The following is a 115068-nucleotide window of genomic DNA, read 5'->3' as shown; positions in this document are numbered from 1 at the left end:
CGGCGACGGCCTTCCGGTGCTTCTCTACGTTCTCAGCGTAATAGCGCTTCGAGCGGGCCTTGTTGCAGTCTCGACAGACCGACTGATGACCGTCGGGGGAAGCAGCGCGTGCGTTGAACTCCGAGTAATCGAGTGACCTTCGGCACGTGGAGCACGTCTTCACATCGACGATGCTAGATCGCACGTGTGACACGGCAGTCTCGACTCCGAAAGACCTCTGTCAACCTCGACGATGGGCGCGGCCTGTTAGTGTAATCAACGCCCCTATAGCTCAGTTGGTTAGAGCAACGGACTTCAACAACAAATGGAGCGCCAGTGCAGAAATGCGCTGGATGAACGCCGCTATATGCTGGGACACCCTGAGAGCCTGAGGTACTCGCCCGTCACGGGCAGTGAAAATCCGAGGGATTGGGCAATCAGCAGGTAACCGCAAGGGAACCTCAGAGACTACACGCGGCGCACCTGACCGAGGGAGTCGAAGGTGAAGATATAGTCCAGACTGCAAGCCGCAGCGCGGTGGCTGGGGAAACTCAGTGCAGCAGGTTAATCCGTGGGTCCAGGGTTCGAGTCCCTGTGGGGGCACCACCGCTCGGTCGAATGCACGATCGACCTCCGGCTGTCAAGGGCCTACCGGCCGGGGCCCGCTCGGCGTAAGACTGGTCTCACGGGTCGCGAGCGACCCGGAGAGGCCGGCCGGGCCGGCCGGCACTGCGCACCACGCGCATCCCAGGACGTGTCGGCCGGTCCCGGTCCATACGTAGCGCGTAGACCGGATTCGATGGGGAATGGTGCGAGATGCCCGCCCGATACGACACGACCACTCGCTCCCGCGTGGAGTTGACCCCGCTCAGCGCCAACGCCTGGCGCGTGTGCGACGACCGCTTCGAGGCCGGCGACATCCGCCGCATCGTGGGATACCTGCAGGACATGGACGGGGAGTTCGAGATGCTCTGGATGCGCCCGCACCCCGGCGCCGTCTACAGCCACCCCACGATCGAGGCCGCCGTCGAGGCGATCTCGGTGCGTCTCGAGCGCACGTCCCACGTGGACTGACCGGCGTTCGACCGGGCACCGCTGGACGGGCGTTCGAGCTACTCGGGTACCCCTGCATCCTCGTAGGGCTCGAACGTTCCCGCCACGGCGGCTCCTCCCCAGGTTCCCCTTCCCGCACCACATCGTACGGGTGACACTCACGCTAATGGCGGCCGGGCACGCGCACCAGTGCTTTGCCCCGTTTTGGGGTACGGCAGTGTCTCAGCCGACGAGGGCGCGGAACCCCGACATCAGGGCGATCCGCTCGGCGGAGTTCCGTGCGAGCGGCGTGACGGTGAGCGTGGTGACGCCGGCCGCGCGGAACGCGGCGACGCGTTCGGCGACGTACGACCCTGGACCGATGAGCGACACTGCCCGCACGAGCTCGTCGGGCACCGCGGCGATCGCCTCGTCCTTGCGCCCTTCGAGGTAGAGGTCCTGGATGCGCGCCGCCTCCGCCTCGAACCCGTAGCTCGCGATGAGGTCGTTGTAGAAGTTCTTGCCGCGTGCACCCATGCCGCCGACGTAGAGCGCGAGCTGCGGTTTCACGAGCGACAGCACGGCCTCGGGGTGATCGGTGATCGCCAGCGCGGGACTCGCGAACACGTCGAGGGGCCCGAGGTCGGCCGTGCGCTTCGCGGTGCCGGCGGCGAGCGCGTCGCCCCAGACCTCTGCTGCGCGCTCCGGGTGGAAGAACATCGGCAGCCAGCCGTCGGCGATCTCGGCGGTCTGCTCCACGGACTTCGGGCCGAGCGACGCGATCGTGATCGGGATGCGCTCGCGCACCGGGTGGTTGATGAGCTTCAGCGGCTTGCCGAGGCCGGTGCCCTCACCCTCAGGAAGCGGGATGTGGTACTTCGCGCCCTGGTGCACGACGCGCTCGCGCCGCCAGGTCATGCGGCAGATCTCCACGATCTCGCGGGTGCGGGCGAGCGGCGCGTCGTAGCGCACGCCGTGGAAGCCCTCGATGACCTGCGGTCCGGATGCCCCGATGCCGAGCTCGAAGCGGCCGTCGGAGACGTAGTCGAGGCCCGCCGCCGTCATCGCCGTGAGCGTGGGGGTTCGCGTGTAGATCTGCAGGATGCCGGAGGCGAGCGTGATGGTCGACGTGCGCGCCGCGAGGAAGCCGAGCTGGCTGATCGCGTCGAAGGAGTAGGCCTCGGGCACCGCGATGAGGTCGACGCCCGCGCGCTCGAGCTCGGCGACCTCGTCGGCGACCTCGCGGAATCCGCCCGCGTAGTTCAGGAACATCCCGACGCGCATCCGTCACTCCTCGTCGTGTGCTGGCCCGGCGCCGTGTCGACGGGCACCTCAGACCATAACCGACGCGCGACGACGTGCACGCGCCGTTGTGCACTCCCGACTACGTGGGGATGACCACGATGGGTTCGGTCGTGGGTTGCGGCGAACCGCCGGCAGGTTCGACGGTGATCCCGACCGCGACGCCCGGCGTGAACGAGCCGTCGAGGATCCGCCACGCATCGTCGCCAGAGACATCGAACGTACCGGCCGAGGAGGCGCCGGCATCGTCGATGTACCAGAGCTCGTACGTGAGGTCGGCGCCGACGTCGGGCAGGCCCTCCACGACGACCGCCGAGCGGCCCTGCTCAGCCGACGAGACGAGCGTGACGTCGCCGCCACCCGCGACCTCGTGCGTCTGCGTCTGCGCGTCGGGAGCGGACGCGATCGCCGCCATCTCGCGCTGCGCTCCCCAGCCGTTGGGCCCCGGCCATCCGACACCGACGACGACGCCGGCGATCAGGACGACCGCAGCCGCGGCCGCGGCGATGATCGGGCCGGTGCGCCGGAACCAGCGGCGGCGTGCGGCGGACTCCGCGGGACCGGCGGGCGCGGCATCCGATGCCGGGAGACGGGACGCGTCGTCGAGCCCGGCCATGAGCCGGTCGCGCAGCGACGACGGAGGGGCCACCGGTTCGGCGAGCTCCGCGAGATGCGCGGCGGTCACGGCGTAGGCGTCGACCTCGCCGCGGAGTTCGGGCGACGTGGCGAGGCCGCGCTCGAACTCGGCCTGCTCGTCGGCGTCGAGTGCGTCGAGTGCGTAGGCGGCCGCGAGCCCGTGGAGCGCCTCGACCGAGGACGGCACGCCGGCACGCGCGTCGGCGTCGCGCCGCTCGCGATCGAGCTCCTCGTCGTGGCCGTTGCGACCGGTCATGTCGTCACCCCCAACGCGATCCTCAGGCGGATCATCCCGTCGCGCAATCGCGTCTTCACCGTGCCGAGCGGCACGTCGAGACGCTCGGCGATCTCGCTCTGGGCGAGCCCGCCGTAGTAGGCGAGCGCGACGCACTCGCGTTGCAGGTCGGTGAGCTCGCCGAGCGCGCCCTGCACGCGTTCGTACTCGATGCTCGTCTCGGCCGCCTCCGCGACGGTGTCCACGGGCACGTCGAGGTCGCGGATGCCGATGCGCAGCTCGCGGTCGCGCGCAGCCTGGGCCGACCGGATGCGGTCGACGGCCCGACGGTGCGCCAGCGTGAACATCCACGCGACGCCGCTGCCCTTGGCGGCGTCGAAGCGGGCGGCCGTCTGCCAGATCTCGAGGTACACGTCCTGCGTCACCTCCTCGGCCTGCGCCGGGTCGACGATGAGGCGGCGGACGAGGCCGAAGACACGCGGCGAGGTCTCGTCGTAGAGCGCGCCGAACGCCGCGCGGTCGCCGCGCCCGACCCGCCCGAGCAGCTCGTCGACGGTCGGACGCGACGCCGGCGAGCGGTCGCCGCCGTCGTCTGCCACGCGTCCAAGCATGGCAGGTCAGGGCCATCGTGCCGCAGCATTCCACGCGGCGACGCGCGGGACGGTGCGCCCGCCGTCGGAGGACGAGTGCCAAGGGTGATCACGGGGCCTCCTGCTTTCTCGGTCATCGGTGATTCGCAGCCGAGGGCGGATCCGATTGCTGCGACGTGCCGCTTGCAGCAGTCTCGAAGGCGGATGCCGCAGGCTGGACGTCCGCGACGCGCGTCCCGGACAGGACGGAGGCGCGCGACCCGACACGACGGAAACGGAGCGAACATGGGCTGGAGCCTGGTGCTCGACGTGCTGCTCGTGCTCGTGTTCATCGGCGCGGTCGTCAACGGGTATCGAGCCGGCCTCCTGCGCACCGCCGCCGGCCTCGTGGGCCTCATCCTCGGCGGGATCGCCTCGTACTTCGTGATGCCGTGGGTCGCCTCGTTCATCCCGGCGCCAGAGTGGCGGGCTCCGGTGGCGATCGCCGCGGCCCTCGTGCTGCTGTCGGTCGGCGCCTGGCTCGGCGCCGTGGTCGGCCGGGCGCTCCGGCATGGCGCGCGGGCGGCGAAGCTCGGAGTGGTCGATCGCGTGCTCGGCGCCATCGGCAACCTCCTCGTCACCGCCCTCGTGGTCGCGCTCGTCGGCTCGGGCGTCTCCGCGATGGGCGTGCCCGTGCTCTCACCCGCGGTGGCGGGCTCCAGGGTGCTCACGGTCCTCGACCAGCTCACGCCCGCGCCGGCCCGCACGCTGCTCGCCGAGTTGCGCACGGCGGCGCTCGGCGAGGGCATCCCATGGCTCGTCGAGGTGCTCGACGGCCCGACGGAGGCACCCGAACTGCCGACGGGCGGCATCGACGACGCCGAGCTGGCCCGCGCCGCGGCATCCGTGGTGCGCATCACCGGCACGGCCTTCGAGTGCGGCAGCAGTCTCTCGGGCAGCGGGTTCGTGGTCGCCGAGAACCGCATCGTCACGAATGCGCACGTGGTCGCGGGCGTCACCGAGCCGATCGTCGAGGCTCCGGGCCAGCCGGCCGTCACCGGGCGCGTCGTGGCCTTCGACCGCCAGAACGACCTCGCCGTCATCGCCGTGTCGGGGCTCGCGACACCGCCCCTCGCGATCGCGGAGGTCTCGGCCGGCTCCGACGCGGCCGTCGCGGGCTACCCGTTCGGCGGACCGCTCGAGCTGCGGGCGGCGCGCGTGATGTCGGTCGCCCCGATCACGATCGAGGAGTCGGGCCGCACGTCGACGCGCGAGATCATGACGCTCGCGGCCGACGTCGACCACGGCAACTCCGGCGGTCCGGTGCTGACCGGCGACGGCGTCGTGAGCGGCGTGGTGTTCGCGAAGTCCGACTCGGTCGAGAACGTCGGCTACGCCATCCCGGTGTCGACGCTCACGCCGGTCGCGGTGCAGGCGCCGGCGCTCGACGCGCCCGTCGACTCGGGCTCGTGTGTCGGCTGACTTCAGCCGGCGCTGAAGCCCTCGAAGCGGATGCCCCAGGTGAGCTGCCACTCCTCGCCCGGGCCGAGCCAACGCAGGCCCCGACCCGAGTTGAACGCCTCAGCAGGCGCCGTCATCGGCTCGACGGCGATGGCGACGTCGCCGTCCTCGCCGGGGAACTCACGCGTGGTGAACACCTGGACGTAGTCGAACTCGTCGTCGGCCCAGATCGACACGCTTCGGCCGTCAGGTGCCGTGAGCGTGTGCAGCACCTGTCCGTCTTCGCTGGCGAGCTCGCCGAAGGCGTCGTCGAGGTCGACCTCGCCGACCCGCCGCCCCTCACGGAAGTCCCATTCGGTGTCGTCGACGGGCACCTCGCCGGTCGGCAGCAGGCGGTCGTCGACCTCGATGTGGCTCGCCGCGTCGAGGCGGAGCGTGAGGTCGGCCGTCGGCACGCCGCCGATCTTGAGGTACGGGTGGGAGCCGATGGCCACGGGCGCCGCGTCGACGCCGAGGTTCTCCACGTAGTGGGTGACCTGCAGCCCGTCGGCGACGAGCTCGTAGTGCACCGCGGTGCCGAGCAGGAACGGGTAGCCGAGCTGCGGGTAGATCGTGGCCGAGAGGGTGACCGAGTCGCGTTCGCGCGCGATCGGCTTGTACTCGGCATAGCGCAGCAGGCCGTGGATCGCGTTGTTCCGCGCGGGCTCGGTGATGGCGAGCTGGCGCTCGACGCCGTCGTGGGACCAGCGGCCGTCGCGGATGCGGTTCGGCCACGGGGCGAGCACGATGCCGGCCCCCATCGGCTGCGCCAGGTCTTCGGCGTAGGGCGGGACGAGGTCGATGCCGTTGATGCTGAGGGTGCGGATGCCCGCCGCGACCGCGGTGATGGTGGCCTGCAGTTCGCCGCTCGCGGTCGACGTCTGGAGCACGAACTGCTCACCCGTGGGAAGAGTCATGGATCCACCTTAGGGTCTCGTGCGAGGTGCACCGCGAGCCCTGCGGCCTCGAGCTCGGCGACGAGCGGCAGCGGCGCTGCGGCATCCGTCACGAGCACGTCGAACGCGTCGATCGGCGCGATGCGGCCGAGGTGCACCTCGCCGAGCTTGGAGCCGTCGGCGACCACGATCGAGCGCGCGGCGGCGCGCATCATGAGCGACTTCACGGACGCCTCGGGCAGGTTCGCGTTGGTCACCCCGTGCACGGGGTCGACGCCGTTGCAGCCGATGAACGCGAGATCCACGTGCACCTCGTCGAGCATCGAGCCCGCCAGCGGATGCACGAGCGAATGCTGCTTCGGGCGGAGCGTGCCGCCGGTGACCACCACGGTGAACCGCGGGATCTCGTCCTCGAGCTCCAGCGCGATGGAGAGTCCGTTCGTGAACACCACGAGGTCGTCGACGTCGGTGCGGGCGCGCAGGGCCCGGGCGATCTGCAGCGTCGTGGTGCCCACGTCGAGGATGATGCTCTGGCCACTGCGCACGAGCGACGCGGCGTGCTCGCCGATCAGCCGCTTCGGCTCCACGGATGCCGCGAGCGCCTCCTCGAACGTCGGCTCGCGATCCGGCCGCTCGGCCTCGAGCAGCGATGAGGCAGGCACCGCGCCGCCGTGCACGCGGCGGATCGCGCCCTGGCGCTCGAGCGCATCGAGGTCGGCACGCGCCGTGACGGTCGTGACGCCGAACGCGGAGCTGAGCTCCGCGACCCGCACGAATCCGCGCTCGGCGACGAGGGCGAGCGCGAGCTCGCGGCGGCGAGGAGCGTCGAGCGGCGCACTCGTCGTGGTCGCGGCATCCGTCATACGGGAATTCTCCGCGTCTCGCGAGGGCTTTGCAATACGAAACTCAGTTGTTTGCGAAACGAAAGTCGCGTATCGTGGCCGCGTGCAGACCGATCCACGCATCACCGTGCGCCCGTCGACGCTCGCCGACGGCCGCGAACTCATCTACTTCGACGACGCCGACACCACGTTGCCGCCCGAGCGCGCCATCGACGAGCGCGAGCTCGATCCGCGACCCGCGACCGCGCACATGCGGCAGGATCCGCTCACCGGCGAGTGGATCTCGATCGCCGCCGCGCGGCAGAATCGCGTCTTCCTGCCCCCCGCCGACCTCGACCCGCTCGCCCCCCAGCGCCCGGGCAACCCGTCGGAGATCCCGAGCGACTACGACGTCGCCGTGTTCGAGAACCGATCGCCGTCGTTCGGCCCCGAGGTCGCCGCACCGGATGCCTCCAGCGCAGACGCCCTGGCCGACCTCCGACGCGTCGGCCTCGAGCGCACGCTGCCCTCGGTGGGGCGCTGCGAAGTGGTCTGCTTCAGCCCCGAGCACGAGGGCTCCTTCGGCACGCTGAGCGTCTCGCGTGCCCGCACGGTCATCGAGGCGTGGGCGCAGCGCACCGCCGCGCTCTCGGCCCTGCCCGGGGTCGAGGAGGTGTTCCCGTTCGAGAATCGCGGACGCGAGATCGGCGTCACCCTGCCGCATCCGCACGGGCAGATCTACGCCTACCCCTACGTCACGCCGCGCACCGAGCGGCTGCTCGCCGCCATCGACGCCTACGGCCCCACGCTCATGGCCGACATCCTCGAGCGCGAGCGCAACGGCCCCCGGATGCTCCTCTCGGGCGAGCACTGGACGGCGTTCGTGCCGTTCGCCGCACGCTGGCCGATCGAGGTGCACCTGCTCCCCCACCGGCACGTGCCCGACTTCGCCGCGACGACCCTCGCCGAGCGCGACGAGCTCGCCTCGCTCTACCTGCGGCTCCTGCGCGGCGTCGACCGGCTCTACGACACGCCGACGCCCTACATCGCCGCGTGGCACCAGGCACCCGTGCACGAGGGACGCGACGACGTGCGGCTCATGCTGCAGCTCACCAGCCCGCGACGGGCCGCCGACAAGCTGAAGTACCTCGCCGGCTCGGAGGCCGCGATGGGAGCTTGGATCGGGGATGTCGTCCCCGAAACGCAGGCGGAGGCGCTGCGCCGCGCGATCGGAGAGCTCGGGGTCGAGGCATGAGCGGGGTCGCAGAGGCGATGCACGGATTCGCCGAGTGGTACGGACGGAAGCCGATCGGCGCCTGGTCCGCCCCCGGACGGGTGAACCTCATCGGCGAGCACACCGATTACAACGACGGGTTCGTGTTCCCGTTCGCCATCGACCACCGCACCGCCGTGGCGCTCGGCGACCGCGATGACCGCGTCATCCGGGTGGCCTCCAGCTTCACCGCCGAGCCCGTCGAGATCCACGTCGACGAGCTCGCGCCCGACGCCCTCGACGGGTGGGCGGCCTACCCGCTCGGGGTGGCGTGGGCCCTCGGCGAGTTCGGCGCCGACCTCGAGCATGTGCGGGGCGTCGACCTGTACATCACGAGCTCCGTCCCGGTCGGCGCCGGGCTGTCGTCGTCAGCCGCGATCGAGTCCGCCGTGGCGCTCGCGCTCGACGAGCACTGGGGTCTCGGCTTCGACCGGTCGACGCTGGCGAAGGTCGGCCAGCTCGCCGAGAACCGCGTGGTCGGTGCGCCGACCGGCATCATGGACCAATCCGCGTCGCTCCTCGGCGAAGCGGATGCCGGCGTCTTCCTCGACTGCCGCAGCCTGGACGCCGACGTGATTCCGCTCGGCTTCGCGGCGGACGGCCTGTCGCTCCTCGTCATCGACACGAAGGTCGAGCACGCCCACGCCTCGGGCGGGTACGCGGCGCGGCGGGCATCGTGCGAGGCCGGCGCGCATGCGCTCGGCGTCGACTCGCTGCGCGACGTCCGGCTCGACGACCTCGAGCGCGCCGCCGACGTGCTCGACGACGAGACCTTCCGCCGCGTGCGGCACGTGGTGACCGAGAACCAGCGCGTGCTCGACACGGTGCGCACGCTCCGGGAGCACGGCCCTGGCGCCATCGGCCCGTTCCTCGATGCCTCGCACGTGTCGATGCGGGACGACTTCGAGATCTCGGTGCCCGAGCTCGACCTCGCGGTCGCCACCGCGCAGGCGCACGGCGCGATCGGCGCGCGTATGACGGGCGGCGGGTTCGGTGGCTCGGCCATCGCGCTCATGATCGACGCGCTCGTGCCGGTCGTGACGCGCGAGATCACCGCGGCCTTCGCCGAGCGCGGCTATCGGGAGCCGGGGATCTTCACGGTGCACCCGAGCCAGGGCGCCCGGCGCGACGCCTGACGGACGACGCGGGCGACACGAGCGGTCATTGCTCGCATCGACACGTGCAGGCGTCCGCACACGCGCGGCGCTCCCAACAGGTACTTGAGCAGCTGCAGTCGAGCTCGAGCAGCGCGGCTGCCCGCTGACGCACGTCCCGAGTGCGCGCGGCGCGTCGATCACGCTCGAGCAGCGCAAGGCCACGCAGGGTCGGCTGATCATCGATCGCGCCGGCGTCCCGCGTCACCCGCCGCCGGTCTCGTTCGGGTCGATGGTGGTACCACGCCTGCGGCATCGGACGATCGTGATGGGCTTTGAGCATCGCCGACACCGGCCTGTCGGACGGGACACGGACGTCGAGATGGGCGGGCATGCGGCGCCCGGCGTTATCGCGAAGGACGTCATGCGGAACGGGTACGACCTCGACCCCATCTCGGTCGAGGACTGCAATGCGAAGGTCGGCGAGCGCCAGGATCCGGGCCAGCAGCGGCAGACCGATCCGACGTCGCGCCGACTCGATGCGTGCAACCTGCGATTGGTCGAGGCCGAGTGCATTGCCGAGATCACGCTGACGCAGATCGCATGTCCGCCGCACGCGCATCACGAGTCCAGGCACGTCGATGGCAGGCCCTTCGCCGCCGATCCCACCGGGACCGGTCCCCTCGGGACCGACCCCCTCAGGCCCACCCTCATCCGATCCGACCTCATCAGGCCAGCGACGATACGTCCGTTCTTCAGTCATCGGCTCAACTCCCTCCGCCGGAGCCTCTCAACCCGCACCGACATCGGCTCGCACGTCCGAAATGACGTCATCCGGCGAATGACTCCGGCATTGATGCCAATTCGGCATCAGTGCCGGAGCCTGTACGGGGTGGCGGCATCAGAGCGGAGCCTGTGGACGGGTGCGGCAGCAGTGCCGGAGTCTGTACACGGTTGCGGCATCAGGCCGGAGTCTCCGCAGTCCGAGGAAGTGGATCGCATGGTGAGAGAGTCCGACGTGGGGAGAGTCGCGATGTGGAGAGTCCCGATGTGGAGAATCCCGACGTGGAGAGCGTCTGCGGCGTGGGCCGCGGCGACGTCGCGAAGCGTCGGTTCGCCGCTCAGTGGGCGGCGTGCGGCTCGACCGCGCGCGGAGTGCCGCCGGTGATGCGCACGAGCTCGTCGAACGTCGTCGGGAACACGGTCTTCGCGTGCCCCGCGGCCGCCCACACCACGGGATAGTCGGCGAGCTGCACGTCGACGATGGTGTGCACGCGCGACGGATGCCCCACGGGAGCGACCCCGCCGATGACCTGCCCGGTCGCCGCCTTCACGGTCTCCTTCGACGCGCGCCGGATGACACCGCCGAGCTCGGCGCCGAGCCACTCCGTGTCGACGCGGTGAGCGCCCGAGGTGAGGACGAGGATGGGTTCGTCGTCGAGGGTGAACACGAGTGAGTTCGCGATCTGGCCGACCTCGACGCCGAGCGCGTCGGCCGCGAGCTGCGCCGTCGTCACGGCGTCGTCGAACCAGACGATCCGCGGCTCGACGCCCTGCGCGGCGAGGGCGGCGGCGACGCGGTCGACGGCGGCGTGCGAGAGGGCGGACGACGGCTCGGAGGGCATGCGTCGATCCTACGATCCCGCCACGCTCGGTCCACGTCGGTGGAGTAGGGTTCCCGCGTGACCGCCGCACCACGACCCGCCCATGATCGCCTCGCCCGCCGGCTCGGGCTGCGCGACGCGGTCGCGATCGGCCTCGCCGCGATGATCGGCGCGGGCGTCTTCGCGGTGTGGGCGCCCGCCGCGCAGGCCGCGGGCGCGTGGCTCCTCGCGGGCCTCGCGATCGCCGCGTTCGTCGCGTTCGCGAACGCGGGTTCCACGGCCCAGCTCGCCGCGCGCTACCCCGAGGCGGGCGGCGCCTACCGCTACGGCCGGGAGCGGCTCGGGGCGTGGCCGGGCTTCCTCGCCGGGTGGGGGTTCGTGATCGGCAAGACCGCGAGTTGCGCGGCGATGGCCATCACGGCGTCTGCCTATCTCGTGCCGGCGGCGTGGCAGAGGCCGGTCGCCGTCGGCGCGGTCGTCGCGCTCGTGGGCGTCAACGTGCTCGGCGTCACGCGCACCGCGCGTGTCGCGTCGGTGATCGTCTCAGCCGTGATCGCGGTGCTCCTGGTCGTCGTGGCGGCGGGCATCGCGGCGTTGGCTGGGCCCGGCCCGGCATCCGCGGGCCTCGGCACCACGGATGCCGCCGGGGCGGCGCCCGTGGACGGACCCTACGGCGTGCTCCAGGCCGGCGCACTCGTCTTCTTCGCCTTCGCCGGCTACGCCCGCATCGCGACCCTCGGCGAGGAGGTGAAGGATCCCGCCCGCACGATCCCCCGTGCGATCGCGATCTCGTTCGGCATCGTCGTGCTCCTGTACGCCGCCGTGGGCACCGCGGCACTCGGCGCGCTCGGGCCGGACCGGCTCGCGGCATCCACGGCTCCGCTCGTCGACGTCGTGGGCGTCGCGGGCTGGTCCTGGGCCGAACCGGTCGTGCGCATCGCGGGCGGCGTCGCCGCGCTCGGGTCGCTGCTCGCCCTCATCGCGGGGGTCGGGCGCACGAGCCTCGCGATGGCGCGCGACGGCGAGCTGCCGCGCGCGCTCACGCGGGTGCATCCGCGGTTCGGGGTGCCGCACGTGGCCGAGTTGACGGTGGGGGTGGCGATCGTGGCACTCGTGCTCGTCGCCGACCTGCGCGGTGCGATCGGGTTCTCGTCGTTCGGCGTGCTGCTGTACTACCTCGTCGCGAACGCGTCGGCGCTCACGCAGCAGCGCGCCGAGCGGCTGGTGCCGCGCTGGCTGTCGTGGGCGGGCGCGATCGGATGCGTCGTGCTCGTCGCCACGCTGCCGCCCGTCTCCATCGTTGCGGGCGTCGCCGTGCTGGCCGCCGGTGTCATCGTCCGCGCCGTCCGCGTGGCGCTGCAGCGGCGCCGGGCCGGAGAGGGCTGAGGCGACTTCGTCGAGGCCGCCCGCGTAGGCTGGCGCCATGAGCGCAGACCCCTCCGCCCGCATCCTGACCATCGCCGGCATCCCGGCGCCCGTCGTCGACGAGCGGGCGTTCGTCGCGGCCGGTGCAGTCATCGTCGGGAACGTGCGCCTCGCGGGCGGATCGAGCGTCTGGTACAACGCGGTGCTCCGCGCCGAGGCCGAACCGATCGCGCTCGGTGAGGAGTCGAACCTGCAGGACGCCGTCGTGTGCCACGTCGATGCGGGCTTCCCACTCACGATCGGTCGCGGTGTCTCGGTCGGCCACGGCGCGGTGCTGCACGGCTGCACCGTCGAGGACGACTGCCTGATCGGCATGGGCGCGACCGTGCTGAACGGCGCGGTCATCGGCTCGGGTTCGCTCGTCGCGGCGGGGGCGGTCGTGCTCGAGGGCACCGTCGTCCCGCCCGGGTCCCTGGTCGCCGGCGTGCCGGGGAAGGTGCGGCGCGAGCTCTCCGATGAGGAGCGAGCGGGCATCCGCCGCAACGCCGCCGCGTACCTGCGGCACGTCGAGGAGCACACCGCACCGGTCGACTAGCCGCGCGACCAGTGGCCGGCGGCGGCCGTCAGGCGCGCAGCGGTGCGAGCCTCGCCCGGAGGCGCCTGACCCGCCGCACGACCCACCGCGCGGGCACGGCGACCGCCATCGCGAGGCCGCCACCGAGTGAGCGGTCGTGATGCCCGAGCATCCGCTTGCGCTCGAACGCGCGACGCAGGGCCCCGCCGGTGAGGTTGAAGCGCCGCACGGTCGGTGGCAGTCCGTCGCGCTGTCGACTGGCCAGGAGGCCCTCGAGGTGCTCGAGCCAGTCGTCGGCGTCGGGCCCGTGGAAGTAGTTGTCGTCGAGCCACGACGGATCCGGATGGCGCGCCGCGCCCGTGACGACCGCCTCGGCGCCGCCGAACAGCCCGCTGCCGACGAACACGGTGTTGATCAGCTTCGGCGCCACACCGAACTCGTCGATCACGAGCGACGGAACGCCCTCGGCCACGGCCTCCAGCACGGCGGTGGAGCTCACCGTGACGAGTGCCGACGCCCGTGCCAGGTGCTCGGCCATGGGGCCGTCCTCCACGACCAGGTTCGGGGGCAGGGTGCCTCCGAGCTCCGCGCGCACCTCGGGATCCGCGAGCAGCTCGCCGTAGTCGTACGATTCCGCGTGCGTCTGCGCCTCGCCGGCGCGGGCGCGCACCTTCACGACGACGCGCCGGTGCGGACGGCGGCGTGCGGCATCCGCCAGCCAGCCGAGGAGTCTCACGCGGTCCTCACGCTGGGCCGGGACCTTCGCCTGCGCCGCGAACACGAGATCGGTGCGGTCGGCGTCGAAGCCCACGGCGGCCGTGTCCGACGAGCCCGCGGCACCGACAGGGGCGGGCTCCCGCGCCGCGACGCGCAGGAACGGCAGCGTCGCGAGCCCGAGCTCGATGGGCACGCCGAGATGGCCGGCGTTCACCCCGAACTCCCGCACCTCGCGACGGCTGTGCAGCACGATGAGGTCGACGCGCTCGCGGTAGACGATGGCCTTCGGCTCGGCAGGGATCGTGAGGCCGGGGAATCCGCTCACGAGCACCGGCCGGTCGGCGCCGTCGATCACCGGCACCACCACGCGCACGAGCGGCCCGCGCAGCGCGAGGAGCACCGCGTCCGGACGCAGGTCGGCCAGCAGGCGGCCGAGCTCATGGAGCTCCCGCACCTCGACGTCCGACGGCGCGAAACGCGAACCCGCGAGCGCGACATCGAGCTGACGTGCGCTGGGCTGCGCGGGCGTCGCCACGACGACCACGCGCGCGCGCCAGGCATCCGGGGGAAGCTGCGACGCGAGCGCAGCGCCCCATTTGACGTACGAGTCGGTGTCGGCGACGACGAGGAGCGCCTGGCTCACGCGGGCACCCGGCGCAGCTTGGCCCGGGGTGCCACCTCGCCCGGGAACACGCGCTTCACGCCGTCGCCCATCGCCTCGCCGATGATGCGGATGTCGCGCACGAGGTGCTGGAGGCCCTGCGGCTCGAGCGAAGCGGACTGGTCGCTCCCCCACATCGCGCGATCGAGCGTGATGTGCCGCTCGACCGCGACCGCGCCGAGCGCGACGGCGGCGAGCGAGATCTGGAGCCCCCGCTCGTGCCCCGAGTACCCCACCGGCACGCCGGGGTACCGGCGCTGCAGGGTCTCGACCATGCGGAGATTCGCCTCCTCCGCCGGCATCGGGTAGCTCGAGGTGGCGTGCATGAGCACGAGGCGGTCGGTGCCGAGCGCCTGGACGGCGCGGTCGATCTCGTCGATCGTCGACATGCCGGTGGAGAGGATCACGGGCTTGCCGGTGCGGGCGACGGCGTCGAGGAGCTCGATGTCGGTCACCGACGCGGAGGCGATCTTGTGCGCGACCACGTCGAGCCGCTCGAGGAACTCGACCGACGGCACGTCCCACGGCGACGCGAACCAGTCCACGCCGGCGCGGAGCGCGTACGACGCGATCTCGAGGTACTCGGCCTCGCCGAACTCGACGCGACGGCGGTAGTCGAGGTAGGTCATCGTGCCCCACGGCGTCTCGCGGAGCACGTCGCGCATGTGCTCGGGCGTCGCGATCTCGGGCGTGCGCTTCTGGAACTTCACCGCCTGCGCGCCGGACTCCACCGCCACGTCGATGAGGCGCTTCGCGATCTCGACGTCGCCGTTGTGGTTCAGGCCGATCTCGCCGATCACGTAGACGGGCATTCCTGGGCCGATCACCGATCGGCCGATGCGCACGGATGTCATTCGCTCACTCCTCCTCGTCGCGGGTGCCGGTCTGCACCCGCCGTCGTCCTGGCTCCGACGATGAGGTCGGAGAGTTCCCGCACGGCCCCGTCGCCGCCTCGCCGCTCCAGCACATGGCGCGCCGCGGCGAGTACCTCGGGCGCCGCATCGGCCACCGCTATGGGCCACCCGACCTCTGCGAGCGCCGGCAGGTCCCCGCGGTCGTTGCCGAGGTAGGCGATGCGGTCGAGGCGGATGCTGCGGGCGACCGCCCAGTCGCGCAGCACGGCCCCCTTCTCCGCAACGCCCTGTGCGCATTCCACGCCGAGCTTCTCGGCGCGCCGCCCCACGACGGGGTTCTCCTCGGCGGAAAGGATGAGCACGGGTACGCCCGCCGCCCTGAGCCGCGCGATGCCGTGGCCGTCGCTGCGGCTCACGCGCACGGTCTCGCGCCCGAGCTGATCGACCATCACGGTGTCGTCGGTGTGCACGCCGTCGAAGTCGGTGACGAGCGCGTCGACGTCGATGAGCGGATGCCGCGCGTCGCCGACGCCGCGCCCGACCGCGGCGAGGCCTCGGTCGATGTGGGTCGCCAGGGCCCGCGCCCGCTCGAGGTCGGCGGCGTCGTCGATCTCGAGCGCATGGTCGGGGTGCACGGGCTGGATGCCGATGCGGCCGAAGAAACGATGGCCCGCCTCGCGGAACCCGTCGGTGCGGAACACGTAGAACGCGCCCGTCTCGGCGTACTCGGGCTCGCGGTCCTGACGGCGTGGGCGGTGGGCGGCGTCGTGGTTCACGCCGGCGGCGCCCGCGACGGCGTCATCGCGCCAGAGGAAGACATGCGTCGGCGCGGCGGAGAACACGGCGTCGCGCTCCCCCTGCGCGACGCGCTCGATCGCCGCGTCGAGGTCGGCCGGATCGATGAACGGCGATGTGGCCTGGATGAAGACGGTGAGGTCATCGGGGCCAGGGGTCTCGTGCCCGAGCGCCTCGAGTGCGTGCAGGAGCGCCGACTCGCTCGACGCCGTGGCGCCCGCGAGCTCGGCCGGTCGGCGGACGATCTCGGCGCCCGCGTCCCGCGCCGCCTCGGCGATGCCGTCGTCGTCGGTCGTGACGACGACGCGGCCGACGCGCGTTGCGGCGAGCGCGGCGCGCACCGCGCGGGCCACGAGCGGCACGCCCCCGACCCGTGCGAGGTTCTTGCCCGGGAGCCCCTGCGAGCCGCCGCGGGCCGGGATGATCGCCGTCGCGAGCGCGACCGGTGCGGCCGGCTGCTCGGCGTCGACGACGCGCCGAACGCGCACGGGTCCTGCGAGCGCGTCGAGGAGCTCGGCTTGGTTCATGGCGCGAACCTATGCGCGCAGTGCGGCGTGCCGGTGCACTGGCGGTGAACAGCCGGCGACCGGCAGGTCGACAGCGGATGCCGCAGGCAGGCAGCCTGCGGCATCCGCTCGGGTTCGCTCGGGCTAGCGCCGCAGGCGCTGCTCGGCCGCCTTGACGACGTTCGCGAGCAGCATCGCGCGGGTCATCGGGCCCACGCCGCCGGGGTTCGGGGAGAGGTGCCCGGCGACCTCGGCGACTCCGGGGTCGATGTCGCCCGTGAGCCGGTCCTTGCCGGTCTCCTCGTCCTGCACACGCGTGATGCCCACGTCGAGCACGGCCGCCCCGGGCTTCACCCAGTCGGGCTGCACCAGGTGCGGCACGCCGACGGCCGCGACGACGATGTCGGCGCGACGCACCTCCGCCGCGAGGTCGGTGGTGTGCGAGTGCGTGAGCGTCACGGTGGCGTCGAGGCCCTTGCGCGTGAACACCAGGCCGAGCGGGCGGCCCACGGTGAGTCCACGGCCGATCACCGTCACGTGCTGCCCTCGGATCGGCACGTCGTAGCGACGCAGCATCTCGACGATGCCGGCCGGGGTGCACGGCAGGGGCGAGTGCAGGTCGCCCTCGATGCCGAGCACGAGCCGGCCGAGGTTCGTCGGGTGCAGCCCGTCGGCATCCTTGTCGGGGTCGATGAGCTCGAGCATCGCGTGCTCGTCGTGCCCGGCGGGCAGCGGCAGCTGCACGATGTAGCCCGTGACCTCGTGTGCGGTGTTCAGGTCGTGGATCGCCCTGCGCACGTCGGCCGTGGTCGCCGACGCGGGCAGGTCGACCCGGATCGACTCGATGCCGACCTCGGCGCAGTCGCGGTGCTTGCCCGCCACGTAGGCGCGCGACGCGGGGTCGTCGCCCACGAGGAGCGTCCCGAGTCCCGGCACGACTCCGTGGGCGCGCAGCAGCGCGATGCGCGACGCGAGCTCCCCCTTCACGGCCGTCGCGGTCGCGATGCCGTCGAGCGTGATGGCGGTCATGTTCTCTCCTGCCTGGCCGGCCGCAATGCAGGAAGTATCGTGCGACACGCCGCGTCCGGGTATTCGCCCTCGGCGTGTCGGGCCGGATCTTCCTGCATTGCGATCTGCGTGGTGGTTGCTCCGATACGGACGCTACTGCTGCAGGCCGGGGTAGAGCGGGAACACCGCCGTGAGCGCCTCCACTCGGGAGCGGAGCGCCGCGACATCCGCCCGGCCCTGCAGCGCGAGCGCGATGATGTCGGCGACCTCGGTGAACTCGGCGTCGTCGAAACCGCGGGTCGCGAGCGCGGGCGTGCCGATCCGAAGACCCGAGGTGACCATCGGCGGGCGCGGGTCGAACGGCACCGCGTTGCGGTTCACGGTGATGAGCGCCTCGTGCAGCAGGTCCTCGGCCTGCTGGCCGTCGATCTCGGAGGTGCGCAGGTCGGCGAGCACGAGGTGCACGTCGGTGCCGCCGGTGAGCACGTCGACGCCCGCGGCGCGGGAGTCGTCGGCGGTCAGGCGCTCGGCGAGGATCTGCGCGCCGCGGATCGTGCGCTCCTGGCGGTCCTTGAACTCGGCGGATGCCGCGATCTTGAACGCCGTGGCCTTGGCCGCGATGACGTGCATGAGCGGGCCGCCCTGCTGGCCGGGGAACACATTGGAGTTGAGCTTCTTCGCGAGCTCCATGTCGCGCGCGACGATGAAGCCCGACCGGGGGCCGCCGATGGTCTTGTGCACGGTCGAGCTCACGACATCGGCGTGGGGCACCGGCGACGGGTGCAGCCCTGCGGCCACGAGGCCGGCGAAGTGGGCCATGTCGACCCAGAGCTTCGCACCGACCTCGTCGGCGATCTCGCGGAACGCGGCGAAGTCGAGGTGACGGGAGTACGCCGACCACCCGGCGATGATGACCTGCGGCTTGTGCTCGAGGGCCTTGTCGCGCACCAGGTTCATGTCGACGAGGAACGTCTCGGGGTTGACGCCGTAGGACACGGCGTTGTAGAGCTTGCCCGAGAAGTTCAGCTTCATGCCGTGGGTGAGGTGGCCGCCGTGTGCGAGCTCGAGGCCGAGGATGGTGTCGCCGGGCGTGGCGATCGCCGCGAGCACGGCCGCGTTCGCGGTGGCGCCCGAGTGCGGCTGCACGTTCGCGTACTCCGCGCCGAACAGGCTCTTCGCGCGCTCGATGGCGAGCGACTCGGCGATGTCGACGTATTCGCAGCCGCCGTAGTAGCGGCGTCCGGGGTAGCCCTCGGCGTACTTGTTGGTGAGCACGGAGCCCTGGGACTGCAGCACCGAGACCGGGACGAAGTTCTCGCTCGCGATCATCTCGAGGTAGTCGCGCTGCCGCCCGAGCTCGAGCTCGAGGACTTCGGCGATCTCGGGGTCGACCTCTGACAGCGGGGCGTTCAGCACCGATTGCTGGGAAATGGCGGATTCGGCCAAGACTGGCTCCTTCATGACATGCGGACCTGATGGGTGCTGCTGCGAGCGCGACTCGCGCGGCAGCAGGCGCACCGGCCCAGGCGAGCGGTCGGTCCGTGCCAGTCGCTCCCCGATGGGTACCCATCTCAACGCCAGTCGCGACGCTCGCAAGCATAGCAATGGATGCCTCGTGCGGCGCGTCCCGGCGACGTCAGCGTTCGCCGACCGCTTCGGCGGGCGCCGGATCCTCCCGTCCGGGCCTACGGCGGCCGCCTCGGATCAGCGCGAGCACCCCGAGCGCCGCGAGCACCCCGAGCACGGCAAGGCCGATGGGCCTGAGCGTCTCGGTCCATGGCCAGGCCGGCCCGCTGAGGGCGAGGCCATCGACGGGATACTCGAGGACCTTGGCCGTCCACAGCGCGGTCGCGACATCCGTCGTTCGTGCGAGGTCCTGCAGCACGCCGTCGTACGGGAACCCCGGCGCGTGGTGCGGGTGCACCGGCTCCGGCCCGGCGATCGCGGCGTGCTCGGTCGTGCCGGGCACGACGAGCCGGTCGAGGCCGTCAGCGGTCTTGGTCCTCGGCACGAAGGTGAGGCCGTGGCGCGACCGCACCGGCCCCGTGCCCACGGCGACCGTGCCGAAGGCCAGCGACTGGCCGTACGTGTCGAAGACCGAGGCCAGCTCGATCTCCCCGACCCCGTCGGTGAGGAGCACGCCCGTCGTGGGCCGGTCCCAGCCGAACAGGATGTTGAATGCCGCGACGGCATCGGATGCCTCGAGGTCAGCCTGTTGCATCCGGGCCGGGCCGCCCGGGTGGTGGTGCGGCCAGCCGATCGCCTCGGCGGCGTCGGCCGCGGCATCCGCACCGATGAGGCGTTCGACCACGCGCAGGGTGCCGTCGATGCCCGACAGGATGCCCGCCGTGCTGATGACGTCCCCGTCGTCGACGTACCTCGTGCCGCGCACCCAGTCCACGGGCGGGTAGCGGCGCTCGAACTCGTCGATGCGCAGCCAGTGCGCGGTGGCCTGGCGTCCGTCGAGGAGGCCGGCCGAGGCGAGCACGCCGGCCCCGTTGCAGACGCTGAGGAGCAGCGCTCCCCCGTTCGCCTGGGTGGCGAGCCAGTCGGTGACGGGCTTCGTCGTGGGTTGGCCGACATCTGGCATGGCGGGGACCACGACGACGTCCGCCGACCCGCCGAGAAGATTCTCGAGGCCGGCGAAGGTGAGGTCGGGCACGAGGTCGAGCCCGCCGGTCAGCGGGACCGGGTGCGAATCGGATGCCACGGTGTAGACGTTGAACTCCCCCGTGGTGGCGAGGATCTCGTAGGGGGCGAGCGTATCCGACACGACGGCGCCCCTGTCGCCGACCACGACGACCGCGGTCGGCTTCGACGGGTCGTGCGCCACCAGTGCGGGCGGCGGGGAGGCGCCGTCGGTTCGCGGCGCATTGAGGGCGGTGAGGGTGCCGATGACGGTGGGAGCGCCGAGGGCGGCGGGAAGCGCCAGTGCGGCGAGCACGAGCACGACGGTCCTGAGGACGGCGTGCATGGTCACCACCCGTACTCGTGTCGGCGGTGCAGCATCGCGACCAGCATGGCGGGGACCATCAGCAGGTGGCCGGCCGTCATCAGCGCCATCGCGGGCAGCGCCCCGGCCCAGTGGAACGGCAGCAGCACCAGGAACGGCAGGTACATCGCGGCGGACATCTCGGCGATCGCGGCCAGGCCGTGGCCGCGGATCCGCATCCACACGGCCATGCCGAGCGACATGTTCGTGGCCATCACGAGGACCTGCGCGGTGGTGTTCTCGCTGAACTCCGGCCAGGCGAACGACCAGACCGGCTCCAGCACGATCATGCCCACCACCATGGCGATCACCATCTCCAGGGCGTGTCGCGCGAACCGCAGCGCCGGGTGTCGGCTGGCGGTCGCCTCTTCGTGGTTCATCTCGACTCCTCGTGGGTTCCACTGTTCTGACACAGGGAATCCTCGGCGGAGTGCACGGGCGCCGTCAGGTGCCGAAGGTCATGCTCCGGGTCACGTTCCGGGGTGACCCGGGACCGATGCCCGGGCACCGGCGCCGCGCACCGACGGGTCAGAGGATGCCGAGGTCCCGCGCGCGGAGGGCGGCCTGCGTACGATCGCGCACCTCGAGCTTCGACAGCACGTTGGTGACGAGGTTCTTGACGGTTCCCTCGGCGAGGAAGAGGGCGCCGGCGATCTCGCGGTTGCTTCGCCCCTCGGCGAGCAGCCGGACGACGTCGACCTCCCGACCCGACAGCGGATGCTCCGGCGTCGGCTGCTCCTGCGGCAACCGCGCCACCCGTGCCACGACCTTCGCGGCCACCGACGGCTGGAGCACGGACTCGCCTCGTGCTGCCGCGACGAGTGCCTCGACGAGCCTCGCCGAGGTCACGTCCTTGAGGAGGTACCCGACGGCGCCGGCGCGCAGCGCGGCGAACACGTCCTCGTCGTCGTCGAACGTCGTCAGGGCGAGCACCCGGACGTCGGGCTGCTCCGCGCGGAGGCGCGCGGTGGCGGCGATCCCGTCGAGCACGGGCATCCGCAGGTCCATGAGGACCACGTCCGGGTGCAGCTCGTCGCTCCGCCGTACCGCCTCCTCGCCGTCGCCCGCCTCGCCGACGACCTCGATCCCCTCCTGCACCTCGAGGAGGGTCGTGAGCGCCTCGCGGAAGAGCGCCTGGTCGTCGGCGACGAGCACGCGGATCGTCATCCCGGCACCTCCACGGTGAGGGTGAGTCCCGCGGCGCCGGCCGGGTCGAGGGACACCCGCCCGCCCAGGTTCGCCGTCCGCTCGCGCAACCCGGTGAGCCCGAAGCCCGCGGCCGGCCCCTCGGGAAGGCCGCGGCCGTCGTCGCGCACCTCGAGCCGGACGTGATCCGCGCCTCGGTAGTCGAGGACGACGGTCGTGCTGCTCGCGTCCGCGTGCTTGCGGACGTTCGTGAGACCCTCCTGCGCCGCCCGGAAGAGCGACTCCTCCACCTCCGCGCGGATCGGGCGGGCCCGGCCGCGGATCTCGAGCTCGGTCGGAACGCCCGCCTCGGTCGCCTCCGCGGTCAGGGTCTGCAGGGCCTCCGCCAGGGCGGGGCGGTGCTCCCGCAGGGCGGCCACCGACCGTCGCACCTCTGCGAGGGCCTGCCCCGACTGCTCCTGCGCCTTGCCCAGCATGGCGTCGAGGCGCTCGGGGTCCGCGGTGCGGATGACGGCGCGAGCCGCCTCGAGCAGCATCTGCACCACGGTCAGGTGATGTCCCACGCCGTCGTGGATGTCGCGCGCCAGTCGGTTGCGCTCCTGGATGGTGGCCAGCTGCTCCGCCTGGGCGGCGTAGCCGCGCAATCGCTCGTTGGCCTCGGCGAGCTCGGCCCTGGCCTTCCGTTCCCGCACGAGGAGCTCCGTCACGACGAGCGTGAAGGTCGTGACCGCGAGCGTGCCGAGGCCCTCGCGCAGTCCGTCCTGCCACTGCATGCCTAGGTGCACGAGCGGGATGGCGGCGGCGACCGCGGCCGCGGCCGGCAGCGGCAGGAGCAGGACGCTCTGCGAGACGAGGACCACGAGGAGCAGGATGGCGCCGACCGCCGCCCCCGAGAGCGAGAACACCGCGAAGCCCAGCGGCAGCTGCACGCCGACGAACGCCACCGCCCACCAGATCGAGCGCCCCTGGACGAAGCGGAACCCGAAGATCGCGAGCATGGAGTAGGCGAGGCCGACGAGCAGGGTCGCGAGAGCCTGCTGCTCGAAGCTCGCGGACCCGAGCGGCAGCGTCACGTACGCGACGACGGTGAGGATGGCCAGAGCCCACTGCACCGTTCCACTGTGGGGGACGCGGTGTCCGGGGTCAACCGCGCCGATCGTGGGCGGCGGCCGGGCGCCGCGTCGGCGATCTTGGAATCTCCCCCTGACATTGCCCGCCCGCACATGGCAGGATGGACTCCGCATCATGTTTGTTAGGATTCCTGCCTTACTCGCGATCGCGGCGGCCATCATGACCGTGGCGAGCGCCTGCACGTCACCCGACGAGAACGGAGACGCCGTGACCGGCATCATCCCCGCCCCCATCTCGTACGAGCCGCGCGACGCGGCCCCGTTCCGGCTCACCGCCGAATCCCGGCTGGTCGTCGCGGGCTCCGGGGCGGCCGGGGTCGCCGAGACGTTCGCCGAACAGGCGCGGCGGGCCACGGGCTTCGAGCTCCCCGTGGTCGAGGGCATGCCCGCGGCATCCGACGTCTCGCTCGTCGTCGCAGACGGCGAGGCGCCCGACGGCGCCGCAGAGGGCTACACGCTCGAGTCCGGCGCCGACGGAGTGCGCATCGCGGCCGATGCCGCCGCCGGCCTGTTCCGTGGCACGCAGACGCTGCGCCAGCTCCTTCCCGCCGCGATCGAGCAGACGGATGCCGCGCCGGCGCCCGAGGGCGGATGGACCGTGCCCGCGGCATCCGTCGCCGACGCCCCGCGGTTCGCCTACCGCGGCACGATGCTCGACGTGGCGCGCCACTTCTTCCCGGTGGAGGACGTGCTCGCGTACGTCGACGAGATCGCGTCGATGAAACTCAACGTGCTGCACCTGCACCTCACCGACGACCAGGGCTGGCGCATCGAGATCGAGTCGTGGCCCGAGCTCACCGGCATCGGCGCGGCGACCTCCGTGGGCGGCGACGGCGGCGGGTTCTACACGAAGGACGACTACCGGCGCATCGTCGAGTACGCGGCCGAACGGTTCATCACCGTCGTGCCCGAGCTCGACCTGCCCGGGCACACGAACGCGGCGCTCAGCGCCTACCCCGAGCTGAACTGCGACGGCGTCGCCCCCACGCCGTACGAGGGCACCGAGGTCGGGTTCTCGTCGCTGTGCGCCTCCCCCGACCGAGCCGAGGCCACCGACCGGTTCCTGGCGGAGGTCACGCGCGAGGTCGCCGAGCTCACGCCCGGCCCGTGGCTGCATCTCGGCGGCGACGAGTCGCTCTCGACGTCGCAGGCCGACTACCTCGACCTCGTGCGCCGCATCGCAGCCGCGGGCGCGGCGACCGGCAAGACCGTGATCGGCTGGCACGAGATGGGTGCATCCCGCGAGCTGCCGGCCGGCACGGTCGGGCAGTACTGGAGCTTCGTCGAGCCGAAGGGCACCGCGGCCGAGCTCACCCGTTCGTTCGTGGAGCAGGGCGGACGGGTGATCATGTCTCCCGCCGACGTCGCCTATCTCGACATGAAGTACGTCGACGACCCGCAGGGCCCGCTCGGCGGGCGGCTCGGCCTCGACTGGGCGAAGGGACCGACGACGCTCGACGAGGCCTACCTCTGGGAGCCGACGTCGATCGTTCCCGGGGTCGGCGAGGCCGAGGTCCTCGGCGTCGAGGCGCCGCTGTGGACCGAGACGCTCGGTTCGCTCGCGGAGGTGGAGTTCATGGCGTTCCCGCGCCTGGCGGCCGTCGCCGAGATCGGCTGGTCGCCTGCGGCCCCCGATGGCCGGCGCGACACGGACGACTTCTTCGGCCGGGTCGCCGCGCTCGGTGAGCACTGGGATGCCGGGGGCACCGTGTACTACCCCGTGCGTGGGGTGCCCTGGCGCGAGTAGTGCAGGGCGTCTGTCGCACCCTTTCGGCTCCCCGACGTGCGGACTATGCTCCCGAGCGGCACGGGTGCACGGATGCCCCGGTGCCGCAGGCGAGAGGGGGCCACGATGTCCGGAGTGGTGCATTTCGAGATCCCGGCCGATGACCAGGGACGAGCACGGGAGTTCTACGGAGCCGCCTTCGATTGGCGGCTCGACGTCACGCCCGAGCAGCAGTACACGAACGTGACGACGACGCCCGTCGACGAGGCGACGCATGCGCCGCTCGAACCCGGTGCGATCAACGGCGGCATGTTCGAACGCACGGAGGCCCTGTCGCATCCGATCATCACGGTCGACGTCGACGACATCGACACCGCACTCGAGCGGATCACCTCGCTCGGCGGTGCCGTCGTGCAGGCGAAGACCGCGATCCCCGGCATGGGGTACTTCGGCTACTTCCGCGACACCGAGGGCAACGTCCTCGGGCTCTGGACGACGGCGCCCGACGCCGCCTGAGCGCGCGCGGCCGAGGTGGCGGATGGCGCGGCATCCGTCACCGCGGCCGTCAGAAATTGAGCTGATTCACGGTGCCCATGGCGTCCTCCGTATAAAGGGAGGCGCTGGTGCCGAAACCGTCCAGGGTCGCGACCCAGAAGTCTTCGTACAGCGCGTGAGTCTCGGTGTGCGGGAACTCGCCACCCGACTCCATGCTGTAGTACTCGCCGACCGCGCTGGTCTGGGCGAAACCCGCGGCGAGCAGAGCGGCCGCCACCGCCTCGCGGTCAGCATCCGAGACGATCGTGACGGAAGTCGAGAGACCTCGCTCGCTCCCGGGCAACACCCAGGTGCAGCTCACGCTCTCGTTGGCCTCGATCATTGCCTGGAGCGACGGATCGGAGGCTCCGTAGCCTTCCGCACCGCTCGTGTCGCCGAGCGGCTCGAGTCCTTCGGCCGTGAGCGCCGCCTCGGTCGATTCCGGGAAGAGGTCTTCGCAAGTGGTGGGGAGCACCAGTTCCTCCGGCGTGGCTGGGCTCTCGCTCGCAGCTGGCGTGGACGGATTCGGACTGGGCGTGGGGCTAGACTCGCCCGGCGCTGAAGGAGCGCAGCCGCTGAGCAGCAGGAGCGCAGCGAAGGTGGAGATGATGACGTGTCGCGGGCGAGCCATGGCCGATCCCTTCGGCGAGATGTTATCGCTCGACGGCGGCAGCTGCCAGTGGCTCGCGGCGAAATGCGCGCGTCGGCGCGAGAGAGCGGATGCCGCGGCATCCGCCACCTGGACGCTACTTGACGCTGCCCGCCGTGAGGCCGCCGACGAGCCGCTTCTCGATGATCATGAAGAGCACGACCACGGGGATGATCGCCACGATCGAGATGCCGAACACGTAGTGCCATGAGGTCTCGTACTGGCCCACGAACTTCGTGAGCGCTACGGAGAGCGGCTGGTTGCCCGCCGTCGAGAGGATCACGAGCGACGCCGCGAACTCGTTCCAGCACGCCACGAACGTGAACACGATCGCCGTGACGATGCCGGGCCACACGAGCGGCAGCTGGATGCGGAACAGCACGGTCAGGCGCCCGGCGCCGTCGATCTGGGCGGCCTCGTCGATCTCCTTCGGCACGCCCGCGAAGAACGAGTGCATGATCCACACCGCGAACGACAGGTTGAACGCCGCGTTGATGAAGATCATCGCCGCCCAGGTGTCGATCAAGCCGAGCGACACGAACTGCCGGAAGAGGCCAGAGGTGAGCACGGCCGGCTGGAGCATCTGCGTGACGATCACGAGGAAGAGGAACACGTAGCGCCCGGGGAACCGGAACCGGGCCGTGTAGTACGCCGCGGGCATGGCGACGCCGAGCACGAGCACGGTCGCGAACACCGAGATGACGATGGTCGAGATGAGGTTCTGCGGCAGCGGCGTCTCGGGGGTCGACCACATGGTGATGTAGTTCTCCCAGTGCCACTCCGTGGGGAGGTACGTGGGGTCGACCGAACGGATCTGCGACTTCGTCTTGACCGAGCCGAAGAACATGATCGTGTACGGGAGGATGAACACGGCGAGCACGATGAATCCGGCGAGCATGCGCAGCAGCACACGGCCGATGGGCACCTGGTCCTCGGTGTAGCGGCGCTTCCGAGCGGATGCCGCGGGCGGGGCGATCGTCTCGAATGCCGGAGCGGTGACGGCCACGGGTCAGACCTCCTGCATGGGCTTGACGACCTTCACGTACACCGCGACGATCACGATGACGATGAGGAACGCGACGACCGACAGCGCGCTCGCGACGTCGACCTTGTGCTGGTTCTGGATGTACTTGAAGATCAGCGTCATGATCGTGTCGGCGTCGTAGCCGGGTATCGATCCGGTCATGACCTTCAGGATCGGCAGCGAGTTGAACACGTTGATGATGTTGATGAGCACGGCCACGCTCAGCGCGCCGCGGAGCTGCGGGAGCACGACGCCGGTGTAGGTGCGCACGGGGCCGGCGCCGTCCATCTTGGCCGCCTCGAGCACGTCGCCCGGGATGGTCGAAAGGCCGGCGAGGATCGTGTACGTCGTGAACGGCAGCGACACGAACACCGCGACGACGATCGACCAGGCGAACGCCGTGTCGGGGTTGCGCGTCCACCCGTAGCCCTCGGGCGTATCGACCAGTCCGATGTCGACGAGGAACTTGTTGATGATGCCGAAGTACGGTTCGAGGCCGTAGTACACGACCATGGTGGTCATGACGACGGATGCCGCCCACGGGATGATCACCGCGAGGCGTACGATCCGACGTCCGGGGAACGCCTTGTTGAGGATCTGCGCGAGCCCGAGCGAGATCACGACGGTCGCGGCCACGACCACCACGACCCACACGATCGTGCGCACGAAGATCGGCCAGAAGTAGGGGAACGTGAACACCTCGACGTAGTTGTCGAGGCCGACCGAGCCGTGGTCGACGCCCGACATGGAGATGTCGCGGGTCGAGTTGAAGAACATGACGCCCGCCGGGAAGAGCACGACGCCGAGGATGAGGAGGAGAGCCGGTCCGATCCACGGGAGGGACGCCGCGAGATCGCGCCTGCCCGGCTTCCGTCCCGTGCCCGGTGGGGCCCCGCCGGGGCGGGGGCGGCCGCTGGCCGCCCCCGCTCGGGTCGGTGACGTGTCGGTCGTGGTGCTCATGATGCGATGGTCACCGATCCCTCCGGTGGTGCGTTCGTTGCGGATGTCGCGAGGGTCAGCTCGCGTCGACCTGCGCCTGGATCTCGGTCAGGACGTCCTGGGCGGGCTTCGTCTGGATCTGGCCGAAGAGCGCCTTGAACGCGGCATCCGTCGCCGACCACTGCGGGTTGGTGCTCGGGTAGAACTGCGCGTCGGGCAGCACCTCGAGGAACGGCGCGAGCGCCTCCTCGCCGCCGAGCGCCTCGGCGCCCGACTTCGTCACCGGCAGGAAGCCCTCGGCCTCGACCCACGGCACGTAGACGTCGGACGTGTAGTAGTAGTCGAGGAACTTCGTGATCGCGTCCTGCTTGTCGCCGTCGTTCTGGAAGGCCATGAGCTGGTCCATGACGCCGAGGGTGAACGGGTTGCCGTCCTGCGTGGGGATGGGCACGATCGAGTAGTCGAGCTCGGGGTTGTTCTCCTCGATCTGGCCGACGGTCGGCGGGAGGCCGACCTGCATGCCGATCTTGCCCTGGATGAAGATCTCCATGAGCGGCGAGCGGTCGGTGGAGCCCGGGTCGGCCTGGGTGGCGCCCGCGTCGATCATCTTCTTGATCTGGTCGGCACCGGGCAGGTTCGCCGGGTCGTCGACGGTGATCTCGGTCGCGTCGCCGAACGTGCCGCCGCCGCCCCAGAGCCACACGGCCGCCTCGGCCTGCGCCTCCTCCGAGCCGAGCGGCATGCCGTAGCCGGCGATGCCGCCGCCGAGCGCGGAGATCTTGGTCGCCGCGTCGAGCAGCTCGTCCCAGGTGGTGGGCGCCGCCGCGACGCCGGCCTGCTCGAGCAGGGCGTTGTTGACGAACAGCGCTCGCGCCGACGCGATGAGCGGCAGCGCGTACGCCGTGCCGTCGACCTCGGCGTTGGCGAGGAACGACTCCTGGAAGTCGCTGTAGGTCTCGGCCGACACGACCTCTTCAGCCGGGTAGAGGAGCCCGTCGGCCGCGAAGCCGGCGAACGGACCGCCGTTGTAGATGTCGGGCGCCTCACCGCCCTGGACCTTCGTGGCGATGACGCTCTCGAGGTTGTCCCACGACTGCACCTCGAGGTTCACGGTGATGTCGGGGTTCTCCTCCTCGAAGCCCGCGATGACGTCCTCCCAGAGTCCCTGGGTGGCGTCGGAGTAGCTCGGGACGAGCAGGTCCAGCGTGGTGGCGCCTTCGGCGTCGCCCTCGCCTGAACCGCCGCCGAAGCCGCAGGACGCGAGTGTCAGCGATGCCGCGGCGGCGACCGCGACCGCGGCGCTGAGACGCAGTGACTTCTTCATTGTGCTTCCTCACTCTGGTGGATGGGGCACCTGACGCAACTGAGCCTCGCGCGACGGTGCGGACGTCGGAAGTCATCCATCTCGAGCGGGTCGAAATGATGGTTCCTGACTGTTTCGCCGATCAATCGATCAAGTCCGTTCAATCGACTCGGGGAAATCTATGACGGATGCATCTCGCCCGTCAAGGCTGAACACACGATTGTTACCAGATTTTGTTCAGATCCCTCACAAACCGGAGAACGATCGTCGATCTCCCGATTTCAATCGTTCAGGTGATCGATAGACACCAAGAACGGTCATCTGCAATCATTGAGTCGTCATGCCGCCGTGTCTCGTCGCGTGCGGACCTCTCACCCACCTGGAGCACCGAACGTGAGCGAACCGCAGAGCCCCGCAATCACCCCCGCAGCGCACATGGCGGCGGAACTCGCCACTCAGCCCGAGACCTGGGCTCGGGCCGTGACACTGCGCGCCGAGCAGGCGCTGCTGCCGGAGCGAGGGGCCCGCATCGCGGTCGTCGGCTGCGGCACCTCGTGGTTCATCGCGCAGTCGTACGCGTGGCTCCGCGAGACGGAAGGCCACGGCGAGACCGACGCGTACGCGGCATCCGAGGCCCTCCTCGACCGCGGCTACGACGCCGTCGTCGCGCTGACCCGCTCGGGCACGACGACCGAGGTGCTCGAGCTCGTGGACCGCCTGCGCGGTCGGGTGCGCACCGTCGGCGTCATCGGCGATGCCGAGTCGCCCCTCGTCGGCCTCGTCGACGAGGCCGTGACCCTGCCGTTCGCCGACGAGCGCTCGGTCGTGCAGACCCGATTCGCCACGACGGCGCTCGCGCTCTTCCGCGCCTCGCTCGGCGAGGACCTCGACGGAGCGATCGCCGACGCCGAGCGCGCGGTGGCCGAGGAGCTCGACCCGGCGCTCGTGGACGCCGAGCAGTTCACCTTCCTCGGCCGCGGCTGGACGGTGGGCCTCGCCCACGAGGCCGCACTCAAGATGCGCGAGGCGTCGCAGTCGTGGACCGAGGCCTACCCCGCGATGGAGTACCGGCACGGCCCGATCTCGATCGCCGCGCCCGGGCGCGTGACCTGGCAGTTCGGCGAGTCGCCGGCAGGCCTGGCGGGCGAGGTCGCCGCGACCGGCGCCCGGTTCGAAGCCGGCACGCTCGACCCCATGGCCGAGCTCGTGCGGGCCCAGCGCGTCGCGCTCGAGCGGGCCCGGGCGAAGGGCCTCGACCCCGACTCGCCGCGCAACCTGAGCCGCTCGGTCATCCTCGAGGGTTGAGTCCCGTGCCATCGACCCCGGATGCCCGGCCGGCGCCGCTCGGCGCCGGCCCGGCGGTGCTCGCGTTCGACGTCGGCGGCACCGACACGAAGTCCGCGCTCGTCGACCGCGACGGCCGCGTGCTGGGGCTGCGCCGCACGCCCACCCCGACGGGCGGCGACGACCCCGCGGGCGACGTCGTCGACGCTCTCGCCGCGCTCGCCCGCGAGCATCGCGCCGAGCATCCCGACGTGCGGCCGGTCGCGGTCGGCGTGAGCGTGCCCGGGCTCGTCGACGAGGCTGCAGGGGTCGGCATCTTCGCCTCGAACCTCGGCTGGCGGGAGGCTCCCATCCGCGACCTCGCCGCACGCGCCCTCGGCCTGCCCGTCGCGTTCGGGCACGACGTGCGCGCTGCCGGCGACGCCGAGCACCGCCTCGGCGCCGCGCGCGGCTACGGCGACGTCGTCGTGCTCGCGGTCGGCACGGGCATCGCCGGCGCGCTCGTGCTCGGCGGGCATCCCTACGCCGGCGGCGGGTACGCGGGCGAGCTCGGTCACGCGCTGAGCGATCCCGATGGCGAGCCCTGCGCGTGCGGCGCGCGCGGATGCCTCGAGACCATCGCCTCGGCGGGCGCGATCGCGCGACGCTACACCGCGGCATCCGGCATCGCGGTGCCCGGCGCCCGGGAGGTGCTCGCCGCCGCGCAGGCGGGCGACGCCGCCGCCCGACGCGTCTGGGACGACGCGGTCCGCGCGCTCGCGGAGGCGCTCGCCCGACTCGTCGCCACCGTCGCGCCCGAGGCGGTCGTGATCGGCGGCGGACTCGCACAGGCGGGTCCGGCCCTCTTCGAGCCGCTCGCCGCTCGACTCGACGCGCTCCTCAGCTTCCATCGCCGACCCGCGCTCCTGCAGGCGCGCCTGGGCGACGACGCGGGCCTGCTCGGCACGGCGCTCGCCGCGCGCGACGTGGCCCCGGTTGCGGCGGGAGCGGCCCCCGCGTCGGCCGCGGCGGCCGCCGCGCGCTCCGCAGGCGCGACGGCGACGGAGCCGGCGCCGTGATCCTCACCGTCACCCCGAACCCGGCGCTCGACCTGACCTGGCACGTCGAGAGCTTGACGCCGGGTGCGACGCACCGTGTGCCGATCGGCGCGACCCGCGCGGGGGGCAAGGGGCTGAACGTCGCGCGCGTGCTGCACGCGACGGGGCACGACGTGCTCGCGCTCGCGACCGCGGGCGGCGACACCGGCGACGAGTTCCGCGCCGAGCTCGAGGCATCCGGCGTCCAGCACCGCCTCGTCGCGACGGCGGCCGCCACCCGCCGCAGCGTCGCGATCGTCGACGACGCGAGCGGCGAGGCCACGGTGCTCAACGAGCTCGGCGCCCCGCTCGCACCCGCCGAGGCGACCGCCCTCGCCGAGACGGCGGTGCAGCTCGGCGGCGCCGCCCGCGCGGTCGCGCTCTGCGGCAGCCTGCCGCCCGGGTTCGGCCCCGACGAGCTCGGCGGGCTGGTCGACCGGCTCGTGGGCGCCGGCGTCCCGGTGGTGGTCGACACGAGCGGCCCGGGCATCCTCGCGGCCGCCCGGTCGGGCGCCCACGCCCTGAAGCCGAATCGCGAGGAGTTGGCGGCCGCCACCGGGCTCGCCGATCCCGTGGACGGGGCCAGGGCGCTCGTCACGCTCGGCGCACGCCTCGTGGTCGTCTCGCTCGGCGCCGACGGGCTCGTGGTGGTCGGTGCCGGCGGCGCTCCCGTGGGCGCCCGGCTGCCGCGCCCGCTGCACGGCAACGCCACCGGCGCAGGCGACGCGGCCGTCGCCGCCATCGCGTCCGCCCTCGCCACCGGCCACGACCTCTGGTCTCCCGCGGATGCCGCCGCGCATGCCCGTGCGGAGCTCGCACGCCGCGCCACCGCCTGGTCGGCGAGCGCCGTGCTCATGCCGCTCGCGGGTGAGCTCGCACCCGACCACACCGCGCTCGCGGACGAGGTGGTCATCACCACGATCGACGAGGAACGCCGATGACCCTCACACCCACCCGAGCGATCCTCGACGACGCCCGCGCCGCCGGGCGCGGCGTCGGCGCGTTCAACGTCGTGCACCTCGAGACGGCCGAGGCCCTCGCCGGCGCCGCCGAAGACGCCGGGCTGCCCGTGATCCTCCAGGTGTCCGAGAACTGCGTGCGCTACCACGGCGCGTTCGAACCCATCGCCCTCGCCACGCTCGCGGTGGCGGCCGCTTCGACCGCGCCCGTCGCGGTGCACCTCGACCACGCCGAGGACCCCGAGCTGGCGTTCCGCGCCATCGACCACGGCTTCGGCTCGGTCATGTACGACGGCGCGAAGCTCGACTTCGCCGATAACGTGGCGACGACCCGTCGTGTGGTCGAGCGCGCGGATGCCGCGGGCGTGCTCGTCGAGGCCGAGCTCGGGGAGATCGGCGGCAAGGACGGCGCCCACGCGCCAGGCGTGCGCACCGACCCCGACGAGGCCGCGCGATTCGTCGCGGAGACGGGCGTCGGCGCCCTCGCCGTCGCGGTGGGCTCGTCGCACGCGATGACCGAGCGGGTCGCGGCGATCGACCTCGAGCTCGTCGCCCGCCTCGCGCGCGCCGTGCCCGTGCCGCTCGTGCTGCACGGCTCGTCGGGCGTGCCCGACGACGCGATCGTGCGGGGCATCCGCTCGGGCCTGACCAAGATCAACGTGTCGACCCACCTGAACGGGGCGTTCACGAGCGCCGTGCGCCAGCATCTCGCCCTGCATCCGGCGGCCGTAGACTCGCGCACGTACGTCGCGGCGGGCCGTACCGCCGTGCGATCGGAGGCCGCGCGCCTGCTCACCCTGTTCGCCTCGACGACCAAGGAGACCGGATGAACCGCGCCGAACGCCTGAGCGCCGTGCTCGACCTGCTCGCCGAGGGCGGGCAGATCGAGGTCGACCAGATCGTCGACCGCCTCGACGTGTCCCCCGCCACTGCTCGGCGCGACCTCGACGCGCTCGCGGATCAGCAGCTGCTCACGCGGACTCGGGGCGGTGCGGTCGCCCACTCGGTGGCGTACGACCTGCCCATCCGGTACAAGAACCAGCAGAACCCCGCCGCCAAGGCCGCGATCGCGCAGGCGGCCAGCGCGCTCGTGCCGCGCGGCGCCGTGATCGGGCTGTGCGGCGGCACGACCGCGACCGCGATCGCCGACGCGCTCATGTCGCGAGCCGACATCATGGAGCCGTCGCCTGAGCCGAGCCTGACGGTCGTGACGAATGCGATCAACATCGCGATGCAGCTCGCCATGCGCCCGCAGATCAAGACCGTGGTCACGGGCGGCGTCGTGCACGCGCGCTCCTACGAGCTCGTGGGCGCCTACGCCGACACGGTGCTCGGCAGCATCACGCTCGACATCGCCTTCATCGGGGTGAACGGGGTGGATCCCGAGGTGGGCGCGACCTCGCATGACGAGCGCGAAGCGGCCGTGAACGCCCTGATGGCCTCGCGGGCGACGCACGCCGTGCTTGTGGCCGATGCCTCGAAGATCGACAAGCGCGCGTTCGCGGCGATCGGCCACCGCCGCCTGTTCTCCACCATCATCACCGACAGTGGGGCGACGCCCGACCAGCGCCAGCGCCTCACGGACGGCGGCTACGACGTTATCGTTGCGTAGGTGAGCACCCCCACCACCGTCATCCACTCCGCCCGCCTCGTGAGCGGGCACGACACCGTCACCGACGCGTGGGTTCGCTTCGACGGCGACCGCGTGACCCTGCGGGGCCTTGGCGACGCATGGCGCGACGGGCTGCCGGCGGAGGCGTCGGTGACGGATGCCGCGGGCCGCACGCTCGTGCCCGGCTTCATCGACCTGCACTGCCACGGTGCGGGCGGCGCGTCCGCGGAGGAGGGCGCGGAGGCGATCGAGCGGGTCCTCGCCGTGCATACCGCGCACGGCACCACCCGCACGGTGCTCTCGCTCGTGACCGCACCTGTGGAGAGGCTGGCGGAGCAGCTCGGCGTGATCGCGAGCGTCGCGGCATCCGACCCGCGGGTGCTCGGCGCCCACCTCGAGGGGCCGTTCCTCGACCACGAGTTCCGCGGCGCGCACGACCCGCTCGAGCTGCGGCCGGCCGACGCGACATCCGTCGAGCGACTGCTCGACGCGTCCGAGGGGATGCTGCGGCAGATCACGCTCGCACCCGAGCGCCCCGGCGCGACCGAGGCGATCGCACGGTTCGTCGACGCGGGCGTGGCCGTCGCGGTCGGGCACACCGGCGCGGACTTCGAGACCGCGCTCGCGGCGTTCGGCGCCGGGGCGTCGATCCTCACGCATGCCTTCAACGGCATGCGCGGCATCCACCACCGTGCGCCGGGCCCGGTCGTCGCAGCGATGCATGCCGACCACGTGACGCTCGAGATCATCAACGACGGCGTGCACGTGCATCCCGACGTGGTGCGGCTCGCCTTCGCGGGCGCCCACGGTCGTGTCGCGCTCGTGACCGATGCCATGGCGGCGGCGGGCGCAGCCGACGGCGCCTACCGGCTCGGCGCCCTCGAGGTGGTCGTCGAGGGCGGTGTCGCACGGCTGCTCGAGGGCGGCTCGATCGCAGGGTCGACCCTCACGCAGGACGCCGCGCTGCGCCGGGCGGTGGTCGACTCCGGCATCCCGCTCGACGAGGCCCTCGGCGCACTCACCGTCGCGCCCGCCGCGGCGATCGGTCGCGCGCACGACCTCGGCAGGCTCGACCCCGGCTACGCGGCGGACGCCGTGCTGCTCACGCCCGACCTCGCGGTCGAGGCCGTGTGGGGCGGGGGCGTGCGGCTCGCCTGACATGCACGTCCCGTGCGGGGCTCGGAGGCGTGTTCCCCATCGCCTCCGAAGCCCCGCCCGGTCGACGTGGCGCATCGACCCCCCGATGCGGCACCTCACGCCGGCATGGCCGGCTCCGCCTTGCGCCCTTGTCGCATGCGGCGGCGGTTCGGTCCGGCCCCCGCAGGGGCCTTCACCCGAAGAGACGAGCACCTGACGCTTCCATGACGCACGAAGCCGGAAAGTCTGCTGAAATGAGCTAACCCCCGCGACGCGCGTCATGATCCCCCAGGTTCCACGTCTCTTCCATGACGCCCGTACCCCGAACCTGGAGGCGATGTGCCACCCCTGCGCACCGACCTGTCCGATGCCGTGCTCATCGAACGCACCCGTCGAGGTGATCGCGCTGCCTACGGCGAGCTCTGGCAGCGCCACTCGGCGTCCGCGCGCACCGTGGCGCGCTCCTACAGCTCCCTCGATCCAGACGACCTCGTGGCCGAGTCGTTCACGAGGATCTACGACGCGATCCTCGCCGGTCGCGGACCCACCGCCGCGTTCCGGCCGTACCTGTTCACCACCGTGCGCAACACGGCCGCGAGCTGGGGCCGCGCCCGACACGAGACGAACCTCGAGACGCTCGAGTCCTTCGAGGACCCGGCTACGACCGAATCCGCGACGCTCGACGCCCTCGACCGGTCGACGACCGCGCAGGCGTTCCGCTCACTGCCGACCCGCTGGCAGGAGGTGCTCTGGTACTCCGAGGTCGAGGGCATGCAGCCCGCGCAGGTCGCCCCGCTCGTCGGCATGAGCGCGAATGCCACGGCCGCGCTCGCGTACCGTGCCCGTGAGGGACTCCGGCAGGCGTGGATCCAGGCCCACCTGCGCAACGCCGAAGAGCCCGAATGCCGCTGGACGATCGACCGGCTCGGCGTCTACACGCGCGGAAAGCTCCGCAGTCGCGACACCGCGCGGCTCGACGCGCACCTCGACGACTGCGCGCGCTGCACGATCGTCGCCGCTGAGGCACGCGAGGTCGGCTCGCGTCTGGCCCTCGTGCTCCTGCCGCTCGCCGCGGGCCTCGGCGGCGCGACCGCGTACTCGGCTTGGCTCTCGCAGGGCGCGCCGGCGGTCGACGTGGCGCTCGGCGCAGCGGGCCTCCCGACCGTGCTGGCCGGTCAGGGCCTCGCCGGCGCGGGCTCTGCGGGCGCGGGCTCAGCGGGCGCGGGTTCCGCAGGCGCGGGATCGGCCGGCAGCGCAGTGGCCGGAGCGTCCACCGCGGCGGGCGCCACCGCCGCGGCCGGTGCTGGCGCAGGCGCCGGCACCGGCGCCCTCGCGATCGGCGCCGGTGTGGGAGCGCTCGTGCTCGCCGCCGCCGCGGTGACGGCGATGGTCGTCGTGCCGACCCTTGCGAGCGCGGACCAGGCGCCAGCGCCGGTCGTGGCCCAGGCCGAGTCCAGCGCCGACAGCCCGCTGCCGAAGCTCCCCGGGCTCTCGGGCCCGGTACTCCCCACGCCCGTTCCTCCCCTTCCGCTCGCGCCGAGCGATGACGACGAGCCGTCCGCCGACGAGTCGGTCGGCGGTGACTCCGATGCGGATGTCACTCGGCCGACTCCGCGCGGGAACCCGGCGCCCGGCCCCTCGCCCAAGCCGACGCCGACGCCGACGCCGACTCCCGAGCCGGAACCGGAGCCCGAGCCGGAACCGGAACCCGAACCCATCGACGACGAGGCAATCCCGCCGACGTTCGCGGCCGACACGTTGGGCGGACTCGTCGACCCGCTGCTCACGGGCACATCCGAACCGGGAGCATCCGTCATCGTGACGGCCGACGACGGCCGCACGTGGAGCACGACCGCCGACTCGGCCGGGGCGTGGAGTGTCGTCGCCGACGGCCTCCCGGCGGGCGTCACCCGGCTCACGGCCGTGCAGACGGATGTCGCGGGCAACACCTCGGCGGCGAGCGAGCCCGTGGTGGTCGAGCTCACGAGCCCGTGCCTCGACCTGCGGCGCAGCGGCTACCTCGTGTGGCACGCGACGTTCTCCGGCGTGCCGTGGGCCGACGTGCAGGTCTTGGTCGACGGGACGCCGATGGCCCCAGTGACGCTCGACGGCGGCGGATGGGCGCACTACATCGGCTTCGGCGAGATCGGGTCCTGGAGTACCGTCGAGGTCCGCTATGCCGTCGACGGCCGAACCGGCCCCGTCTCCACGGCGACGGTCGAGCGGGACTGACGCGAGCGGCGCGCGGCATCTCCGACGAGCACCGTCGCCACCACCGCGAGCATCGCGGCATACAGGAACGGCAGGCTCTGCACCCCGATCCGCTCGAAGAGCACCGCGCCGACGAGCGCCCCGCCGCCGATGCCGATGTTGAACGCGGTCGTGTAGAGCGCCCCCGCGGCATCGCGCTGCCGTGCGGGCGTCGCCTGCAGCAGCCGGGTGTACAGCAGCGGCGGGATGGCGCCGAAGGCGAGCCCCCACACGGCGAACGCCACGAGCGAGGGCACCGCACCGGGCGCCAGCCCGAGCACCACCAGGGCGATCGCGGCCGTCGCCATCGCCACGAGCATCGCGGCGGCGGGCCGGCGGGCGAGCGGTGAGCCCGCGACCAAGAGGCCGATCGCGCCCGTGATGCCGTAGAGGAGGAGCATCGGCCCGACGGCGCCGGGCTCGAGGCCGACGACGTCGACGATCAGCGGCGCGACGTACGTGAACACCGCGTACTGGCCGAGCATCGTGGCGGCCGTGACGCCGCAGACGAGGAGCACCGGGCCGAGGGCGACGTCGCCGCGACGGAACCGGGCCGCCGCGCCGGCCTCGACGGCCACGGGCGGCAGGAAGCGCCAGACCGCGAGCGCGCCGGCGAGCGTCAGACCCGCGACGATCGCGAAGACCGGCCGCCAGCCGAAGAGCTGGCCGAGCACGGTCGTGGCCGGTACGCCTGCGACCACGGCGAGGGTGCCGCCGCCGAGCGTCACGGACACCGCGCGGCCGATCCGGCCCTCGGGCACGAGCCGAGACGCGTACGCGGCGACGATGGCCCAGAAGAGCCCGTGCGCCACGCCGCCGGCGACGCGCACGGCGACGAGCATCCAGTACTCGGGCGCGAACGCGGAGGCGAGCGTCGTGAGGCCGAGCAGGGCGAGCACGGCAACGAGCAGGCCGTGCCGCGGCATCCGGCTGGTGAGGGCCGTGAGCGGCGTCGACGTGACGACGACCGTGAAGGCGAACACCGACATGAGCAGCCCGATGAAGGGCTCGGCGACGCCGAGGCCCTCGCTCATCTCGGGCATCAGGCCGGTCGGCAGCATCTCGATGGTGATGGACAGGAAGACGCCCGCGGCCAGCATGAGGAGGCCGGGCCAGGGCAGTCGGGGTGCGCGCACGCGCGCGGATTCGGTGACGGACACGGGGATGTCTCTCCGACGGCGTTCCCCGTGCGGGTGCGTTCACCGCGCGGGTCGACTACGCGCTCGTGTGCGCGCCCAGGGCCGTGCGTCGTCCGCCGACCACGAACCAGTGTACCGGACGCATTACTCTGGGCGGATGACCACGGATGCTGCACCCGCCCACCTGAACCACTGGGTCGTGACGCTCTCGTGCACCGACGGGCCCGGCATCGTGCACGCGGTGAGCGGCGCGATCGTCGCCGCGCGCGGAAACATCACCGAGAGCCAGCAGTTCGCGAGCCTCGACACCGGGCGGTTCTTCATGCGCGTGCAGGTGGAGTCCCCTGCCGGCCGGGCGGAGTTCGAGGCCGCCCTCGCGCCGGTCGTCGAGCGATGGGACATGACGTGGCACCTCGACGAGGTGGGCCGCCGGTTGCGCACGCTCGTGCTCGCGTCGACGGCAGGTCACTGCGTGAACGACCTCCTGTTCCGCCAGCACGCCGGACAGTTGCCCGTCGAGATCCCGCTGGTGCTCTCCAACCACGGCACCCTGCGCGACCTGGTCGACTTCTACGGCGTGCCGTTCGATTCGCTCGCGGTCACGGATGCCGCGTCGAAGGCCGCGTTCGAGCGGCGCGTGCTCGAGGCGGTCGAAGAGCATGACATCGAGCTCGTCGTGCTCGCGCGGTACATGCAGATCCTCACGCCCGAGCTCTGCGACGCCCTCGCCGGACGCTGCATCAACATCCACCACTCCTTCCTGCCGGGGTTCAAGGGCGCGAATCCCTACCGGCAGGCCCATGCCCGCGGCGTGAAGCTCATCGGCGCCACCGCGCACTTCGTCACGAGCGACCTCGACGAGGGCCCGATCATCGAGCAGAACGTCGTGCGCGTCGACCACTCCCGATCGGTCGCCGAGCTCGTCGCGATCGGCCAGGACGAGGAGAGCCGCACCCTCTCGCAGGCGGTGAAGTGGTACGCGGAGCGGCGGGTGCTGCTCGACGGCGCCCGCACCATCATCTTCCGCTGACCTGGGCGCCGGCGGTGCAGAGCCGGATCCGGGGCGAACTAGGCTGGAGTGCCGTGAGCAACGCGAGCAAGAACGAACCGCGGCCGAAGGTCGGGCCGAACGACATCCTCCGCTTCTTCCTGGAGCTGTTCGCATTCGTGACCCTCGGCATCTGGGGCTTCGTCGCCTTCCCGCTGCCGTGGCCGGGCGTGCTCGTGGGCCTCGGCGCCCCGGCGCTCGCCATCCTGCTGTGGGCGCTCTTCAACTCGCCGAGGGCGGTGGTGCACATCGACCCGTTCGGGCAGGCCCTCGTGGAGATCGCGGTCTTCTCCGCCGCGGCGATCGCCTGGTGGATGATGGGACAGCCCGTCGTGGCCGTCGCCTTCGCCGTCGTGGCCGCCGTCAGCGGCATCCTCCACGGGCGCAAGCAGCTCGCCGGCTGATCCCGTTGCGCTCGCGCCGACGCTGCGGCGCGTAGGGTCGGGGCATGCCCGCCGACGACGCACCCGCGTTCCGCAGCCTCGCGCTCGACGAGGTGCCCCGACCCGACCACCTGGACGTGATCGGCGTACCGCTGCCCGAGGGCGCGAGCACCGACCCCGCCCTCTGGACGCGCACGATCTTCTCGATCGAGTCGACGCCGATCTGGGTGCGGCTCGCGTTCGGCCTCCGGCAGCTCCTCGTGCCGCTCATCGGGGTGCGACCGGGCGACCCCGGGACCGCATTCGCGGTGAAGCGCGTGGTGGGCGACGAGGCGCTCGTCGAGGCATCCGATCGTCACCTCGACTTCGCGGCGGGCGTCGGGGTCGACGCGGAACGCGCCATCGTGCGGCTGACGACAGCGGTGCGGTTGCACGGATGGCGCGGTCGGCTGTACTTCGCCCCCGTCGCGCTCGTCCATCCCGCAGTGGTGCGGTCGATGATGCGACGAGCGGCCCGGCGCCTCACGCCGAGCCGCTGACGCCTCCCGCCACTCAGGTGACGACGCGCGCCTTGGTGTCGACGGGCCGCTCGGTGTCGAGAGCCTGGTCGCCGTCGAGGGCGGCGGCCTCCGCGTCGGGCTCGGCACCGCCCGCCGTGCGGAAGTGCCCGAAGATCGAGAGCAGGATGCCGCCCGCCGCCCACGCAGTGAGCACGAGCCACGGGAACGTGGTGTCCGCAGCGGGGAAGTACGACAGCTCTCTCATGAGGGTCGCCGCCGCGCCCGGTGGGAACCACTGGCCGACCTCGCCCCACGGGGCGAGGATGAACTCCTTCGGGATCGCGGCCGCGGAGATGGGATTCGCGATGAGCAGCATGATGACGGGACCGAGCGCGATTCCGGCGCGTCCCATGAGCGCGACGAACCCGGTGATGGGGGCGGCGATCGCCGCGAGCGCGAGGGCGATGCCCGCAGCGTTCAGCCAGTAGTCGCCCTGGAGCGCACCGAACCAGCCCTGCAGGATGCCGGCCAGCAGGAGCCCGCCGACGGCCGAGTAGACCACCACCGCGATCACGCGGCGCATCGCCCCGATGATGGCGAGGGAGATCGCGATGCCGCCGAGCATGCCGCCGAGCACGAGCGGGAAGAGGGCGGCGGTGAGCCCGGTGCCGCGCGGATCGCTCTCGGCGAGCGGCACGACATCGGTCGCGGGCACCTCGATGTGAGGCGGCGCGACGGGTGCGCCTGCGGCCTCCGCCGCGGCGGCGGCCTGCGCGTTGACGCCCTCCTCGAGCGACGCGGCCACGCCGGTGAGGAGTTGCGACACTGGAAGGCTGGAGGCCGACGAGGTGAGCACCTCGGGCGCCTGCCCGAGCACGATGGCGCCGTAGACCTCGCGCGTCTCGATCGCCTCGACGGCCGCCTCGCGGTCGTCGACCTCGACGAACGCGATGGCGCCGGGCGCCTGCTGGTCGACGGCCTGCTCCGCGGCCGAGATCGCCTCGGCGGGCCCGGCGATCGCGACGGGGAGGTCCTTCGGCTCGGCGGTCACCGACGGCCACGCGAAGGCGAGCACGATGACGGCCACGACGCCCACGAGTGCGAGCGCGATGCCCAGCACCTTTCCGATGGGGGTGCGTGCCGTTGTGGCATCCGGATGGGCGGCCATGATTCCTCCAAGAAAGCGAATGTTCGTTCTTTATAGGATTGCGCCGATCGCCTATCCTTGTCAAGGAACGAGCGTTCGTTTTTTTGGAGGTGCAATGCCCAAGGTGACCGAAGCCCACCGCGCGGCCCGCCGCGACGAGATCATCGAGGCGGCGCTGCGCTGCTTCGCCGCGAAGGGCTACCAGCGCACGGCGATGGCCGACGTCATCGAGGAGTCCGGCCTGTCGGCCGGCGCGATCTACGGCTACTTCGCAGGCAAGCAGGAGCTCTTCGCCGCCGTCGCCGGTCGCGTGCTGGAGGCGCGCCGGGGTGAACTCGACGAACAGCGCGCGCACGGCGAGCCGCTCACGCCCGGACGGGTGATGGCCACCCTCATCGACGGCATGCGTCGTGAGCCCTTCGGCCACGTGATCGTGCAGCTGTGGGCCGAGGCCGCCGTCGACTCCGAGATGCGCGGGCTCGTGCAGGCCGTGCTCGCGCGCGTCAGGGAGACCGTGCGCCTGCGACTGGTCGAGTGGGCGTCGGCCGAGCCCGGTCGTGTCGACGGCGACCCCGAGGAGTGGGCGACGCGGGTCGGCCCCGTTCTCCTCGGTGCCGTGCCCGGCTTCATGATCCAGCGCGAGATCGCGGCGGACTTCGACGAGGAGGCGTACCTCCGCGCGCTTCCCGAGGTGTTCCCGCACTGACGACCCGCTTCATGTCCAGACCGGGGCCGAGGGATTGAACGAACAGATTGGGACCGCGAAATGGACGACCCGGATGCCATCGTGATCGGAGCCGGCCAGAATGGACTGGCCTGTGCCTGCTACCTCGCACGAGCCGGGCTGCGCGTACTGGTGCTCGAAGCGTACGAGCGGCTCGGCGGCATGACGCTGACCGAGGAGTTGACCCTGCCGGGCTTCCGGTCGGACGTGCACGCCAGTGGCTACCAGCTGGCCAACCTCTCACCGGTCCCGGCCGAGCTCGACCTGGCGCACCACGGCCTCGAGCTCGTCGCGCCGGAGCACGTGTACGCCCATGCCTTCCCCGATGGTCGTGCGATCGTCGTGTCTCGTGACCTCGACCTGGCCGTGTCCGACATCGCGCGGTGTTCGCAGGCGGATGCTGCGGCCTTCCGCTCGCTCATCGAGCGCTATCGCGCAGGTCGGGCGGCATTCATCGACGGCTTCTTCTCGCCGCCTCAGCCCCGCGCCGAGGCACCTGCTGAGCAGGTCCGCTTGAGCCTGCAGAGCGTCCGCTCCTGGGCCGACGCGACATTCGAGAGCGAGGAAGTGCGATCGCTCTTCGGCGGTTTCGCGGCGTTCGTCGGCTCAGCGCCCGACGACGCCGGTGGGGCCGAGATCGCGTGGCTCTTCGGCGCCGTGCTGCAGGCCGAGGGCAACCACCTGGTGCGCGGCGGCATGAACGGGGTCTCCCTCGCACTGGCGGCCGACCTCGCCGCCCACGGCGGGCAGGTCCGCACCGGCAGCCGGGTCGAGACGATCGAGGTGAGCGACGGCACGGCCCGTGGGGTGCGGCTCGAAGGCGGCGAGGTGATCGCCGTGACTCGGCTGGTCGTCTCGGCGACGGACCCGGCGCAACTCGTCGACCGCCTCCTCGGCGAGGGCGTCGCCGGGGAGATCGAAGCGGCGGAGGTGCGCGACATCGAATGGGGCGATGCCGTGATGACCATCCACCTGGCTTGGACGGCCCGGTCGAGTACGCGGCCGGCCCGGCGGTGGGACGGGCGGCGCAGGTGCATCTGTCCCCTCCGGGACTGACCGCGATCGCCCAGGCGTCCGTCGAGTGCCGTGCGGGCATGCTGCCCGTCGAGCCGTTCATCGTGGCCTGGAACAACTCGACCATCGATCCCAGCGTGGCGCCGCCCGGCAGTGCCCTGATGAAGCTCGTCGTCCTCGGCGTGCCGTACGACATCGCGGGCGATGCCGCGGGTCGCATCACAGGACGAGGCTGGGACGACGTACGCGAGGACTACGCGGATCGCATCGTCGACCTGGTCGACGAGAAGTACCTTCCCGGCCTGAAGGCGCGAATCCTGCAGCGCACGGTCTTCTCGCCCGTCGACCAGGAGCGCCAGCTCTCCAGCGCCGTGCGCGGCACCATCTCCCACGGCGCCATGCTGCCCTACCAGATGGGCGCCATGCGGCCCACCGCCGCACTGTCGGGCTACCGCACGTCCATCCCGAACGTGTACCTCTGCGACTCCGGCACCCACCCCGGCCCGGGGGTCTCCATGGGCTCAGGACGCAATGCGTTCACGGTCATCGCCCACGACCTGGGCCTGGCAGCCCCCTGATCGGCCGGGCGGAACAGGCGACGCCGAAGCGGGATCAGGTCCGCTGCCAGTCGGGCTTGTTCGCCCAGGCGTACCGGTAGTAGGCGAGGTTCTCGAGCTCGGAGGCTGCGGCCTCGTCGACGATCACCGTGGCGTGCGGATGCAGCTGGATCGCCGAGCCCGGCTGGCTCGCCGAGACCGCCCCCTCCACGGCCGCGGCGACCGCCCGCGCCTTGGCCGAGCCGAACGCGAGCAGCACCAGGTGCCGAGCGCGCAGGATCGTGCCGATTCCCTGGGTGATGCAGTGCATCGGCACCTCGTCGGGCGAATCGAAGAAGCGCGCGTTGTCGAGGCGGGTCTGCTCGGTCAGCGTCTTCACGCGCGTGAGCGACGCGAGCGAGGAGCCCGGCTCGTTGAAGCCGATGTGACCCGTGCGGCCGATGCCGAGGATCTGCAGGTCGACGCCGCCCGCGGCGTCGATCGCGGCCTCGTAGTCGGCACCGGCCGTGCGAATGGTCGCCGGGTCGCCGTTCGGCACGCGCACGAGCTCTGGCGTGAGGCCGAGGGGCTCGACGACCTCGCGGGTGATCACGGCGCGATAGCTCTCAGGGTGCCCGGGCGGCAGGCCCACGTACTCGTCGAGTGCGAAGCCGCGCACGCCGCGCACGTCGATCGCCTCGGCCGCGATGCGGTGTGCGAGGGCGCGGTAGCTCGCGAGCGGCGTCGAACCGGTCGCGAGGCCGAGCACGGCGTCGGGCTTCGAACGGATGAGCGACACGATCGCATCGGCCACGAGGGCACCGGCGGCATCCTCGTCGGCGACGATCACGACTTCTGCCATTGGTGTTCTCCTACGAGGGCGGCGCCGACGGCGGCCGCCGGGAATCCGTGCGGGATGACCTGCACGCGGGACGCGAGGTCGAGGGATGAGAGGAAGGCCGACTCCGCGGCCCACCCGTTCAGGATACGGCGCGTTCCGTCGAGCAACGGCCGGCCGAGCGCGGAGAGCCCGCCGCCGATCACCACGTCGTCGACGTCGATCGTGAGCACGAGCAGGCGCACGCCCGCCGCCACTCCGATGAGGAACTGCTCCCGCACCGCGATCGCGCGCGGGTCGCCGGCGTCGGCCGCGTCGAAGAGGTCCCGCGCGGGCAGCCGCGCGTCGGTCGGCCACATGCGTGCGATCGCCAGGCCGGAGGCGAGCGTCTCGAGGCATCCGCGCTGGCCGCAGCCGCACGCCGCACCAGCCGGATCGACCGGGATGTGCCCGATCTCACCCGCGATGCCGTGCCCGCCGCGCAGCAGCCGGCCGTCGAGCACGATGCCGGCCGCGAGCCCCGTGCCGAGGTTGAGGTAGGCCATCGAGTGGGCGCGGATGCCGTCGGCCACGCCGAGGAGATGGTGCGCGCCGACCGCCGCCGCCTTCACGTCGTTCTCGATGCGCACCTCGACGCCGAGGCGATCGGACAGGCGCGGACCGAGGTCGAGTCCCTCGAGCCCGAGATTCACCGCGTGCGCGACACGCCCGGTCTCGCTGTCGACCGCGCCGGGGATCCCGATGCCGATCGACGAGAACTCCGCCGCGTCGACCCCGGCCAGTTCCGTCATGCGCTCGACCGCGCGAAGGGCAGTCGCGACGACCTCCTCCGCGCCGAATCCCGTGGGCATGCGCACCTGGTCGCTGAGCTCGCCGTCGGCGCCGATCGCGACCGCGGCCGTCTTGGTCCCGCCGATGTCGATGCCGAGTCTCACGGCGTCTCCACCTGCACGCGCGCGAGCGACGCCGCGACGAACGCGCCGAGCGCCTCGCCGACGAGCCGGGAGGCGCCGAACGTGGCGATGTCGGCCACGGCGCGGTCGTCGGACGGCCAGCCCATGTCCACCGTCACGACGTCGTCGCGCTCGGCGCGAAGGGCGTCGATCGCGGCGACCGCGAACGGATGCCGGTGCAGGTCCTTGCCGACCACGAGCACCGGGCCGGGCAGCGACGCGGGGGCGGCGAGCGGGGTGTCGGCCGCGAGGACGACGAGGAGCGCGTCGTCGAGCCACGTCGGCTCCCCCGAGGCGGCCGCAGCCGCGAACGGCCCCCACGGCGCGACGCCGATCGCGATGTTCGCGACCGTGTCGACGCGCACGACGGTGCCGATGCGAGCGGATGCCACGAGGCGCGAGCGTGCGGCATCCGTCACGTCGAACGCGGCGGCGAAGCGCGCGAGCTCTTCGGGCGAGTGCCTGGGCTCGATTGCCGCGCCGACGTCCGTCGCCGGAACCGTCGGCGCCGACGCGCCGAGTTCGCGCACGCGGGCGGCAGCCTCGCGCACCCGCTCGGCGGGGAGCCGACCCGACCGGATCGCGTCCTCGATTCCCGCCGCGATCTCGCCGAGCTGGGCGTCGGTGTTGTCGCTGCCGATGCACAGCAGGTCGCAGCCGGCGGCGAGGGCGCGCACGGCCGCCTCGGGGATGCCGTGCACGCCGCTCGCCCCCTGCATGTCGAGGGCGTCGGTGACGATGACGCCCTCGAACCCCAGCTCCCCGCGGAGCAGGCCGTGCACGATGCGCGGGGAGAGGGTGGCGGGCTGCTCCGCGTCGAGGCGGGGCAGGAGGATATGCGAGGTCATGATGGTGCGCGTGCCCGCCGCGATGGCGGCACGGAAGGGCACGAGCTCGCGGTCGCGAAGCGTCTCGAGCGGCACGTCGACGACCGGGAGCGCGAGATGCGAGTCGGAGGACGTGTCGCCGTGGCCCGGGAAGTGCTTGGCGCTCGCCGCGACCCCGGTGGACTGGATGCCGCGCACCCACGCGGCCACGTGGCGCGCCGCGAGCTCGGGATCGGCGCCGAAGCTCCGTACACCGATCACCGGGTTGTCGGCGTCGGAGTTCACGTCGGCGTCGGGTGCGAAGGCGACCGTGCAGCCCGTCGCGACGAGGGCCTCGCCGACCGCGCGGGCCACCCGCTCGGTGAGCTCTGTGTCGTCGATGCGGCCGAGCACCGCGTTGCCCGGGTATGGTGCGCCGCGGTCGTAGAAGAGGCGCGTGACGTCGCCGCCCTCCTCGTCGATCGCGACGACCGCGAGCGGGTTCGCGGTGCGCAGGGCGGCGTTGAGCGCACGCAGCTGCCCGGCGTCGGCCACGTTCTGCCCGAACAGGCACACGCCGCCGAGTCCCTCCGCGAGCAGGCGCAGCACCCAGTCGGGCGCCTCGGTGCCGTCGAAGCCCGGGAGCAGTGTCGTGAGGATGTCCCGGCGCAGGTGGGTTCCCGCACCGGTCTCGTGGAGCGCGGTCATCCCTTGACGGCCCCGCTCACGAGCCCGCTCGTCATGCGGCCCTGCACCACGAGGAAGAAGATGATGACCGGGATCGCCATGAGGGTCGAGCCCGCCATGATCGCCGCCCAGTTCGTGGTGCCGGTGGCCACGAGGAAGGTGCGAAGCCACACCGGCAGGGTCATCGACTCGGGGCGGGCATTCAGCACGAGCGCCATGATGAACTCGTTCCACGCCTGGATGAACCCGAACACGCCCGTGGCGATGAGGCCGGGGGCCAGGAGCGGGAACGTGACCCGCCAGAAGGCGCCCGCCCTGGAGCATCCGTCGATCATGGCGGCCTCCTCGAGCTCGGCCGGCACGCCGTTGACGAAGCCGCGAAGCGTCCAGATCGTGAACGGCAGCACGGTGGCGATGTACACGATGGTGAGGCCGATGATCGTGTTCAGCAGGTGCCAGCCGTCGATCACCCGGAAGACCGAGACGATCATCGCCTCACCCGGGATCATCTGGATGACCAGGATCGCGATGATGAAGGTGCGCCGGGTCTTGAACCGGAACCGGGTGACTGCGACCGCCGCGAGGAAGGCGAACGCGAGCGCGATGATCACCGTGAGGATCGTGATCACGAGCGAGTTGCCGGCCGCGGGCAGGAACGGCGTGCGACCAGGGTCGAACAGCACCGTCTCGTAGTTGCGCAGCGTGAAGTTCTCGGGCCAGAAATTGACGTCGGAGCCGCGGATCTCGTTGTTCGGCTGGAACGACGTGTTCACCATCCAGTAGACGGGGAACACGAAGAACAGGAAGAGCACGATCGAGACGGCGCTCAGCACCCACGTCGTGAGGCGGCGTCGGCCGCCGCCGGTACGGCGGGCGCTTCGCGACGGCGCCACTGCTGCGACGAGGCCGCCGACCTGTTGGCCGGGTGCGACGGTGGCGCTCACAGCTCCTCCTCCTTGGTGACCTGGCGGACGTAGTAGATCGAGATCGACATGAGCAGGATCGCCGTGATCACGGCGATCGCGCCGCCCTGGCCGAAGTCGCCGCCGGCGATCGAGGTCTGGTAGATGTACACGCCGAGCGTGTTGGTGAGGGCCCGGATGCCGCCGATGTCCTGCAGCGCGAAGATCTGCGTGAACACGCGGAGATCCCAGATGATCTGGAGGATCGTGACGATGAGGAAGATCGGCTTCAGGTACGGGAAGATGATCAGCCGGAACCGCTTGAACCCGCCGGCCCCGTCGAGCTGCGCGGCCTCGAGCACCTCGTCGGGCACCTGGGTGAGGCCGGCGTACAGCGTGAAGGCCGCGAACGGCACGGCGCCCCAGACGATGATGATGCCGGCCACCAGGAAGAAGCTCAGCGGGTCGATGAGCCAGGAGTGCTGGAAGTACTCCTCCATCCCGAACCAGTTGACCAGGACGTAGTTGACGACGCCGTACGCGGTGTCGAACATCCAGCCCCACACCACCGTGGCGGTGAGCGCGGGCATGGCCCAGGCGAGGAGCATGCCCACTGAGATCAGGAGGCGGAACCCCTTCGGGAGTCGCATCATCATGAGCGCGATGAGCGTCCCCGCGAGCATCGTGATCACCACGCATGCGGCCGAGAAGACGAGCGTGCGCCCGAGCACGCCGTAGAACACCGGGTCGGTCAGCACGTTCGCGTAGTTCTCGAACCACACCCAGGCCGGCGGTGCGCCGAAGACCTGCGCCCGACCGAACTCCTGGAACGACGTGATGATGAGCTGGACGAGCGGCCAGCCGGTGATGAGGGCCAGCACGATGATCGCCGGGGTGAGCAGGGTGTAGGGGGTGAAGCCGCCCCCGAGTCGCCGGGACCTGCCGGCGGGCTTCGGTTGAGGCGCCATCAGGCGTTCGCCCTCGAAGGCGCTCGGCGCCGGATCGAGGCCGCTGTCGACCGTGGTCATGGTGGTGCTCCTGGGAAGTCGAGGGGTTCAGGAGCCGGGCTGTCGGCCCGCCTCCCGGTCCGGACGGGCGACGTGTGTGGTCGTCGCCCGTCCGACCTTGGGGGTGCGGTGCGGCGGCGGGATGGGGGATGCCGCCGCACCGCGCAGCCGGACGGATCCGGCTAGCTGTTGAGGATGGCCTCGATCTCCTCGTCGGCCGCCTCGGCCAGCGCCGTGACGTCGCCGCCCTGTGCGATGTTGACGAAGAGGTCCTGCAGGATGCCCGCAGCCTCGACGTCGGCCCAGTTCGGCGAAGCCGGCGTGAGCTTGGCGTTGCCCGCGGCCGCGGCGATCGCCTGGGCGACCTCGTCGGTGCCGAGGGTGTCGGCGAGCGAGAGCTTGGCGGGAACGAGGCCGTTCTCACCGTAGATCGTCTGGAACTCGTCGGACAGGATGATCTTCAGCGCATCCACAGCGAGGTCGGGGTGGGCCGACTTCGCCGACACGCCGATGTTCGAGCCGCCGGCGAACACCTGTGCCGCGCCGCCATCGATGCCCGGGAGGGCGTAGACGCCGAGGTTCTCCTCCTGGTCGGGACAGCCGGGCGCCTCGGCGTCGGCCGGGGCGAGGATGGACCACTTGACCCAGCTCGGAGCCGACAGCTGCAGCGTGGTGCCGTCGCAGAAGCCGACCTCGGGGCTGGTCTCGTTGCCGTCCTTCGGCGCGCGCGAGGCGTTCGTCATGACCTGCTGCACCTGCTCGAGTCCGGCGATCGACTCCTCGCTCGAGAGCTGGGCGTCCCACGTGTCGCCATCGGGCACGGCGATCTCGCCGCCGTTCTCCCAGATGTAGGGAAGAGCGTTGTACCAGTCCTGGCCGGGCCACCAGATGCCCGACTTGCCGGGGTTCGCCGCCGCGAGCGCCTCGCCGTTGGCGATGTACTCGTCGAGTGTCGTCGGAACCGACAGGCCGGCCGCCGCGAGGGCGTCCTTCTTGTAGAACACCAGGCGTGCGCCCGAGTAGAGCGGCGCCGCGTAGAACTTGCCGTCGAACGAGCCCGCCTCCACGAAGCCGGGGAGCAGGTCATCGCCGCCGAGCTCCTCGTACTTGTCGGTCAGGTCGAGGAACGCGCCGGCCGAGGTGAACGCCGAGGCCTGCGTGTTGCCGACCTCGACGACGTCGGGGCTGTCCGAGCCGGAGAGGCTTGTGGTGAGCCGGTCGACGAGGCCGTCCCACGACTGCTCCTCGATCACGAGGGTCGAGCCGGGGTGCTCCTCCTCGAAGGTGTCCACCAGGTACTGGCGGGCCTCGTCGGGCGTGTCGGTGCCGACGAGCCACACGCGGATCTCGGCGCCCTCCTCCGAGGCGCCGGTGCCTCCTCCGGAGGCACAACCGGCGAGGGTGAGCGCAGCAGCGGCGCCGAGCGCCACGATGCCGAGTTTCCTCATTGTCGTTTCCTTTCATGGAGTGAGGGAAACAGCGGGGGTTCGCTGTGCCCTTGGTGCGCGGAGTCCCTCACGAGACTCCGAGTTGTCCGGAGAGGACCATGACGGCCGCGCCACGGAGGACGACGTCCTCCGCCTGCTCGGTCATCCGGAGCCTCAGATCACGGTTGTGTTCCGCCATCGTCCGCATCCGGAGCGTGTCGACGGTCGCCGCGTGGAGCGGGCCGTCAAGCAGTTCGGCGGGGCCGCTGAGCACGACCTCCGACAGGTTGAGCGCGCCGACCACGGGCGCGAGCACGATGCCGAGCCGACGCCCGGCCTCGCGCAGGATGTCGTCGCGGGCGGATGCCGCGTCGGGCGCGTCGGGGTCGAGCGCGTCGAGCTGCGCGGTGAGCCGGGGTACGGCGAGCCAGGCCTCGAGGCATCCGTACTTGCCGCACGCGCAGCGGGGACCGCCGTCGGTGCCGACGACGACGTGCCCGATCTCACCCGCCGCGAAGCCGCCGCCGATGACCGGGCGCCCGCCGATGATGAGCCCGGCGCCGACACCGTGGCCGATCTTCACGAGCAGCAGGTCGTCCTGGTGGGATGAGCCGTGCTCGGCGAGCACGGCGACGTTCGCGTCGTTGGCGACGTGCACGGGCAGGGCGAACTCGGCCTGCAGCCGGGCCTGCAGCGCCACGTCGGTCCAGCCGAGGTTCGGCGCCGAGCGCACGACGCCGAGCGGGTCGACGACACCGGGCGAGCCGACGCCGATGCCGAGCACAGGGGTCGTCGTGCTCGCGAGGAGCCGGCGCACGAGGTCGGTGACGAGCACGACGGCCGCCTCGCCGGTCGCGCCGTCGTGGGCGACCTCTGCGCGAGAGACGATGCCGCCGTCGAGGTCGACGACGGCGCCGACGAAGCGCTGGTGCTCTGAGAGGTCGATGCCGACGATGTGGAACGCGGCGCGGTCGACGTCGATGAGGGTGGCGGGCTTGCCGGGCCGGGCGTCCTCGCGCTGGCCGAGCTCGACGACGAGCCCCTCGGCGATCAGGTCGGCGACGAGGTCGGAGATCGTGACCCGGGTGAGCCCGGTCTCGCGGGCGACATCCGCCCGGCTCTGCGCGCCCGAGGTGTAGAGGGTCTGCAGGACCAGGGCACGGTTGTGGCTCCGGGCGTGCTCAGGCAGGACCTTGCCCCTGGGGCGGAGCGCGCGGGGCCGCGTGAAGATGGGGGCGTCGACGAACGGAACCGTGAGCACGTCGCCACTTGTCGGCGTGGGGGTGCCGGCCTCGATGTCCGGGCCTCGCTGATCTTCGGTCGTCACGTTTGTTAGTAAAGCTTACGAACAAACCGCCCGCAAGAGGTTGGTGACGACTTCATCGCGCTGTTATCGAGTTGTGATCTGGCCGGTGGCCCGCTGCGCCGGCGCCATCGTCTTCGCGTCGAGGCGCCCGCCGATCGCGCGGAGTGCGGCGAGGATCGTGACGAGGTCGACGACCTCCTGCAGCAGGGCTCCCACCGTCGCGGGGATCACGCCGAACGCGGCCACGAGCATGAGCCCGACGCTGACGATGATGCCCAGCCAGATGCTCTGCAGCGCGATGCGCACGGTGTCGCGGCCGATCTCCACGGCCTTCGCCGTGCGCGAGATGTCGTCGACGAGGATCACGGCCGAGGCAGATTCGCTCGCGGCGGTCGCGCCCTTCGCGCCCATCGCGATGCCCACGTCGGCGGCGGCGAGGACCGGCGCGTCGTTCACCCCGTCGCCCACCATGATCACCGGTCGCTCGGTCACGGCGGCGACCTCATGCACCTTGTCGGCTGGCAGGCAGTCCGCCAGCACCCGGGTGATCCCGATCTCGGCCGCGATGTGGTCGGCGGTGGCCTTCGCGTCGCCCGTGAGCATCATGGTGCGGTGAACGCCGAGCTCGTCGAGGCGTGCGAGGGTGGCCTTCGCGTTGTCGCGCAGCCGGTCGCTCGCGAGCAGGGCGCCCGCGAAGCGGCCGTCGACCGCCACGTACACCGCGAGCTCGCCCGGCGCGATCGGCGTGCGCGCGGCATCCGGGGCGTGCTCGGCGACGAAGGCGAACTTGCCGACCACGACCTCGCGGCCGTCGACCTTCGCCTGCACGCCGTTCGTGGCAGTCTCCCGCGCCCACTCGGCCTCGGCGAGCGGAAGGTGCCGCTCGCGGGCGGCGGCGATCATCGATGTGGCGAGCACGTGCGACGAGTACTGCTCGGCGGACGCCACGATGCCGAGCAGCTCGTCGGCGCCGAACCCGTTCCCCGGCCGTACCGCCACGAGCGTCGGGGCGCCGTACGTGAGCGTGCCGGTCTTGTCGAACACGGCGGTCCTTGCGGCGGCGAGCTGCTCGAGCACTCCCCCGCCCTTCACGATCACGCCGTTGCGGGCGGCCCGGCTCATGCCGCCGATGAAGGCCACCGGCGCGGCGATGAGCAGTGGACACGGTGTCGCGAGCACGAGCACCTCTGCGAAGCGCACCGGGTCGCCCGACAACCACCATGCGACCCCGGCCAGCGCGAGCGAGAACAGCGTGAACGGCACGGCGTAGCGATCGGCGAGCCGTACGACGGGCGCCTTCGACGCGGCGGCCTCCGCGACGAGCGCGACGATCTGCTGGTACTGGCTGTCGGCCGCTGTGGCCGTCGCGACGACCTCGACCGCCGACTGCCCGTTCACCGAACCGCTCAGCAGGGTGTCGCCCGCGCGCTTCTCCACGGGCACGCTCTCGCCCGTGATGGACGACTCGTCCACGGCGGTCTCGTCGGAACGCAGCGTCGCGTCGACCGGCACGATCTCGCTCGGGCGAACGAGCAGCAGGTCGCCCGGGCGCACCTCGTCGGCGCGCACGTCGACGATCTCGTCGTCCTGCAGGCGGTGCGCGAGCTGCGGAGTCCGGGTCAGGAGCGCGTCGAGCTCGCGCTTGGCCCGGCGGTTCGCGTAGTCCTCGAGCGCCTCGCCGCCCGTGAGCATGAGCACGACGATGAGCGCCGCGACGTACTCTCCCACGAGCACGGTCGCCACGATGGCGGTCACCGCGAGGATGTCGAGGCCCCAGTGCCCGCGCAGGATGTCGCGCACCATGCCGACCGCCTGCCAGGCGGCGATCGCGAGGGCGTAGGCGCTGAAGATCCAGGGCACCGCCTCGCCGGCACCGGCGAGGGCGAGCACCACCCCGAGCAGCCCGATCGCGAGGGTCAGTGTGACGACCCAGTACCGTCGGGCGAGCCGCAGGAGCCGTGCCATGCCCTCCATCCTCTCCCGTGACTCCCCGCAACGCACCGCCCCGCGCGGCGCACGCCTGGCGCGTACCGAACGCAGGAGGACACGCCGCACGGTCACCGAGAACAGGACGACACGCCGGGCGGATGTCGCCTCGCGCATGTTTTCGGGACTCTGGCGCGCCGGGCAGAACGACGAGGGGGCCGGATGCCGCGGCATCCGACCCCCTCATACGACCACGATCAGGCGGCGATGCGCGCCTTCAGGTTGTCGGACAGCGTCTGGAGGAACTCCTCGGTCGTCTGGTACGGCTGCTCGGGGCCGACGAGGAGCGCGAGGTCCTTCGTCATGGCACCCGACTCGACGGTCTTCACGACGACGTCCTCGAGGGTGTGCGTGAAATCGATGAGCTCCTGGTTGCCGTCGAGCTTGCCGCGGTGCGCGAGGCCGCGCGTCCAGGCGTAGATCGAGGCGATCGGGTTCGTCGAGGTGGGCTTGCCCTGCTGGTGCTGGCGGTAGTGGCGCGTGACGGTGCCGTGCGCCGCCTCGGCCTCGACGACCTTGCCGTCGGGCGTGGCGAGCACGCTCGTCATGAGGCCGAGCGAGCCGAAGCCCTGCGCGATGGTGTCGGACTGCACGTCGCCGTCGTAGTTCTTGCAGGCCCAGACGTAGCCGCCCTCCCACTTCAGCGCGGCGGCCACCATGTCGTCGATGAGGCGGTGCTCGTAGGTGAGGCCGGCCGCGTCGAACCTCTCCTTGAACTCCGTGTCGAAGACCTCCTGGAACAGGTCCTTGAAGCGGCCGTCGTAGGCCTTCAGGATCGTGTTCTTCGTCGAGAGGTAGACGGGGTAGTTGCGGTCGAGGCCGTAGTTCAGCGAGGCGCGCGCGAAATCGCGGATCGAGTCGTCGAGGTTGTACATACCCATCGCGACGCCGGAGCCGGGTGCCTGGAAGACCTCGAACTCCTGCGGCTCGGAGCCGTCCTTCGGGGTGAAGGTCATGGTGAGGGTGCCCTCGCCCTCGAAGCGGAAGTCGGTGGCGCGGTACTGGTCGCCGAACGCGTGACGGCCGACGATGATCGGCTTGTTCCAGCCGGGCACGAGGCGCGGGATGTTCGAGATGATGATCGGCTCGCGGAAGATGACGCCGCCGAGGATGTTGCGGATGGTGCCGTTCGGCGAGCGCCACATCTTCTTCAGGCCGAACTCCTCGACGCGCGCCTCGTCGGGCGTGATCGTCGCGCACTTCACGCCCACGCCGTGCTTCTGGATGGCGTGCGCCGCGTCGATCGTGATCTGGTCGTCGGTCTCGTCGCGCTTCTGGATCGAGAGGTCGTAGTACTCGAGGTCGATGTCGAGGTACGGGTGGATCAGCTGGTCCTTGATGGCCTGCCAGATGATGCGGGTCATCTCGTCGCCGTCGAGCTCGACGACGGTGCCTTCAACCTTGATCTTGGACAACGTGGATCTCCTTGGATCTCTCGGGGATTCGGGGAAGTCTGGTGGGGCGGAAACGCCGCCTGCCAGCTTACCGCCTCGCGCGGATATCTCGACATCGAGACAAATGGATGCCGCATCCGGCCGTTCACACGCTGGTCTTGCTCCGCGACTTCCTGCCGCGGGCCGCCACAGGTTAGCCTTGGCAGCATGGCTGATCTGCGACTCGAAGAACTGAACGCGACGAACATCGTGGCCGCGAACAGCCTGTCGCTGAAGCCGGGCCAGGAGCAGTTCATCGCTCCCGTCACCTACTCGGCCGAGTCCTCGGTGGTGAACCCTGCCACGGCGTGGCAGCGGGTCGCGCTCCTCAAGGGCAAGGTCGTCGGGTTCATCCACGGCAACTTCGACCCAGAGAATCCGCACGAGGAGTTCCGCGCCTGCATCTGGCGCATCAACGTCGACGCGGAGGTGCAGGGCAAGGGCGTCGGGCGATTCCTCGCGACGGCGCTCGCCGAGGAGGCCAAGCGCCGCGGCTTCGACCGCATCACCGTGCTTTGGGAGCCGGGCGAGCTGGGCCCCGAGGCGTTCTTCCACCGCATCGGCTTCGTCGACGTCGGCGAGACCGCCTACGGCGACGTGATCGGCGCGCTCGAGCTCTGAGCGAACGGATGCCGCAGCACCCGGCCGGGCGCCGCCCTGAGCCTGTCGAAGGGTTCGTCGAGGCCGTGCTCGCCGTGGTCGCCGACATCCCGTCCGGCTCAGTCGCGACCTACGGCGACGTCGCCGCCGTCCTCGGGTCGCGCGGTGCACGAGCCGTCGGCCAGGTCATGGCCAGATACGGCTCGGATGCCCCGTGGTGGCGCGTCGTGCGTGCGGGCGGTCGTCCGCCCACCGGCCATGCGGCGACGGCGCGGCGGCACTACGACGACGAGGGCACGCCCCTCGTGGCGGCATCCGACGACGACGGCTATCGCATCGTGCTCGCCGCCTGCCGCTGGCGCCCGTGAGCGAGCCCGCTCACTCGGCGAGCGGGCCGCCGAGCGGGATCCGTGCGGTCAGCGTGGTGCCCGCCCCGCGGGGGCTCTCGATGTCGAGCGTGCCGCCCACCGCGTCGACACGGTCGGCGATGCCGAGCATGCCGGTGCCGCCGTCTAGCGACGCACCGCCGGAGCCGTTGTCGCGCACCACGAGCTCGAGCTCCTCGTCGACGACGTACGCCCGCACCCAGCCGCGGGTCGCGCCGGAGTGCTTGGCGACGTTCGCGAGCGCCTCCGCCAGCACGAAGTACGCGGTCGACTCGATGAGCTCGGGCAGCCGGCCCTCCGCCTGCACGTCGACCTCGACAGGGACCGGGCAGCGCCCCGCCACCTCGGGCACGGCGAGCGCGAGGCCGCCCGACGAGAGCAGGCTGGGGTGGATGCCGTGGGCGAGCTCCCTGAGCTCACGGAGCGCCATGTTCAGCATCTGGATGGTGCCCTCGAGCTCGGTGGCGAGCGCCACCTCGTCGGTGTCGCGTGCGGCGTTGGCGGCGAGCCGCAGCCGCATGCCGAGGGAGACGAGGTGCTGCTGGGCGCCGTCGTGCAGGTCGCGCTCGATGCGGCGCCTCGCCTCGACGCCCGCCTCCACGATGCGCTGGCGCGACTGGCGCACCTGCTCGAGGGTGCGCTCGATCTCGGACCGCAGACGGCCGTTGTCGACCGACAGCCGGAGGGCGCTCGAGACGCCGTCGAGCAGGCGCATGTTGTCGGTGAGCACTTTGTCGTGCCGGATGAGGGCGATCGGCATGCCGGTCGGCGACGAGACCGGCAGCAGGTCGTGGCGCTCGCGCCGCTCGGCGGGGCCCTGCTCGATGGGTTCGCCGGCGGCATCCGCATACCGGCCGCGCTCCTCGTCCCACCAGTAGACGCGCACCGAGGCGTCGCGCAGGGTGCGCGCGAGCGACTCCGCCCACAGCCCACGATCGGCGCCCTCACGGGTGATTCGCATGAGGTCGGCGACCCTCGAACGCATGTTCCGCGTATGCCCCACGCCCGCGACGAAGCTCACCGGGATCGATGCGATCGCGATCAACGAGACCGTGTCGAGCACGTTGTCGGCGGTCGCCGACACGGACTCCGTCACAGCGTACGCCGCGAGCGTTGCTGTCCAGGCGACGAGCGCGAGCGGCATGAGGAACGCCACGGCGCGCGCCGGGATGCTCCCGCGCACCCAGCCCACAAGCAGACGGCCGGCGATCACGAGCGCGACGAGCGCGCCGATGTAGCGATACCCGAGGTTGATGGCGGCGAAGACCTCCGGGGCATCGGCGATCTGGTACGGATTCGGTGCACAGTCGCACCGCTCGGGATTCGGCGGCCCGGTGAGGAGGAGCACGGCGCCCAGGAAGAAGACGAGTGACGCGCCGATCACGATGCCGACGAGCCACCGGTCGATCCGGCCGGAGAGCCGGCCCCGGGGGTAGACGAGCGGGAGCAGGGTCGGGACCGCAGCCCACCAGAGGTGCGCGCCGTACACGAGCGGCCAGAGCCAGCCGATGTCCTCGATGACGCGGAAGAACGTCACCGGGATCCAGAGCACCGCGAAGGCCACCATCATCCTCGCCGGCACGGGTGTGGGGCCGAGGCTCCATGCGACGCCCGCGCACGCGGCGTAGACGAGCGCCACCATCGTGTGCAGGGTCACGTACGAGACCTCGGGCCGCAGCTCCTCCGGCGTCGCGACGAAGCCCGAGATCTCCATCGTCAGGGTGAGCGCCACGACGGCGGCGATGATGATGGTGCGTCTGAGGATCCGGCCTCTTCGGCCGGGTGCCATCATCGCTCGCCGAGGAGCGTGAGCACGGCGAGCACGCGACGGTGGTGCTCGGGCGACTCCTCGAGGTCGAGCTTCTGCAGGATGCTGCGCACGTGCGTCTCGACCGTCTTCAGGCCGAGGAACAGGGTCTGGGCGATGCCGCCGTTCGAGTAGCCCTGCGCCATGAGCTCGAGCACCGAGCGCTCTCGCTCGGTGAGTCGTGACAACGGGTCGTCGGCGCGCGTGCGCTTCACGAGCTGCTCGACGACCTCGGGGTCGACCACCGAGCCGCCCGATGCGACCGTCTCGACGGCGCGCACGAGCGTCTGGGGCTCGGAGACGCGCTCCTTGAGCAGGTACCCCGTGCCGCTTCCGGCGCCCATGACGCGCAGCGCGTACTCGGGCGTCGCGTACATCGACAGGAGCAGCACGCCGATCGTCGAGCCCTCGGCCCGCATGGCCTCGAGCGCGACGATGCCCTCGTCGCGATAGCTCGGCGGCATGCGGATGTCGAGGACCGCGGCGTCGATGCCGCCGCCGCGAACGACCTCGAGGAGCTCGTCACCCGTGCCGACCGAGGCGACCACGTCGATGCCGCCGCCCTCCAGCACCTTCGCGATGCCTTCGCGGAGCAGCATCGCGTCATCGGCGATCGCGACGCGCAGGGGGCGAGCGTCGTTCATCGGGCCTCCGTTCGTGGGCAGGCTCGACCGTTCGGGGGTCACCACCCGCCTACGCCGACTGTATCGCGTCGGGTATCTGGGCCGTTCGTCCCAGTTCTGGGGGTATCCCGGATGCGCGGTCCCCGTCGCCGTGGCACGCTTGACACGCCACGTGCGTGTCCGCGACGCTCCGCCCGCACACGCCGTGGACCGCCGCGCCCTCGGATCGGGGCCTTCGCATGCCCGTCCCCCGACCCAGGAGCCCCGATGCCGCGAATCGCAACCACGGCCATGCCCGTCGACGACGTCAGGGCGACGCCCGGGCCGCCGCGACAAATCCGCCTCGTCCTGGTCAGGGCGGGCCAGCGCATCGAGGATCGCCTCCGGAACTACCCGGGTGCGGCGCCCTCCTCGGGTCGCACCCTGCGCGTCGCGCTCGCGATGCGCGGCGGGGTCAGCCTCGCGGTGTGGATCGGGGGGGCCGTCGCAGAGCTCGACCTGCTCCGCCGCATCCGCCTCTACGATCACGGCGGCGGCGTTCTGGCCTTCGTGGTCGTGACGCCCGAGACCCCGCTCACGGCGCCGGTGCTCGAGCGCCTCGCGGTGTACGCACGGCTGATGGACGCCGCACGCTACGACCGTGTCGAGTTCGACCTGCTCGCCGGGGCGAGCGCCGGAGGGCTCAACGCCGTGGTGTACTCCGTCGCCCAGCGCGCAGGCACCGGGGTCGACTCGCTCCTCGGCACCTGGAGCGAGGTGGGCGGGTTCTGGGGCCTCCTGCACCCGCCCGGCTCACGGGGCATCCGGGCGCTGATGCAGGGCGAGGGCTACTTCCGTGCTCGTACCCGCGATCAGCTCGGCGCCCTCTACGCGACCGCCGACCGCCACCCCGACCTCGTCGCCGACTACACGAGCGTCGACCTGTCCGCCACCCTCATCGATGCGCACGACGAATACGAGGAGGACGTGAACGAGGGGCGCGGCCACTTCCGCTTCATCGGCTCCGACGAGCACGCCCTCGACAATCTCATCCCACGGCGCGACAGCTTCGACTACCCCGGCAAGGCGGAGGACGACCTCGCCCACCTCGACCGGCTCGCCCTCGCCGCTCGCTCGACCTCATCGCTGCCCGGTGGGTTCGAACCTGCCGAGATCGACTCGACCGTCGGCCGCGCGGGCGTCGAGCCGCGCGACATGCGCTTCGCGTTCGGCGTGCACCGCACCGCCCAGCGCACCCCCTATCGCATCGTCGACGGCGCCGTGTTCGACAACGTGCCGATCGAACGAGCGCTGCGCGCGGCGAAGCTGCGCCGTTCGGAGCGCCTCACCGACCGTGCGATGATCTTCCTCGACCCGGAGCCCGACGCACCGCTCGGCGGCGAGGCCACGTGGGACCCCGATGCCAACCGGTTCTTCCGCACGATCGGCGCGATGCTGTCGCGAAGCTTCCGGCGAGAGTCGGTCGCGCAGGAGGCGGCCGAGATCCAGCGCTTCAACGCAGCGCACCTCATCCAGTCGGGCCGGCGCGAGAGCGCGGCGTCGCTCATCGCAACGGCGCCATGGGATGCCGACGCTCGCGTCGCCCGTCGCCGGGCGTATCTCCACTCCCTCGGCATGACCCTCGCAGACCACCTCGCGGAAGCGATCTCGCTCCCGTCGACCTGGCAGTTGCAGTCGGTGCTGCCCCAGCGCCGGCGCTACCTGCCGATCGACCGCGTCGCCCTCGCCGGTCTCGCGACGCAGGCCGTCGCCCGCTTCGAACGGGCGGCCGCCGAGGATTCGCGCACGGCGGCGCGCTCCGTGCTGGCGCTCGCCGACGCTGCGAACTGCGTCCTGTCCTGGACCCGTGCGCTCGAGGCCGTGCCCGAGTCCCCCGGCTCGCGACGCCGCATCTCGATCACCGACGTGCGGGAGCCGGCCTATGCGGCGCTCGCCGACGCCGCGAACTCACGCGATGCGCTCACCGCCCTCGTACTGGACGAGACCCAGGGTCTCGCCTCCCGACGCGTCGTACCGCGCGACACGGACTTCGCCGCCTGGCTCGACACGTGGTTCGCGGCATCCGATGCGATCGACACCGCCCCGCACTGGCGCTCGCTCGATGCAGCCATCTCCCGGCTGTCGAACGCGACGAAGCAGCTCGACCGCACCATCCACTACCACGACCAGGCGACCCGCAGGGCATGGACGGAGGCGCCGTGGAGCGCGCTCGGTCGTGTGCAGAGGCTCTACGCCGTCGACCTCCCGCCCGTGATGAACGCAGGGGGCATCCCCGCCGCGCTCTCGAGCCTGCGCTACTGGAGCATCGGCGTCGACGAGGAGCCCGACCGGCCGGCGAGCTTCACCACGCTCGTCGCCGACCGACGCCACGCGCTGCTGCAGAAGCTGCTGCGCACGTCGGCGCTCACCCCCGACGAGATCGCGGGCCGGCTGAACGCGGCGGCCGACCGGGTGGTGCTCGACCGGCAGTCGAAGCTCGCAGGGTACGGCTTCGGGAACTTCCTCGGCTTCCTCGCGCGAGACTGGCGCGTGAACGACTGGTGGTGGGGTCGTCTCGACGCCTCGGCGGGCATCGTGCGATTCCTCGCCGCGAGCGTGGCCGGCGGTGTCGAGCCGTCGGATGACGTGCGGAGCGTCCAGGACGCGGTCCTCGAGGAGTGCGATGAACCGCGGTACGTCGAGCGTCGGGTGTCCGCGCTCGAGCCGGAGCCGGAGCCGGAGCCGGAGCCCGAGCCGGAGCCCGAGCCGGAGCCCGGCGCCGAGCCCGAGCCCGAGCCCGACCCCGAGCCGGAGCCCGACCCCGCCGACACGGCCGAGGCCGCACGCCTTCGCCGCCGCACACGGCTCCGCGCCGGCACCGACACCGTCTGGAACCTCAGTCCCGGCTACCGCTTCGCCATCGCGTCGCGTGCCGTTCGCCTCATCGATCGAGTCGTCGTCTCCCCGGTGAACCGGGTGATCGCGATCGGCGCGGGAGCGGTGCTCGCCGTGCTGCGTCCGATCCTCGTGGCCGTGCCGACGCTGATGGATCCGCCGCGGCTCGCACTCGTCGCGGGCTTCGTCGCCGCGGCCGCGTGGCTCACGAGCTGGAACGCGGTCCCGGATGCGGCGTGGGTACCGCTCGGCATCGCGCTGGCGTGCTGCGCCCTCCTGCTCGGCCTGCTCGTGTGGGGCGTGACGTGGGCGAGGCTCCGCTGGCGGGCGGTCCGCCGCGCGAGCGACGGCGAGCTCGCCGACCTCGTGGGCCGCGCCGCCCGTCGTGCCTGGGCGCCGACCCTGCGCTACGGCATCGTGGCCGTCGCGAGCCTGTTCCCCCTCGCGATCTCGATCACCCAGTCGAACACGCTCATGGCGGTGCTCTGCTTCGCGGTGAGCGCCGCGCTCGTGGCGACGACGGTGTACTCGGCGACCTCGGCGCGGCGCACCGACGTGCCGGGCCGACGGTTGCGCACCTCGCTCATGGTCGGCACGTTCGCAGTGCTCGGCGGCATCCTCCCGCTCGCGCAGCTCTTCGTGCAGCCCGCCTCGGGGCCCCTGGCCCCCGGCCCGGATTGGTACCTGCCCGTGCTCGTGGCCGGCGGCAGTGCGGTCGCGATCACCCTCACCTACGACTGGCTGCCGATCGCCCGCACCCCGCTCGCGGTCTCACGTGCCGTGAACTGGCTCACGATCATGCTCGCCGCGGCGATCGCCGGCTGCGCGGCGTGGTTCCTCGTCGCGTTCCTGGACCAGGAGCTCGACCGTCTGCTGCAGGACACGCTGCAGGCCGCGGCGTTCGTCGTGGCCTGGGCGAACGCGGTGTGGTGGCTCCCCGAGCTCCGCGCGGCCGAGGCGGACATCGAGGACCGCGTGGTGCGCGCGCCACTCGGCTGACGAGGCGAGTGGTCCGGCGAGCGCCACCGTCGCCAGTGCTGCCCTACCCCCTCGCGGGGTCTGGCACTTAGGCGAGATCCAGTGGATGCCCCCACGCAGCCCTGGTGGCCGCACGGATCCGGCCGGCGTGGCATTCGGAGACCATCGAGGCATGTCGATGACCACTGCGATCGCGAAACGATCCCGCCGCATGGCGGAGCGGGTCGCCCACGCGCGAAGAATCGAACCCGCCTGGACCCGGCCGGCCTGGCCGGCGTCCGTGCGGCCGCTGCACCGCGAGCTCGTGCGGCGCGAGCCGGCCGTCCCGGCGTCGCGGATCCGCGCGACCGACCTCGCACACGAGCACGGCACCTCGCCGCTCGTGCTCGACCTCGACCGCGTGGCGACCCAGCTGCTGAAGCTGCGCCACGAGCTGCCCGACGTGCAGATCCACTTCGCCGTGAAGTCCCTGCCGCACCCCGCCCTCATCAGGGCCGTCGACGCGTTCGGCGCGAGCTTCGCGGTCGCCTCCCGCAGCGAGGTCGACCTGCTCGAGCGGGAGCGCGTCGCGATCTCCCGGTGCCTGCACATCCACCCGGTGAAGACGGTGGCCGACATCACGGGCGCCTACCTCCGTGGCATCCGCACGTTCGTCGTCGACTCCCTCGACGAGGTGGCGAAGTTCCACGAGCTCCCGGGGGTCGCGGTGCTGGTGCGCCTGTCGTTCCCGAACCCCCGCGCGAAGTCCGAGCTGCGGTCGCCGTCCGGCATCGCGCCGGAGGACGCGAGTGCGCTGGTCGGGCAATGCCTGCGGGCCGGGATCCGGGTGGCGGGGTTCACGTTCCATGTCGGCAGCCGCACCACGTCGGCCGCTCCTTGGGTGCACGCGATCCGTCGCACGCTCGCCCTCATGCGCCGGCTCGAGCACGCACACGGCATCCGCTTCGACACGCTCGACCTCGGTGGCGGCTTCCCGGTCGCCGACGGCGAGCCCGGGCACGACCTCGCCACGCTCGCCCGCGGCATCCGTGCCGCGCTCTCCGCCGTGCCCTCGCGCTACCGCATCGTCATCGAGCCCGGGCGATTCGTCTCGGCGCCTGCGGTGGTCGCCGCCGCGTGACCGGGGCGCGGCATCCGCCACTCGGATGCCGCGCGCCCGGGTCACACGAGCGAGTCGCGCCAGGCCGCGTGCAGCGCCGCGAACCGCCCCGCCCCGCCGATGAGCTCGGCGGGTGCGCCGTCCTCGACGATGCGGCCGTGCTCCATGACGAGCACGCGGTCGGCGATCGCGACCGTCGACAGGCGGTGCGCGATGATCACGGCGGTGCGGTCGGCGAGCAGCGACTGCAGGCCCTCCTGCACGAGGCGCTCGCTCGGGATGTCGAGCGAGGAGGTCGCCTCGTCGAGGATCAGCACCGCCGGGTCGGCCAGGAACGCGCGCGCGAACGAGATCAGCTGGCGCTGCCCCGCGCTCACGCGCCCGCCGCGCTTGTTCACGTCGGTGTCGTAGCCGTTCGGCAGCCCCTCGATGAACTCGTGCGCGCCCACGGCCCTGGCCGCCGCCATGATCTCGTCGTACGACGCGTCGGGCTTGCCGAGCGCGATGTTGTCGGCGACCGACCCCGAGAAGAGGTAGGCCTCCTGCGTGACCATGACGATCGCGCGGCGCAGGTCCTTCGGGTGCAGCGACCGCAGGTCGACCCCGTCGAGGTCGACCACGCCGTCGCTCGGGTCGTAGAACCGGGCGATGAGCTTCGCGAGGGTCGACTTGCCCGCACCGGTCGACCCGACGAGCGCCACCGTCTGCCCGGCGGGGATGTCGAGGTCGAAGCGCGGCAGGATCACGCGATCGGGCGTGTAGGCGAACTCCACGCCCTCGAACCGCACGTGCCCGTGCGCCTTCCACAGGTCGACCGGGTGCACCGGGTCGGGCACGCTCGGCTGCTCCTCGAGCACGCCCGAGATCTTCTCGAGCGCGGATGCCGCGGACTGGTACCCGTTGTAGAACATCGCCATGTCCTCCATCGGGTCGAAGAACCGCTTCGTGTAGAGCAGGGCCGCCAGCAGCACGCCGACCTCCATGCCGCCGTCGACGACGCGGAAGCCGCCGACCACGAGCACGGCCGCGACGCACGCGTTGCCGATGAGCAGCAGCCCCGGATCGTAGATGCCGAACAGCTGGATCACCTTGGCGTTCACGTCGCGGTAGTCCTCGACGAGGTCGCCGAACTCGCGCTCGTTGCGGCGCTCCTTGCGGAACGCCTGCACGGCGCGGATGCCGGTCATGGACTCGACGAAGTGCACGATGAGCTTCGCCGACGCCACCCGCGAACGGCGGAACAGCCTCTGCGAGCGCACCTGGAACCACCGCGTGAGCACCGCGAGCGGCACGAGCGCGATGAGCAGCACGAGCGCCGACGTCCAGTCGAGCAGCGCCAGCGCGATCGCCGTGAACGACATGTACAGCGCGCCGCGCACGAGCTGGTTGATGCCCTCGTCGAGCAGTTCGCGGATCGCGTCGAGGTCGCTCGTCTGCCGCGAGATGATGCGGCCCGACGTGTACGACTCGTGGAACTCGAGCGAGAGCCTCTGCGTGTGCAGGAACACCCGCGTGCGCAGGTCGAGCAGCACCGCCTGGCTGATCCTGGCGGAGAGCCGGATGTACCACGCGATGAGGAACGCGCCCACCGTCCCGGTGAGCAGGTAGGCCACGCCCGCGAAGCCGACCGGCACCCAGTCGCCATCGAGCAGCGCGGGCAGGCCCTGGTCGATGCCGTAGGCGATCAGCGCGGGTCCGGCGACCTGCGCGCCCGTGGAGACGACGACGATCGCCATCGTCATCCAGAGCCTGGCCCGCACCGGGCGCAGCAGCGACCCGAGCAGGCGCAGCGAACGCTGTCGGATCTGCTTGGACTCGGCCTTCGTGAAGTCGGAGCGCTCCTCGCCCTCGACGCCCGTGACGCTCATCGGGTCGCCTCCTCTCGCTGGATGGGTTCGATGCCGGTGGTGACGGATGCCGCGGCATCCGTCAGCTCGAGCTCGGCCTGCGCCGCGTCATCCGATGGTGACGCATCGATGCGGTCGGATGCCTCGGCGGCCTCGCGGCGCTCCTCGTCCTCGAGACTCGAGATGACGAAGGCGTAGTGCTCGCTCTCGCGCAGGAGCTCGGAGTGCGTGCCGACCGCCGTGATGCGCCCACCCTCGAGGAGCGCGACGCGATCGGCGAGCATGACCGTCGACGGCCGGTGCGCCACGATGAGCGCGGTGGTCGACGCGAGCACGGTGCGCAGCTCGGCCTCGACCTTCGCCTCGGTGGCCACGTCGAGCGCCGACAACGGGTCGTCGAGTACGAGCACCGACGGGGATGCGGCGACCGCACGCGCGAGCGCGAGTCGCTGCCGCTGACCGCCGGAGAGGCTCATGCCCTCCTCGCCGACCTTCGTGTCGACCCCGTCGGGGAGGTCGTACGCGAAACCGGCCTGCGCGATGCGCAGCGCCTCGGTGAGCACGCGCTCGGCCTCCGCGCGGACCGCGGGCTCGTCGCCGGCGAGCTCGGGCCGCCCGAGCAGCACGTTGTCGCGCACCGAGGCGCTGAACAGCGTCGCGTCCTCGAACGCCATGGCGATGTGGGTTCGCAACTCCTCGCGCGTGAGCGCCCGGATGTCGACGCCGTCGAGCGTGATCGACCCGCCGGTCACGTCGTACAGTCGGGTCGTGAGCGCCGTCAGCGTGGTCTTGCCGCTGCCGGTGAGGCCGACGAGCGCCATGGTCTCGCCGGGCTCGAGGGCGAGGTCGACGCCGTCGAGCAGGTCGCCGAACCGGTCGGGCGAATCCTGGTAGCGGAACCGCACGTCGGTGAAGACGAGCTCGCCGTGCGGGCGCTCGATCGAGACCGGCCGCTCGGGGTCGGTGATCTGGTTCTCGCTGTCGAGGATGTCGAAGAACCGGTCCGTCGCGGTGCGGGCGTCGACGGAGAAGGCGAGCAGGAACCCGATCGACTCGATCGGCCATGCGAGCACGGTCGCCGTCGCGAAGAACGCGACGAGCTCGCCCACGGTGAGCGTGCCCTGCGAGGCGAGCCATACGCCGAGCACGAGGCACACGGCGAGCGCGACCGTCGGCACGACGAGGATCCACGTCCAGATCCCTGCGTCGAGGCGCGCCTTCTCCATCTCGGTGCTGCGCAGCGACTCGGCCTGCGCCCGGAAGGTCGACAGCGCGTGCTTGCCGCGCCCGAACGCCTTCAGCACGCGGATGCCGTGCACCGACTCCTCGACCGCCGTGGCGAGGTCGCCCGCCTGGTCCTGGCTGCGTCGGGACACCTCGGAGTAGCGACCCTCGAAGCGGTAGCCGACCACCCAGAGCGGGATCGAGCAGACGAGGAACACGAGGCCGAGCATCCAGTTCATCGAGACGAGGATCACCAGGCCCACGACGATCACGATGAGGTTCACGACGAGCAGCACGAGCCCGAACGAGAGCCAGCGGCGGATGAGCCCGAGGTCGCTGACCGCGCGCGAGAGCAGCTGGCCGCTCGGCCAGCGGTCGTGGAAGCTCACGGGCAGGTCCTGCAGCTTGGCGTAGAGGGCATTGCGCATGCGCGCCTCGACGCGGGTGCCGGGGGTGAGCACGAACCAGCGCCGCAGCGCGATCATGCCCGCCTCGAGCACGCCGAGCGCGAAGACGAGGCCGGCGAACGGCCAGATCGCGCTCGCGTCGCCATCGGAGAGCGGGCCGTCGACGATCGACTGCAGCACCTGCGGGATGGCGAGTGCGATCAACTGCGCGATGAGCGCGGCGGCCATGCCCGCCACGATGAACGGGAGTGCGGGGCCGGCGTACTCACGCAGCCTGAAGAGCGCGCGCACGGTGCCGATGCGCGCCGGGATGGGGTCCTGGTGGTGCGGGGTGGCGGACAAGCCGGTTCCTTCCGGAGGGGCGTCGCGGCGTCCTCGTGGGACGTCGGGCGACGTGTCGGATCGAGCAGACGCGCGCGACGTGGCGGCGTCGGGATGCGGGGATACCGCGGAATGGGCAGGCTGCGCCTGCGGGGCTGGTGCGGAAGCTACCCGGAGATGCCCTCGGCGGGGAGGACCGGACGGGCAGCGCCGTCGACCGCGACCTGGCGGGCGTAGCTGTCTGTCTGCATGGTTTCCTCCTGCGTCGTCGTCTGCGAACCCTCACGGCCATCGGATGTCGCGCGATGGCCAGCCCTTCAGACTATGGGCTTTCGGCACTCGGGTGCAAGCGTCGCACGGCTCTTTCAAAGTCCGCGTTGCGTCCCGCGTCCCTCGCAACGCAGGAACTTCGGGTACCTCTGCGGCGAGTCGGCACGGTTTCCATGGGTCGCTGCGGCGGTTCTTCCTGCAGTTCCGACCTCACCGCCGAAACCCCACGGACTTTGAAAGAGCCGTGCACGAGCGTGCCGCGGCAGATTACGAGGGCGGAGCGGAACGCGGCATCCGATCGCTCACCGCACCCGCACCGAGAGGCACGTGACGCAGCCCTCGAGCTTCTCGAACTCCCCGATGTCGACCGTGACGACGCGGTAGCCGAGCCCTGAGAGCATGGCGGCCGTCTGCGGCGCCGACGATGACATGAGCAGCGACTCGGGCGAGAGCTCGACGACCGCGACGCCCTCGGGCTCGGGCACGGGGAGGAACCGCGGGAACAGGCTCGGCACGTCGACGAGTGCCGGGTCGCCGATGATGGTGCCGTCGGGAAGTGCGGTCATCGTGCTCTTCAGGTGCAGCGCCTTCGTGACGGGGACCGCGACCAGCGAGTAGCCGTGCGGCGCGACGAGCGCCCGGAGCTGGCGGATGCCCTCGGCGTTCGTGCGGCCGGAGGCGCCGACGTACACCGTGGAGTCGACCTTCAGCACGTCGCCGCCGTCGAGCGTGCCCGGCAGCTCGATGCGCGCGACGGTGAGGCCGGGGATCGCGCGGACGGTGCGCTCGACGGCCTCGATCTCGGGCCGGCGCGACTCCGCACCGGGGCTCGTGACCACCGCGAGGTCGCCGAAGAGCACGACCGTGTCCTCCACGAACACCGAGTCGGCGAGCTCGGGCGCCGCGTCGACCTCGATGGTGTCCCAGCCCTCGGCCACGAGCGCTGCGCAGTAGTTGTCCCACTGCTCGTCGGCGCGGGCCTTGTCGACGGGGAACCGCTCACGGTGGGTGAGCTCGGCCTCGTCGAGGTTCGACGCGGGGATGCGCACGAGCGCCATGCGCCGCGGTGGCGGGCGGTGTGCGTACCCCAGGATGCCGTTGAGCACCCGGGGTGCGAGGAACACCTCGCCCGCGATCACGGCGAGGATGAACACGAGGTTGAGGCTCGCGAGCGATCCCACAACGAAGAGGAACAGCGCGCCCGAGAAGGGGTTGCCTGCCGCACCCGCCGTCACCGTGGTGGCGAGGAGCGCCGCGAGGCACCCCGAGGTGAATCCCGAGACGAGCGCGAGGAACCACGCGCGGGTGGCGCCGAGGCTGTTCGCCACGGCCAGCAGCACCCACGTGATGAGCGCCGCGAGGGCGAAGTGCGGGAACAGCTGGCCGAACACCTGCGGCGACTGGCCGTTGCCGATGAAGAACGCGAACACGGCCACGAGCATCGCCGTGACCGCCACGGCGGCCGCCGACGCCAGCACCGCCAGCGCCCGCCGCCCCGGCGTCGGAGCCGGCGTGAACCGGGCAGGGGCAGGCGGAGGCGTGGCGGCGGGGGACGTCATGGCACGAGCCTAGCGGCCGGTGCCGACCCCTCAGCGCGCGGCGTCGAGGCGGGCGCGGGCGAGTCGCTCGGCGGCCGCGAGGGTCGTGGTGCCGTGCTCGTCGGCCGACCGGAGCACGGATGCCACGGTGTCGCCGATGCCCGCGATGCGAGCGTCGAGCGCGGCCTGGTCGGCGTCGGGGCCACTCGCCACGTCGAGGTAGATGACGCCCCCGGCGTTCACGACGAAGTCGGGCGCCCACACGATGCGACGCTCGGTGAGGTGGCCGGCGACGTCGCGCGACGCGAGCTGGTTGTTGGCCGCGCCCACCACGGCGCGCACGCGCAACGCGTCGACGACGTCGTGCGTGAGCACCCCTCCGAGCCCGCAGGGCACGAACACGTCGGCCTCGACGAGGTGCGCCTCGTGCGGTGCGACCCAGGTGGCGCCGAGCTCGTCGGCGAGGGCGCGCTTGCCCTCCGCGACATCCGTCACCGTGAGCCGGGCGCCCGCCTTTGCGAGGCTCCGCGCGAGGCGGCCGCCGACCTGTCCGAGGCCGGCGACGACGAAGTGCCGGCTCGACACGTCGGATGAGCCGAAGACGTGGTCGAGGGTGGCGAGGATCGACGCGTAGACGCCGGCTGCGGTGGCATCCGCGGGCTCGCCGACGCCGCCCTGCTCGGGCGGGAGGCCGCAGACGTGCGCGGTGCGCTCGGCGACGACGGCCATGAGCTCGGCGCTGGTGCCGACGTCCTCGGCGGTCATGTACGCGCCGCCGAGGGACTCGACCGCGTCGCCCAGGTCGAGCATCGCGTCGCGGGTGGACCGCTCGTCGAGGCTGACGCCGGCCGGGATGCAGACGACGGCCTTGCCGCCGCCGCGCGCGAGTCCCGCCGCGGCGTTCTTCATGGTCATCGCCTGCGAGAGGCGGAGGGCGTCGGCGAGGGCGTCGGTCCAGTGGCCGTAGCGCCAGAGGCGCGCGCCGCCGAGGGCCTGGCCGAGCCGCGTCGAGTGCACGGCGACGATGATGGTGAGTCCGGATCGGGGGCCGCGGGTGATGAGCACGCGCTCGTGCTCGGGGGCCTCCGTGGGAAGTGCTGCGCTGACCTCGGCGGCAGGGGTGGCCGGGGCATGGCTGATCGTCATCGATCGTTCTCCTTGTTCATCCGCTTCGTGGGCGGAGCTGTGGTGGGCGCTTTCTGAGCGCCGCTCACCTCAAGCGTACCGCCGCGACCGGTCCGCCGTGCGCCGCACGGCCGCTCAGTGGAAGAAGTGCCGCTCGCCCGTGAAGTACATGGTGACGCCGGCCGCGCGGGCCGCCTCGACGACCTCCTCGTCGCGCACCGATCCGCCCGGCTGCACGACGGCGCGCACGCCGCCGTCGATGAGGATCTGCAGTCCGTCGGCGAAGGGGAAGAAGGCGTCGGATGCCGCGACCGACCCTGCGGCGCGGTCCCCCGCCCGTTCGACCGCGAGCCGGCACGAGTCGACCCGGTTGACCTGCCCCATGCCGACGCCGACCGAGGCGCCGTCGGAGGCGAGGAGGATCGCGTTCGACTTCACGGCGCGGCACGCCCGCCAGGCGAACTCGAGGTCGGCGAGCGTGGCCTCGTCGGCCGGCTCCCCTGCGGCCAGCGTCCACTCGGAGGCCGTCGCGAAGTGCCGGTCGGCCTGCTGCAGGAGCATGCCGCCTGAGACCTGGCGCAGCTCGACCGCGGTGGGCGCGAAGCCCTCGGGAAGGGTGAGCAGGCGCAGGTTCTTCTTCTGCTTGAGGAGCTCGAGCGCCGCGGCCTCGAACGCGGGGGCCACGAGCACCTCGGTGAAGATGCCCGACACGGCCTCGGCCATCTCGAGGGTCACGGTGGCGTTCGCCGCGATCACGCCGCCGTATGCCGACACGGGGTCGCACGCGTGCGCACGGCGGTGCGCGTCGGCGATGGGGTCGGATGCCCCGGGGGTCCCGACCGCGATGCCGCACGGGTTGGCGTGCTTGATGATCGCGACGGCGGGCTCATCGAAGTCGAAGGCGGCCCGCACCGCGGCATCCGCGTCGACGTAGTTGTTGTACGACATCTCCTTGCCGTGCAGCTGCACGGCCTGCGCGATGCCGGGGCGGCCGCCCTGCGAGGCGTACAGCGCCGCCTTCTGGTGCGAGTTCTCGCCGTATCGGAGGTCGGCGTCCTTCGTCCAGGTGCCCCCGACCCACGCGGGGAACGGCGACACTTCCACCGGCTGGTCCTGCGCGACGACGCTGCCGATGTACGACGCGACGGCGACGTCGTACGTGGCCGTGTGCCGGAAGGCCTCGCGCGCAAGCGCCGCGCGCTGCGCGAGCGTCGTGCCGCCTGCCGCGACCGCCTCGATGATCTCGTCGTAGCGATCGGTCGAGACGACGACCGCGACGTTCGCATGGTTCTTCGCCGCGGCGCGCACCATCGCCGGTCCGCCGATGTCGATCTGCTCGATCACGGCGTCGGGTGCGGCACCGGCGGCGACCGTCTCGGCGAACGGATACAGGTTGACGACCACGAGCTCGTACGGCCGGATGCCGAGCTCGGCCAGCTCGCGCTCGTGGGTCTCGAGGCGCAGGTCGGCGAGCAGGCCCGAGTGCACGGCGGGGTGCAGGGTGCGGACGCGCCCGTCGAGGTGCTCGGGGTAGCCCGTGACCTCGGCCACCTGCGTGACGGGCAGGCCGGCGTCGGCGATGACCGAGGCGGTTCCGCCCGTGGAGACGATCTCGACGCCCGCGTCGACGAGCGCGGCGGCGAGCCCTTCGAGCCCGCGCTTGTCGCTCACCGCGATGAGCGCTCGCCGCACCCGCACGCGGTCGCGGTCGCGGAGGAGGCTCGGGTCGTGCGTTGGCGCGCTCATGATCTGCTGAGCTCCTTCAGGTCGAGGTGCGAGTTGGCGATGTCGAGCACGGTCTGGATGAGGAGGCGCCGTTCGACGGGCTTGATCCGGTCGTGCAGGGTCGACTCGGTGTCGCCGGGCAGCACCGGCACGCGCTCCTGTGCGATGATCGGGCCGCCGTCGACGGAGTTGTCGACGACGATAAGACTGGCGCCGGTCTTGTCGACCCCGGCCGCGAGCGCGTCGCGCACGCCGTGTGCGCCCGGGAACTCGGGCAGGTAGGCCGGGTGCGTGTTGATCAGGTACGGGGAGAATGCGTCGACGACCGCAGGCGGCACGAGCCGCATGAGCCCCGAGAGGATGACGAGGTCGGGCTCCCACTGGCGCACCTGCCCGATGAGCGCCGCCCCCCACGCCTCGCGGTCGTCATATGCCGTGTACGGCACGGTGAAGGTCGGGATGCCGAACTCCTCGCCGAGCAGGAGCCCGTCGGCCTCGCGGTCGGCGCCGATGGCGACGACGCGCGCCGGGAACTCGGCGTCCTCGGAGGCCTCGAGCAGGGCGCGGAGGTTGGAGCCTGTGCCCGAGATGAGCACGACGAGCTTCTGCACCCCTCGAGCCTACCCGGTGCGCCCGGGCGCCCCGATGCGTGGGCGGATGCCGCCGATGCACCTCAGCGGTCGAGGCTGGCCGCCATCGAGTCCGCCCACTCCGGCTCGTCGGGCGTGCGACGCCGGAGCCGCGCGGCGTAGCCGCCGACGAGGGCGCCGATCCCGACCGTCACGGCGGCGACCCCCGCGACGGCCAGCGGAGCGGGTCCGACCTCGGCGAGGCGCCCGGGTCCGGCCGCGCCGCCCGACCACCACGCCAGGAGCCCGAGCACGAGGGCCGAAGTGGCCGCGGCACCCGCGGCGACCGCGAGCGGCGCCCACCAGCCGGCGGCGCGCGGGACGTCGCGGTCGGGGTCGTCGCCGGTCGACACCGCCCAGGCGCCGGCGAAGCCGAGCAGCACCGGCACGATCAGCCAAAGGGCGCCGAGCGCGGGCGCGTCTGCGGGCAGCGCTCCGAGAAGCGGGACGCCGGGCACAGGGCCGAGGAGCGTGCCGCCCGTCGAGACCAGGCTGCCGGTACCGATCGCGAATCCCGGTCCGAGCAGCCAGGCTGCCGCCCAGATGACCACGTTCGGCAGCAGCGCGAGCTCCGCAACGGTCAGGGCGATCCCGCCGTCGATCCCCGCGCCGAGCGCCTGGTAGAGCCCGGCGATCGTCGCGTAGTCCAGTGCGATGAGCACCGCCACGAGCACGCCCGCGACCGCCAGCACCCCGAACGCGGCGCCCGCGCCGATGCGCACGGCGGCGCGGGCGCCCGCCACGAGTCCCGCCGGGAGCGCGGCGAACGCGCGGCGAACGAGGCCGGTGGCGGCATCCGCGGACCCGGGGGTGCGCAGCACCTCGCCCACCGCGCCGATCACGACACCGAGCGCGACGATGCCGGCGGGCAGCAGCGACGCCTGCCACGGGTCTGCGTGCGCCGCGTCGGCTGCAGCCACGAGGGCGAGCCCGGCCCCGGCCGCGGCGTACACGACGACCGCGGCGATGCCCCCGGTGAACGAATGGCCGCCAGCCGCCGATCGGCGCCCGATCCGGCGGCCCGACGCGACCGTGAGGAGCGCGAAGCCGAGCAGCGCGATCGTGATCGGGAATGGATCCCCCGCCCCGGGCACGGCGATGCGGCCGGCCGTCACCGGGTCGAGTTGCACCATGAGGTCGACGCCGTGGCCGAGCAGCCAGACGTCGGCGGCCGCGCGGAGGAACACCGCGGCGTCGACCGCGAGCCCGAAGTGCACCGCCCAGAGCAGCAGGAGCGGCATGAGCACGATGCCGAGACCGATGAGCGCCGCGACGGATGCCTCGAGGGCGGCCAGCAGGGCGATCGTCGTGCGTCTCATTCCTCCGGGAGCCTATCCCGGGCCGCGCCGCTCAGTCGGCGCGACGTGCAGGATCGGGCGTACTCGGAGCCTCGGGCGGCGAGACGCCGCCTTCCCCGTCGCCGACGGCCGCGCTCACGAGCGACTCCGTCTCGTCGTCGGATGCCGCGACCTCCGCCTCGGGCGTGTCCGACGCGGCGGCGGCGACCTCAGCGGCGGGTCGCCGCAGGAGCTCCACGAGGAGCAGGGCGAGGAGCGCGACGAGCACCGTCGAGATCACCAGCCCTGCGGTCACCGGCCGGTTGAACATCACGACGACCGCGGCGATCAGTGCGATGGCGATGTACACCGCGCCGCGCCAGCGGTCGAGCGCGATGCCGAACGCACCCGTCGTGACGCCGTGCCGGGCGGCGGCGCGACGGGCGGCCGCGAAGCCCGCGCCAGCGAACTCGCGCGTCGCACGCGCCGGGCGCCAAGGCCCCGAGAACCACGCGATCACCGCGACGAAGAGGGCGAGCATGAGGATCGCCATGGTCGTCGAGAACATGAGCTGCACGAGTCCGTCGTAGAGTGCGGATGCCGTGTCAGACGGCATGATCGACGGGCTCACCGCGCCGATGAAGTAGAGCCGGCCGATGCCGACGCCGGATGCCAGGATCACCATCGAGAGCGCGAGGCCCGCGGCCGTCCACACGAGCGCCACCGTGCGGCGGCGTGCCAGGAGCACGCCCGCGACGAGCAGCGCCACGCAGATCCACGGAAGCCACGTTCCGGCGGTCACGGCGAGGGCGTAGACGGTCTGCACGAGCACAAACGCGTCATTCTGGGCGACGACGATGCTCTTCTCGATCACGGGGATGTTCGCGGCGAAGCCGACGCCCTGCTGTTCGAGGCGGTCCTTCACCGCCTCGATGATCGGACCGAGCTGCACCGAGACCGTGCCGTTCCCTCCGATGGCCAGGGCGGCGTCGGGGTCGCCCTGGACCGCCGCCACGAACGCGCGGTGACTCGCACGGAGTGCGGTGGCCCATACGTCTGCGAATGCGTCGGATTGGACGACCCGGTCGACGATCCCCGACACGAGCGACTGCAGGCCCTGCGTGGCCGGTCCCTCGAGGAGGCCGAGCGCCTGCTCCGCGCGTGGCGACAGGTTGAGCTCCTTGATGCCGTCGAAGAGGTCGGACGTCAGCGCGGGGATGTCGACCTGCTCCTCGATCGCCGCGGTGACCTGGTCGCCGATGTAGGCCTGTACGGCAGGGTCTTCGGCGAGTGGCGCGAACGTCGCGACGAACCGCTCGGTGTCGACGAGCTCGAGCCGCGCCCACGCCGTGATCACGGCGACGGGCGCGATCAGGAGGCCCACGACGATGAGCACGACCGCCCCCGCGGTGCGGCCCCAGCGACGACGCTCGGGCGCCGGGGGTGGGCCCGCGGCATCCGTGCCACCGCGCGTCTTCGCCGTGACTGCCTCGGACTTCAGCGCCGCGTTCTCCGCCTCGAGTTGCGCGATCCGTGCCTCGAGTTCCGACACCCCTGCATCCGACATGTGCGCCCCCTGGTCCGACATGTACGCCCCGTTGGGATGACCATAGCGCTCTGGGCGCCTTGACCGCACGGGTCAGTGGATGAAGGCCTTCAGCAGGATCATCGCGATGCCGAACGTCGCCGTGCCGAGTGCGCCCGCGAGGCGCACCGGCCACGAGGCGCCGCGCCTCGAGAACGCGACCCAGCCGAGCACGGCGAGCACCACGACGCCGGCCCACAGCGCGGTCCAGATGGCATAGGCGTCGGGGATCGCGCGGGTCGCCCCGAGGAGCAGGATGAACGACGGGATGAGCGCCGAGGCGAGGAGTCCGAGCGAGCGGCGGAACGAGATCCGGAACGCCTCGCCGAGGGCGATCATGCGCTCGTGGTCGAGGCCGTGGCGGGCCACGGTGCCGGCGTACACGTGCGCGGCCCAGAAGACGATCACCGTCACGAGGACCGTCCAGAACACGGTCCAGGAGGACTCGCCGTGTCCGCCTGACACCACGATCATGCCCGAGACCAGGATGACGCCGTAGACGGACTCCTCGGTAGCGAAGGTGGTGCGCATGAACCCCGACGCGATGCTCGACGATGCCCCGTCGCGCCGTCGCTGCCCCGACGCCCGGCCGGCCGTCCCAGCGGCATCCGATGTCGACTCGCCCACCCACTCACCTTCTCACGAACGGCGCACCGTACCCCCTGTTTTGGGAGGGTGAGCATTGCTCAAATCTACTGTCGGGCGAAGTGCCCGTGGGTATACGCTGCGGCCAAAGCGTGAGACTCCCCACCGGGAGCGATGCAGCCGGTCCTCGATTCCCCGCGACCACCGGCACGATGACGACGCGCCAGCGCGCACCCGCGCGCCGGCGCGTTCGCTGGCACCGCCTCCGAGGGGATACATCCGGCTCACCCGAACCGGACGAACTGCGAATACCCGGAGGCGAAGATGCCACTGTTCATCAGGCCACGTTCCGACACACTCGACTGTCCGCCCGACGCTCCGCCGCCACGACGGCGAGGACGGGTCTTCGCGATCGGCGCAGCCGCGGCACTCGTGCTCACCGCCGTCGCGGCCGGACCCGCTCAGGCCGCCCACCCCGAAGTGAGCCTGCCCGGCAGCGAGTTCGAGATCGACACCGACGCCAACCTCAAGGTGGACGACGCGGCGCCGCCGTCGCTCGACTGGGCCAATGTCGCCGAGAGCCGCAAGGCCGACAAAGCAAGCGGACCCGGCGACGACTCCTTTGGACAGGGCTCCAAGGAGGACACCGCCGTACCGAGCGTCGTGTCCGGCAGCATCCCTCCGAACAAGAGCGACCTGCTCACCTTCGGCACCTACCTCGAGAAGACCCCGGGCGGGGACTTCCTGCACATGTTCTGGCATCGTGTCCAGGAGCCTTCGGGCACCACGAACATGGACTTCGAGTTCAACCAGTCCACTGTTGTCTCAGGCAACGGGGTCACCCCCGTTCGCACCGCCGGCGATCTCCTGATCCAGTACGACCTGTCACAGGGCGGGACCAACCCGCAGTTGTTCCTGTCGACGTGGGTCGCCTCGGGTCCGGGCAGCCAGTGCGAGGCCTCGAACAACACACCCTGCTGGAGCACGAAGGCGAACCTGACCGCCGCGGGTGACGCGACGGGTTCGATCAACACCAGCCCGATCCCCGTCGCCCAATCCGATGGCCTGACCACGGTCAACCCGATCTCGCCGCGCACCTTCGGCGAGGCGAGCGTCGACTTCTCGGCGATCGTCGGCGACGACGAGTGCGTCTCGTTCGGCAGCGCCTACCTGAAGAGCCGGTCCTCCGACTCGTTCACGGCGGCACTGAAGGACTTCATCGCACCCGCTCCGACCGACCTCAACAACTGCGCGAAGGTGATCATCCGCAAGGTGACAGATCCGGTCGAAGACCCCGTGGTCACGATGTTCGACTACACCACCGCCTTCGAGACGGAGACCGAGGTCAACCCGACCTTCAGCCTCGGCCACGGCGGCGTCCAGGAGTACGACAACGTGTTCCTCGGCACGGGCCTGACGGTGACGGAAGAGACGCCACCCGCCGGTTGGGACTTCGATAACGTCGACTGCAGCGCGAGCAGCGGTGTGACGCCGTCGATCACCAACGCGACGGTGACGTTCGACCTCGACGCCAACTCCGATGTGCTCGACTGCACGTACACGAACATCGCGCGTGGCAAGATCATCGTCGAGAAGATCACCGATGACGGCTTCGGCGCGTTCGAGTTCACCTCGGGCACGCTGTCGCCGAGCCCGTTCACGCTCACCACGACGGCAGCCGGAGCCGGTGGAAAGGACTCGGAGACCTTCTCCGACCTCGCACCCGGCACCTACGACGTCAGCGAGACGGTACCGACGAACTGGAACCTCGTGAGCGAGACGTGCGACGACGGATCGGATCCGCAGGCGATCGGGCTCTCCGCCGGAGAGACCGTGACCTGCACGTTCCACGACGCCCGTGAGCGCGGTGCGATCCTCATCACGAAGACCGCCAAGCACGCGGACGACCCCGATGGCGAGATCCCGCACGCCGGCGTCACGTTCACCGTCACCGGCGGTGAGCTGCCGGCGGCAGGCGTGACCGCCGTGACCGACGCCAACGGCGCGGCCTGCGTGGCCGGCCTCGTCGTGAGCAACCTCGTCGGCACCTACACGGTCACCGAGACGGTGCCCGGCGGATACCATGTGGTCTCGGCCAACCCGCAGACCGCGTTCGTGAGCGAGAGCGAAGGCGACTGCGACCCGATCACCCCGGGAGCGTCGGTGGCGTTCGAGAACACGCCGCTGACGAACCTCACCGTGTCGGTCGACTCGCAGATCGTGGGCGGAACCTCGTCGACGATCGACTGCGTGCCCGGCCTGCCCGACCCGGACTTCACCACTCCGGCGAGCGGTGACGGATCGCTGTCGCTGAACAACCTCGAGCCGCAAACGGTGGTCTGCACCATCGTGATCGACCCGTGACCGGGAGGTGAGTCGTACCTCAACTGAGTCATTCCTGCACACGGAGGTCCCCGCCGGCATCGCCGGCGGGGACCTCCCATTCTGCCTTGTGCCCCGAACTGGGGTCATGAGGTTTCCTCATGAATGGTATTCGGCGCACCACCGTCGGGAGTAACGTGCTCAATGGCGTGAGAGACCCCTACGGCGCGATGCACGCCCGGCGACGCCCACCTACTTCGCCGGACGCACCGTCGACGGACACCCGAGTCCGCCCCGTCGCCCGCAGAGGACGTCCGGCCACCCGACCGGACGAAACTGCGAACCCGGAGGCGACAATGCCTTTGTTCAGCAAGCCACGTTCCGACACGCCCGCAAACGCGAGGCGTCGACATGCGAGATCGTTCACAATCGGCGCCGCCGCGGCGCTGGCCGTCACTGCGGTCGTCGCAGCGCCCGCGCTGGCCCACCCGGACGTCAGTCTTTCCGGCAGCAACTTCGAGATCGACACCGACGCGAACCTCAAGGTCGACCACGCTGGTGACCTCGACTGGGCGAACGTCGCCGACGCCCGCCAGGCCGACGAGCCGACCGGCGCCACCGACGACTCGTTCGGCCAGGGCTCGAAGGAGGACACCGCGGTGCCCACCGTCGTCAACGGCAGCATCCCGCCAAACAAGAGCGACCTGCTCACCTTCGGCACGTACCTCGAGGAGACCGCCGGCGACGACTTCCTGCACATGTTCTGGCATCGCGTCCAGGAGCCGAGCGGCACGACGAACATGGACTTCGAGTTCAACCAGTCGGAGACCCTGTCGGCGAACGGCGTCACACCGGTGCGGACTGCGGGAGACCTGCTGATCCAGTACGACCTGACGCAGGGCGGAACCAACCCGCAGCTGTTCCTGTCGGAGTGGGTGACGACCGGCGCAGGTAGCCTGTGCGAAGCGTCCAACAGCACTCCCTGTTGGGGCGAGCGGATCAACCTGTCCGCGTCGGGCCTCGCGACCGGGTCGATCAACACGAGCTCGATTCCCGTTGCTGAGTCCGATAGCCTGACCACAGTCAACCCGATTTCGCCACGCACCTTCGGCGAGGCGAGCGTCAACTTCTCGGCGATCGTCGGCAGCGGCTGCGTCGCGTTCGGCAGTGCCTACCTGAAGAGCCGCTCATCCGACTCCTTCACCGCAGCGCTGAAGGACTTCATCGCTCCGCTGGACACGGGCATCAACAACTGCGGTGCGCTGAAGATCGTGAAGACCAAGAAGCACGCGGCCTCAACTCCGACTACCCAGCCGCATGCCGGCGTGGTGTTCGGCGTCACGGGCGGGACCCTTCCTGCGGGCACGACGGTCACGACGGACGCCAACGGCGTCGCGTGCCTGGCCGGGATCGCGGCCGGCAGCTACACCGTGACCGAGACGGTTCCGACGGGCTACGCGGTGACCTCCGCCAACCCGCAGACCGGAACCGTGGTCGAGGACACCACCTGTGCTACAGCCACGCCTGTGACGTTCACCAACGTCCCGTTGACGAACTTCACGGTCTCGGTGGACTCCCAGATCGACGGCGGCACGGCGTCGACGATCGACTGCGACGCAGCGGCCGACCCGCCCTTCGAGGCGACGACCGGTGCGAACGGCGACGGGTCGCTCACCAAGAGCAACCTCCAGCCGGGCACCTACACCTGCGTGATCATCATCGACCCGTGAGCTGAGGAGACAGCTCGCACCTGAGACGGAAGGCCCCGCCGGCATCGCCGACGGGGCCTTCCCCTGCGGTCCGCGACCCGGCGCGAGGCGCCGTGCCGCGACATCCGCTACGCGCTGAGCGCCTCGTACACCTCGCGGAGGAGCTGCGCTGTCTCCGACGGGGTCTTGCCGACCTTCACGCCGGCGGCCTCGAGGGCCTCCTGCTTCGCCTGCGCGGTGCCTGCAGAGCCGGACACGATCGCGCCGGCGTGGCCCATCGTCTTGCCCTCGGGAGCCGTGAATCCCGCAACGTAGCCGACGACCGGCTTCGTGACGTTCGCCTGGATGAAGTCGGCCGCGCGCTCCTCGGCATCGCCGCCGATCTCGCCGATCATGACGATCGCCTTCGTCTCGGGGTCGGCCTCGAACGCGGCGAGCGCGTCGATGTGCGTGGTGCCGATGATCGGGTCCCCGCCGATGCCGATGGCGGTCGAGAAGCCGAGGTCTCGCAGCTCGTACATCATCTGGTAGGTGAGCGTGCCCGACTTCGACACCAGGCCGATCGGGCCCTTGCCGGTGATGTTCGCGGGCGTGATGCCGACGAGCGACTCGCCGGGGCTGATGATGCCGGGGCAGTTCGGCCCGATGATGCGGGTCTTCTCGCCCTTCTGCTTGGCGTAGTCCCAGAACTTGGCCGAGTCCTGCACCGGCACGCCCTCGGTGATGATCACGAGGAGCGGGATCTCGGCGTCGATCGCCTCGACCACCGCGTCCTTCGTGAAGGCCGGGGGAACGAAGGCGATGGAGACATCCGCCCCCGTCTTCTCGATCGCCTCGGCGACCGTGGCGAACACCGGGAGCTCGACCGGGTTGCCGTCCTTGTCGGTGTGCAGCACCTCGGTGCCCGCCTTGCGGGCGTTCACGCCGCCCACCACCTGAGTGCCGGCCGCGAGCATGCGCGCGGTGTGCTTGGAGCCCTCGGCGCCCGTGATGCCCTGGACGATGACCTTGGAGTCCTTGTTCAGAAAGATCGTCATGTCTGCTGTCCCTTCCTACGCGGCGTTCGCCAGCTCGGCGGCCTTGTCGGCGCCCTGGTCCATGTTCTGGGCGAGGGTGACGAGCGGATGCGCCGCCTCCTCGAGGATGCGGCGGCCCTCGATCACGTTGTTGCCGTCGAGACGCACGACGAGCGGCTTGTTCGCGGCGTGGCCGAGCTCGGCGAGCGCGCCCACGATGCCCTTGGCGACCTGGTCGCAGGCGGTGATGCCGCCGAAGACGTTCACGAATACGCTCTTGACCTGCGGGTCGCCGAGGATGATGCCGAGGCCGTTGGCCATGACCTCCGCCGAGGCGCCGCCGCCGATGTCGAGGAAGTTCGCGGGCTTCACGCCGCCGTGGTTCTCGCCCGCGTAGGCGACGACGTCGAGCGTCGACATGACGAGGCCCGCGCCGTTGCCGATGATGCCGACCTCGCCGTCGAGCTTCACGTAGTTGAGGTCGAGCTCCTTCGCCGCGGCCTCGAGCGGGTCTGCCGCAGCCTTGTCCTCGAGGAGTGCATGGTGCGCGTGACGGAACTCCGCGTTCTCGTCGAGCGTGACCTTGCCGTCGAGGGCGATGACCTCGCCGTCCTCCGAGAGGATGAGCGGGTTCACCTCCACGAGGGTCGCGTCCTCCTTGTCGTACACCTCGTAGAGCCTCACGAACACGTCGGCGACCTTGTCGACGAGTTCGGCCGGGAAGTTCGCCGCCACCGCGATCTCGCGGGCCTTCTCGGGCGTGACGCCGGCGATCGGGTCGACCTCGATGCGCGCGAGCGCCTCGGGCCTCTCGACGGCGAGCACCTCGATCTCCACGCCGCCCTCGACGCTCGTGAGCGAGAGGTAGGAGCGGTTGGCGCGGTCGAGGAGCACCGAGAAGTAGAACTCCTGCGCGATGCGGGCGCCGCCCGCCACCATGACGCGCTTGACGACGTGGCCCTTGATGTCGAGTCCGAGGATGGCCCTGGCCGCCTCTTCCGCCTCGTCGGGGGTCTTCGCGACCTTGACGCCGCCGGCCTTGCCGCGGCCGCCGGTCTTCACCTGGGCCTTGACCACGACGACGCCGCCGAGCTTCTCGGCCGCGGCGCGGACCTCTTCGGGGGTGTCCGCGACGATGCCCGGGAGCACTGGGACCCCGTAGCGCTCGAACAGGTCTCTGGCCTGATACTCGTAAAGATCCACGCTCTACTTCCAATCGGTCCGCACGCGCGACGGCGCACAGGGGCTGGTGGGGGCGGCCCGGCCATGACTCTCTCGATATCGAGATACGCGGGCCGACGACCATCGTACTCCCCATGTTCGACGCGCCCGAACCGGACGGATGCCTCGTCGGATGCCTCGACTGCTGCCTCGTCGGTTGCCAGTGGCCGCCGTCGGCGGCGGCTGCGAGACTGGCGTCATGACCGACCGAACGGAACCGATCCACCGCGCCGACCCGCACGATGTCTCGGTGCACGCGAAGCTCAACTGGCTGCGAGCCGGGGTGCTCGGCGCGAACGACGGCATCGTCTCGGTCGCGGCCCTCGTCGTCGGTGTCGCCGCGGCCACCACGGATGTCGCGGCGATCCTGATCGCGGGCGTGGCCGCCGTCGTGGCCGGGGCGATCTCGATGGGCCTCGGCGAGTACGTCTCGGTGTCGAGCCAACGCGACACCGAGCGAGCGCTCATCGCCAAGGAACGGTGGGAGCTCGACACGATGCCGCAGCAGGAGCTCGCGGAGCTCGCGGGGCTCTACCGGGCGAAGGGCCTGTCCGCCGATACCGCGCACACCGTCGCGCGCGAGCTCACCGCACACGACGCGCTCGCAGCGCACCTCGAGGTGGAGCTGCACATCGACGAGAACGACGTGGTGAGCCCATGGCACGCCGCCGGGGCATCCGCCCTCTCGTTCCTCCTCGGCGCGGTGCTGCCGATGCTCGCGATCCTGCTGCCGCCGCCGGAGTGGCGGATCGCGACGACGTTCGTCGCCGTCGTCGTCGCCCTCACGATCACCGGGTGGCTGAGCGCGTGGATCGGCGGCAGCCCGAGGCTGCGCGCGGTGCTGCGCGTGACGGTCGGCGGCGCGCTCGCCCTGGCGGTCACGTGGGCGATCGGTGCGCTGCTCGGGGTGGCCGTGTAGCGATGCCAGAAGCGCGCGTCGGGATCTCGGGCTGGGTGTACCCGAACTGGCGAGGGGACTTCTACCCGAAGGGCCTCCGGCAGGTCGACGAGCTCGACTACGCGGCACGGCACCTCACGTCCATCGAGCTCAACGGCTCCTTCTATGCGCTGCAGAAGCCCGCGAACTGGGTGCGGTGGCGCGACCAGGTGTCCGACGACTTCGTGTTCGCGGTCAAGGGGCCGCGCTTCATCACCCACATGAGGCGGCTCGGCGACGTCGACGAGCCGCTCGCGAACTTCTTCGCCTCGGGGCTCCTCGCGCTCGGCGAGAAGCTCGGGCCGGTGCTCTGGCAGCCGCCGCCCAACCTCGGGTTCGACGAGGCGCTGCTCGACCGGTTCCTGGAGCGGCTCCCCCGCTCGACGCACGCGGCCGCCGCGCAGGCGGCGGGTCACGACGAGCGGATGGAGGGCCGGGCGTGGTTCGACGCGTCGGCGATCGCCGATCGTCCGCTCCGTCACGCGGTCGAGGTGCGGCATCCGAGCTTCGAGACGGATGCCTGGCGGTCGCTGCTCGAACGCCACCGCGTGGCATCCGTCGCCGCGGACACCGCGGGGAGGTATCCGCGGCTCGACTGGGTCACGGCCGACCTCGCGTACGCACGCCTGCACGGCGACCGCGAGCTGTACACATCGGGCTACGACGACGAAGGCCTCGACCGCTGGGAGGCGTGGACGCGGGCGCACCTGGCGGCCGGCCGCGACGCGTTCCTCTACTTCGACAACGACGTGAAGGTACGGGCGCCGTTCGACGCTATGGCGCTCATCGAGCGGTTACGGCGCTGACGCCGGACCCCCTCCCCCTCCTCCGACCGATGGTGCACGATAGGGAGATGGCCAAGGCTCACGCTCGCGTCGTCCCCCACGTCACCGAAGCCCAATGGGATCGGCTGGTGCGGTACGGCGAGCCGATGCAGGTCGGGGTCGGCGACGTCCTCTTCCACACGGGCGAACGGTGGTACGACCTGATCCTCGTCGAGAGCGGGGCGGTCGAGATCGTGCGCGACGCCCTGCCCTGGGTGGGCGAGTCGACCATCGCGACCCTCGGCCCGCGAACGTTCGTCGGCGAGCTCGGCCTGCTCAACGGGCAACGCGCGTTCCTCACGGCGCGCGCGACCGAACCGGGCCGCATGTACCGCGTCGACCACGCCTCGCTCCAGCGGCTCATGGCCGAGGACGACGAGCTCTGCGACCTCCTGCTGCGCACGTTGTGGGCGCGACGCGACGTCCTGCGCAAGGGACCCGCCGCACTGACCCTGAAGATCGTCGGCACCTCCCGGTCGGCGGGTGCGAACGCGCTGCGTCGGTACGCCGAGCGCCTCGAGCTCGCGTACACCTGGGTCGACGCCGACGACCCGCCGACGTCGGCCAGGCTCTTCGACCACGGCTTCACGCGCGACGACCTGCCCGTCGCGATCGTGCAGGGCGAGAACGTCCGCAACGCGACCCCCGGCCAGGTCGCCGACATGCTCGGGCTCGCCTACGCGGCCGACGATGACACGACGGCGGACCTCGCGGTCGTCGGGGGCGGCCCGGCTGGACTGGCGGCGGCGATCTACGGGGCGTCGGAGGGCCTGCACACGGTGCTCCTCGACTCGATCGCACCAGGCGGGCAGTCGGCGGCCACGTCGCGCATCGAGAACTACCTCGGGTTCCCGTTCGGCGTGAGCGGCGACGCGCTCACCGGCCAGGCGTCGCTCCAGGCGCTCAAGTTCGGCGTGCGCGTGTTCGCGCCGTGCGAGGCTGCTGCGCTCGAGTGGTCGACCGACCCGCTCACCCTCTCGCTGGCCGACGGCAGGCTCGTCCGTGCCAGGTCGATCGTCATCACGACCGGCGCGCAGTACCGCACGCTCGACCTCGATCGGTGGGGGGAGTTCGAGGGCGCCGGCATCTTCCACGCGGCGACGCCGCTCGAACTGCGCCAGGTCATCGATGCGCCGGTCGTGGTCGTCGGCGGCGCGAACTCGGCCGGGCAGGCGGCGCTCTACCTCGCCGCGAACGGATGCTCCGTACGCCTCGTCGTCCGCTCCGACGACCTGTCCTCGCAGATGTCTAGCTACCTCGTCGACCGGCTGGCCGACGACCCGCACGTCCGGGTGCACACGCGCACGCGCGTCTCGGCGCTGCACGGCGCCACGGCGCTCGAGCAGGTCACGCTCGAGGGCGATACGAACGGCACCCTCGACTGTCGCGGCCTGTTCAGCTTCATTGGCGCGGAGCCGGCGACCGACTGGATCACCCAGCTCGACCGCGACGAACAGGGGTTCGTCCGCACGGGAACCGACGTGCGACGACTGGGTCCGATGTGGGAGGCACTGCACAGGTCGCCGCTGCCGTTCGAGACGAGCCTCCCCCGCGTGTTCGCCGCCGGCGACGTGCGCCGAGGTTCGATGAAACGCGTCGCGGCGGCCGTCGGCGAGGGTTCGAGCGCGGTCGCCTCCGTCCATCGGGCGCTCGCCGACGCGTCGTGACGAGCTGACGACCCGAGGCGTGTGCCCTCACCGCGCGGTTCGAGCACCGAGCGGCGCGCGGGGCCATCCGGGAGTGGCCGCCATAGTGCCGTCGCGGCGCACGGCCAGCACGTCGACCGGCTCGCGCGACGTCAGCTCGTCGAGCGCCGCCTCGCCGCCCGCGACGATTGCGGTCGCGAGCACATCGGCGGTGACGATGTCGGCCGCCGCCACGCTGACCTGGACGAACACCGCATCGATGCCGTCGGTCGGCGCCCAGATGTGCTCGCCGCGCTCGGCGACCCCCGAGGTCGCGACGGCGCGCCGGTCCTCGCCGAGCGCCACGGCCGACAACAGTTCGTGCCGGTCCCATGGATCCACGATGCCCACGAGCCACGGCGATCCATCAGCGCGCGGACCGCTGACGAGCACGTCGCCGCCCGCGTCGAGTCCCCATCCCGCGACGCCCATCGCACGGATCGCCTCCCCCGCCTCGGCGATCGCGACCGCCTTGACGACGCCGTTGAGGTCGATCACCCCATCCGTGCGGTGCGGCGTGAAGGCCCCGCCCGTGCGGGCCCGCCACGCGACGGCGAGCGCGTAGGCGTCGCGGAGTTCCGTGCCGGCATCCGTCATGGCGAGCTCCCCGCGTGCGACCCGGCTCAGCTCCGAGTCCGCGCGGTACAGGCTGCACCGCCGATCCCAGCGATCGAAGACGGATGCCGCGACCGCCGCTGATCGAGCGACCACGTCGGCGGCGCCGTCGGCTCGCACGCTCACGACGGTGCCCATCGACGTGAAGGCGTTGCGCCTGGTGGCCGTGGCCATCAGAACCCCGCCGCATCGAGGGCGGCCTGCAGCGACTGCAGGTAGGCGGCGCTCGTGTAGGTGGCCCCGCTCACCATCGACACGGAGGCCGTCTGGGCCTGCAGCACCTCGTCGCGGAGGATCGGCGCGGCTCGGTTGCTGATGGACACCGACCGGCCGTCGTGGTCGGTGAGCTGCAGCGCGGTGACATCGGTGATCGATCCGCCCGAGATCGTCACCTGCACCTGCACGTCGCCGAAGCGGGTCGACACGGTCGTGCCCGCGTAGGTGCCGTCCGCCGCGCCGGCCTGTTCGGTCGTCGAATCGGTGGTGGGCGCTGCCGACGCGCTCGTGGTGCCGCTCGACCCGGCCGAGCCGCTCGACGTGCTCGACGAGGCATCCGTGCCGCTGCTCGCCGAGGAGGTCGCGGGCTGCGTGCCGCTCGCGGCGACGGTCGTGCCCGCGCCCGTGACGGCGTTGCCGAGCTGCCAGCCCGCGATGAGGGCCGCAGCGGATGCCGCGGACGCGATGACGAATGCGCGTGCTCTCACCAGTCGAACCTCTCGTGATGGACCTGCTCCGGACGGAGGCCCGCCGACCTGGCCTCGGCGACGACCGCCTCGGACCACCCCAGGGGGCCGCAGACGTACACGTCGGAATCCGCGATCGCCGGGACGAATGCGGCGAGCGAGAGCCCCTGCTGCTCGGCGGCCTCGCTCAGCCATCCCGTGCCACGGCGGCCCGGGATCGTGATCAGGGTCGCGCCACGGGCGTGGCACAACTGCCGCACCTCGTCGAGCAGCCAGCCCTCGTCGGCCGCGCGGGTGCGCAGCAGCACGATCGCCTCGCCCGGGCGGAAGCTCGCGGACTCGAGCAGCGAGCGCACGGGGGTCACGCCGATGCCGGCGGCGACGAGCACGAGGCGGCTGCGACTGCGCGACGCCTCGCTGAAGATCCCGTATGGACCCTCGAGCGCGACGCGCGTGCCGGGCCGGATCGCGGCGACTCCCGCCGACCCTCGACCGAGCGCGCGCACCGTGATGCGCAGCTCGCCGCCGCGCGGCGCCGCCGACAACGAATACGGATGCGCCTGCCACCACTGGCCCCGCGCGAGGAACCGCCACACGAAGAACTGGCCGCCGGTGGCGCCGAGCCGGTCGAGCGCGACACCGCGGAGCCGGATCGACACGATGCCGTCGGCGATCGGCTCCACCTCCTCGACCACGAGCCGGTGCCGCAGGGACCGGTAGGCCGGCACGCCGAGCCGGAATACGGCGATCGCCGCGAAGGCCGTGATCGTCATGAGCAGCCAGTACCAGCGCTGCCACGTTCCCTCGGCGAAGAGGCCGCCGAGGCTGAACTGGTGCGGCAGTGCCGCAAGCACCGCGAGATAGACGAGCAGGTGGATGCCGTGCCACACCTCGTAGCGGAAGCGGCGGCGTACCGCGACGAGCGAGGTGACGACCACCGCGAGGAAGAGCGCCAGGCCGGCCACGGCGAGTGGGATGTCGGGCGTGTTCCAGAGCGAGACCACCTCGTCGACGAGTCCGCTGCCGTCGGTGAGCGCGTAGCCGGCGACGAGCAGCACGGCGTGCGCGAGGAGGAGGAGCAGCACGGGCTTGCCGAGCCTCCGGTGCAGCGCCATCGCCGCATCCTGCCCGACGGCCCGCTCGATGAACGGTACGCGCGCGGCCAGGACGAGCATGACGAGCACGAGGTCGGTCGCGACGAGACCGGCGATGATCCCGACCTCGGTCACCGCGCCGGCCGGGTCTGCGAACCCGGCGGCGCCGCCGTCCGCGAGGAACAGCGCGACGGCGATGGCGACCGTGGCGACCGCAGCGGCCTGGAGCAGGTCCACCCGCCAGAGCCGACGGGAAGCGCGCCGCCGCTCGGGCGCGACGAGCTCGCGCGACCTGCGCTCGAGGCCCCGCGCGTCGTGGAGGAGGAATGCCATGACACGATCGTGCGCGCCGACCCTATCGGTCCCCCTTGGGTTGTCCGGACGTCTGCTGGGAGCTCTCGACCGCGGTCAGGGCTTCGGCGCTGCTCAGCCTTGCGGTGCCCACAGGGCGCGCTCGGCCATCGTGACCAGGCGAGCGGCAGTGTCCTCCGCGCTGAGGCCGCGCCCCGTGTACAGCTGGTCGAACGTCTCGAAGCTCGTGATGACCCACAGGATGTCGGTCGCCTCCTCGACCGTGACATCCGGGTGCAGGTGTCCCTCCTCGGCGAGCCGCCATGCCATCCAGCGCTGCCCCTCGGCGCGGCCGCGCTCGACCACCTCGAAGGCGCCGCGCACCGCCTCGGGCTCGAGGGACCACATCGAGTAGATGGTCCGGGCGACATCCCGCTCGGCCGCGTACACGCCCGCCGCCGCCCGGAGGGACTCGCGCACCGCGTCGCGCGCGTCGGGCAGCGCGGCGGCGTCGACGATCCGCTGGAACCCGGTCCGCTCGAGCAGGTCTCCACCGAGCGCCTCGAAGAGGCCCGCCTTCGAGCCGAACACGACGTACACGGTCGATCGGGCGACGCCGGCATCCTGTGCCACCCGTTCGATGCTCAACGCCTCACTGGGGGCAGCGCGCAGCCGGTCCCGCATCGCATCGAGGATGCGGCGTCGCGTCTCGTCGGCCGCCACGGCCCGCACCTGCTGGGTGTACTTCCGCGTCGTCATGACGAACATCCTACTTTCACTTGACACTGAGTCTGATCAAAGACACACTGTCTTATGAAAGACATCTTGTCCGATGAAATACGACACAGGAAGATCCGCATCATGCACACCACCGAAGCACCCGCCGTGATCGTCGTCGGAGCCGGCCCGGCCGGGCTCACCGCCGCCATCGCCCTGGCTCACCATGGCGTCCGCACGCTCGTGGTCGAGCGCCGGACCGCCCTCTCCCCCTTCCCCCGTGCGACCGGCATCAACCTCCGCACGATGGAGCTGATGCGCGCCTGGAGCCTGGAGGACGCCGTCCGCGCAGGCGCGATCGACGTCAGCCCCACGGGATGGATCGGCCGCACCCTCGCGTCGGCTGAGGGCATCGAGACCCCGATGGGCTTCCCGTCGGACGAGGTCGCCGCCTCGCTCAGCCCGACGACCGGCGTCGTCGCCCCGCAGGACCACCTCGAGCCCGTGCTCATGGAACACCTGCTCTCGCTCCCCGGCACGTCGGTCCGGCTCGGCACCGAGCTGATCGCGCTCGACCAGGAGGACGACGGCGTCACCGTGACGCTCCGCGAGGGCGCCGAGTCATCGACCATTCGCGCGGAGTACGTTATCGGCGCCGACGGCGCCCACAGCACGGTGCGTCGCCACGCCGGGATCACGATGGAGGGCCCAGGAGACCTGGGCGCCTATCTCGCCGTGCTCTTCCGGGCACCGCTCGCCGACGTCGTCGGCGAGCGTCGGCACGGGCTCTACATGCTCACGCGCCAGGGGCCACCGTGGGTGTTCCTCCCCACCGACCGCCACGACCGCTGGGTCTTCTCCATGACGTGGGACCCCACGCGCGAGACGCGGGCCGACTATCCGACGGAGCGCCTCGTCGAACTCATCCGCGCGGGCGCCGGGGTGCCAGACCTCGAGCCGCAGATCGCCTGGACCGGTGACTTCACGTTCGCCGCCCAGATCGCGGATCGGTACCGTGAGGGCCGGGTGTTCCTCATCGGCGACGCCGCGCACCGCATGACTCCACGCGGGGCCGCCGGGATGAACACGGCGATCCACGACGGGTACGACCTGGGCTGGAAGCTCGGCTGGGTCCTGCGCGGGTGGGCCGGCGAGTCGCTGCTCGAATCGTTCGAGGCGGAGCGCCGGCCGGTGGGCCTGCGCAACATGCAGCGCTCGGCGATCGCGGCGGACCAGCGTGACGTCTCCCAGGACTACCTGGAGGACATCGCCGACCGGATCCCGCACAGCTGGCTGCCCGACGGGCGCACCTCCACGCTCGACCTGCTCGGCGACGGGCTGACCGTGCTCGCGGGTCCGCAGGCGCACGTGCCGCTGGGGCAGCTGCACGGCGTCCCGGTCGTCGTGCACGTCATCGACCAGGCGACCGCCGACGTCCTGCAGGTCGGCGCCGACGGCCTGGTGCTGGTCCGGCCCGACGGTCGGCCGGTCGCGCGGTGGGCCGCGTCCGCGGACGCCTCGGCGATCTCGGCGGCAGTGTCCGCCGCCGTGGGCGGAGCGACCCGCGCGGACCTGTCTCGGGCCGCGTGAGGAGGGCCGAAGGACGGGTCAGAGCTTCTCGATCGGCGCGATCTTGATCAGGAGCTTCTTCTGCCCGGCGTTGTCGAACGCCACGTGCGCGATGCGCTTGGTGCCCTCTCCGGTGACCTGCGTGACCCGCCCCTCGCCGAAGTCGACGTGCCGGATGCGGTCGCCGGCCGCGAGCGTGAGGTCGCCGTTGTCGCGCACCGTGCCGGTGACGCGATTCGCCCACTCGGTCTTGGGCGCGGCGCTCTTCGTGACGCTGAACCGCTCGAGGTCGCGGTCGCGGGTCCCCCACGCGCCGCCCTGGCCGTGTCCGCGGCGCGCGTTGAGGGCGCGCGGCTGCGTGCCGCCACGGGACGTGGCCATGCCGGGCGACTGCTTCCAGTCGATGAGCCCCTCGGGGATCTCCTGCAGGTAGCGCGACGGCATCGCCACGGCGACCTCGCCGAACTGCGCCCGGCTCATGGCGAGCGAGAGGAACAGCCGCTTGCGTGCGCGGGTGATGCCGACGTAGAACAGGCGGCGCTCCTCGGCGGGCCCGCCCGGCTCCGACGCCGACATCTGGTGCGGGAGCAGCCCCTCCTCGAGGCCCGTGAGGAACACCGCCTGGTACTCGAGCCCCTTCGCCGTGTGCAGCGTCATGAGCGACACGGTGCCAGATGCGTCGTCGATCTCGTCGGCGGCGGCGACGAGCGACACCTGGGTGAGGAAGTCGACGAGCGTGGCGCCCGGGTTCTCGCGGTCGAAGTCGCGGGTCTGGGCCACGAACTCCTCGACGTTCTCGGCGCGGGTCTCGTCTTGCGGGTCGCGGCTGTTGCGGAGGGTGTCGAGGAGTCCCGATCGCTCCACCAGGAACACCAGCACGTCGGAGACCTTCGAGGCGCCCTCGTTCGTGCCGGCGGCGAGTGCAGCGGCCGACGGCACGAGCATCGCGGCCGCCTCGTCGAGCACGTTCGCGAGGTTCGTGATCGCGCCGGTGACCTTCGGCCCAAGGCCGAGTCCGTCGGCGGCGCGCATCGCCTGCCTGAAGGACATGCCGTTCTGCTCGGCGAAACTCCCAAGTGCGGTTTCGGTGGCCGGGCCGATGCCGCGCTTCGGCGTGTTCAGGATGCGACGAAGGGCGAGCTCGTCGAGGGGGTTCGCGACGGCGATGAGGTAGGCCATCGCATCCTTGATCTCGGCCCGCTCGTAGAACTTCGTGCCCCCGATGACGCGGTAGGGCAGCGCCGAGCGCACGAAGATCTCCTCCAGCGCACGGGTCTGCGCGTTGGTGCGGTAGAACACGGCGATGTCGCGGTAGGCGACGCCCGCGCGGTGCAGGGCCTCGATCTCGTCGGCGACGAACTGCGCCTCGTCGTGCGCGGTGTAACCGGTGTAGCCGGTGATCTGCTCGCCAGCGCCGTCGGCCGTCCAGAGATTCTTCTCCTTACGATCGAAGTTGTTCGCGATGACGGCGTTCGCGGCGGAGAGGATGTTCTGCGTCGAGCGATAGTTCTGCTCGAGGAGCACGACCTTCGCGCCGGCGAAGTCCCGTTCGAACTCGACGATGTTGCGGATGTCGGCTCCGCGGAAGGCGTAGATGGACTGGTCGGAGTCGCCCACGACGGTGAGGCTCGCGCCGGGGATGCCGCCCGAGGCATCCGTCAATGCGGCGACGTTGACGCCGTGCTGCTCCATCTCGACCACCCGATCGGCCGGCACCGGCTGGGTGAGCTCGCGGATGAGCGCGTACTGCGCGTGATTCGTGTCCTGGTACTCGTCGACGAGGATGTGCCGGAACCGCCGCTGGTAGAGCGAGGCGACCTTGGGGAACGCGCGGAACAGGTACACCGTCTCGGCGATGAGGTCGTCGAAGTCGAGCGCGCTCGCGTCGCGCAGTCGTCGCGTGTACTGCCGGAAGATCTCGAGGAACATGACCTCGTTGGGGTCGTTCGTGTTCGCGTTGCGCGCGAACGACTCGACGTCGGCGAGTTCGTTCTTCAGCTTCGAGATGCGCGCCTGCGCGCCCGCGGGGGTGAACCCCATGGTGTCGGCGTCGAGTTCCTTGATGATGCGCTTCAGGATCGTGCGCTGGTCGGCCGAGTCGTAGATGGTGAACGTGGAGGTGAGCCCGATGGCCTCGGCCTCACGCCGCAGGATGCGCACGCACGCCGAGTGGAACGTCGAGATCCACATGCCGCTCGCGCCCTCGCCCAGCAGCGCCTCGACACGCTCGCGCATCTCCGCCGCGGCCTTGTTGGTGAACGTGATCGCGAGGATCTGGCTCGGCCATGCCTCGCGGCTCTCGATGAGGCTCGCGATGCGGTGCGTGAGCACGCGCGTCTTGCCGGAGCCCGCGCCCGCGACGATGAGCAGCGCCTGCCCGCGGTACTCCACGGCCTCGCGCTGCTCGGGGTTCAACCCGTCGGTGAGGCGGGAGCTCGCGGTGGCGGACGGTGCGGTGGGCGCCTCGCGCCAGCCGGCCGGGTCGTCGGGGTCGAGGATCAGCGTCATGTCCTGTCAAGTCTAGGCGTGGCATCCGACAGCGGCGCCCGTCCGCGCCGTCACGGACGCATCACGCCAGACGCGCCTCCACGCCGAGGTCGGGGTGGTCGACGAAGATCCCGTCGACGCCGGCGTCGATCACCCGGCGGAACTCCCCGAGCCAGTCGCCGTACGCCGATCGCATCGTGCCGCGCCGGTACTCCGCTGCGAGGAACCGGTTCTCGGGACGGAGCGTCCACGTGAAGACCTGCAGCCCCGCGGAGTGGGCGGCGTCGACGAGCTCCGAGCCGAACAGGGGCCCGGGCCGCCGCGCCGCGCCGAGCAGCCGGGCCTTGTCGACGCTCACCCCGTGCACCCGCCCGGCGAGGCCGAGCAGCCCCGCCTCGCTCACGAAGTCGTCGAATCTCGGTGCCGCCCGCCCCTCCGCGAGCACCACGTCGACGGGCGACCCCGTCGCCTCCACGAGGAACACGCGCGGTCCCCGGATGCCGCGTGCGCCGAGCCGGTCGAGCACGTCGAGCTCGAACGCCTCCATGATGAGGCGCTCGTCGCCGCCGCCCCACCCGGCGTCGTCGAGCTCGGCGGCGAACAGCTCGTCGAGCGGCAGCCCGAGCGCGGCGAAGTGGTTCGCGTGCTTGAACTCCGCCACCATGCGCAGCAGGCGGGCCTGCTCGTCGGCGGCGTTGTCGATGAGCTCGAACAGGTCCCGTAGCCGGATCAGCGGGAAGCGGTCGTCGAAGCTGGCGCTCGCCTGGCGCAGCGCCCCGAGCCGCTCCCGCGCGCGGAGCGTCGAGAGCTCGGCCCACGTGAAGTCCTCCGTGAACCAGCCGGTGATCGGCTTGCCATCGACCTCGCGCGTGGTGCGCTTCGACGCGAACTCGGGGCGCCCCGCGACATCCGTCGTGCCCGAGATCTCGTTCTCGTGCCGCAGCACGAGCACGCCGTCGCGCGTGGCGACGATGTCGGGCTCCACCGCGTCGGCGCCGAGCGCGAACGCGAGCTCGTAGGCGGAGCGCGTGTGCTCCGGCCTGTAGCCCGACGCGCCGCGATGACCGATGACGAAGGGGTGCGCGGCGGAGTCGTGCAGCATGCGCCCAAGCGTAGCCACGCGCCTCGCGGATACGCGGGAATCCGCCGAAGACTCAGGGCGTTATCACTGCTACGACCGGTAGATTGGATGCCGGCACGGATGCCGCATCCGGTCGCCTGTCTCCCGCACCGACGACAGCCGAAAGCAGAGGAACCCATGGCTCTCGACAATCCCGCATTCTCGCGGAATCCCGCCTTCTCGCAGCAGGGAGCCGTCGCAGCCGCACAGAACATGTCGGCGCAACAGCTCCAGGACCTGTACAACCAGCCGGCGACGCTGCCCGACCGCGAGGTCATGACCGTCGAGAACACCGTCGCGAAGACCGCAGGTTCGTTCGCCGTGCTGCTGGTCGGCGCCACCGTCGGGTGGCTGCTGACGCCCACCATGCCGTGGGTGTTCTGGGCCGGCGCGATCGTCGGGTTCGTGCTCGCGCTCGTCAACATCTTCAAGCGCGAGCCGTCGCCCGCGCTGATCCTCGCCTACGCCGGCGCCCAGGGCATCTTCCTCGGCGGCATCTCGCTGATCTACGAGACCGCGTACTCGGGCATCATCGCCCAGGCGGTGATCGGCACGATCGCCGTGTTCGGCGTCACCCTCGCGCTCTTCGCGAGCGGCAAGGTGCGCGCATCGAAGAAGGCCACCAAGGTCTTCCTCATCGCGATGGTCGGCTACCTCGTGTTCTCGCTCATCAACATGATCCTGATCTGGACCGGCGTGAACGACGACCCGTGGGGCCTCCTCGGCGCCGACATCTTCGGCATTCCGCTCGGCCTCGTGATCGGCGTGCTCGTGATCATCATGGCCGCGTACTCGCTGGTGCTCGACTTCGACATGATCCAGCAGGGCGTTCGCCACCGCGCCCCGAAGAAGTACGGCTGGACCGGCGCCTTCGGCATCATGGTCACCGTCATCTGGCTGTACCTCGAGATCCTCCGCTTCCTCGCGATCGCGCGCGACTAGCGAAACGGATGCCGCGGCGCTCGTGCCGCGCATGGAACGGCCGCCTTCGGGCGGCCGTTCTGCGTTTCCCGGCCGGATTCAGTCGCGTGCGAGTCGTTCAAGTCGCCGGATGTCCGCCCGGATCGCGCGCACGAGCATCCACCTCAGGAGCGGGGCGAACCAGCGCTCCGCACTGCGGGGCCGGATACGCACGTGGAACGTGAACACGCAGCTCCGCGCGTCGACGGGCTCGACGGAACGCCCGCCTTCCGCATCGATGCCCGACGTCGTCCGCCACGTGAATGCCCGTCCGAGATCGACGCTCGTCACGACCCCGCCATTGCGGTACGTCTGGCCTGCGAAGCGCATGACCTCTCGCGTCGTCGTGCCGACCCCGACGACTCCCGATGGGTCAGGGGCCATCGTCGCAACGCCGGCGCGCCAGAGCGGGTCGTTGTCGTAGTCGGCAACCACCGCCCAGACCTCGCTCGCGGGGCGGCCGACCTCACGGGAGAGCCGAAGGGAGATCTGCCTCATGGTCTGCGTCATCAGAGCCCGAGCGTCTCGAGCGACGCACGGATCGCGTCGGCCGACGCCCGCAGGAGAGCCGCCTCGTCGGACGACATCGGCGTCTCGGCCACCGGGAACGCACCGTCGCCGCCGACGACGCTCGGAATCGACAGGGCGACGCCATCGACGCCGCGGATGCCCCCGAGTACGGTGCTCACCGGCATCACCGCCCGCTCGTCGCGCACCACCGCCTCGACGATGCGCGCGCCCGCGAGGCCGATGGCGTAGTTCGTAGCGCCCTTGCCGCGAATGACCGTGTACGCGGCATCCCGCACCTCATGGGCGATCTTGTCGAGCTCGGGACGCGTGAACGGCTCGCCGCCGCGCCACTCCAGGATCGGCACAGGCCCGATACGAGCGTTCGACCAGAGCGGGAACTCGGTGTCGCCGTGCTCCCCCACGATGTCGGCGTGCACCGATGACGTGGTGATACCGGCGCGTCTCGCAAGCAACCACCGCAGGCGCGAGGTGTCGAGGACGGTGCCCGACCCGAACACTCGGTGCGCGGGCAGGCCCGAGATGCGTTGCGCCGCGACCGTGACCACGTCGACCGGATTGGTGACGAGCACGTACACCGCGTCGGGCGCCCGCTCGAGGAGCGCCGGCAGCAGTCCCTCGAGGATCCGCACGTTCGTGCCCGCCAGCTCGAGCCGCGTCTGCCCCGGCTGCTGTTTCGCGCCCGCCGTGATGACGACGACGTGCGACCCCTCGACGACCCCGAGGTCCGCGCCCCCTGTGACCGTCGACGTCGTGAACTGCGTGCCGTGCACGAGGTCGAGCACCTCGGCCTCGACCTTCTCCCGCGCGATGTCGTACAACGCCACCTCGCTCGCCGCGCCCCGGATGAGCGCCGCGTACGCGAGGCTCGTGCCGACACCCCCGGCGCCCACCACGGTCAGCTTCGTATCCTCGACCACACCCATGCCACGATCATGGCGGGAAACGTCTCGCCGAGTCGACCCCGGCAGCCGGCAGACGTCGAGGCGCATCGCAGGGTCATCGGACTGCACCGAGCACTCCGCCTGGCCGGACCAACCAGCCCTCGCCGCGCGACACCCCAGCACATGGGAAGTCTGACTCGCTCCCGCAGGCGACGGACTTCACGCCCCGGCAGACTCTGGCATTGATGCCATTTCAGCATCACTGCCAGAGCCTCTCGAACCGGTGCAACATCCCGTCGCGCTCGCCCCTTCGACAGGCTCCCGAGGGAGCCCGTGACACCCCCGGCACATGGGATGTGTGACCCGCGAGGTCGGCCGCCCGTCGGGGAGGATGGGACCGTGGCCCGCCTGTACGACGACGAGATGTTGCGCCGACATGCTGGCTAATGTAATTAGCTGTTACGCTATGGACATGAGCTTCGGATGTCTCGGTGCCGACCATGGCTAGGGCCGGCCTGTCACGCGACGAGGTCGTGCGCATCGCGTTGCGACAGGTCGACGAGGGCGGGCCGACGGGATTCGACGACCTCTCGCTCGCGCGGGTCGCTTCGGCCGCCGGCGTTGCGACCCCGAGCCTCTACAAGCACATCGCCTCGCTCGCGCGGCTGCGACAGGCGGTCTCGCTCGGGTGCACCCGCGAGTTCGCGGCCGTGTGCGCGGCGGCGAGCATCGGCCGGTCGGAGGCCGACGCGCTACGTTCGCTCGCGATCGCCATGCGCGACTTCGCCCGTGCCCACCCGGGCCGGTACGCGGCGGTGCAGGCCGGGCCCGACCCCGACGACCCGGAGCAGGCCGAGCTCCGAGCCGAGGCCGCGCGCGTGGTCGGCGTGATCGCCGCCGTGCTGCAGGGCTTCGGCCTGCCCGAGTCGAGCGCGATCGACGCGGTGCGCGCCGCACGTTCGGCGTTGCACGGGTTCGTCTCGATCGAGCTCGCCGGGGGGTTCCGACTCCCCGACGACCTCGACCGGAGCTTCGACATGCTCGTCGAGCTGCTCGTCGAAGGCTTCCGCGGACTCGCGAGCTCACCGGCTCGCGGCCCATCCGCCTCGTCCATCCCCTCACGCCCATAGGAGAATTGCCATGTCCGCCACAACCACAACACCCGCCGTCGCCGTCGCCGACCCGACCCGGGCCCCGTCGCCGGCCGTCGCGCGCTGGACCGCCGTCGCGTTCGCCGCCGCCGGCGTGCTCTGGGCGCTCTTCCCGCTGCTGCGTCCGTGGGCCGACAAGCTTCCCGTGTCGTCCGACGACCTCGCCGCAGCCTGGGCATCCGACGCCTGGATCTTCTCGCACCTCGCCGGCATCGCAGCCCTCGGCCTGCTCGCGCCGGCGCTGTTGGGACTGCGGCGCCTCCTGTCCGCCGCTCACGGTGGCCGCGGAGCGACCCTCCTCACCTGGGCGACCGCGCTCGCGTGGATCGGCGCAGCCGGCGCGTCGCTGTACTACGGCGCCGAGATCTTCGGCATCCGCACCTTCGCCGAGACAGCCCTCGAGCGCGACGACGCGAGCCTCCTCCTCGACGAGGTGCAGATGCTGCGCGAACAGCCGATGGCGGTCCTGCTGTTCGGCGTGGGGCTCCTGTTCGTCGCCGCGGCCGGCGTGCTCGCCGCCGTCGCGCTGTTCCGCGCCGGAACGCCATGGGCATGGACGGGCGTCGTGTTCGCGGTCGGGCTCGTGCTCGTGCTGCCGCAGTTCTTCGCCCCGCCCGCGATGCGCACGGCACACGGCGTGCTCTTCAGCGTCGGCTGCCTGCTCGTCGCGGTCGCCGTCACCCGGCTCCGCGCGCGGAATCGCTGACGGCCCCGGGCGAGCGGTGCTGCTCGACCGCCGCCGCGCTCACTCCCACTCGATGGTGCCCGGCGGCTTCGACGTGACGTCGAGCACCACGCGGTTGACCTCGGGCACCTCGTTCGTGATGCGGTTGGAGATGCGTGCGAGCACGTCGTAGGGCAGACGAGTCCAGTCGGCGGTCATCGCGTCCTCCGACGAGACCGGACGCAGCACGATCGGGTGGCCATAGGTACGGCCGTCGCCCTGCACTCCAACGGAGCGCACGTCGGCGAGGAGCACCACCGGGCACTGCCAGATCTGCTGGTCGAGTCCGGCGGCGGTGAGCTCGGCGCGCGCGATGGCATCGGCCTCGCGCAGCACCTCGAGCCGATCGCGCGTGACCTCGCCGACGATGCGGATCCCGAGGCCCGGCCCCGGGAACGGCTGGCGACCGACGATCGCCTCGGGCAGTCCGAGCTCGCGGCCGATCGCACGCACCTCGTCCTTGAAGAGGGTGCGCAACGGCTCGACGAGCTCGAATTGGAGGTCTTCGGGCAGGCCGCCGACGTTGTGGTGGCTCTTGATGTTCGCGGTGCCCGTGCCGCCGCCCGACTCCACGACGTCGGGGTAGAGCGTGCCCTGCACGAGGAAGCGGATCGGCTCGCCCGAGGCATCCGCTTCGGCGACGAGTTCGCGTTCGGCCTGCTCGAAGGCGCGGATGAACTCGCGGCCGATGATCTTGCGCTTCTGCTCGGGGTCGGTCACCCCGGCGAGCGCGTCGAGGAACGTGCCTGCCGCATCGACGGTGACGAGCCGGATGCCCGTCGCGCCGACGTAGTCCTCCTCGACCTGCCGGCGCTCGTCCTTGCGGAGCAGGCCGTGGTCGACGAACACGCAGACGAGCTGGTCGCCGACCGCCTCGTGCACGATCGCGGCGGCGACCGCGGAGTCGACGCCGCCCGAGAGGCCCGCGATGACCCTAGCCGAGCCGACCTGGGCACGGATGCGCTCGACCTGCTCGGCGATGACGTTGCCCGAATTCCAGTCGGCGGGGATGCCCGCGGCGCGATGCAGGAAGTTCTCGATGACGCGCTGGCCGAACTCGGAATGCTTCACCTCGGGGTGCCACTGCACGCCGTAGAAGCCCTGCTCGTCGTTCGCGAACGCCGCGACAGGCGTCGTGGCGGTCGAGGCCAGCACCTCGAAGCCCTCGGGCGCGCGGGAGACCGAGTCGCCGTGGCTCATCCACACGGTCTGCGCCTCGGGCTGGCCGGCGAGCAACGCGTTGTCGTCGTCGGTGCGTGCGGTGACGGCGGTCGAACCGTACTCGCGGTGGCCGGTGTGCGCGACCTCGCCGCCGAGCTGCTGGGCCATCACCTGGAAGCCGTAGCAGATGCCGAGCGTCGGAACGCCGAGCCGGAGGATGCCCTCGTCGAGCGCGGGCGCCCCCTGCTCGTAGACCGACGACGGTCCGCCCGAGAGCACGATGCCGACGGGGTTCTTGGCGCGCACCTCCTCGGCGGTGATCGTGTGCGGCACGATCTCCGAGTAGACGGATGCCTCTCGCACGCGCCGCGCGATCAGCTGGGCGTACTGCGCCCCGAAGTCGACGACGAGGACGGGGCGCTGCTCGGTCGGCTGTTCGGCCGGCTGCGCGGCGGGCTGGTCGGTCACTGCTGGGCCTCCACGGTGTCGCTGGTGCTGGTCGAGGCATCCGGCCCGGATGCCGCGGTGGACCCGGCCGACGCGGCCGACGCGGCCTCGGACTCGCGCGACGCGAGGTACGCCCCGACCTCGCGCCCGAATCGCGCCTCGAGGATGAACGAGAGGAACGGCACGACGCCGCCGAGGGCGATGACGATGAACCGAGTGAACGGCCAGCGCATGAGGCTCCACAGCCGGAAGTCGCTGAACAGGTACACGACGTAGAACCAGCCGTGCACGATGAGGATGCCCGTGGAGAGGTTCACCGCCGTCACGGTGTCGCCCGGCACGAAGGCGAGGAAGCCCTGCGATCCGCCGAGCTCGAGCTCCAGCCCGAACGCGTACTTCATGATCATCTCGGCGCAGAGCAGGAGCAGCAGCACGCCCGTGATGACCGCGGCCACCTGGTAGAAGCGGAGCGCCCCGCGAATGCGCGGCAGATCGGCGAGTTTCGGCTCGAGGGGCATGCGTCCAGTCTACGGCGCGTCGACGAGCTCCCTGGGCACGACGAAGACGTCGACGAGCGCTCCGTTGCGCCACACCGTCATCTCCAGCCGGCGGTCGATCGCGTCCTCGACCATGAGTCGTTGGATCGAGGTGGACGTCACGACGTCGTTCCCGTCGAGCGACACCACGATGTCGCCGCGGTGGACGTCCGCGAGATCGGCGGGGCTGTCGTGGGCGACGCCCGCGACCTGCAGCCCGGTCGGCGAGCCGATCCGCGCGGCGAGCTCGGGCGAGAGCTGCACGCGGGCGCCGACGATGCCGAGCCACGCGCGGCGCACCCGGCCGGTGCGCGTGAGCGTGGAGATGATGTCGCGCGTGGCGCGGTTGATCGGCACCGCGAGGCCGAGCCCGATCCCGGCGACCGCGGTGTTCACTCCGACCATTCGCCCCATGCCGTCGGCGAGGACGCCGCCGGAGTTGCCGGGATTCAGCGCGGCATCCGTCTGGATGACCTCGTCGATGACCCGGCCCGACGCGGTGGGCAGCGAGCGACCGAGGTTCGAGACGATGCCAGCCGTCACGCTGCCTGCGAGTCCCATCGGGTTGCCGAGCGCGACCACCAGTTGCCCGACGCGAAGGCCGGCCGCGTCGCCGAGCGGAACCGGCGGCGGCACCGTTCCTCGCGCGCGGAGCACGGCGAGGTCGGAGAGCACGTCGCGGCCGACGACGTCGACCGTCACGGAGGTGCCGTCGCCGAACGTCGCCTCGGCCGATCGCGCGCCGGCCACGACGTGCGCGCTCGTCAGCAGCACGCCGTCGTCGGAGATCACGCTCGCGCTCCCGGCGCCCCCACCGCGCGACGACCGCACGGCGAGGCTCGCGACGCTCGGCAGCACCTCGCGCGCCACGCGCGTGACGACGGCCGAGTAGGCGTCGAGCGGGTCTTCGCTGGTCACACGGAAATCATCACCCCGGGCGCGGTCGCCGGGGCCGGAGTTCGCCGCGGGCGGAACGGATGTCGCATCCGTCAGTCGGTGCCCTCGGCAGCACCGGATGCCGCGGGCTCCGCCTCGGGCTCCGCCTCGTCGCGCTCGCGTTCCACCGCGTCGCGCACGAGCCGGTACCAGAGGAAGATCGCGAACCCCGCGAACACCACCCACTCCACGGCGTAGAACACGTTGAGCAGGTTGAGCTCCACGGACTCCTCGGGCGGCGGCGACGAGATGGCGTCGAGGCCCGCCGGCGGATCGGCCGCGGTGACGTAGCCGAAGTACACGGGCCGGTCGTCGTAGTCCGCCCACAGGTTGATGAGCTGCGCCACGGCGACGGTCTGCATCGAGAACGGGTCGGCGTCCTCGTCTGGCACCATGGGCGCCTCGCTCGGCAGGAAGCGCCCGACCACCGTGACCTCGCCACCTGCGGCGGCGTCGAAGCGGTCAGCGGCCTCTCGCGCGGTATCGAGGTCGGGCGCCCAGCCGAGCGCGACGGGCAGGCCGCCTGGCTCGGCATCCGTCACCTCGAGGTGCGCGACCGGCCAGTAGCCCGCGACGCCGTCATTCAGCCGCCCTTCGACGATCACGGTGTCGCCCGCCACGAACGTGCCCGACACCTCGACGCGCTGGCCGGTGGCCGCCTGCTCGGTGGGGCCGTCGGGGGCGGCGACGTCGGCGAGCGGCCGCACCTCCTCCGTGGGTCGTTCCTCGACGACCGCCTGCTCGACCGCCCGCGCGAGCTGCCACTGGCCGAGCAGAGCGAAGCCGGCGGCGATGCCGAGGGCGGCGAGGAGCGCGAGCACCCACCTGGGGCGCAGCATCATCTGGAGCATCAGGCCTCGGAGCCCCCGGCCGAACCCTCGTGGATCGCGCGGAAGACGGCCTCGATCCCCTCGGTGGGACCGACGGCCACGATCGTGTCGCCGGGGCGCACGATGAAGTCGGGCGCCGGCGATGGGTGGGCGCGGTCGTCGCGCACCACGGCCACGATGGCCACCCCGGATGCCGCGGGCACCTGGCCGAGCGGGCGGTCGGCGATCGCGTCCTCAGCGTCGATCGTCACCCAGTCGATCGGCACGCCGGGGAGCTCGTCGAGCTCGGCGATGGACTCCACGATGCGCGTGCCGCCGAGCAGCTCCGCGACCGTGTGCGCCTCCTCCTCCTCGAGTCGCACCGTGATCGCCTCGTCGTCGTCGCGTGCACCGGCAGGGCGGCTCACGAGATCGCTCCTGCCCGTGCGGTGCGCGACGACCGCCACCTCGGCGCCGTCGGCCGTCGTGATGGAGTGCAGCACGCCGACCCCGGGGAGGGTGACCCGGCGGACATCAACCATGGCGCGGACTCCTCGGTCTCGAGTGCGTCCGCCCCAGTCTAGCCGCGCGGGATCAGTCCACCTTCACGATGTCGGGCGCCTCGAGCCGCACCCGGTCGGCGGACTCGTCGTCGGGCTGCTCCTGCGACGCGCGCTCCGCGGCGACGCGCTGCAGGTAGCGCTCGACCTCGAGCGCCTCCCGCGCCTCGTCCCAGCCGAGCACGCCGCCCATCAGCTTCGCGGCGACCGGGGCGGCGGACACGCCACGGTCCCAGGCCTCGATCGAGATGCGCGTGCGTCGGGCGAGCACGTCGTCGAGGTGCAGGGCGCCCTCGTGCGAGGCCGCGTAGACCACCTCGGCGCCGAGGTAGTCGTCGGCGCCGGGGAGGGGCTCGCCGAGCGCGGCATCCGACCTGATGAGGTCGAGCAGCTCGTCGGTCAGCGTGCCGTAGCGGTTCAGCAGGTGCTCGATGCGCACCTTGTGCACGTCGAACGCCCGGGCGATCTTGCCGCGCTTGTTCCACGCGGCCTGGTATCCCTCAGCGCCGAGCAGCGGGATCTCCTGGGTCGTCGACGGCGGCACGCGACCGTCGAGCGCGTCGGCCGCGGCATCGATCGCATCCTTCGCCATCACGCGATAGGTGGTCCACTTGCCGCCCGCCACGACCACGAGCCCGGGCACGGTGTGGGCCACGATGTGCTCGCGGGAGAGCTTCGACGTCTGGTCGTTCTCGCCGGCGAGCAGCGGCCGCAGGCCGGCGTACACGCCCTCCACGTCCTCGCGGGTGAGCGGCACGCTCAGCACGGCGTTCACGTGCTCGAGCAGGTAGTCGATGTCGGCGGCGGTGGCGGCGGGATGGGCCTTGTCGAGGTTCCAGTCGGTGTCGGTGGTGCCGATGAGCCAGTGGCGGCCCCACGGGATCACGAACAGCACGCTCTTCTCGGTGCGGAAGATCATGCCCATCGCCGACTGGATCCGGTCGCGCGGCACCACCAGGTGGATGCCCTTCGACGCGCGCACCTTGAAGGTGCCGCGCTCGCCCACCATGCGCTGCGTGTCATCGGTCCAGACGCCGGTGGCGTTCACGACCTGCTTCGCCCGCACCTCGAAGTGCTCGTCGGTCTGCAGGTCGTGCGCCTTCACACCGACGACGCGCTCGCCGACCTTGATGAAGCCCTCGACCTTCACGCGGCTCGCGACGTGCGCACCGTAGAACGAGGCGGTTCGAGCGAGGGATGCCACGTACCGGGCGTCGTCGACCTGGGCGTCGTAGTACGTCAGCCCGCCGACGAGTGCATTCGGGGAGAGCGACGGGATGGCGCGCAGCACCTGGCGCTTCGACAGGTGCCGGTGGTGCGGGACCCCGGGCGGCCTGCCGCCGGTGTAGCTGAAGATGTCGTACAGCATCATGCCCGCGCCGACATAGAACCGCTCGAAGACGCGCTTCTGCACCGGGTAGAGGAAGCGCACGGGCTTCACGAGGTGCGGGGCGATGCGCTGGAGCAGCAGCCCGCGCTCGATGAGCGCCTCGCGCACCAGCCGGAAATCGAGCTGCTCGAGGTAGCGGATGCCGCCGTGCACGAGCTTCGACGAACGGCTCGACGTGCCCGACGCCCAGTCGCGGGCCTCGAGCAGGCCGGTCGACAGCCCGCGCGTCACGGCGTCGAGCGCGGCACCGGTGCCGACGATGCCGCCGCCGACCACCAGGATGTCGAGCTCCTTCTGCTTGAGGCGCGCGATCGCGGCGTCGCGTTCCTCCGGCCCGAGCTTCGTCGAACGCGCCACCGACTTCCGAGTCGCCGACCTCTGAGTCGCCATCGTCGCTCCCCATCCCCGCGACCGCACAGGCGGACGCGTGATCGGGTTCCACGCTACCCGAGCTTCCGCGGGTTGAGGAGCCCACGCAGCGGGCGTCTCGAATCCGTCGGGTGGAGGAGCCCGCGCAGCGGGCGCCTCGACTCCTAGGCCCCCGTGTAGGGCGCCACCACGACCTCGACCCGCTGGAACTCCTTGAGGTCGGAGTACCCGGTGGTCGCCATCGAACGGCGCAGCGCGCCCACGAGGTTGGCGGTGCCGTCGGCGGCGGGAGCCGGCCCGTAGAGCACCTCCTCGAGCGAGGCGACCTGGCCCACGTGCACGCGCTGGCCGCGCGGGAGCTTGGTGTGGTGCGCCTCTGCGCCCCAGTGGTACCCGCCTCCGGGGGCGTCGGTCGCGCGCGCGAGGGCGGCCCCGAGCATCACCGCGTCGGCGCCGCAGGCGACGGCCTTCACGATGTCGCCCGACTTGCCGACTCCGCCGTCGGCGATGACGTGCACGTAGCGGCCGCCGGACTCGTCGAGGTAGTCGCGACGCGCGCCCGCGACATCCGCCACCGCCGTCGCCATGGGCGCGTGGATGCCGAGCGTCGCACGCGTGGTCGACGCCGCGCCGCCGCCGAAGCCGACGAGCACGCCCGCCGCGCCCGTGCGCATGAGGTGCAGTGCGGCCGTGTACGTGGCCGCGCCGCCCACGATGACCGGCACGTCGAGCTCGTAGATGAACTTCTTGAGGTTCAGCGGCTCGACGTTCTTCGAGACGTGCTCGGCCGACACGGTGGTGCCCCGGATGACAAAGAGGTCGACGCCGGCAGCGACGACGGTCTCGTAGAGCTCCTGCGTGCGCTGCGGCGAGAGCGCGCCGGCGACGGTCACGCCGGCCGCGCGGATCTCGGCGAGGCGTGCCGTCACGAGGTCGGGCTTGATGGGCTCGGCGTACAGCTGCTGCATCCGTGCCGTCGCCCGCTCGGGCCTGAGGCCGCGGATCTCGACGAGCACGGGTTCGGGGTCCTCGTAGCGGGTCCAGAGCCCCTCGAGGTCGAGCACGCCGAGGCCGCCGAGCTGGCCCATCATGATCGCCGTGCGCGGCGACACCACCGAGTCCATGGGGGCCGCGAGGAACGGGATGTCGAACTGGTAGGCGTCGATCGACCAGCCGACCGAGACGTCCTCGGGGTCGCGCGTGCGCCGGCTCGGCACGATGGCGATGTCGTCGAACGCGTAGACGCGACGGCCCCGCTTGGAGCGGCCGATCTCGATCTCCTGGGTCACCCTTCAACCCTAGCGAACGGGTCCCCTGCCTACGGCTGACCTTCAGCGCTCCCTTGCGACCCGCGCCTCGTCCCAGGCCGGGGCATCCGTCTCGACGACCTCGCCGTCGGAGCGGAACACCACGAACCGGTCGAAGCTGCGCGTGAACCAGCGGTCGTGCGTCACCGCGAGCACCGTGCCGTCGAACCGCGAGAGCGCATCTTCGAGCGCCTCCGCCGAGACGAGGTCGAGGTTGTCGGTGGGCTCGTCGAGCAGCAGCAGCGTGGCGCCCGAGAGCTCGAGCAACAGGATCTGCAGCCGCGCCTGCTGACCACCCGACAGCGACTCGAACCGCTGCCCGGCGGATGCCGCGAGGCCGTACCGGTCGAGGGCGGAGCTCGCCGCCTCGCGCGCCATGCCCTCGCGGTTCGCGTCGCCGCGATGCAGGATGTCGAGCAGTGTGCGCCCGCGGAACTCCGGATGCTCGTGGTTCTGCGCGAACCATCCCGGCACGACCCGCGCGCCGAGCACGGCGCGACCCTCGTGCGGCACGTGGGCGAGCGTCTCGCCCACGGTCGTGACGTGCCCGAGGGTGCGGTCGGGCTCGGTGCCGCCGCCCGCGAGCAGGCGCAGGAAGTGCGACTTGCCGGAGCCGTTGGAACCGAGCACCGCGACCCGGTCGCCGTACCAGACCTCGAGGTCGAACGGCTTCATGAGCCCTGAGAGCTCGAGGCCATCGCACACCACCGCGCGCTTGCCGGTGCGCGACCCGCGCAGTCGCATGGAGACGGCGCGCGCCGGCGGCCGTTCCTCGGGCGGACCGGCCTCCTCGAACTTGCGCAGGCGCGTCACCGCCGCCTGGTAGCGCGAGGCCATGCCGTCGTTGTACTTCGCCTTCACCTTGAGCGTCGCGACGAGCGTCTTCAGGGCGGCATGCTGCTCGTCCCACCGCCTGCGCAGCTCGTCGAGCCGTGCGAACCGCTCCTCGCGCGCCTCGTGGTAGCCCTCGAAACTGCCGCCGTGCACCCATGCGGTGTTGCCGGCTGCCCCGAGCTCGAGCGTCACGATGCGGTCGGCCGCGCGCGCCAGCAGCTCGCGGTCGTGCGAGACGAGCAGCACGGTCTTGGGCGTGGAGCGCAGCTCGGCCTCGAGCCAGCGCTTGCCGGGCACGTCGAGCGAGTTGTCGGGCTCGTCGAGCAACAGCACCTGCTCGGGCCCGCGCAGCAGCGCCTCGAGCGCGAGCCGCTTCTGCTCTCCGCCCGAGAGGCTGACGAGATCCCGCCACCTCGCCCGTTCGAAAGGGATCCCGAGCGCGGCCATCGTGCAGTGGTCCCAGACGACTTCCTGGTCGTAGCCCCCGGCCTCCGCATACTCGGCGAGCGCGGTCGCATACCGCATCTGCGTCGTGGTGTCGTCGCGTTCGATGAGCGCATCCTCGGATGCCTCGAGCTCGAGCGCCGCGTCGCGCACCCGTCGAGGCGCCACCGACACGAGCAGGCCGGCAACCGTCTGCGCGACCCCAGGCGTCGTGCTTCCCGTGCCGACGAACTGGTCCATCACGCCGAGCCCGCCGTCGACCTGCACGCTTCCCTCGTCGGGCCTGAGCTCGCCGCGGATGACGCGCAGCAGCGTCGACTTGCCGGCCCCGTTCGCCCCGATGAGCGCGGTGGTGCGCCCCTCGCTCACACGGAACGCGAGGTCGGTGAGCAGCGGCCGGCCGTCCGGCAGCGAGAGGGAGACGCCGTTGACGTCGATGAAGCCCATGGGTGTTCCGTTCGATTCACGGCATCGGCCGCGGCGCACTGGGGCAGCCGATCAGACTACCGCCGCGGGGCATCCGGCGCCACCATCGAATCGTCCGTGCCGCCGCGCCGACGATCGGGCATGCTGGGAATATGCAACGCATCGCCGCGGACCCGATCGATCTCCTGCGGACGAGAACGAGCTCCAAGTGGCGGACGTTCCCCGCCGACGTGCTGCCGCTGCCAATCGCCGAGATGGACTACCCCCTCGCCGAGCCGATCGCCGATGCCCTCATCGCGGCCGTACACCGCTCCGACACCGGGTACAACGCGGGCAGCCGGCCCGTGGCCGAGGCGTTCCAGGGGTTCGCCGCGTCGAGGCTCGGCTGGGACGTCGACCCCGCTCGCGTCACCTGCACTGCCGACGTCAGCCTGGGGATCGTCGAGGTGCTCCGGCGGGTGACGAACCCCGGGGACGGCGTCGTCATCACCTCGCCCATCTACCCGCCGTTCTTCGACCTCGTCACCGAGGCCGGCGGCCGCGTGGTCGAAGTCCCGATGGCCGGCGGGATCGACGAGGGCTGGGAGTTCGACCTGCTCGGGATCGAGGCCGCCTTCGCGGGGGGCGCCCGCGCCATGATCCTGTGCAACCCGCACAACCCCATCGGCTGGGTGCCCGACCGCGGCTCGCTCGCCGCCCTCGCCGATCTCGCAGCGGGGTTCGGCGTGACGATCGTCGCCGACGAGGTGCACGGGCCGCTGGTGCAGCCGGGCACGACGTACACGCCCTTCCTCATGGTCTCGGATGCCGCCCGCGATCACGGCATCGCCGTCACCGCCGCGAGCAAGGCCTTCAACCTCGCGGGACTGAAGTGCGCCCTCGTCGTCACGGCGAGCGAACGCGGGGACCGCGTGAGGACGTCCTTCCCGTACGAGGTCGAATGGCGCATGGGCCAGTTCGGGGCGCTCGCCTCGATCGCCGCGTTCCGGGACGGCGGTCCGTGGCTCGACGGCGTGCTCGCGAGCCTGGACGACAATCGGCGGCTCCTCGCCGACCTCCTCGCCGAGGAGCTGCCCGGCGTGCGCTACCGGATGCCCGACGCCACCTACCTCGCGTGGCTCGACCTCACGGCGCTCGGCTGGGGCGACGACCCCGCCTCCTACGCACTGGAGCACGCCAGGGTCGCCCTCGAGCCGGGACCCAAGTTCGGAGCGGTCGTCGGCCGCGGGCATGCGCGGCTCAACTTCGCGTGCACGCCGGAGGTGCTGGACGAGGCGGTGACGCGGCTGGCGGAGGCAAGAGTCGCTCGTTGAGGAGCCGCGGAGGGGCAGCTCGAAACCGGCCGACCCGTCCCGCACCAGTGCGTCGGCGTCTCGTCCTGGGTCTGCCGCGGCACGCTTCGCAACGCTGGCGCGTCGCGAACGCTACGGCTGCCGCCCTTCTGACGGAAGCGTGTCGCGGCTCCGCCGCGCCACGCTGACCGTCAGCGAGTGTAGTTGGGCGCCTCGACGACGATCTGCACGTCGTGCGGGTGCGACTCCTTCAGGCCGGCCGGCGTGATGCGCACGAACCTGCCCTTCTCCTTCAGCTCGGGGATGGTGCGGGCGCCGACGTAGAACATCGACTGACGCAGTCCGCCGACGAGCTGGTACGCCACCGCCGACACCGGGCCGCGGAACGGCACCTGGCCCTCGATGCCCTCTGGGATGAGCTTGTCGTCCGACGGGACGTCCGCCTGGAAGTAGCGGTCCTTGGAGTACGACGTATTCTTGCCGCGGGTCTGGAGCGCACCGAGCGAACCCATGCCGCGATAGGTCTTGAACTGCTTGCCGTTCTGGAAGACGAGCTCGCCCGGGCTCTCGGCCGTGCCCGCGAGGAGCGAGCCGAGCATCACGGTGTCGGCACCGGCGACGAGCGCCTTCGCGATGTCGCCGGAGTACTGCAGGCCGCCGTCCGCGATGAGCGGAACACCCGCCGGCCGCGTGGCCTTCGACGCCTCGTACACGGCGGTGACCTGGGGCACGCCGACCCCTGCGACGACGCGCGTCGTGCAGATCGAGCCTGGACCGACGCCCACCTTCACGGCGTCGGCACCCGCGTCGACGAGCGCCTGCGCGCCCTCCCGTGTGGCGACGTTGCCGCCGATCACGTCGATGTGGGCGAAGCTCGGATCCGACTTGAGGCGGCGGATGATGTCGAGCACGCCGGCGCTCTCGCCGTTGGCGGTGTCGACGACGAGCACGTCGACGCCCGCGTCGCGAAGCGCCTCGGCACGCTCCCATGCGTCGCCGAAGAAGCCCATGGCCGCGCCCACGCGCAGGCGTCCCTCGGCGTCCTTCGTGGCGTTCGGGTACTGCTCGGACTTGTCGAAGTCCTTCACCGTGATGAGGCCGGTGAGGCGGCCCGCGCCGTCGACCAGGGGGAGCTTCTCCACCTTGTGCTGCGCGAAGATGGCGATCGCCTCGTCGGGGTCCATGCCGACGCGGCCCGTGATGAGCGGCATCTTCGTCATCACGTCGCGCACATACGTCGAGGGCTTCTCGAAGTCGGAGACGAAGCGCATGTCGCGGTTCGTGATGATGCCCAGCAGCACGCCCTCGCCGTCGACCACGGGGAGGCCGCTCACGCGGTAGGTCGCGCACAACCGGTCGACTTCGGCGACCGTGGCGTCGGGCGTCGTCGTGACCGGGTTCGAGACCATGCCCGACTCGCTGCGCTTCACGCGGTCGACCATGTCGGCCTGCTCGGCGATGGAGAGATTGCGATGCAGGATGCCGATGCCGCCCTGCCTGGCCATGGCGATGGCCATGCGCGCCTCGGTGACCGTGTCCATCGCGGCGGACAGCAGCGGCGTCGCGACGTCGATGCGGCGAGTCAGGCGCGAGGTCGTGTCGGCCTCGCTCGGGATCACGTCGGTGTGACCTGGCAGCAGCAGGACGTCGTCGTAGGTCAGTCCTGTGAATCCGAACGGATCTGCCTGATCCATCTCTTCCCTTCGTTCCGAAGTCGGGGTGCGCACCCCGGAGTGGAGGCCTCGCGGGGATATTCAATGTTAAGCGAGTTTGCGCGGCAGGCATTCCACGGATAACAATCGAGGGCCATTGTGCTCATGGATGAAACACTTGGGACATAATCGGCACGTACTGTCGACGATGACGTCGATGGGAAAGACCGGACCGGGAAGGCCAACAGCCTCCGGGACCCTTGGAGGTGCAGTGGAACCCACGCAATCAGTCGCCACACGGTCACCCGGGAGGTGGCTCATCCTCCTCGGAATCCTGTTGTCCGCACTCACTCTGTCCGGCATCGCAGCGTCCCCTGCGATGGCGGAGGATGGGAGTACGGGCGCAGCGGCATCCGAGGAAGAGGAGTTCGAGTACTTCTTCACGGGCAACGTGACCTTCGAGGATGAACCGATCGAAGGCGTTCGTATCACGGTCGAGGGCGGCGGCTTCGAGGCCGAGACCGAGACGGACGCCGACGGCAGGTGGCGCATCGGCGTCCCCGAGAAGGGCGAGTACGAGATCACGCTCGACGAGGACACCCTCCCCGAGGGCGTCGTCGTCGCCGAGGGCGAGGCGACCGTCACGTCCGAGTTCGGGCTCACCAAGCTCAGGGCGGTGAACTTCTTCCTCGGCGAGGGTCAGCGAACCACCACAGACTTTTCGGCGCAGGTGCTCATCCGGTTCATCAACGGCCTGAACTTCGGACTCCTCCTCGCCCTTGCGGCGATCGGGCTCTCGCTGATCTTCGGCACGACTGGGCTCTCGAACTTCGCCCACGCCGAGATGGTCACGTTCGGCGCCTTGATGGTGCTCACGTTCGGCGTGGATCTCGCGTTGCCGATCTGGCTCGCGATCATCATCGCCATCGTGCTGAGCGCCGGCCTGGGCTGGACGTTGGATGCCGTGATCTGGAAGCCGCTCCGGCGGCGAGGGGTCGCGCTGATCCCGCTCATGATCGTGAGCATCGGCCTGTCGCTCGCGATCCGGTACACCTACCAGTTCTTCTACGGCGGCTCGACCAGGCAGTTGCCGGGCGCGACGATCCCGTCCGACATCCACCTCGGGCCGATCACGCTCTCCTGGATCGACGTCGCGAGCATGGCGACGAGCATCGTGGTGCTTCTCGCGGTCGCGTACTTCCTGCTGCGCACGCGCCTCGGCAAGGCCACCCGCGCGGTGTCCGACAACGCGAGCCTCGCCGCGGCGAGCGGCATCGACGTCGACCGCGTCATCCGCATCGTCTGGGTGACCGGTGCGGCGCTGGCCGGCCTCTCCGGCATCCTCTGGGCCTACTTCCGGCCGGGCGTGAGCTGGGACATGGGCTTCCAGATCCTGCTGCTCATCTTCGCCGCGGTCACGCTCGGTGGTCTCGGCACTGCGTTCGGCGCCTTGGTGGGCTCCCTGGTCGTGGGTATCTTCATCGAGATGTCGACGCTGTGGCTGCCATCCGACATGAAGTACGTGGGCGCACTGATCGTGCTGATCCTCGTGCTGCTGTTCCGACCGCAGGGCATCCTCGGTCGCCGCGAGAGAATCGGCTAAGGAGGACCGAACATGATCGATTGGCTTGCAATCTTCTCCAACGCGGCGCAGGAGGTCATCAGCCCCACCACCGCGGCCTACGCACTCGCCGCCCTGGGCCTGGCGATCCACTTCGGCTACACGGGCCTCCTGAACTTCGGTCAGGCGGGCTTCATCGCCCTCGGCGCATACGGCTACGCGATCTCCATCCTCTCGTTCGGGTTCCCCGTGTGGGCGGCCGTGCTCGTGGCCGTCGGGGCATCCGTGATCTTCGCCCTGATCCTCGGTATTCCGACGCTGCGCCTCCGGGCCGACTACCTCGCGATCGTCACGATCGCCGCGGCGGAGATCCTGCGGCTCATCTTCACGACGAACACCTTCGACGCGCTCACGGGCTCGGCGAGCGGCCTGCAGGGCTACAAGGACGGCTTCGCAGCTCTGAACCCGATTCCACCTGGCAGCTACGGCTTCGGCCCGTTCACGTACAACGCGTTCGACTGGTGGATCCGCATCGTGGGCTGGACGCTCGTGGTCATCTTCGCCGTGATCACCTGGCTCATCATGCGCAGCCCTTGGGGCCGCGTCATCAAGGGCATCCGGGAAGACGAGGACGCCGTCCGCGCCCTCGGCAAGAACGTCTACTCGTACAAGATGCAGAGCCTCATCCTGGGTGGCGTGTACGGGACCATCGCGGGCATGATCTTCATCATGCCGCGAGCGGTGGTGCCGGCGAACTACCAGACGTCGCTCACGTTCTTCGTCTACGCGATCCTGCTGCTCGGTGGAGCGGCCACGATCCTGGGGCCGGTCATCGGGTCGATGATATTCTGGGTATTGATCTCCTTCTTCTCGGGCTTCGTCGCCCGTGCGGTGGAGGCGGGCTGGCTCCCCTTCATGTCGCAGGTGCAGGCCGGCCAGCTCAGGTTCATCCTTGTCGGCGTCGCGATCATGTTGATCGTGGTGTTCATGCCCCAGGGCATCTTCGGAAACAAGAAGGAGTTGGCCTTTGTCAAGTAACGTCACTCCCACGTCCAAGCCGGTGAAGACCACGGGCCTCCACGTGGGCGACGCGGGCCCGGGCTGCCGCAAGGTCGACCCGATCCTCATCGCCGACAGTGTGAAGCGCACCTTCGGCGGCCTCACCGCCGTCGACGTCGAGCACGTCGAGGTCCCACGCGGTGCGATCACGGCCCTCATCGGCCCGAACGGTGCCGGCAAGACCACGTTCTTCAACCTGCTCACGGGCTTCGACAAGCCCGACGAGGGCAAGTGGGAGTTCGACGGTCGTTCGCTCGCGCACGTGCCCGCCTACCGGGTGGCGCGCATGGGGCTCATCCGCACCTTCCAGCTCACCAAGGCGCTCGGCCTCCTCACCGTCTTGGACAACATGAAGCTCGGTGCGAAGGGGCAGTCGGGCGAGAACCTGTTCCGCTCGCTGCTGCCATTCATCTGGCGCAAGCAGGAGGACGAGATCGACGCCAAGGCGGTCGAACTCCTCGGTCGGTTCAAGCTGGACACCAAGAAGGACGACTATGCGGCGAGCCTCTCCGGGGGCCAGCGCAAGCTCCTCGAGATGGCCAGGGCGCTCATGAGCGACCCGACGCTCGTGATGCTCGACGAGCCGATGGCGGGCGTCAACCCGGCGCTCACGCAGTCCCTGCTCGACCACATCCTCAACCTGAAGTCGCAGGGCATGACCGTGCTCTTCGTCGAGCACGACATGCACATGGTGCGCCACATCGCCGACTGGGTCCTCGTCATGGCGGAGGGCAAGATCGTCGCAGAGGGCGACCCGCACACGGTCATGGAGGACCCGGCCGTGATCGACGCCTACCTCGGCGCCCACCACGACGCCGACCTCGGCGCAACGGACACCGAGCACGTCGAGGTCTTGAAGGAGCTCATCGATGACGAACAGTGAACCCACCGCCGGCGCCGTGCTCGAACCCGTCGCCGAGCCGGTCGTCGAGGTCGAGACGGTCACGGCGGGCTACCTGCCCGGCGTGAATATCCTGAACTCCTGCTCCCTCCTTGCGAGGCAGGGCGAGCTCATCGGCATCATCGGACCGAACGGCGCCGGAAAGTCGACGCTCCTAAAGTCGATCTTCGGACTCGTGAAGGTGCGCGAGGGCGCCGTCCGCCTGAACGGCGAGGAGATCACCAACCAGAAGGCGAACAAGCTGGTCGCGAAGGGCGTCGGCTTCGTGCCGCAGACGAACAACGTGTTCCCCTCGCTCACGATCCAGGAGAACCTCGAGATGGGCCTCTTCCAGAAGCCCAAGGGGCTGAAGGAGCGATTGGCGTTCGTCACCGAGATCTTCCCCGAGCTCGGCAAGCGACTCGGCCAGCGGGCGGGCTCCCTCTCGGGCGGTGAGCGCCAGATGGTCGCCATGTCCCGTGCGCTCATGATGGGGCCGCACGTCCTGCTCCTCGATGAGCCCTCCGCGGGGCTGTCGCCGGTGCGTCAGGACGAGGCGTTCCTGCGTGTCAAGGAGATCAACCGTGCGGGCGTCACGACCATCATGGTCGAGCAGAACGCCCGCCGCTGCCTGCAGATCTGCGACCGCGGCTACGTGCTCGACCAGGGCCGCGATGCGTACACGGGCACCGGTCGCGACCTGCTGAACGACCCGAAAGTCATCGGCTTGTACCTGGGCACGCTCGGGCAGGACTGACCCGACCGAACCCGAAGGGGGCGGATGCCTGAACTGCTCCCCGGGAGTTGGACTGAGAAATTCAGTTCCGATTCCCGGGGAGCAGTTGTATGCATCCACGAAGTTTGTTGTCTGAGGGGCAGCGCAGCAGGCGGTAGCGTTGTTTGAGCAGGGGTTCGCCGAGGTTGCCGTCGCGTCGCGGTTGCGGGTGAGC

At 71.3% G+C, this 115068-nt stretch carries 101 protein-coding genes and 1 riboswitch (1 of these 102 only partly in view); of the genes, 39 read left to right on the top strand and 62 right to left on the bottom strand.

From position 1 onward, the window contains the following. On the bottom strand, positions 1-163 hold the start of the coding sequence (locus tag ASG80_RS21220) for a hypothetical protein (protein ID WP_156402004.1). Its footprint begins 305 nt before the window's first position; the window shows 163 of its 468 coding nt (coding positions 1-163); it begins with the start codon at positions 161-163; the stop codon falls past the left edge of the window. Positions 164-795: 632 nt separating this feature from the next. Between ASG80_RS21220 and ASG80_RS21215 the strand changes: the two genes are divergently transcribed. After that, positions 796-1053 (top strand): hypothetical protein, encoded by a 258-nt coding sequence (locus tag ASG80_RS21215; protein ID WP_056734508.1) that lies wholly within the window; start codon positions 796-798, stop codon positions 1051-1053. A gap of 201 nt (positions 1054-1254) precedes the next feature. On the opposite strand, the gene ASG80_RS21210 is transcribed toward ASG80_RS21215, so the two are convergent. From ASG80_RS21210 to sigK, 3 genes are all read right to left on the bottom strand, one after another. Next, on the bottom strand, positions 1255-2295 hold the full coding sequence (locus ASG80_RS21210) for an LLM class F420-dependent oxidoreductase (RefSeq protein WP_056734506.1): 1041 nt from the start codon (positions 2293-2295) through the stop codon (positions 1255-1257). A gap of 100 nt (positions 2296-2395) precedes the next feature. Beyond that, on the bottom strand, positions 2396-3205 hold the full coding sequence (locus tag ASG80_RS21205; RefSeq protein ID WP_056734504.1) for an anti-sigma factor: 810 nt from the start codon (positions 3203-3205) through the stop codon (positions 2396-2398). Next, positions 3202-3795, bottom strand: coding sequence for an ECF RNA polymerase sigma factor SigK (gene sigK, locus ASG80_RS21200; protein ID WP_056734502.1), 594 nt, complete (start codon positions 3793-3795; stop codon positions 3202-3204). The genes ASG80_RS21205 and sigK overlap by 4 nt, the downstream gene beginning before the upstream one ends. Positions 3796-4059: 264 nt before the next feature. Here sigK and ASG80_RS21195 point away from each other — a divergent pair, with 264 nt between their 5' ends. Continuing rightward, entirely contained in the window at positions 4060-5235 is a 1176-nt protein-coding gene (locus ASG80_RS21195) for a MarP family serine protease (protein ID WP_056734499.1), read from the top strand. Between the two features lie 2 nt (positions 5236-5237). Here ASG80_RS21195 and ASG80_RS21190 read toward each other — a convergent pair whose 3' ends face one another. Continuing rightward, complete coding sequence (locus ASG80_RS21190; protein ID WP_056734498.1) at positions 5238-6170, bottom strand: aldose 1-epimerase family protein; 933 nt, start codon at positions 6168-6170, stop codon at positions 5238-5240. Further along, positions 6167-7012, bottom strand: coding sequence for a DeoR/GlpR family DNA-binding transcription regulator (locus tag ASG80_RS21185; RefSeq protein WP_056734493.1), 846 nt, complete (start codon positions 7010-7012; stop codon positions 6167-6169). The genes ASG80_RS21190 and ASG80_RS21185 overlap by 4 nt, the downstream gene beginning before the upstream one ends. A gap of 82 nt (positions 7013-7094) precedes the next feature. Here ASG80_RS21185 and galT point away from each other — a divergent pair, with 82 nt between their 5' ends. Further along, positions 7095-8225: a galactose-1-phosphate uridylyltransferase gene (gene galT, locus ASG80_RS21180; RefSeq protein ID WP_056734491.1), complete on the top strand. Its 1131-nt coding sequence runs from the start codon at positions 7095-7097 to the stop codon at positions 8223-8225. Beyond that, positions 8222-9379, top strand: coding sequence for a galactokinase (gene galK / locus ASG80_RS21175; RefSeq protein ID WP_056734489.1), 1158 nt, complete (start codon positions 8222-8224; stop codon positions 9377-9379). The genes galT and galK overlap by 4 nt, the downstream gene beginning before the upstream one ends. A gap of 25 nt (positions 9380-9404) precedes the next feature. Here the strand turns inward: galK and ASG80_RS23800 are convergent, their stop codons facing one another. Continuing rightward, positions 9405-10100 carry a helix-turn-helix transcriptional regulator gene (locus tag ASG80_RS23800; RefSeq protein WP_156402003.1) on the bottom strand — a complete coding sequence of 232 codons (696 nt, stop codon included), beginning with the start codon at positions 10098-10100 and terminating at the stop codon, positions 9405-9407. A 358-nt stretch (positions 10101-10458) separates the two neighbouring features. Then, complete coding sequence (locus ASG80_RS21165; RefSeq protein WP_056734484.1) at positions 10459-10962, bottom strand: YbaK/EbsC family protein; 504 nt, start codon at positions 10960-10962, stop codon at positions 10459-10461. A 57-nt stretch (positions 10963-11019) separates the two neighbouring features. Between ASG80_RS21165 and ASG80_RS21160 the strand changes: the two genes are divergently transcribed. Beyond that, entirely contained in the window at positions 11020-12327 is a 1308-nt protein-coding gene (locus ASG80_RS21160) for an APC family permease (protein ID WP_056734482.1), read from the top strand. A 37-nt stretch (positions 12328-12364) separates the two neighbouring features. Then, complete coding sequence (locus ASG80_RS21155; RefSeq protein ID WP_056734480.1) at positions 12365-12901, top strand: gamma carbonic anhydrase family protein; 537 nt, start codon at positions 12365-12367, stop codon at positions 12899-12901. Positions 12902-12929: 28 nt separating this feature from the next. On the opposite strand, the gene ASG80_RS21150 is transcribed toward ASG80_RS21155, so the two are convergent. The 9 genes from ASG80_RS21150 to ASG80_RS21110 form a co-directional block, all read right to left on the bottom strand. Further along, complete coding sequence (locus ASG80_RS21150) at positions 12930-14240, bottom strand: DUF6716 putative glycosyltransferase (RefSeq protein ID WP_056734479.1); 1311 nt, start codon at positions 14238-14240, stop codon at positions 12930-12932. Further along, complete coding sequence (locus ASG80_RS21145; protein ID WP_056734478.1) at positions 14237-15112, bottom strand: N-acetylneuraminate synthase family protein; 876 nt, start codon at positions 15110-15112, stop codon at positions 14237-14239. The genes ASG80_RS21150 and ASG80_RS21145 overlap by 4 nt, the downstream gene beginning before the upstream one ends. After that, positions 15109-16434 (bottom strand): acylneuraminate cytidylyltransferase, encoded by a 1326-nt coding sequence (locus ASG80_RS21140; protein WP_082590835.1) that lies wholly within the window; start codon positions 16432-16434, stop codon positions 15109-15111. Before ASG80_RS21140 ends, ASG80_RS21145 begins: the two co-directional genes overlap by 4 nt. Positions 16435-16557: 123 nt before the next feature. Continuing rightward, a complete protein-coding gene (locus ASG80_RS21135) occupies positions 16558-17442 on the bottom strand; it encodes a bifunctional methylenetetrahydrofolate dehydrogenase/methenyltetrahydrofolate cyclohydrolase (RefSeq protein WP_056734477.1) in 885 nt (294 codons plus the stop codon). Between the two features lie 132 nt (positions 17443-17574). After that, positions 17575-18867 (bottom strand): serine hydroxymethyltransferase, encoded by a 1293-nt coding sequence (gene glyA, locus ASG80_RS21130; protein ID WP_304439135.1) that lies wholly within the window; start codon positions 18865-18867, stop codon positions 17575-17577. Positions 18868-18934: 67 nt separating this feature from the next. Next, positions 18935-19016, bottom strand: a riboswitch (ZMP/ZTP riboswitch). Between the two features lie 41 nt (positions 19017-19057). Beyond that, positions 19058-20395 (bottom strand): DJ-1/PfpI family protein, encoded by a 1338-nt coding sequence (locus ASG80_RS21125; protein WP_056734673.1) that lies wholly within the window; start codon positions 20393-20395, stop codon positions 19058-19060. Between the two features lie 2 nt (positions 20396-20397). Continuing rightward, positions 20398-20793 carry a hypothetical protein gene (locus ASG80_RS21120; protein WP_056734475.1) on the bottom strand — a complete coding sequence of 132 codons (396 nt, stop codon included), beginning with the start codon at positions 20791-20793 and terminating at the stop codon, positions 20398-20400. 148 nt (positions 20794-20941) lie between these two features. After that, positions 20942-21580: a response regulator transcription factor gene (locus ASG80_RS21115; RefSeq protein WP_056734470.1), complete on the bottom strand. Its 639-nt coding sequence runs from the start codon at positions 21578-21580 to the stop codon at positions 20942-20944. Further along, positions 21577-22671 carry a sensor histidine kinase gene (locus ASG80_RS21110; protein WP_056734469.1) on the bottom strand — a complete coding sequence of 365 codons (1095 nt, stop codon included), beginning with the start codon at positions 22669-22671 and terminating at the stop codon, positions 21577-21579. Before ASG80_RS21110 ends, ASG80_RS21115 begins: the two co-directional genes overlap by 4 nt. 178 nt (positions 22672-22849) lie before the next feature. On the opposite strand from ASG80_RS21110, the gene ASG80_RS21105 reads away from it, so the two are divergent. Beyond that, on the top strand, positions 22850-24436 hold the full coding sequence (locus ASG80_RS21105) for a beta-N-acetylhexosaminidase (protein WP_056734468.1): 1587 nt from the start codon (positions 22850-22852) through the stop codon (positions 24434-24436). A 105-nt stretch (positions 24437-24541) separates the two neighbouring features. Then, positions 24542-24931 (top strand): VOC family protein, encoded by a 390-nt coding sequence (locus ASG80_RS21100; RefSeq protein WP_056734464.1) that lies wholly within the window; start codon positions 24542-24544, stop codon positions 24929-24931. Between the two features lie 49 nt (positions 24932-24980). Here ASG80_RS21100 and ASG80_RS21095 read toward each other — a convergent pair whose 3' ends face one another. The 4 genes from ASG80_RS21095 to ASG80_RS21080 all read right to left on the bottom strand — a co-directional run bounded on the left by ASG80_RS21095 (position 24981) and on the right by ASG80_RS21080 (position 28885). Beyond that, positions 24981-25580, bottom strand: a complete 600-nt coding sequence (locus ASG80_RS21095) for a hypothetical protein (RefSeq protein WP_156402002.1) — start codon at positions 25578-25580, stop codon at positions 24981-24983. A gap of 115 nt (positions 25581-25695) precedes the next feature. Further along, a complete protein-coding gene (locus ASG80_RS21090; protein WP_235508436.1) occupies positions 25696-26604 on the bottom strand; it encodes a carbohydrate ABC transporter permease in 909 nt (302 codons plus the stop codon). 3 nt (positions 26605-26607) lie between these two features. Beyond that, a complete protein-coding gene (locus tag ASG80_RS21085) occupies positions 26608-27582 on the bottom strand; it encodes a carbohydrate ABC transporter permease (RefSeq protein WP_056734459.1) in 975 nt (324 codons plus the stop codon). A 55-nt stretch (positions 27583-27637) separates the two neighbouring features. Then, a complete protein-coding gene (locus ASG80_RS21080; RefSeq protein ID WP_056734457.1) occupies positions 27638-28885 on the bottom strand; it encodes an extracellular solute-binding protein in 1248 nt (415 codons plus the stop codon). A 414-nt stretch (positions 28886-29299) separates the two neighbouring features. Here ASG80_RS21080 and ASG80_RS21075 point away from each other — a divergent pair, with 414 nt between their 5' ends. The 7 genes from ASG80_RS21075 (at position 29300) to ASG80_RS21045 (ending at position 37164) form a co-directional block, all read left to right on the top strand. Further along, positions 29300-30169, top strand: a complete 870-nt coding sequence (locus ASG80_RS21075) for an SIS domain-containing protein (RefSeq protein ID WP_200952656.1) — start codon at positions 29300-29302, stop codon at positions 30167-30169. Between the two features lie 5 nt (positions 30170-30174). Then, positions 30175-31206 carry an ROK family protein gene (locus ASG80_RS21070; protein ID WP_235508435.1) on the top strand — a complete coding sequence of 344 codons (1032 nt, stop codon included), beginning with the start codon at positions 30175-30177 and terminating at the stop codon, positions 31204-31206. Beyond that, positions 31203-32165, top strand: coding sequence for a 1-phosphofructokinase family hexose kinase (locus ASG80_RS21065; protein WP_056734454.1), 963 nt, complete (start codon positions 31203-31205; stop codon positions 32163-32165). Before ASG80_RS21070 ends, ASG80_RS21065 begins: the two co-directional genes overlap by 4 nt. Beyond that, positions 32162-33013 (top strand): class II fructose-bisphosphate aldolase, encoded by an 852-nt coding sequence (locus tag ASG80_RS21060; RefSeq protein WP_056734453.1) that lies wholly within the window; start codon positions 32162-32164, stop codon positions 33011-33013. Before ASG80_RS21065 ends, ASG80_RS21060 begins: the two co-directional genes overlap by 4 nt. Continuing rightward, entirely contained in the window at positions 33010-33795 is a 786-nt protein-coding gene (locus ASG80_RS21055) for a DeoR/GlpR family DNA-binding transcription regulator (RefSeq protein ID WP_056734451.1), read from the top strand. The genes ASG80_RS21060 and ASG80_RS21055 overlap by 4 nt, the downstream gene beginning before the upstream one ends. Then, positions 33796-34953 (top strand): N-acetylglucosamine-6-phosphate deacetylase, encoded by a 1158-nt coding sequence (gene nagA, locus ASG80_RS21050; protein ID WP_056734449.1) that lies wholly within the window; start codon positions 33796-33798, stop codon positions 34951-34953. A 318-nt stretch (positions 34954-35271) separates the two neighbouring features. Continuing rightward, a complete protein-coding gene (locus ASG80_RS21045; RefSeq protein WP_056734447.1) occupies positions 35272-37164 on the top strand; it encodes a sigma-70 family RNA polymerase sigma factor in 1893 nt (630 codons plus the stop codon). On the opposite strand, the gene ASG80_RS21040 is transcribed toward ASG80_RS21045, so the two are convergent. Continuing rightward, on the bottom strand, positions 37107-38342 hold the full coding sequence (locus ASG80_RS21040; RefSeq protein ID WP_235508434.1) for an MFS transporter: 1236 nt from the start codon (positions 38340-38342) through the stop codon (positions 37107-37109). The genes ASG80_RS21045 and ASG80_RS21040 overlap by 58 nt on opposite strands. 136 nt (positions 38343-38478) lie before the next feature. Here ASG80_RS21040 and purU point away from each other — a divergent pair, with 136 nt between their 5' ends. The 3 genes from purU to ASG80_RS21025 are packed head-to-tail and all read left to right on the top strand — an operon-like array spanning position 38479 to position 40291. Beyond that, positions 38479-39351, top strand: a complete 873-nt coding sequence (gene purU, locus ASG80_RS21035; RefSeq protein WP_056734445.1) for a formyltetrahydrofolate deformylase — start codon at positions 38479-38481, stop codon at positions 39349-39351. 53 nt (positions 39352-39404) lie between these two features. Continuing rightward, positions 39405-39773, top strand: a complete 369-nt coding sequence (locus ASG80_RS21030; RefSeq protein ID WP_056734443.1) for a YrdB family protein — start codon at positions 39405-39407, stop codon at positions 39771-39773. Positions 39774-39817: 44 nt separating this feature from the next. Continuing rightward, positions 39818-40291 (top strand): DUF2867 domain-containing protein, encoded by a 474-nt coding sequence (locus tag ASG80_RS21025; protein WP_056734442.1) that lies wholly within the window; start codon positions 39818-39820, stop codon positions 40289-40291. 13 nt (positions 40292-40304) lie between these two features. On the opposite strand, the gene ASG80_RS21020 is transcribed toward ASG80_RS21025, so the two are convergent. After that, positions 40305-41420 (bottom strand): hypothetical protein, encoded by a 1116-nt coding sequence (locus ASG80_RS21020; protein ID WP_056734441.1) that lies wholly within the window; start codon positions 41418-41420, stop codon positions 40305-40307. A 94-nt stretch (positions 41421-41514) separates the two neighbouring features. Between ASG80_RS21020 and ASG80_RS21015 the strand changes: the two genes are divergently transcribed. From ASG80_RS21015 to ASG80_RS21005, 3 genes are read left to right on the top strand one after another with little or no spacing between them, the layout of a single operon-like run. Next, a complete protein-coding gene (locus tag ASG80_RS21015) occupies positions 41515-42105 on the top strand; it encodes a TetR/AcrR family transcriptional regulator (RefSeq protein WP_056734440.1) in 591 nt (196 codons plus the stop codon). A 60-nt stretch (positions 42106-42165) separates the two neighbouring features. Further along, positions 42166-43179, top strand: coding sequence for an NAD(P)/FAD-dependent oxidoreductase (locus tag ASG80_RS21010; protein WP_056734438.1), 1014 nt, complete (start codon positions 42166-42168; stop codon positions 43177-43179). Next, the gene (locus ASG80_RS21005) at positions 43155-43715 is read left to right on the top strand and encodes an NAD(P)/FAD-dependent oxidoreductase (RefSeq protein ID WP_156402001.1); all 561 of its coding nucleotides are present in this window, start codon (positions 43155-43157) and stop codon (positions 43713-43715) included. Before ASG80_RS21010 ends, ASG80_RS21005 begins: the two co-directional genes overlap by 25 nt. Positions 43716-43749: 34 nt before the next feature. On the opposite strand, the gene nagB is transcribed toward ASG80_RS21005, so the two are convergent. From nagB to ASG80_RS20960, 9 genes are all read right to left on the bottom strand, one after another. Continuing rightward, the gene (gene nagB / locus ASG80_RS21000; RefSeq protein ID WP_056734434.1) at positions 43750-44535 is read right to left on the bottom strand and encodes a glucosamine-6-phosphate deaminase; all 786 of its coding nucleotides are present in this window, start codon (positions 44533-44535) and stop codon (positions 43750-43752) included. Beyond that, complete coding sequence (locus ASG80_RS20995) at positions 44520-45446, bottom strand: ROK family protein (RefSeq protein ID WP_056734432.1); 927 nt, start codon at positions 45444-45446, stop codon at positions 44520-44522. Before ASG80_RS20995 ends, nagB begins: the two co-directional genes overlap by 16 nt. Further along, positions 45443-46978: a glycoside hydrolase family 3 protein gene (locus tag ASG80_RS20990; protein ID WP_056734430.1), complete on the bottom strand. Its 1536-nt coding sequence runs from the start codon at positions 46976-46978 to the stop codon at positions 45443-45445. The genes ASG80_RS20995 and ASG80_RS20990 overlap by 4 nt, the downstream gene beginning before the upstream one ends. Beyond that, on the bottom strand, positions 46975-47901 hold the full coding sequence (locus tag ASG80_RS20985) for a carbohydrate ABC transporter permease (RefSeq protein ID WP_235508433.1): 927 nt from the start codon (positions 47899-47901) through the stop codon (positions 46975-46977). Before ASG80_RS20985 ends, ASG80_RS20990 begins: the two co-directional genes overlap by 4 nt. Continuing rightward, complete coding sequence (locus tag ASG80_RS20980; protein WP_082590826.1) at positions 47898-48887, bottom strand: carbohydrate ABC transporter permease; 990 nt, start codon at positions 48885-48887, stop codon at positions 47898-47900. The genes ASG80_RS20985 and ASG80_RS20980 overlap by 4 nt, the downstream gene beginning before the upstream one ends. 161 nt (positions 48888-49048) lie before the next feature. Beyond that, the gene (locus ASG80_RS20975) at positions 49049-50314 is read right to left on the bottom strand and encodes an extracellular solute-binding protein (RefSeq protein ID WP_056734428.1); all 1266 of its coding nucleotides are present in this window, start codon (positions 50312-50314) and stop codon (positions 49049-49051) included. Between the two features lie 67 nt (positions 50315-50381). Beyond that, positions 50382-51554, bottom strand: a complete 1173-nt coding sequence (locus ASG80_RS20970) for an ROK family transcriptional regulator (protein ID WP_200952655.1) — start codon at positions 51552-51554, stop codon at positions 50382-50384. 129 nt (positions 51555-51683) lie between these two features. Beyond that, positions 51684-53564, bottom strand: a complete 1881-nt coding sequence (locus tag ASG80_RS20965) for a heavy metal translocating P-type ATPase (protein WP_056734426.1) — start codon at positions 53562-53564, stop codon at positions 51684-51686. A 218-nt stretch (positions 53565-53782) separates the two neighbouring features. Further along, positions 53783-55000 (bottom strand): NADP-dependent isocitrate dehydrogenase, encoded by a 1218-nt coding sequence (locus ASG80_RS20960; RefSeq protein ID WP_056734424.1) that lies wholly within the window; start codon positions 54998-55000, stop codon positions 53783-53785. Positions 55001-55186: 186 nt separating this feature from the next. On the opposite strand from ASG80_RS20960, the gene ASG80_RS20955 reads away from it, so the two are divergent. Beyond that, positions 55187-55639 (top strand): GNAT family N-acetyltransferase, encoded by a 453-nt coding sequence (locus ASG80_RS20955; protein WP_056734422.1) that lies wholly within the window; start codon positions 55187-55189, stop codon positions 55637-55639. An 8-nt stretch (positions 55640-55647) separates the two neighbouring features. Further along, complete coding sequence (locus ASG80_RS20950; RefSeq protein ID WP_056734420.1) at positions 55648-55986, top strand: MGMT family protein; 339 nt, start codon at positions 55648-55650, stop codon at positions 55984-55986. Between the two features lie 10 nt (positions 55987-55996). On the opposite strand, the gene ASG80_RS20945 is transcribed toward ASG80_RS20950, so the two are convergent. Together ASG80_RS20945 and ASG80_RS20940 are read right to left on the bottom strand one after the other, a co-directional pair. Then, positions 55997-57796: a sensor histidine kinase gene (locus ASG80_RS20945; RefSeq protein ID WP_082590823.1), complete on the bottom strand. Its 1800-nt coding sequence runs from the start codon at positions 57794-57796 to the stop codon at positions 55997-55999. Then, positions 57793-58455: a response regulator transcription factor gene (locus tag ASG80_RS20940; RefSeq protein ID WP_056734415.1), complete on the bottom strand. Its 663-nt coding sequence runs from the start codon at positions 58453-58455 to the stop codon at positions 57793-57795. The genes ASG80_RS20945 and ASG80_RS20940 overlap by 4 nt, the downstream gene beginning before the upstream one ends. Before the next feature lie 246 nt (positions 58456-58701). On the opposite strand from ASG80_RS20940, the gene ASG80_RS20935 reads away from it, so the two are divergent. Further along, positions 58702-62307: a DUF3376 domain-containing protein gene (locus ASG80_RS20935; protein WP_056734413.1), complete on the top strand. Its 3606-nt coding sequence runs from the start codon at positions 58702-58704 to the stop codon at positions 62305-62307. A 151-nt stretch (positions 62308-62458) separates the two neighbouring features. Beyond that, positions 62459-63406, top strand: a complete 948-nt coding sequence (locus ASG80_RS20930; RefSeq protein WP_056734411.1) for a hypothetical protein — start codon at positions 62459-62461, stop codon at positions 63404-63406. Between the two features lie 41 nt (positions 63407-63447). Here the strand turns inward: ASG80_RS20930 and ASG80_RS20925 are convergent, their stop codons facing one another. From ASG80_RS20925 to ASG80_RS20885, 9 genes are all read right to left on the bottom strand, one after another. Beyond that, positions 63448-65253 (bottom strand): ABC transporter ATP-binding protein, encoded by a 1806-nt coding sequence (locus tag ASG80_RS20925; RefSeq protein ID WP_056734409.1) that lies wholly within the window; start codon positions 65251-65253, stop codon positions 63448-63450. Further along, the gene (locus ASG80_RS20920) at positions 65250-67205 is read right to left on the bottom strand and encodes an ABC transporter ATP-binding protein (RefSeq protein ID WP_082590818.1); all 1956 of its coding nucleotides are present in this window, start codon (positions 67203-67205) and stop codon (positions 65250-65252) included. Before ASG80_RS20920 ends, ASG80_RS20925 begins: the two co-directional genes overlap by 4 nt. A 551-nt stretch (positions 67206-67756) precedes the next feature. Then, positions 67757-69013, bottom strand: coding sequence for a dimethylargininase (gene ddaH / locus ASG80_RS24810; protein WP_056734407.1), 1257 nt, complete (start codon positions 69011-69013; stop codon positions 67757-67759). 30 nt (positions 69014-69043) lie between these two features. Continuing rightward, positions 69044-70138, bottom strand: coding sequence for a Glu/Leu/Phe/Val dehydrogenase family protein (locus ASG80_RS20910; RefSeq protein WP_056734405.1), 1095 nt, complete (start codon positions 70136-70138; stop codon positions 69044-69046). 114 nt (positions 70139-70252) lie between these two features. Then, positions 70253-71863 carry a bifunctional phosphoribosylaminoimidazolecarboxamide formyltransferase/IMP cyclohydrolase gene (gene purH, locus ASG80_RS20905; RefSeq protein WP_056734404.1) on the bottom strand — a complete coding sequence of 537 codons (1611 nt, stop codon included), beginning with the start codon at positions 71861-71863 and terminating at the stop codon, positions 70253-70255. Then, positions 71860-72453, bottom strand: a complete 594-nt coding sequence (gene purN, locus ASG80_RS20900; RefSeq protein WP_056734402.1) for a phosphoribosylglycinamide formyltransferase — start codon at positions 72451-72453, stop codon at positions 71860-71862. The genes purH and purN overlap by 4 nt, the downstream gene beginning before the upstream one ends. Positions 72454-72515: 62 nt before the next feature. Next, on the bottom strand, positions 72516-73790 hold the full coding sequence (locus tag ASG80_RS20895; RefSeq protein ID WP_056734400.1) for a DUF6350 family protein: 1275 nt from the start codon (positions 73788-73790) through the stop codon (positions 72516-72518). Positions 73791-73821: 31 nt separating this feature from the next. Continuing rightward, on the bottom strand, positions 73822-75336 hold the full coding sequence (locus ASG80_RS20890) for a hypothetical protein (protein ID WP_156402000.1): 1515 nt from the start codon (positions 75334-75336) through the stop codon (positions 73822-73824). A 51-nt stretch (positions 75337-75387) separates the two neighbouring features. Continuing rightward, positions 75388-75960 (bottom strand): hypothetical protein, encoded by a 573-nt coding sequence (locus ASG80_RS20885; protein ID WP_056734395.1) that lies wholly within the window; start codon positions 75958-75960, stop codon positions 75388-75390. A 282-nt stretch (positions 75961-76242) separates the two neighbouring features. On the opposite strand from ASG80_RS20885, the gene ASG80_RS20880 reads away from it, so the two are divergent. Continuing rightward, entirely contained in the window at positions 76243-78282 is a 2040-nt protein-coding gene (locus ASG80_RS20880; protein WP_056734394.1) for a collagen binding domain-containing protein, read from the top strand. Between the two features lie 314 nt (positions 78283-78596). Continuing rightward, entirely contained in the window at positions 78597-79970 is a 1374-nt protein-coding gene (locus ASG80_RS20875; protein ID WP_156401999.1) for a collagen binding domain-containing protein, read from the top strand. Positions 79971-80077: 107 nt separating this feature from the next. Here ASG80_RS20875 and sucD read toward each other — a convergent pair whose 3' ends face one another. Then, a complete protein-coding gene (gene sucD / locus ASG80_RS20870; RefSeq protein WP_056734390.1) occupies positions 80078-80986 on the bottom strand; it encodes a succinate--CoA ligase subunit alpha in 909 nt (302 codons plus the stop codon). 15 nt (positions 80987-81001) lie between these two features. Continuing rightward, the gene (gene sucC, locus ASG80_RS20865; RefSeq protein ID WP_056734388.1) at positions 81002-82168 is read right to left on the bottom strand and encodes an ADP-forming succinate--CoA ligase subunit beta; all 1167 of its coding nucleotides are present in this window, start codon (positions 82166-82168) and stop codon (positions 81002-81004) included. A gap of 217 nt (positions 82169-82385) precedes the next feature. Here sucC and ASG80_RS20860 point away from each other — a divergent pair, with 217 nt between their 5' ends. From ASG80_RS20860 to ASG80_RS20850, 3 genes are read left to right on the top strand one after another with little or no spacing between them, the layout of a single operon-like run. Further along, positions 82386-83105, top strand: a complete 720-nt coding sequence (locus ASG80_RS20860) for a VIT family protein (RefSeq protein WP_056734662.1) — start codon at positions 82386-82388, stop codon at positions 83103-83105. Between the two features lie 2 nt (positions 83106-83107). Further along, a complete protein-coding gene (locus tag ASG80_RS20855) occupies positions 83108-83929 on the top strand; it encodes a DUF72 domain-containing protein (protein WP_056734387.1) in 822 nt (273 codons plus the stop codon). Positions 83930-83976: 47 nt separating this feature from the next. Continuing rightward, positions 83977-85614, top strand: a complete 1638-nt coding sequence (locus ASG80_RS20850; RefSeq protein WP_200952651.1) for a cyclic nucleotide-binding domain-containing thioredoxin-disulfide reductase — start codon at positions 83977-83979, stop codon at positions 85612-85614. Between the two features lie 27 nt (positions 85615-85641). Here the strand turns inward: ASG80_RS20850 and ASG80_RS20845 are convergent, their stop codons facing one another. The 4 genes from ASG80_RS20845 to ASG80_RS20830 all read right to left on the bottom strand — a co-directional run bounded on the left by ASG80_RS20845 (position 85642) and on the right by ASG80_RS20830 (position 89074). Then, positions 85642-86421 (bottom strand): FAD:protein FMN transferase, encoded by a 780-nt coding sequence (locus ASG80_RS20845; protein WP_235508432.1) that lies wholly within the window; start codon positions 86419-86421, stop codon positions 85642-85644. Further along, positions 86421-86951 (bottom strand): FMN-binding protein, encoded by a 531-nt coding sequence (locus tag ASG80_RS20840; protein WP_056734382.1) that lies wholly within the window; start codon positions 86949-86951, stop codon positions 86421-86423. Before ASG80_RS20840 ends, ASG80_RS20845 begins: the two co-directional genes overlap by 1 nt. Beyond that, a complete protein-coding gene (locus ASG80_RS20835) occupies positions 86948-88357 on the bottom strand; it encodes a ferric reductase-like transmembrane domain-containing protein (RefSeq protein ID WP_056734380.1) in 1410 nt (469 codons plus the stop codon). The genes ASG80_RS20840 and ASG80_RS20835 overlap by 4 nt, the downstream gene beginning before the upstream one ends. A gap of 93 nt (positions 88358-88450) precedes the next feature. Then, complete coding sequence (locus tag ASG80_RS20830) at positions 88451-89074, bottom strand: TetR/AcrR family transcriptional regulator (RefSeq protein WP_056734658.1); 624 nt, start codon at positions 89072-89074, stop codon at positions 88451-88453. A gap of 102 nt (positions 89075-89176) precedes the next feature. On the opposite strand from ASG80_RS20830, the gene ASG80_RS20825 reads away from it, so the two are divergent. Further along, a complete protein-coding gene (locus ASG80_RS20825; protein WP_056734379.1) occupies positions 89177-90622 on the top strand; it encodes an FAD-dependent monooxygenase in 1446 nt (481 codons plus the stop codon). Between the two features lie 18 nt (positions 90623-90640). Here ASG80_RS20825 and ASG80_RS20820 read toward each other — a convergent pair whose 3' ends face one another. After that, the gene (locus tag ASG80_RS20820) at positions 90641-93109 is read right to left on the bottom strand and encodes an ATP-dependent helicase (RefSeq protein WP_056734377.1); all 2469 of its coding nucleotides are present in this window, start codon (positions 93107-93109) and stop codon (positions 90641-90643) included. A 61-nt stretch (positions 93110-93170) separates the two neighbouring features. Beyond that, on the bottom strand, positions 93171-94190 hold the full coding sequence (locus ASG80_RS20815; RefSeq protein WP_056734375.1) for a glycerophosphodiester phosphodiesterase family protein: 1020 nt from the start codon (positions 94188-94190) through the stop codon (positions 93171-93173). A 156-nt stretch (positions 94191-94346) separates the two neighbouring features. Between ASG80_RS20815 and ASG80_RS20810 the strand changes: the two genes are divergently transcribed. Beyond that, the gene (locus ASG80_RS20810; RefSeq protein ID WP_056734373.1) at positions 94347-95150 is read left to right on the top strand and encodes a Bax inhibitor-1/YccA family protein; all 804 of its coding nucleotides are present in this window, start codon (positions 94347-94349) and stop codon (positions 95148-95150) included. A gap of 78 nt (positions 95151-95228) precedes the next feature. Here ASG80_RS20810 and ASG80_RS20805 read toward each other — a convergent pair whose 3' ends face one another. Together ASG80_RS20805 and ASG80_RS20800 are read right to left on the bottom strand one after the other, a co-directional pair. Continuing rightward, positions 95229-95678, bottom strand: coding sequence for an SRPBCC family protein (locus tag ASG80_RS20805; protein WP_056734371.1), 450 nt, complete (start codon positions 95676-95678; stop codon positions 95229-95231). Continuing rightward, positions 95678-96622 (bottom strand): L-lactate dehydrogenase, encoded by a 945-nt coding sequence (locus ASG80_RS20800; protein WP_056734370.1) that lies wholly within the window; start codon positions 96620-96622, stop codon positions 95678-95680. The genes ASG80_RS20805 and ASG80_RS20800 overlap by 1 nt, the downstream gene beginning before the upstream one ends. A 458-nt stretch (positions 96623-97080) precedes the next feature. Here ASG80_RS20800 and ASG80_RS20795 point away from each other — a divergent pair, with 458 nt between their 5' ends. Both ASG80_RS20795 and ASG80_RS20790 read left to right on the top strand, forming a co-directional pair. After that, a complete protein-coding gene (locus ASG80_RS20795; RefSeq protein ID WP_056734368.1) occupies positions 97081-97710 on the top strand; it encodes a TetR/AcrR family transcriptional regulator in 630 nt (209 codons plus the stop codon). A 10-nt stretch (positions 97711-97720) separates the two neighbouring features. Continuing rightward, positions 97721-98437, top strand: a complete 717-nt coding sequence (locus tag ASG80_RS20790) for a hypothetical protein (RefSeq protein WP_056734367.1) — start codon at positions 97721-97723, stop codon at positions 98435-98437. 39 nt (positions 98438-98476) lie between these two features. Here ASG80_RS20790 and guaA read toward each other — a convergent pair whose 3' ends face one another. The 8 genes from guaA to ASG80_RS20750 all read right to left on the bottom strand — a co-directional run bounded on the left by guaA (position 98477) and on the right by ASG80_RS20750 (position 107695). Further along, positions 98477-100084 (bottom strand): glutamine-hydrolyzing GMP synthase, encoded by a 1608-nt coding sequence (guaA, locus tag ASG80_RS20785; protein ID WP_056734365.1) that lies wholly within the window; start codon positions 100082-100084, stop codon positions 98477-98479. Next, positions 100081-100581: a DUF3817 domain-containing protein gene (locus ASG80_RS20780; RefSeq protein WP_056734363.1), complete on the bottom strand. Its 501-nt coding sequence runs from the start codon at positions 100579-100581 to the stop codon at positions 100081-100083. The genes guaA and ASG80_RS20780 overlap by 4 nt, the downstream gene beginning before the upstream one ends. 9 nt (positions 100582-100590) lie before the next feature. Then, a complete protein-coding gene (locus tag ASG80_RS20775) occupies positions 100591-101517 on the bottom strand; it encodes a S1C family serine protease (protein ID WP_056734361.1) in 927 nt (308 codons plus the stop codon). 71 nt (positions 101518-101588) lie between these two features. Beyond that, positions 101589-102386: an SURF1 family protein gene (locus ASG80_RS20770; protein WP_056734359.1), complete on the bottom strand. Its 798-nt coding sequence runs from the start codon at positions 102384-102386 to the stop codon at positions 101589-101591. Then, a complete protein-coding gene (locus ASG80_RS20765; RefSeq protein ID WP_056734356.1) occupies positions 102386-102886 on the bottom strand; it encodes a cation:proton antiporter regulatory subunit in 501 nt (166 codons plus the stop codon). Before ASG80_RS20765 ends, ASG80_RS20770 begins: the two co-directional genes overlap by 1 nt. Positions 102887-102938: 52 nt before the next feature. Then, the gene (locus ASG80_RS20760; RefSeq protein ID WP_056734354.1) at positions 102939-104684 is read right to left on the bottom strand and encodes a glycerol-3-phosphate dehydrogenase/oxidase; all 1746 of its coding nucleotides are present in this window, start codon (positions 104682-104684) and stop codon (positions 102939-102941) included. A 143-nt stretch (positions 104685-104827) separates the two neighbouring features. Then, positions 104828-105952, bottom strand: a complete 1125-nt coding sequence (locus ASG80_RS20755) for a GuaB3 family IMP dehydrogenase-related protein (RefSeq protein WP_056734352.1) — start codon at positions 105950-105952, stop codon at positions 104828-104830. A gap of 42 nt (positions 105953-105994) precedes the next feature. Further along, entirely contained in the window at positions 105995-107695 is a 1701-nt protein-coding gene (locus tag ASG80_RS20750; protein ID WP_056734349.1) for an ABC-F family ATP-binding cassette domain-containing protein, read from the bottom strand. Positions 107696-107826: 131 nt separating this feature from the next. On the opposite strand from ASG80_RS20750, the gene ASG80_RS20745 reads away from it, so the two are divergent. Next, positions 107827-108987 carry a MalY/PatB family protein gene (locus ASG80_RS20745; protein ID WP_056734347.1) on the top strand — a complete coding sequence of 387 codons (1161 nt, stop codon included), beginning with the start codon at positions 107827-107829 and terminating at the stop codon, positions 108985-108987. A gap of 170 nt (positions 108988-109157) precedes the next feature. On the opposite strand, the gene guaB is transcribed toward ASG80_RS20745, so the two are convergent. After that, positions 109158-110660: an IMP dehydrogenase gene (guaB, locus tag ASG80_RS20740; RefSeq protein WP_056734345.1), complete on the bottom strand. Its 1503-nt coding sequence runs from the start codon at positions 110658-110660 to the stop codon at positions 109158-109160. Positions 110661-110997: 337 nt separating this feature from the next. Here guaB and ASG80_RS20735 point away from each other — a divergent pair, with 337 nt between their 5' ends. Genes ASG80_RS20735 through ASG80_RS20720 form a run of 4 tightly spaced genes read left to right on the top strand, consistent with a single transcriptional unit; the run spans position 110998 to position 114875 of the window. Next, positions 110998-112221: a branched-chain amino acid ABC transporter permease gene (locus tag ASG80_RS20735; protein WP_235508431.1), complete on the top strand. Its 1224-nt coding sequence runs from the start codon at positions 110998-111000 to the stop codon at positions 112219-112221. A gap of 15 nt (positions 112222-112236) precedes the next feature. Continuing rightward, positions 112237-113217, top strand: coding sequence for a branched-chain amino acid ABC transporter permease (locus tag ASG80_RS20730; RefSeq protein ID WP_056734655.1), 981 nt, complete (start codon positions 112237-112239; stop codon positions 113215-113217). Further along, positions 113207-114121, top strand: a complete 915-nt coding sequence (locus ASG80_RS20725) for an ABC transporter ATP-binding protein (protein ID WP_056734344.1) — start codon at positions 113207-113209, stop codon at positions 114119-114121. Before ASG80_RS20730 ends, ASG80_RS20725 begins: the two co-directional genes overlap by 11 nt. Next, on the top strand, positions 114108-114875 hold the full coding sequence (locus ASG80_RS20720; protein ID WP_056734342.1) for an ABC transporter ATP-binding protein: 768 nt from the start codon (positions 114108-114110) through the stop codon (positions 114873-114875). Before ASG80_RS20725 ends, ASG80_RS20720 begins: the two co-directional genes overlap by 14 nt. The last annotated feature ends 193 nt before the right edge of the window (positions 114876-115068 follow it).

The sequence above is a fragment of the Agromyces sp. Soil535 genome (genome assembly GCF_001428255.1).
Lineage (GTDB): Bacteria > Actinomycetota > Actinomycetes > Actinomycetales > Microbacteriaceae > Agromyces.
Note: the sequence above shows the minus strand (reverse complement) of the source record. Positions and strands in the feature narration are given on the sequence as shown.

Coding starts and splice junctions, on each gene's coding strand:
- ASG80_RS20745 (WP_056734347.1), top strand. CDS start 107,827: ATGCAACGCATCGCCGCGGACCCGATCGATCTCCTGCGGACGAGAACG.
- purU (WP_056734445.1), top strand. CDS start 38,479: ATGACCACGGATGCTGCACCCGCCCACCTGAACCACTGGGTCGTGACG.
- ASG80_RS20790 (WP_056734367.1), top strand. CDS start 97,721: ATGTCCGCCACAACCACAACACCCGCCGTCGCCGTCGCCGACCCGACC.
- ASG80_RS20975 (WP_056734428.1), bottom strand. CDS start 50,314: ATGAGGAAACTCGGCATCGTGGCGCTCGGCGCCGCTGCTGCGCTCACC.
- nagB (WP_056734434.1), bottom strand. CDS start 44,535: ATGGCAGAAGTCGTGATCGTCGCCGACGAGGATGCCGCCGGTGCCCTC.
- ASG80_RS21145 (WP_056734478.1), bottom strand. CDS start 15,112: ATGACATCCGTGCGCATCGGCCGATCGGTGATCGGCCCAGGAATGCCC.
- ASG80_RS20935 (WP_056734413.1), top strand. CDS start 58,702: ATGCCGCGAATCGCAACCACGGCCATGCCCGTCGACGACGTCAGGGCG.
- ASG80_RS20855 (WP_056734387.1), top strand. CDS start 83,108: ATGCCAGAAGCGCGCGTCGGGATCTCGGGCTGGGTGTACCCGAACTGG.
- ASG80_RS20750 (WP_056734349.1), bottom strand. CDS start 107,695: ATGGGCTTCATCGACGTCAACGGCGTCTCCCTCTCGCTGCCGGACGGC.
- ASG80_RS21135 (WP_056734477.1), bottom strand. CDS start 17,442: ATGACCGCCATCACGCTCGACGGCATCGCGACCGCGACGGCCGTGAAG.
- ASG80_RS20910 (WP_056734405.1), bottom strand. CDS start 70,138: ATGACGATCAGCCATGCCCCGGCCACCCCTGCCGCCGAGGTCAGCGCA.
- ASG80_RS20895 (WP_056734400.1), bottom strand. CDS start 73,790: ATGAGACGCACGACGATCGCCCTGCTGGCCGCCCTCGAGGCATCCGTC.
- ASG80_RS21140 (WP_082590835.1), bottom strand. CDS start 16,434: ATGAACCAAGCCGAGCTCCTCGACGCGCTCGCAGGACCCGTGCGCGTT.
- ASG80_RS21025 (WP_056734442.1), top strand. CDS start 39,818: ATGCCCGCCGACGACGCACCCGCGTTCCGCAGCCTCGCGCTCGACGAG.
- ASG80_RS20965 (WP_056734426.1), bottom strand. CDS start 53,564: ATGGCACGGCTCCTGCGGCTCGCCCGACGGTACTGGGTCGTCACACTG.
- ASG80_RS23800 (WP_156402003.1), bottom strand. CDS start 10,100: ATGACTGAAGAACGGACGTATCGTCGCTGGCCTGATGAGGTCGGATCG.
- ASG80_RS21075 (WP_200952656.1), top strand. CDS start 29,300: ATGGCGGCGGAACTCGCCACTCAGCCCGAGACCTGGGCTCGGGCCGTG.
- ASG80_RS21115 (WP_056734470.1), bottom strand. CDS start 21,580: ATGACGATCCGCGTGCTCGTCGCCGACGACCAGGCGCTCTTCCGCGAG.
- ASG80_RS20930 (WP_056734411.1), top strand. CDS start 62,459: ATGTCGATGACCACTGCGATCGCGAAACGATCCCGCCGCATGGCGGAG.
- ASG80_RS21165 (WP_056734484.1), bottom strand. CDS start 10,962: ATGCCCTCCGAGCCGTCGTCCGCCCTCTCGCACGCCGCCGTCGACCGC.
- ASG80_RS21185 (WP_056734493.1), bottom strand. CDS start 7,012: ATGACGGATGCCGCGACCACGACGAGTGCGCCGCTCGACGCTCCTCGC.
- galK (WP_056734489.1), top strand. CDS start 8,222: ATGAGCGGGGTCGCAGAGGCGATGCACGGATTCGCCGAGTGGTACGGA.
- sigK (WP_056734502.1), bottom strand. CDS start 3,795: ATGCTTGGACGCGTGGCAGACGACGGCGGCGACCGCTCGCCGGCGTCG.
- ASG80_RS21080 (WP_056734457.1), bottom strand. CDS start 28,885: ATGAAGAAGTCACTGCGTCTCAGCGCCGCGGTCGCGGTCGCCGCCGCG.
- ASG80_RS20845 (WP_235508432.1), bottom strand. CDS start 86,421: ATGGCCACGGCCACCAGGCGCAACGCCTTCACGTCGATGGGCACCGTC.
- ASG80_RS20940 (WP_056734415.1), bottom strand. CDS start 58,455: ATGAACGACGCTCGCCCCCTGCGCGTCGCGATCGCCGATGACGCGATG.
- ASG80_RS20735 (WP_235508431.1), top strand. CDS start 110,998: ATGGCGGAGGATGGGAGTACGGGCGCAGCGGCATCCGAGGAAGAGGAG.
- ASG80_RS21120 (WP_056734475.1), bottom strand. CDS start 20,793: ATGAACCACGAAGAGGCGACCGCCAGCCGACACCCGGCGCTGCGGTTC.
- ASG80_RS20780 (WP_056734363.1), bottom strand. CDS start 100,581: ATGCCCCTCGAGCCGAAACTCGCCGATCTGCCGCGCATTCGCGGGGCG.
- ASG80_RS21095 (WP_156402002.1), bottom strand. CDS start 25,580: ATGGCTCGCCCGCGACACGTCATCATCTCCACCTTCGCTGCGCTCCTG.
- ASG80_RS20795 (WP_056734368.1), top strand. CDS start 97,081: ATGGCTAGGGCCGGCCTGTCACGCGACGAGGTCGTGCGCATCGCGTTG.
- ddaH (WP_056734407.1), bottom strand. CDS start 69,013: ATGACGTCCCCCGCCGCCACGCCTCCGCCTGCCCCTGCCCGGTTCACG.
- ASG80_RS20890 (WP_156402000.1), bottom strand. CDS start 75,336: ATGTCGGACCAGGGGGCGCACATGTCGGATGCAGGGGTGTCGGAACTC.
- ASG80_RS20945 (WP_082590823.1), bottom strand. CDS start 57,796: ATGATGGCACCCGGCCGAAGAGGCCGGATCCTCAGACGCACCATCATC.
- ASG80_RS20810 (WP_056734373.1), top strand. CDS start 94,347: ATGGCTCTCGACAATCCCGCATTCTCGCGGAATCCCGCCTTCTCGCAG.
- ASG80_RS21125 (WP_056734673.1), bottom strand. CDS start 20,395: ATGCACGCCGTCCTCAGGACCGTCGTGCTCGTGCTCGCCGCACTGGCG.
- ASG80_RS20990 (WP_056734430.1), bottom strand. CDS start 46,978: ATGACCGCGCTCCACGAGACCGGTGCGGGAACCCACCTGCGCCGGGAC.
- ASG80_RS20925 (WP_056734409.1), bottom strand. CDS start 65,253: ATGAGCGTCACGGGCGTCGAGGGCGAGGAGCGCTCCGACTTCACGAAG.
- ASG80_RS20800 (WP_056734370.1), bottom strand. CDS start 96,622: ATGGGTGTGGTCGAGGATACGAAGCTGACCGTGGTGGGCGCCGGGGGT.
- ASG80_RS20955 (WP_056734422.1), top strand. CDS start 55,187: ATGGCTGATCTGCGACTCGAAGAACTGAACGCGACGAACATCGTGGCC.
- ASG80_RS20835 (WP_056734380.1), bottom strand. CDS start 88,357: ATGGCATTCCTCCTCCACGACGCGCGGGGCCTCGAGCGCAGGTCGCGC.
- ASG80_RS21210 (WP_056734506.1), bottom strand. CDS start 2,295: ATGCGCGTCGGGATGTTCCTGAACTACGCGGGCGGATTCCGCGAGGTC.
- ASG80_RS20815 (WP_056734375.1), bottom strand. CDS start 94,190: ATGCTGCACGACTCCGCCGCGCACCCCTTCGTCATCGGTCATCGCGGC.
- ASG80_RS20880 (WP_056734394.1), top strand. CDS start 76,243: ATGCCACTGTTCATCAGGCCACGTTCCGACACACTCGACTGTCCGCCC.
- ASG80_RS21055 (WP_056734451.1), top strand. CDS start 33,010: ATGAACCGCGCCGAACGCCTGAGCGCCGTGCTCGACCTGCTCGCCGAG.
- ASG80_RS20860 (WP_056734662.1), top strand. CDS start 82,386: ATGACCGACCGAACGGAACCGATCCACCGCGCCGACCCGCACGATGTC.
- ASG80_RS20820 (WP_056734377.1), bottom strand. CDS start 93,109: ATGACGCTGATCCTCGACCCCGACGACCCGGCCGGCTGGCGCGAGGCG.
- ASG80_RS20830 (WP_056734658.1), bottom strand. CDS start 89,074: ATGACGACGCGGAAGTACACCCAGCAGGTGCGGGCCGTGGCGGCCGAC.
- ASG80_RS21020 (WP_056734441.1), bottom strand. CDS start 41,420: ATGGCCGCCCATCCGGATGCCACAACGGCACGCACCCCCATCGGAAAG.
- ASG80_RS21195 (WP_056734499.1), top strand. CDS start 4,060: ATGGGCTGGAGCCTGGTGCTCGACGTGCTGCTCGTGCTCGTGTTCATC.
- ASG80_RS20875 (WP_156401999.1), top strand. CDS start 78,597: ATGCCTTTGTTCAGCAAGCCACGTTCCGACACGCCCGCAAACGCGAGG.
- ASG80_RS21105 (WP_056734468.1), top strand. CDS start 22,850: ATGACCGTGGCGAGCGCCTGCACGTCACCCGACGAGAACGGAGACGCC.
- ASG80_RS20805 (WP_056734371.1), bottom strand. CDS start 95,678: ATGACGCAGACCATGAGGCAGATCTCCCTTCGGCTCTCCCGTGAGGTC.
- ASG80_RS20770 (WP_056734359.1), bottom strand. CDS start 102,386: ATGCTCCAGATGATGCTGCGCCCCAGGTGGGTGCTCGCGCTCCTCGCC.
- ASG80_RS21015 (WP_056734440.1), top strand. CDS start 41,515: ATGCCCAAGGTGACCGAAGCCCACCGCGCGGCCCGCCGCGACGAGATC.
- ASG80_RS20760 (WP_056734354.1), bottom strand. CDS start 104,684: ATGGCGACTCAGAGGTCGGCGACTCGGAAGTCGGTGGCGCGTTCGACG.
- ASG80_RS21060 (WP_056734453.1), top strand. CDS start 32,162: ATGACCCTCACACCCACCCGAGCGATCCTCGACGACGCCCGCGCCGCC.
- ASG80_RS21205 (WP_056734504.1), bottom strand. CDS start 3,205: ATGACCGGTCGCAACGGCCACGACGAGGAGCTCGATCGCGAGCGGCGC.
- sucD (WP_056734390.1), bottom strand. CDS start 80,986: ATGACGATCTTTCTGAACAAGGACTCCAAGGTCATCGTCCAGGGCATC.
- ASG80_RS21010 (WP_056734438.1), top strand. CDS start 42,166: ATGGACGACCCGGATGCCATCGTGATCGGAGCCGGCCAGAATGGACTG.
- ASG80_RS20850 (WP_200952651.1), top strand. CDS start 83,977: ATGGCCAAGGCTCACGCTCGCGTCGTCCCCCACGTCACCGAAGCCCAA.
- ASG80_RS20765 (WP_056734356.1), bottom strand. CDS start 102,886: ATGGTTGATGTCCGCCGGGTCACCCTCCCCGGGGTCGGCGTGCTGCAC.
- ASG80_RS21215 (WP_056734508.1), top strand. CDS start 796: ATGCCCGCCCGATACGACACGACCACTCGCTCCCGCGTGGAGTTGACC.
- ASG80_RS21155 (WP_056734480.1), top strand. CDS start 12,365: ATGAGCGCAGACCCCTCCGCCCGCATCCTGACCATCGCCGGCATCCCG.
- ASG80_RS21190 (WP_056734498.1), bottom strand. CDS start 6,170: ATGACTCTTCCCACGGGTGAGCAGTTCGTGCTCCAGACGTCGACCGCG.
- guaB (WP_056734345.1), bottom strand. CDS start 110,660: ATGGATCAGGCAGATCCGTTCGGATTCACAGGACTGACCTACGACGAC.
- ASG80_RS21085 (WP_056734459.1), bottom strand. CDS start 27,582: ATGAGCACCACGACCGACACGTCACCGACCCGAGCGGGGGCGGCCAGC.
- purH (WP_056734404.1), bottom strand. CDS start 71,863: ATGAGCGCGCCAACGCACGACCCGAGCCTCCTCCGCGACCGCGACCGC.
- ASG80_RS20825 (WP_056734379.1), top strand. CDS start 89,177: ATGCACACCACCGAAGCACCCGCCGTGATCGTCGTCGGAGCCGGCCCG.
- ASG80_RS20950 (WP_056734420.1), top strand. CDS start 55,648: ATGCCGCAGCACCCGGCCGGGCGCCGCCCTGAGCCTGTCGAAGGGTTC.
- ASG80_RS20980 (WP_082590826.1), bottom strand. CDS start 48,887: ATGACCACGGTCGACAGCGGCCTCGATCCGGCGCCGAGCGCCTTCGAG.
- ASG80_RS21100 (WP_056734464.1), top strand. CDS start 24,542: ATGTCCGGAGTGGTGCATTTCGAGATCCCGGCCGATGACCAGGGACGA.
- ASG80_RS20720 (WP_056734342.1), top strand. CDS start 114,108: ATGACGAACAGTGAACCCACCGCCGGCGCCGTGCTCGAACCCGTCGCC.